This window comes from Pantoea sp. BJ2 (assembly GCF_040255075.1).
GTDB classification, from domain to species: Bacteria; Pseudomonadota; Gammaproteobacteria; order Enterobacterales; family Enterobacteriaceae; genus Pantoea; species Pantoea leporis.
This window is the reverse complement of sequence record NZ_CP158294.1, coordinates 230,686-346,028: the sequence shown is the minus strand read 5'-3', so window position 1 is coordinate 346,028 and position 115,343 is coordinate 230,686. Positions and strand designations below refer to the sequence as shown.

General features: G+C 44.8%; 79 protein-coding genes, 1 tRNA gene, 1 other RNA gene and 14 pseudogenes (1 of these 95 running past the window's edge). 57 read left to right on the top strand and 38 right to left on the bottom strand.

Annotated elements, in window-relative coordinates:
- Positions 1-26 carry the 5' portion of a type III secretion system needle complex protein gene (locus AAF463_RS24780; protein ID WP_350262564.1) on the bottom strand. 238 nt of this gene lie to the left of the window's left edge, so 26 of the gene's 264 nt are visible here — the first part of the coding sequence; the start codon lies at positions 24-26; its stop codon lies beyond the left edge, outside the window.
- A 3-nt stretch (positions 27-29) separates the two neighbouring features.
- Positions 30-1,220, bottom strand: a complete 1,191-nt coding sequence (locus AAF463_RS24775; RefSeq protein WP_350262563.1) for a PrgH/EprH family type III secretion apparatus protein — start codon at positions 1,218-1,220, stop codon at positions 30-32.
- A 323-nt stretch (positions 1,221-1,543) separates the two neighbouring features.
- On the opposite strand from AAF463_RS24775, the gene AAF463_RS24770 reads away from it, so the two are divergent.
- Positions 1,544-1,924: a response regulator gene (locus AAF463_RS24770; protein WP_350262562.1), complete on the top strand. Its 381-nt coding sequence runs from the start codon at positions 1,544-1,546 to the stop codon at positions 1,922-1,924.
- 2 nt (positions 1,925-1,926) lie between these two features.
- Here AAF463_RS24770 and AAF463_RS24765 read toward each other — a convergent pair.
- A tRNA-Arg gene (locus AAF463_RS24765) sits at positions 1,927-2,003 on the bottom strand.
- Positions 2,004-2,009: 6 nt separating this feature from the next.
- On the bottom strand, positions 2,010-2,624 hold the full coding sequence (locus AAF463_RS24760; protein ID WP_350262561.1) for a LuxR C-terminal-related transcriptional regulator: 615 nt from the start codon (positions 2,622-2,624) through the stop codon (positions 2,010-2,012).
- 1,048 nt (positions 2,625-3,672) lie between these two features.
- On the opposite strand from AAF463_RS24760, the gene AAF463_RS24755 reads away from it, so the two are divergent.
- Together AAF463_RS24755 and AAF463_RS24750 are read left to right on the top strand one after the other, a co-directional pair.
- On the top strand, positions 3,673-4,452 hold the full coding sequence (locus AAF463_RS24755; protein ID WP_350262560.1) for a winged helix-turn-helix domain-containing protein: 780 nt from the start codon (positions 3,673-3,675) through the stop codon (positions 4,450-4,452).
- Positions 4,452-4,925, top strand: a complete 474-nt coding sequence (locus AAF463_RS24750) for a hypothetical protein (protein WP_350262559.1) — start codon at positions 4,452-4,454, stop codon at positions 4,923-4,925. Before AAF463_RS24755 ends, AAF463_RS24750 begins: the two co-directional genes overlap by 1 nt.
- 672 nt (positions 4,926-5,597) lie before the next feature.
- On the opposite strand, the gene AAF463_RS24745 is transcribed toward AAF463_RS24750, so the two are convergent.
- The 7 genes from AAF463_RS24745 to AAF463_RS24715 all read right to left on the bottom strand — a co-directional run bounded on the left by AAF463_RS24745 (position 5,598) and on the right by AAF463_RS24715 (position 12,318).
- On the bottom strand, positions 5,598-5,900 hold the full coding sequence (locus AAF463_RS24745; protein WP_350262558.1) for a hypothetical protein: 303 nt from the start codon (positions 5,898-5,900) through the stop codon (positions 5,598-5,600).
- A 42-nt stretch (positions 5,901-5,942) separates the two neighbouring features.
- Positions 5,943-6,440 carry a hypothetical protein gene (locus AAF463_RS24740; RefSeq protein ID WP_350262557.1) on the bottom strand — a complete coding sequence of 166 codons (498 nt, stop codon included), beginning with the start codon at positions 6,438-6,440 and terminating at the stop codon, positions 5,943-5,945.
- A 255-nt stretch (positions 6,441-6,695) separates the two neighbouring features.
- Entirely contained in the window at positions 6,696-6,905 is a 210-nt protein-coding gene (locus AAF463_RS24735) for a hypothetical protein (protein WP_350262775.1), read from the bottom strand.
- A 67-nt stretch (positions 6,906-6,972) separates the two neighbouring features.
- A complete protein-coding gene (locus tag AAF463_RS24730; RefSeq protein WP_350262556.1) occupies positions 6,973-7,218 on the bottom strand; it encodes a hypothetical protein in 246 nt (81 codons plus the stop codon).
- A 64-nt stretch (positions 7,219-7,282) separates the two neighbouring features.
- Entirely contained in the window at positions 7,283-7,594 is a 312-nt protein-coding gene (locus AAF463_RS24725; RefSeq protein ID WP_350262555.1) for a hypothetical protein, read from the bottom strand.
- A gap of 943 nt (positions 7,595-8,537) precedes the next feature.
- Entirely contained in the window at positions 8,538-9,518 is a 981-nt protein-coding gene (locus AAF463_RS24720) for a replication initiation protein (RefSeq protein WP_350262554.1), read from the bottom strand.
- Positions 9,519-11,197: 1,679 nt separating this feature from the next.
- Positions 11,198-12,318, bottom strand: a protein-coding gene (locus tag AAF463_RS24715) for an IS3 family transposase (protein WP_350262027.1) whose coding sequence is annotated in 2 segments (ribosomal slippage) — positions 11,198-12,060 and positions 12,060-12,318 — 1,122 coding nt in all. Because the reading frame shifts where the segments join, the coding sequence is not laid out codon by codon here.
- 888 nt (positions 12,319-13,206) lie between these two features.
- Here AAF463_RS24715 and AAF463_RS24710 point away from each other — a divergent pair.
- From AAF463_RS24710 to AAF463_RS24645, 14 genes are all read left to right on the top strand, one after another.
- Entirely contained in the window at positions 13,207-13,728 is a 522-nt protein-coding gene (locus AAF463_RS24710) for a cytochrome b/b6 domain-containing protein (RefSeq protein ID WP_350262553.1), read from the top strand.
- A gap of 73 nt (positions 13,729-13,801) precedes the next feature.
- Complete coding sequence (locus tag AAF463_RS24705) at positions 13,802-14,263, top strand: hypothetical protein (RefSeq protein ID WP_350262552.1); 462 nt, start codon at positions 13,802-13,804, stop codon at positions 14,261-14,263.
- 35 nt (positions 14,264-14,298) lie between these two features.
- Complete coding sequence (locus tag AAF463_RS24700) at positions 14,299-14,784, top strand: type II secretion system protein N (protein ID WP_350262551.1); 486 nt, start codon at positions 14,299-14,301, stop codon at positions 14,782-14,784.
- Positions 14,785-14,789: 5 nt separating this feature from the next.
- Positions 14,790-16,697 carry a type II secretion system secretin GspD gene (gene gspD / locus AAF463_RS24695; RefSeq protein ID WP_350262550.1) on the top strand — a complete coding sequence of 636 codons (1,908 nt, stop codon included), beginning with the start codon at positions 14,790-14,792 and terminating at the stop codon, positions 16,695-16,697.
- Positions 16,694-18,157 (top strand): type II secretion system ATPase GspE, encoded by a 1,464-nt coding sequence (gene gspE / locus AAF463_RS24690; protein ID WP_350262549.1) that lies wholly within the window; start codon positions 16,694-16,696, stop codon positions 18,155-18,157. Before gspD ends, gspE begins: the two co-directional genes overlap by 4 nt.
- Positions 18,157-19,344 (top strand): type II secretion system inner membrane protein GspF, encoded by a 1,188-nt coding sequence (gene gspF, locus AAF463_RS24685; RefSeq protein ID WP_350262547.1) that lies wholly within the window; start codon positions 18,157-18,159, stop codon positions 19,342-19,344. The genes gspE and gspF overlap by 1 nt, the downstream gene beginning before the upstream one ends.
- A 7-nt stretch (positions 19,345-19,351) precedes the next feature.
- On the top strand, positions 19,352-19,801 hold the full coding sequence (gspG, locus tag AAF463_RS24680; RefSeq protein WP_350262545.1) for a type II secretion system major pseudopilin GspG: 450 nt from the start codon (positions 19,352-19,354) through the stop codon (positions 19,799-19,801).
- Positions 19,798-20,277, top strand: coding sequence for a prepilin-type N-terminal cleavage/methylation domain-containing protein (locus tag AAF463_RS24675; RefSeq protein WP_350262543.1), 480 nt, complete (start codon positions 19,798-19,800; stop codon positions 20,275-20,277). Before gspG ends, AAF463_RS24675 begins: the two co-directional genes overlap by 4 nt.
- A 14-nt stretch (positions 20,278-20,291) precedes the next feature.
- Positions 20,292-20,621, top strand: coding sequence for a type II secretion system minor pseudopilin GspI (gene gspI / locus AAF463_RS24670; RefSeq protein WP_350262542.1), 330 nt, complete (start codon positions 20,292-20,294; stop codon positions 20,619-20,621).
- On the top strand, positions 20,618-21,166 hold the full coding sequence (gene gspJ / locus AAF463_RS24665) for a type II secretion system minor pseudopilin GspJ (RefSeq protein ID WP_350262541.1): 549 nt from the start codon (positions 20,618-20,620) through the stop codon (positions 21,164-21,166). The genes gspI and gspJ overlap by 4 nt, the downstream gene beginning before the upstream one ends.
- The gene (gene gspK, locus AAF463_RS24660; RefSeq protein ID WP_350262539.1) at positions 21,163-22,047 is read left to right on the top strand and encodes a type II secretion system minor pseudopilin GspK; all 885 of its coding nucleotides are present in this window, start codon (positions 21,163-21,165) and stop codon (positions 22,045-22,047) included. The genes gspJ and gspK overlap by 4 nt, the downstream gene beginning before the upstream one ends.
- Complete coding sequence (gspL, locus tag AAF463_RS24655) at positions 22,044-23,087, top strand: type II secretion system protein GspL (RefSeq protein ID WP_350262537.1); 1,044 nt, start codon at positions 22,044-22,046, stop codon at positions 23,085-23,087. Before gspK ends, gspL begins: the two co-directional genes overlap by 4 nt.
- A complete protein-coding gene (locus AAF463_RS24650) occupies positions 23,084-23,548 on the top strand; it encodes a hypothetical protein (protein ID WP_350262536.1) in 465 nt (154 codons plus the stop codon). Before gspL ends, AAF463_RS24650 begins: the two co-directional genes overlap by 4 nt.
- A complete protein-coding gene (locus AAF463_RS24645; protein WP_350262535.1) occupies positions 23,538-24,308 on the top strand; it encodes an A24 family peptidase in 771 nt (256 codons plus the stop codon). The genes AAF463_RS24650 and AAF463_RS24645 overlap by 11 nt, the downstream gene beginning before the upstream one ends.
- Here AAF463_RS24645 and gspS read toward each other — a convergent pair.
- Entirely contained in the window at positions 24,301-24,669 is a 369-nt protein-coding gene (gspS, locus tag AAF463_RS24640; RefSeq protein ID WP_350262533.1) for a type II secretion system pilot lipoprotein GspS, read from the bottom strand. The two genes, AAF463_RS24645 and gspS, sit on opposite strands and share 8 nt — an antisense overlap.
- A 277-nt stretch (positions 24,670-24,946) precedes the next feature.
- Between gspS and gbpA the strand changes: the two genes are divergently transcribed.
- From gbpA to AAF463_RS24615, 5 genes and pseudogenes are all read left to right on the top strand, one after another.
- A complete protein-coding gene (gene gbpA / locus AAF463_RS24635) occupies positions 24,947-26,374 on the top strand; it encodes an N-acetylglucosamine-binding protein GbpA (protein ID WP_350262531.1) in 1,428 nt (475 codons plus the stop codon).
- Between the two features lie 461 nt (positions 26,375-26,835).
- Positions 26,836-27,956 (top strand): annotated as a pseudogene (locus AAF463_RS24630) (IS3 family transposase); the annotation flags it as partial.
- Between the two features lie 67 nt (positions 27,957-28,023).
- On the top strand, positions 28,024-28,236 hold the full coding sequence (locus AAF463_RS24625; protein WP_350262529.1) for a hypothetical protein: 213 nt from the start codon (positions 28,024-28,026) through the stop codon (positions 28,234-28,236).
- Positions 28,237-29,633: 1,397 nt separating this feature from the next.
- On the top strand, positions 29,634-30,509 hold the full coding sequence (locus AAF463_RS24620; RefSeq protein WP_350262528.1) for a ParA family protein: 876 nt from the start codon (positions 29,634-29,636) through the stop codon (positions 30,507-30,509).
- Positions 30,496-31,557 (top strand): ParB/RepB/Spo0J family partition protein, encoded by a 1,062-nt coding sequence (locus tag AAF463_RS24615; protein ID WP_350262526.1) that lies wholly within the window; start codon positions 30,496-30,498, stop codon positions 31,555-31,557. Before AAF463_RS24620 ends, AAF463_RS24615 begins: the two co-directional genes overlap by 14 nt.
- Before the next feature lie 800 nt (positions 31,558-32,357).
- Here AAF463_RS24615 and AAF463_RS24610 read toward each other — a convergent pair.
- Positions 32,358-33,574 (bottom strand): annotated as a pseudogene (locus tag AAF463_RS24610) (IS3 family transposase).
- A 1,850-nt stretch (positions 33,575-35,424) separates the two neighbouring features.
- Between AAF463_RS24610 and AAF463_RS24605 the strand changes: the two are divergent.
- The 15 genes and pseudogenes from AAF463_RS24605 to AAF463_RS24535 all read left to right on the top strand — a co-directional run bounded on the left by AAF463_RS24605 (position 35,425) and on the right by AAF463_RS24535 (position 60,941).
- The gene (locus AAF463_RS24605) at positions 35,425-35,937 is read left to right on the top strand and encodes a fimbrial protein (protein ID WP_350262525.1); all 513 of its coding nucleotides are present in this window, start codon (positions 35,425-35,427) and stop codon (positions 35,935-35,937) included.
- Positions 35,938-36,178: 241 nt separating this feature from the next.
- A complete protein-coding gene (locus AAF463_RS24600; RefSeq protein WP_350262524.1) occupies positions 36,179-38,539 on the top strand; it encodes a fimbria/pilus outer membrane usher protein in 2,361 nt (786 codons plus the stop codon).
- Between the two features lie 7 nt (positions 38,540-38,546).
- Entirely contained in the window at positions 38,547-39,287 is a 741-nt protein-coding gene (locus tag AAF463_RS24595) for a fimbria/pilus periplasmic chaperone (RefSeq protein ID WP_350262523.1), read from the top strand.
- A 73-nt stretch (positions 39,288-39,360) separates the two neighbouring features.
- Entirely contained in the window at positions 39,361-39,810 is a 450-nt protein-coding gene (locus AAF463_RS24590) for a fimbrial protein (RefSeq protein WP_350262521.1), read from the top strand.
- Positions 39,811-39,812: 2 nt separating this feature from the next.
- Entirely contained in the window at positions 39,813-40,532 is a 720-nt protein-coding gene (locus AAF463_RS24585; RefSeq protein ID WP_350262520.1) for a fimbria/pilus periplasmic chaperone, read from the top strand.
- Complete coding sequence (locus tag AAF463_RS24580) at positions 40,522-41,049, top strand: fimbrial protein (protein WP_350262518.1); 528 nt, start codon at positions 40,522-40,524, stop codon at positions 41,047-41,049. The genes AAF463_RS24585 and AAF463_RS24580 overlap by 11 nt, the downstream gene beginning before the upstream one ends.
- A 146-nt stretch (positions 41,050-41,195) precedes the next feature.
- Positions 41,196-41,969 (top strand): hypothetical protein, encoded by a 774-nt coding sequence (locus tag AAF463_RS24575; RefSeq protein WP_350262516.1) that lies wholly within the window; start codon positions 41,196-41,198, stop codon positions 41,967-41,969.
- A 478-nt stretch (positions 41,970-42,447) separates the two neighbouring features.
- The gene (locus tag AAF463_RS24570) at positions 42,448-43,293 is read left to right on the top strand and encodes a hypothetical protein (protein WP_350262515.1); all 846 of its coding nucleotides are present in this window, start codon (positions 42,448-42,450) and stop codon (positions 43,291-43,293) included.
- A 967-nt stretch (positions 43,294-44,260) separates the two neighbouring features.
- A complete protein-coding gene (locus AAF463_RS24565; protein ID WP_350262514.1) occupies positions 44,261-50,557 on the top strand; it encodes a membrane-targeted effector domain-containing toxin in 6,297 nt (2,098 codons plus the stop codon).
- A gap of 377 nt (positions 50,558-50,934) precedes the next feature.
- Positions 50,935-52,142 (top strand): annotated as a pseudogene (locus tag AAF463_RS24560) (IS3 family transposase).
- Between the two features lie 493 nt (positions 52,143-52,635).
- Positions 52,636-54,594 carry a hypothetical protein gene (locus tag AAF463_RS24555; protein WP_350262513.1) on the top strand — a complete coding sequence of 653 codons (1,959 nt, stop codon included), beginning with the start codon at positions 52,636-52,638 and terminating at the stop codon, positions 54,592-54,594.
- A gap of 1,271 nt (positions 54,595-55,865) precedes the next feature.
- Positions 55,866-56,351, top strand: coding sequence for a hypothetical protein (locus AAF463_RS24550; RefSeq protein WP_350262774.1), 486 nt, complete (start codon positions 55,866-55,868; stop codon positions 56,349-56,351).
- 615 nt (positions 56,352-56,966) lie between these two features.
- Positions 56,967-58,022 (top strand): hypothetical protein, encoded by a 1,056-nt coding sequence (locus AAF463_RS24545; RefSeq protein ID WP_350262511.1) that lies wholly within the window; start codon positions 56,967-56,969, stop codon positions 58,020-58,022.
- 866 nt (positions 58,023-58,888) lie between these two features.
- A complete protein-coding gene (locus AAF463_RS24540) occupies positions 58,889-59,260 on the top strand; it encodes a hypothetical protein (RefSeq protein WP_350262510.1) in 372 nt (123 codons plus the stop codon).
- A 61-nt stretch (positions 59,261-59,321) separates the two neighbouring features.
- Positions 59,322-60,941: an ISL3 family transposase gene (locus AAF463_RS24535; protein ID WP_350262508.1), complete on the top strand. Its 1,620-nt coding sequence runs from the start codon at positions 59,322-59,324 to the stop codon at positions 60,939-60,941.
- Positions 60,942-61,702: 761 nt separating this feature from the next.
- Here the strand turns inward: AAF463_RS24535 and AAF463_RS24530 are convergent.
- The 7 genes and pseudogenes from AAF463_RS24530 to AAF463_RS24500 form a co-directional block, all read right to left on the bottom strand.
- Positions 61,703-61,936 carry a hypothetical protein gene (locus AAF463_RS24530; RefSeq protein WP_350262507.1) on the bottom strand — a complete coding sequence of 78 codons (234 nt, stop codon included), beginning with the start codon at positions 61,934-61,936 and terminating at the stop codon, positions 61,703-61,705.
- A gap of 312 nt (positions 61,937-62,248) precedes the next feature.
- Positions 62,249-63,355, bottom strand: a pseudogene (locus AAF463_RS24525) (IS66 family transposase); the annotation flags it as partial.
- Positions 63,356-64,067: 712 nt separating this feature from the next.
- A complete protein-coding gene (locus AAF463_RS24520) occupies positions 64,068-64,337 on the bottom strand; it encodes a hypothetical protein (protein WP_350262505.1) in 270 nt (89 codons plus the stop codon).
- A gap of 69 nt (positions 64,338-64,406) precedes the next feature.
- On the bottom strand, positions 64,407-64,628 hold the full coding sequence (locus tag AAF463_RS24515) for a hypothetical protein (RefSeq protein ID WP_350262504.1): 222 nt from the start codon (positions 64,626-64,628) through the stop codon (positions 64,407-64,409).
- Between the two features lie 100 nt (positions 64,629-64,728).
- The gene (locus AAF463_RS24510) at positions 64,729-65,058 is read right to left on the bottom strand and encodes a hypothetical protein (RefSeq protein WP_350262503.1); all 330 of its coding nucleotides are present in this window, start codon (positions 65,056-65,058) and stop codon (positions 64,729-64,731) included.
- Between the two features lie 92 nt (positions 65,059-65,150).
- Positions 65,151-65,828: pseudogene (locus AAF463_RS24505) on the bottom strand (DUF6361 family protein).
- A gap of 321 nt (positions 65,829-66,149) precedes the next feature.
- Entirely contained in the window at positions 66,150-67,022 is an 873-nt protein-coding gene (locus AAF463_RS24500; RefSeq protein WP_350262502.1) for a hypothetical protein, read from the bottom strand.
- Between the two features lie 1,000 nt (positions 67,023-68,022).
- Here AAF463_RS24500 and AAF463_RS24495 point away from each other — a divergent pair.
- Together AAF463_RS24495 and AAF463_RS24490 are read left to right on the top strand one after the other, a co-directional pair.
- Positions 68,023-69,078, top strand: coding sequence for a NotI family restriction endonuclease (locus AAF463_RS24495; protein WP_350262501.1), 1,056 nt, complete (start codon positions 68,023-68,025; stop codon positions 69,076-69,078).
- 97 nt (positions 69,079-69,175) lie between these two features.
- Positions 69,176-70,204 (top strand): DNA adenine methylase, encoded by a 1,029-nt coding sequence (locus AAF463_RS24490; protein WP_350262500.1) that lies wholly within the window; start codon positions 69,176-69,178, stop codon positions 70,202-70,204.
- A 573-nt stretch (positions 70,205-70,777) separates the two neighbouring features.
- On the opposite strand, the pseudogene AAF463_RS24485 reads toward AAF463_RS24490, so the two are convergent.
- From AAF463_RS24485 to AAF463_RS24460, 6 genes and pseudogenes are all read right to left on the bottom strand, one after another.
- A pseudogene (locus AAF463_RS24485) lies at positions 70,778-72,156 on the bottom strand (IS66 family transposase).
- Positions 72,157-72,195: 39 nt separating this feature from the next.
- Positions 72,196-72,488: pseudogene (gene tnpB, locus AAF463_RS24480) on the bottom strand (IS66 family insertion sequence element accessory protein TnpB).
- A gap of 165 nt (positions 72,489-72,653) precedes the next feature.
- Positions 72,654-72,923 (bottom strand): transposase, encoded by a 270-nt coding sequence (locus AAF463_RS24475; RefSeq protein WP_350262499.1) that lies wholly within the window; start codon positions 72,921-72,923, stop codon positions 72,654-72,656.
- Between the two features lie 201 nt (positions 72,924-73,124).
- Complete coding sequence (locus AAF463_RS24470) at positions 73,125-73,865, bottom strand: hypothetical protein (RefSeq protein WP_350262498.1); 741 nt, start codon at positions 73,863-73,865, stop codon at positions 73,125-73,127.
- Positions 73,849-75,057 carry an AAA family ATPase gene (locus AAF463_RS24465; protein ID WP_350262497.1) on the bottom strand — a complete coding sequence of 403 codons (1,209 nt, stop codon included), beginning with the start codon at positions 75,055-75,057 and terminating at the stop codon, positions 73,849-73,851. Before AAF463_RS24465 ends, AAF463_RS24470 begins: the two co-directional genes overlap by 17 nt.
- A gap of 193 nt (positions 75,058-75,250) precedes the next feature.
- Positions 75,251-76,398 (bottom strand): annotated as a pseudogene (locus tag AAF463_RS24460) (IS3 family transposase).
- Between the two features lie 821 nt (positions 76,399-77,219).
- Here AAF463_RS24460 and AAF463_RS24455 point away from each other — a divergent pair.
- Positions 77,220-78,083, top strand: a complete 864-nt coding sequence (locus AAF463_RS24455) for a LysR family transcriptional regulator (protein WP_350262496.1) — start codon at positions 77,220-77,222, stop codon at positions 78,081-78,083.
- Between the two features lie 34 nt (positions 78,084-78,117).
- Here AAF463_RS24455 and AAF463_RS24450 read toward each other — a convergent pair whose 3' ends face one another.
- Positions 78,118-78,561: a hypothetical protein gene (locus AAF463_RS24450; RefSeq protein WP_350262495.1), complete on the bottom strand. Its 444-nt coding sequence runs from the start codon at positions 78,559-78,561 to the stop codon at positions 78,118-78,120.
- 1,159 nt (positions 78,562-79,720) lie between these two features.
- Between AAF463_RS24450 and ssrA the strand changes: the two genes are divergently transcribed.
- The 7 genes and pseudogenes from ssrA to AAF463_RS24415 all read left to right on the top strand — a co-directional run bounded on the left by ssrA (position 79,721) and on the right by AAF463_RS24415 (position 87,144).
- Positions 79,721-80,123, top strand: a transfer-messenger RNA (tmRNA) gene (gene ssrA, locus AAF463_RS24445).
- A gap of 201 nt (positions 80,124-80,324) precedes the next feature.
- The gene (locus AAF463_RS24440) at positions 80,325-80,477 is read left to right on the top strand and encodes a transposase (protein ID WP_350262494.1); all 153 of its coding nucleotides are present in this window, start codon (positions 80,325-80,327) and stop codon (positions 80,475-80,477) included.
- A 239-nt stretch (positions 80,478-80,716) separates the two neighbouring features.
- Positions 80,717-81,106, top strand: coding sequence for an IS66 family insertion sequence element accessory protein TnpB (gene tnpB / locus AAF463_RS24435; protein ID WP_350262493.1), 390 nt, complete (start codon positions 80,717-80,719; stop codon positions 81,104-81,106).
- Positions 81,103-81,285: pseudogene (locus AAF463_RS24430) on the top strand (IS66 family transposase); the annotation flags it as partial. The gene tnpB (AAF463_RS24435) and the pseudogene AAF463_RS24430, both read left to right, overlap by 4 nt.
- Positions 81,283-81,494, top strand: a pseudogene (locus AAF463_RS24425) (IS3 family transposase); the annotation flags it as partial. The pseudogenes AAF463_RS24430 and AAF463_RS24425, both read left to right, overlap by 3 nt.
- Before the next feature lie 114 nt (positions 81,495-81,608).
- Complete coding sequence (locus tag AAF463_RS24420; RefSeq protein WP_350262492.1) at positions 81,609-81,764, top strand: hypothetical protein; 156 nt, start codon at positions 81,609-81,611, stop codon at positions 81,762-81,764.
- 367 nt (positions 81,765-82,131) lie between these two features.
- Positions 82,132-87,144: a DUF6543 domain-containing protein gene (locus tag AAF463_RS24415; RefSeq protein WP_350262491.1), complete on the top strand. Its 5,013-nt coding sequence runs from the start codon at positions 82,132-82,134 to the stop codon at positions 87,142-87,144.
- Positions 87,145-87,760: 616 nt separating this feature from the next.
- Here AAF463_RS24415 and dnaB read toward each other — a convergent pair.
- A complete protein-coding gene (gene dnaB, locus AAF463_RS24410) occupies positions 87,761-89,146 on the bottom strand; it encodes a replicative DNA helicase (protein WP_350262490.1) in 1,386 nt (461 codons plus the stop codon).
- A 173-nt stretch (positions 89,147-89,319) separates the two neighbouring features.
- On the opposite strand from dnaB, the gene AAF463_RS24405 reads away from it, so the two are divergent.
- Complete coding sequence (locus AAF463_RS24405; RefSeq protein WP_350262489.1) at positions 89,320-89,781, top strand: hypothetical protein; 462 nt, start codon at positions 89,320-89,322, stop codon at positions 89,779-89,781.
- A 602-nt stretch (positions 89,782-90,383) separates the two neighbouring features.
- On the top strand, positions 90,384-91,310 hold the full coding sequence (locus AAF463_RS24400) for an Rpn family recombination-promoting nuclease/putative transposase (RefSeq protein WP_350262786.1): 927 nt from the start codon (positions 90,384-90,386) through the stop codon (positions 91,308-91,310).
- A gap of 388 nt (positions 91,311-91,698) precedes the next feature.
- Here the strand turns inward: AAF463_RS24400 and AAF463_RS24395 are convergent, their stop codons facing one another.
- The 3 genes and pseudogenes from AAF463_RS24395 to AAF463_RS24385 all read right to left on the bottom strand — a co-directional run.
- A complete protein-coding gene (locus AAF463_RS24395) occupies positions 91,699-93,966 on the bottom strand; it encodes a hypothetical protein (RefSeq protein ID WP_350262488.1) in 2,268 nt (755 codons plus the stop codon).
- 15 nt (positions 93,967-93,981) lie between these two features.
- Entirely contained in the window at positions 93,982-96,732 is a 2,751-nt protein-coding gene (locus AAF463_RS24390) for a hypothetical protein (RefSeq protein WP_350262487.1), read from the bottom strand.
- Positions 96,733-97,413: 681 nt separating this feature from the next.
- A pseudogene (locus AAF463_RS24385) lies at positions 97,414-98,611 on the bottom strand (IS3 family transposase); the annotation flags it as partial.
- Between the two features lie 2,031 nt (positions 98,612-100,642).
- On the opposite strand from AAF463_RS24385, the pseudogene AAF463_RS24380 reads away from it, so the two are divergent.
- Both AAF463_RS24380 and AAF463_RS24375 read left to right on the top strand, forming a co-directional pair.
- A pseudogene (locus AAF463_RS24380) lies at positions 100,643-101,754 on the top strand (IS3 family transposase).
- A gap of 10 nt (positions 101,755-101,764) precedes the next feature.
- Positions 101,765-101,977: pseudogene (locus AAF463_RS24375) on the top strand (integrase core domain-containing protein); the annotation flags it as partial.
- A gap of 1,661 nt (positions 101,978-103,638) precedes the next feature.
- Here AAF463_RS24375 and AAF463_RS24370 read toward each other — a convergent pair.
- Positions 103,639-104,061 (bottom strand): hypothetical protein, encoded by a 423-nt coding sequence (locus tag AAF463_RS24370; RefSeq protein WP_350262486.1) that lies wholly within the window; start codon positions 104,059-104,061, stop codon positions 103,639-103,641.
- A 1,232-nt stretch (positions 104,062-105,293) separates the two neighbouring features.
- On the opposite strand from AAF463_RS24370, the gene AAF463_RS24365 reads away from it, so the two are divergent.
- From AAF463_RS24365 to AAF463_RS24345, 5 genes are all read left to right on the top strand, one after another.
- Positions 105,294-106,763, top strand: a complete 1,470-nt coding sequence (locus tag AAF463_RS24365) for a hypothetical protein (RefSeq protein WP_350262485.1) — start codon at positions 105,294-105,296, stop codon at positions 106,761-106,763.
- A 67-nt stretch (positions 106,764-106,830) separates the two neighbouring features.
- Entirely contained in the window at positions 106,831-107,118 is a 288-nt protein-coding gene (locus AAF463_RS24360; RefSeq protein ID WP_350262484.1) for a hypothetical protein, read from the top strand.
- 477 nt (positions 107,119-107,595) lie between these two features.
- A complete protein-coding gene (locus AAF463_RS24355) occupies positions 107,596-107,769 on the top strand; it encodes a hypothetical protein (RefSeq protein ID WP_350262483.1) in 174 nt (57 codons plus the stop codon).
- A 77-nt stretch (positions 107,770-107,846) separates the two neighbouring features.
- On the top strand, positions 107,847-108,047 hold the full coding sequence (locus tag AAF463_RS24350; protein WP_350262482.1) for a transposase: 201 nt from the start codon (positions 107,847-107,849) through the stop codon (positions 108,045-108,047).
- 837 nt (positions 108,048-108,884) lie between these two features.
- Positions 108,885-109,169 (top strand): helix-turn-helix transcriptional regulator, encoded by a 285-nt coding sequence (locus AAF463_RS24345; protein ID WP_350262481.1) that lies wholly within the window; start codon positions 108,885-108,887, stop codon positions 109,167-109,169.
- A 380-nt stretch (positions 109,170-109,549) separates the two neighbouring features.
- Here AAF463_RS24345 and AAF463_RS24340 read toward each other — a convergent pair whose 3' ends face one another.
- Together AAF463_RS24340 and AAF463_RS24335 are read right to left on the bottom strand one after the other, a co-directional pair.
- Positions 109,550-110,140 carry a hypothetical protein gene (locus tag AAF463_RS24340; RefSeq protein WP_350262480.1) on the bottom strand — a complete coding sequence of 197 codons (591 nt, stop codon included), beginning with the start codon at positions 110,138-110,140 and terminating at the stop codon, positions 109,550-109,552.
- Positions 110,137-110,760 (bottom strand): hypothetical protein, encoded by a 624-nt coding sequence (locus AAF463_RS24335; RefSeq protein ID WP_350262479.1) that lies wholly within the window; start codon positions 110,758-110,760, stop codon positions 110,137-110,139. The genes AAF463_RS24340 and AAF463_RS24335 overlap by 4 nt, the downstream gene beginning before the upstream one ends.
- Before the next feature lie 1,283 nt (positions 110,761-112,043).
- On the opposite strand from AAF463_RS24335, the gene AAF463_RS24330 reads away from it, so the two are divergent.
- On the top strand, positions 112,044-112,247 hold the full coding sequence (locus AAF463_RS24330; protein ID WP_350262478.1) for a hypothetical protein: 204 nt from the start codon (positions 112,044-112,046) through the stop codon (positions 112,245-112,247).
- Positions 112,248-113,144: 897 nt separating this feature from the next.
- Here AAF463_RS24330 and istB read toward each other — a convergent pair.
- The 4 genes and pseudogenes from istB to AAF463_RS24310 form a co-directional block, all read right to left on the bottom strand.
- Positions 113,145-113,873: pseudogene (gene istB / locus AAF463_RS24325) on the bottom strand (IS21-like element helper ATPase IstB).
- 13 nt (positions 113,874-113,886) lie between these two features.
- Positions 113,887-114,075, bottom strand: coding sequence for a hypothetical protein (locus tag AAF463_RS24320; protein ID WP_350262477.1), 189 nt, complete (start codon positions 114,073-114,075; stop codon positions 113,887-113,889).
- A gap of 134 nt (positions 114,076-114,209) precedes the next feature.
- Positions 114,210-114,566 (bottom strand): hypothetical protein, encoded by a 357-nt coding sequence (locus AAF463_RS24315; protein ID WP_350262476.1) that lies wholly within the window; start codon positions 114,564-114,566, stop codon positions 114,210-114,212.
- Between the two features lie 85 nt (positions 114,567-114,651).
- A complete protein-coding gene (locus AAF463_RS24310; protein ID WP_350262475.1) occupies positions 114,652-115,011 on the bottom strand; it encodes a DDE-type integrase/transposase/recombinase in 360 nt (119 codons plus the stop codon).
- Between the last annotated feature and the right edge of the window lie 332 nt (positions 115,012-115,343).

Genomic DNA, 115,343 nt, shown 5'->3' with positions numbered 1-115,343 from the left:
GCTAATTTATCGAATGATTCGCTCATGGGTTACCTGTTAATTGGAGATGGAAAATACCAGTGGCCTGATGTTATCTTTACGTAGCCGTCTGAGCCGTATTGAAAAGATTTCCCTTTCAGCCAGTCATTCTCAAGTTCGACGTAGTAAAAAACATACATGCCCTGCCACTGCTCATTGAACTGAAGAACTTCACCTTTTAGTTCATTCAACTCATTGTCCTGTAACGTACCTTTAATGCGGAACATGACTGAATCATTATTGACCGATTTAACATACGTGATTGATTTTTTCTTCAGACCGTCCTCAGCAAGATCAGAAACAACAATGTCGCTGATTTTCTTGAAATTGACCTTCTTAGCATAAGGCATCACATTTAATAGCTCCGTCCTCACATTTTCGATTAAGGCATCACCTACAGAACTATTCCGTTCGAGACTTAAGATAATTTCTGGTGAATCAATGTTATCCAGATTGACACGATGAAATTTAAGCAGAGGCCATTCAGATTTTAATTTTTCGGCGATGCGTTTTGTCTCAGCGTTTTTGAGCAGGATACTCACTTTATAATCTGGTTTGCTTCTTTGCAGTGCCCGGTCAGCCCAGACGTAGTCAGAAAAATTCTGTGCCACAACATACAAACGGTTGTTCGTTCCGCGAACTATGTCATATTGCGCCTGTTTACCGCTGATGATGTTACCCAGACTCGATTGTTCCCGCGCTTCGATGCCTTGCAGCCACCACAGCAAGCCTGCAACACAAAGCAGCAAAAACACTCCGGCAATGCAGAGCAGATTTTTTTTCTCCCGTAATGGATGAGCATTTCTCTTTTCTGCAGGCACCGTTGTGGGCACACTGAAAGACTGCACTTCATCAGACCAGATGTCTTCTGAGCTCGCCTTAGCAGCAAAAAAGACCTGACTGTGGCTGGCTATGGTCTGCAGCGGGATTTCGCGTTCACCCGTATCAGTTATCAGCATCAAGGTGCCACATTCGTTTTTTCTTAAATGAAATCTCGCATGCAGCTTCTCATCTGGTACCAGGATACTGGTATCAGAAAGGAGTAATGACTCGTCCTGCTCAAGTTCTTTCGCAGGAGCAACGACAAAGTGTAAGCCTTCAGCCCCTACTTCGTACTGACAGTCTCTTAACTGGGTATTGAGCAGACGGATTACCAAGGCCCCACAGGTGCCCTCTATCTCTGCATTTTCGGTAATGCTCATTCTAAGATCATATGTTGAAGTTCAGATGGAGCGGGATGTTACGCAAATTTCGCGCGTCGATCATGACGAGAAAATAATCACGACCGATTTTCTGATTAAGAACAAAATTTTCGATACAAAACCTGTTTATAACAATTATATAAGTAACGATCGCTGCCACTTATTTTAGCGAAAATCATTAATGAGATGAGTAAGGTGAAGTCGTAATAAGTTTAAGTAAGCCATTATAAACAAAGAACAAAATATAAAATATCCATTGTCTATCTCTTCAAAGTAAGACAAAATATTTATCCATATTTAACCTGTTATAATATGAGAATGATATGAAAGGTATTTATTGCGACGCGCCAAACGGAAAAGTATATCTGGACGCAAAAAACTCAGTGCTCATTATAGCTGGGAAGAAAAAAATCTGCCTTAGCGCGACGCAGACGCGCTTTTTTACGGCTCTAGCAAATGGATTCACATCAAAAAAAGAAATTATTAAGTTTGTTTGGGTAAACTCGCCAGGCATCAATGCGGAAAACAATTACCACCAGTTAGTGTTTCAGGTCAGGAGAGAACTCAAAAGAACAGGTCTACCACCTGAACTACTACAGACTATCCCAAGGCATGGGTTGAAGATAAATCCTGATGCATTGGGGCGGTCACGCCCAGGCTTCTCTCATTTTGTGAAAAAGCTATTCAAAAAAAGCATACAGTAAAATGGCACACCGTACAGGACTCGAACCTGTAACCAATTGCTTAGAAGGCAACTACTCTATCCGATTGAGCTAACGGTGCAAATTTTTATACTCGCGAGGACTCGTTTATTAAAAGTGTAAGCCGGTAAAAATCAAAGTGATTTCTCAGACGTAATTTTTTAAATATATGACGCTTATGTGTACTAACTGTTTTCTTTGTAAGGTTACACATTTTACCTGCATATATCTGGCTCATCCCAGCCCCAAGTTTCAGTGCAACATTTATTTGTGCAGGGCTAAGTCCAAATTCAGGCAGATTGCACAATGCGCCTGAAGACGTTGAGGCAGTACATTCCCTTAGATTAACAAGATTCAGCATTAATGCTTCAGGAGTACAATCCGATTTGAGCACCACGAGATTTCTTAAGACATCAGACATCGCTTTGAAAACTTCTTCCATTTCATCAACGAGAATAATCTGCCCTGATGTCTTTTTTACTCGATTAGCTTTAATGAGGCTACGGTACATCAGCCGCACATCGGTGTATCTGTGAAAATAATGAATGAAAATGACAGAGTTCCTTGCTGTTTTTTCTTTACTGCCCCACTCCAGCCAGTCTTTATGAGACATAACCTGACTTCCCTTTTCAAGAATGCCGATTATTTTAGTTAAACCATAAGATAGCAGCGCATCATCAGAATTAATGATGTATTTTCTCATACTCACAACCTCTGAATTTAATAATACGCGTCAAATTATATGCAATAAATCCTACAGATAAATAGCCCAATGAAAAAAATAATGAATTGATAAAATCACGCTAAAATAAACCAAATTAAACAACCTGCAGTTTCTTGATGGGCGACTTATCAAAAATTAATAATGATAGAAATCCGCTAAAATTAACTGATTAAGCCTACAACCCCCTCTGAGCACAGGAGATCCCTTTAGCAGAAATTTTCTGAATGTGAAAATGAACACATCAAAAATGCACAGCATGCTTTTTTTAACAAGTTGACAAGCAATTTATAGCTTGCTTTACGCCGTGCAGTATTCCGAAATTAATGTATTCTCATTTAAAAATTAACATCAAAACTAAGGCGCATGGTTTAACCTCATCAGCCAAAAGGCCCCTGCAGCCATCGATGTTGTGCATCAGGGCTGGTAACGCATTGGGGTGCCAACGCTTAATCATTTTGAACAAATGCAAGGTGAGGTATTCGCCCTTTTGGATTCAGTTAGTTAGTGTATCTGCAGGCCTATATGCAGGATGTTATATTTGACACAAGGCGCCAGTAAATTAAGTATTAGGATTACAACAAATGTAATATTTTGTTTTATCTCTGATTTTCTTTCTGTAAACTCCCCCCCTCTTTCCCTTAAGAAAGGTAGTGGTATATGAAGGTATGTAAAAGCCACAACTGCATCAGGCTTCTTTCTATACGGCTAATGATGATTTAAAGGAGTATTGCGTGTATTAAGCCAAAAATGACTTTTAAGAAATATCAGAAACGATTGAAAACAAACATCACAAGCTATCAGGGGCTTAGTCCCCAAAGCGCAACGTTGACGCGTGAAAAAAAATGCCCATGTGAACATTATTAACGTTATACACAACGTTAATAACGCCCCCCCCCACGGGGTTTACACCTGATACCCACATGCTGGAGGGCGCGCAATATCAACTTTAACAACTTAACCAGATTTTTCGCTTCACTGAATGTAGTGCGCATCAAATCATTAAGAAACCATAAAGGAGCTTATAACAATGTCATCTGATGTGAAGCCTGACAGCATACTGACATTTGACCTGGAAGAAGGCGTTCTCTCTTCGGGTGAGAATGAGGTTAGACTCAACAGACAAGGCATTAGATGTTTTGAGTTACTGACAAAGCACCCCGATGTAGTCATTTCTAAAGATGAGTTTATCGAACAATGCTGGAAGAAGTATGGTTATCTGGTAACAGATAACTCTGTACGCCAGACATTTTTTCAGTTACGAAGGGCATTAGATGAAATTGGTGCTCCTCCTGATACGCTGATAACCATTCCTAAGAAAGGCTATAAACTCTCTCCTGATGTTTCATTTGTCATTTTGAATGCAGATGCCAGATCTGGCACGGAGGATCAGGCCCAAAACAAAATTCAGGAACAGCAGGATCAATCCGTTGACCCACTCCCTGTCGCTGTTCCCGCCATCCGCTCTCGAACTAACTTTTGGTGGGTAGTACTTGGCGTCATTATGAGCTTCAGCAGTGGTTTATTCCTCCGCTATGAGTTTATGATTACACCCGTCACTTATGCAAAGTACGCATCTCGCGGAGAGATTTCCTATTATTTCCAGAATGAATACAGAGGCAGCAAAGCAGAGGCGGTTAACAGAGTCGAAAAGTGGCTTGCGAATGCTGTTCTTAGCCAGAAACCCGTCAGAGAAGTATACGTTAATATCAGCCAGGACCATAATTTATCACTTTTTTTATGCACTTCGCAAATCGATGCTCCTGATGCCCGCTGCATCACGATGAATGTTTTGGGGAAAAACAAATAATGAAAAGAATCATTTCATTACTCATTGCCTTCACTTTTTTTGGAGGGTGGTACACATTTCCTTATATCCTGAATCTGATGGCTTACAGTTGTGTAGAACAAAGCATTGTTGTTTATGATGAACCTGATCAGACAGTTATTACTGATGCACGATGGCTCACATCTGATGGAAGAAAGCACATCAGTTATTCATCCACTATTTACCGTTTCATTGATGGAAAATTGACAGACAGAGTTAACTCAGAAAGAACATTCGAATTTGGATTCACTTATATGCCTTCATTCACAGAGGTAAATACTCTCGATGCGTTTCGTATATCCGGTCCTGAAACCAGTGCAGTATGGCCAGGCGCTTATATTGATCCAGCAGCAGAAAAAAATTTCAGCGCAGGGGTGTATCTCTTCAGCACGGGACAGTCTATTTTGACGGGTCTCAAAGACCGCCCAAGAGGAATCTGTTACAGATCACTTTGATCTGCTCAGGTGAATAGGCTTATTAGCGCAATAATGGGTAATTTTAGCGTTTGACTATATACATATATCCTGACGCCAGACACTCATAAAAGGGCTGTATTCAACGGTAAATCAGATGGTTAGATACATTGATGGTGAATTAAAAGTTACTTTTGCACTATCAATTTTCATAATCTCCCTGTGATTTGAAAATATTTTATTGCCTAATTTCCATTACAGGGAAAAAGAACACAGAGAATGACACAGTTCAGGGGCTTACTGCAAAGCAGTAAGCCCCTGACGTGACTGGAAATTTATGATATATCCGAAAATCTGGTAGTATACACAGAAACGGCCATACAGGCTTCTCTTTGCTCATATCCACTCTTCTTACTTTGCTGCAATCATTGGTGGTCATATTCGCGTAAAAGAACACAGGCTGAACGGGGAAATCTTAGCTTTCAACCTGATTATTTGCTTCATCCTAGGTACGGAGCCCCATAATGTGAATGTAGGTCGCTGATCCTTTTTTGTCAGCCATGAGAGACCAATTAAGAGGTTATCGTTGCCATCAGTCGCATTTGCATCACCGTTGTTACCCGGTCGGTTTTGGTAATGGATGTATCCAAGGCGGGATTTGTAATTCTCCCAGTCTGCAGAATTAACCAGCCGCTGGTGCAGATACATCAGCGTTCAGATAACCCAGTCTTGATCGGCGGAGGATTTCAGGTCAGACCAGTAGTGAACCCATTGTACATAAAATGCCATTCGCTCCCCGTTCATTCCATAGGTATCCGGGTTAGCCCATAAATTTTTATATACGGACTCAACCGGGTCGGGTTCAGACTGGCCTGCAACGATAATAATGAATGCTTTTTTATAACTTACGCGATTATCTTCCTGATTGTATTCGTATTTTCTGAAAAGCGTCCGGTCTTTTTGAAGTGGGAAGAGTCGATTTGAAACTTCGCTTGAGCGAGTGCCATACACTTTCAAACGAGTGACCTGCAGATTATGTCCCAGTTCGTGACTTTCTCCTCAGCCTCTTGGTCTAAGCCCCCATGTCTGATCGTAAAAATTACCACCGCATGCCGAGCCGCATTGCGCATAAGTATCAATGTTGATGTGCTGCGTATCAGGTGCTTTATGCAGCATTTGATTTTCACAATCCCAATCAAACGTCTTACAGGCTTCAGCAATTGAATTTGCCATTGACTCACCATGCATAACGAAACCGGCGAGTCTGTAAGCATCCCCTACAAACAGGTCGCTGATTTCTGTTGCATAGCGTTTAACATCTCTATCATAGCGATTATCAATGGCATCGCGAGTTTTATCTGCCTGCGCGTGGATCTCAACCGTTCCGATTCGCATATCCAGCCAGTCAAATTTGTTCGCTTCGTGTGCAGTTTTGAAGTCCGTAATTTGTTTATCGGTATCAGTCTTTTCAAAGATATTAAGGAAGGGTTGGCTTGCCACACCTTTTACCTTCAGTTCAACCTTATCCCCAGGTGTCGCATCACTATATACAAGCATCAGTGATCCTCCATAAGGTGATACGAGCTGTATAGGATCATTTTTCAGGCTGATTACAGGACTTTGGAGAAAACGAGGACGCTCCTACTGGTCTGGATTCCACAGTCTGGTTGTATCGGTACGCTGGGTATTATATTTAATTCGCAGTTTTTGAATCCCCTTCCCCCTGGCGCTGATTTGAATGGCCTTACCTGGCGCAGCCATTCTTCCGATGGATGTGTATCAGGCAGACGCCGGAAGCGTGATGGTTAAAGTTTATTCAGCCTCAGATACAGGCATGGTGAACTGTCTTGAACCAGCATAAGTATCCAAATCCTTTTGTGGCAGTCGATTTGTTCGCACATAATCTAAGATGGCATCGGCTACCATAGCTTCCTGGATTCTGGCTGGGTCTTTAATCTTGTCCATAGGGTATTGTATAGTCTGGCGTGCTGCATCTGCCCATAGATGCCAGAGACGTAATATTGTTGCTGCTCATTGAAGATGTTGATGCTCACGGCATTTTAACTGTCGATAATGAGTTTTATATCATTCACTCCATTAATAAAATCTTTAAGCCCAGGCACGCTGCTGCAGATGTCTTTATCTGCTCGCAGCCATTCGCATGTAGGAAAAAGATGGGTGATCCTTTTTGCATGCGTAACTTTATTTCTGCGGTCAAATCTGGCGTCATGCTGAGTCTGCTCCTAACAACCAGAAGCTGAACCCGGCTGGCACAACTGTCATCTTCGATAGCGTCACAATTTGCTTCTACCGGACTAAAATTGAGTCCTTTCAAATGTTCGATAATCGTTGTGTTATCAACATCTACCAGACTGACTTTTAAAAGCCTCGTAACGTGGTCAACGGATTTCCAGTGATAAGAATTGTATTACCTGTTTAAAAAGAGGCTTGTGTGCAATATTTGTAGTGGCCAGCTGATGAAATATGGTATCTCCGTAAGCAACTGCCCGGCCATTACCCCCAAAACTTATACCAGCCACTGGACGTGATTCATCGCCAACAAGAAATGCGGAGAACGTTTCGGGATTCGCTGGATAAATCCACTGACTGGATTTACTTGGTGTAAAAGACAGGTCGACATTTTCGAACATTTTAATGAACAAGGCTGTCCGCGGTTCAACTAAAAGATTGACCTGTTTTTGTAAATTCAAGGCTGCTTTTTATTACCGGTAGTTCTGTATCACCGGCGGGGCTACAGGCCTGAGCAAAGAGAACGCCGCTCAGCGCGAAGCTGATTAGACGAAATTTCACTAAAATACCCTGGAAATTTTCATATATTTACTGAAGATGTAACTTCCCCCCAGATAGCACATATAACCGTATTTTAGCTGGATGCATTTATAGCGCAACTGGTGCGTAATTTATCGTACAGAAGTTATATCTTCAAAAGAAAATGAAGGAATGTGTATATTTTAGTGATTGAATTAAAAAAACCAACATCAAGGTCATTAAAAATGAGGATCTCTCAATTTGTTAATTCTTCTTTGGGAGGCCTGATTGTTAATCGCACAGTATTAAATATAAATTACCCAATGCTTAATAGTGCTGTTATTTTTTAATTACTCAGTGAGCGAGGAGGTTATCATGTTAATTTCTCATTCTTACATGCTGCTACAATACATACCTTCAATGTTTTGGCCATTAGTGAATTTCATGCATAATTTTTCATACCCTTTCACTCATGCAGCAAGAGGGAGAATCTTCTCTTTTCTTACCCCTCATTATCCAAAAGTCTGTGGTAGCATATCCCTAAACAGGCACGCGATTTAAGAGGTGAAACCCCATAATAAGCTTAAAAAAGAAATGAGCCTTTATAACATGAATCGCGGAAGTGGCTTTTTTCGTAGGGATTCATTGAAAAAATTGCTCAGAAAGCCGCCATTAATGCACTTTCCATTCCATCGTCAGCTCTGATCATACCGTATATCTTAACTCTGCATTTCCTGCTGTCCTGCCAAAATGGACACCAATCTCAGAAGATCGTGATTTTTTGGATAAGGATCTTTTACAAGCGATCATGACACCGGGAATGTACGTGTATTAACAGGATAACCTCATGCAGCCAACATAAAAACTCTCCACTTGTGGGCATGATCACGCACGGTTCAGTCTGCTTTCAATCTCAGCATTAACGCGCTTCAACGCATTTTTATCACCGGTAATCTGATACCAGCCGGCAAGCTTACGGATATCGGTCATGGGAACTTTTTCATCCTCGTCATAACGAGCAAGTTCCTCTATATAACTTTCCATGATGTGAATACATTTTCGAGCCCATTCTCCCTCGAGCGCAGAGCCGGTAACTGCAGCTGGGCGACGAGGAAGCCTTGGTCGTAACGGACGACTATGCTGCGGAGAAGCTTCATCAACGTAGGCAAATTTTATAGCTACTACCGTTCTCCCCTTTTTAATGGGTTCCCACACAAGGGATATATCAGTATTGGCATTGATTCTGTCGACAGTAGGCTCAAGCAGCTTTTGCCTGAAATCACGATAATCTTCATATTTCCCCATCAAACCCGCTTTTTCACGCATCCAGGCCAGCTCAAGAGTAACTTCGACCGCTTTTGAACATTTTCGTCCATAAAGATTTTTTGCCTTGATGAGCCAGCTATACAATCTTACTGAGAATGGTGAATCCAATTTAGCTATGTTTGTGAAGTTAAGTTTCGTAAAAGATTCTTTTAATTCATACAGATAAGGCGCAACATCCTGACCAAAACGCAGCACGACGGCGCTATGTTCATCCTGACTGACATATTCAAGCCTGGAAAACCATGAAAGCTGAACTGTTCGCAATTTACCTGTTTTACGGTCAGGCTGGTAAATCGTGACTGGTTTTTTCATCAGGCTCTCAGCAGCCTCACGCAGCTGCCGATGGCTGCTGGTAGGATTAAGGCCGTAAATACGCTGATAGTCTTGCGGGAAAAGGCGATATAATGTTTCTGGCTGCGATTTTCTGCTGTCAATCTGAGCAAGAGCCAGATTGAGCAACCTCATTTCGTCCAGCGTTACACTGTATGCACCTTCGAGAAGATCATTCCCTTGAACAACCGTTAATTTGTTCAGTTCCATAGCCTTAGATCCATTTGTGGATTTCACGCTGAGTATTCCACATAAAAATTATGATCGTAAAGAAAAAAAACAGCAAATTTAATCATTATAAATCAATGCATTACAAAGGATCCTTTTTATGGGCGACATGAAATTTATCCACATATGGCAAACGATCGCCCTGGATCGTTACAAGATCTCCTCAACGTGGCGCTAAAATTTGTCCAGAAATCAACCGAACTGATTTAGAGACGATGAATCCAGGAACAGAAAAATTATCCACGTTAGTCAGATCAATTCAAAACGTCCCTCATGCCAACACGTCTAACCTCACAGAAAATTTCTCCACATATAGTCTGATCTACATAAAATTTTTCCACATAACCTCAATAGAGCCCTAATTCCCCGCCCCTCAGTAATTACAGAAAACTTCTCCACATAAGCTTTTTGTAGGATCAGAAAAATTCTCCACGTAAAAAACGGCTCCCTCAGGACTGACGACTTGATAGTTCGTAAATTAGTTACTACCGCACCCAACTGTTGAAATTTCCTGACGTGCAAACACGATGTCTGACATCAGGAAAATACTCCACATGTAAGCGAACAACTGATAGATTTGATCTTAATAGCTTGATATAAAACAACTTTATTTTCATTCGGCTTAATGCTGAAATCTGTTTCCCTGTTATGTTCAACTTATACACAGGAAAAAACTCCACCCGTAACATAAAATAGTTCCACCTCAGGCAGAAAATCCCTCCACACAGCGCAGAAAATCCTTCCACTATTACTCATGTAACACCCTGATTAATAAGGAATAAAATAATCTTAAAGTTAAAGATTAAACTAAAAAGAATACAAGCCTCAAATTTAGGGAAGTCGTAATACCAGTTGCTGCATAATCTATGAGAGCTGTATGGCTAAAATAATTATTCTTATTTATCAGTATGATAGATTTTTTAACGTGGAAAGATTTTCGGGTGGTTCTAATAAAATCACATATCGCGCTATTTCGTTAAGCTCTCATGAGCGTACTTACGAGCAATATCAGAAGAATGAATACCTTAAGTTCAACGTTTGTGAAGACCGTTAACGAAACGCTCTAAAGAAAAGGAGGTCAGAAAATCTTTCCACGTATACAAACCCACACCTCTCTATTTAATTGATTTAAAAGGGAATAACAAATTAACACCTGATGATATTGAACAAAATCATCTAATCAAATCATGCGGGTGACATTGTCACTGAGTGTTAATTGAGGCCGGCATAGTCGCTCAGCTAAACCAAATATTCTTAGCAAGGCTTGATAAGTAATGGAGCGAGGACTCAGGACATTATGCTCACTCAATTTCAATCGGCATCGGGCTCATAATAACCAGAGTGAAAATTGATACCCTTTGGAATGGATTTCAATGGATCAATATATTCTATAGTTAATTGATTGATATATATGAATATTTTACCTTCTTTTCATTTTCCAGATCGAAGCCATATAAATTAAGCACCCCTCTATTATTGAAATGCAGAATGGCAAAAATGAGATGTTTAATAATGTTACAAACCCAAAGTTACAAAGTAATAAGTTCAATTAAAACAATAACATAATAAAGTTAGTGGATGCGCACTAACCTTATTAAACTTAGTTCTCTTCGATTTCTGGTTTAGGGGCAGTGACCTGCCCCCAGTATTAGATACAACCTTCAGTTAGTAATGTCGGTTGGTTTTTCTTCATGTTTCCCGTTTCGCCAGCATGCTGCAAATTCAGACGGCGTCTGGTAATTCAGCGATGAATGAGGTCTGGACTCGTTATAGTCCTGCCGCCAGTCACTAATGATTTTCCGGGCATGAAGAATATCGCTGAACCAGTGCTCATTCAGACATTCATCCCGAAAGCGTCCGTTAAAACTCTCAATAAACCCGTTCTGTGTTGGCTTACCCGGCTGGATGAGTCGCAGTTCCACGCCATGCTCAAAAGCCCACTGATCGAGCGCACGGCAGGTAAATTCCGGGCCCTGATCGGTTCTTATCGTTGCCGGATAGCCACGAAACAGCGCGATGCCGTCCAAAATACGCGCGACCTGAACGCCTGAAATACCGAAAGCAGCGGTGATCGTCAGACACTCCTTCGTGAAATCATCCACGCAGGTCAGGCATTTAATCCGGCGGCCGCTGGCAAGTGCATCCATGACAAAATCCATCGACCATGTCAGGTTCGGCGAATCCGGGCGGAGAAGCGGAAGCCGCTCAGTCGCCAGACCCTTACGGCGTCGCCTGCGTTTTACACCCAGACCATTAAGGTGATAGATGCGGTAAACCCGCTTGTGGTTGACGTGAAGGCCCTCCCGACGCAATAACTGCCAGATACGCCGGTAACCAAACCGGCGACGTTCAAGTGCCAGCTCTGTGATACGCAGAGATAGCTGCGCGTCAGCAGCCGGACGCTGAGCCGAATAACGACAGGTTGAAAGGGACAGACCAGCCAGCCTGCAGGCACGGCGTTGTGACAGACCCGTTGTCTCACACATGACTTCTACGGCCTCCCGCTTCTGGTCTGTCGTCAGAACTTTCGGCCCAGAGCCACCTGAAGCGCCTCCTTATCCAGCATAGCTTCAGCGAGCAGCTTCTTGAGGCGGGCATTCTCCTCTTCGAGTGACTTGAGCCGCTTCACTTCGGGGACTTCCATGCCGCCAAACTTCTTGCGCCAGGTGTAGAAGGTGGCATCTGAAATAGCATGCTTGCGGCAGAGTTCCCGGGCCGAAACCCCGGCTTCAGCCTCGCGGAGAATGCTGATGATCTGTTCGTCGGAAAATCGCTTCTTCATGGGGATGTCCTCATGTGACTTATGAAGACATTACTAACATCGCGGTGTATTAATCAACGGGGAGCAGGTCAGCAGAACACCTTAAGTTATGTGTTCAGTAGTGGGATCAAATCGATTCATGCAAAAATCACGGTTCTTAACACTCATACGATCTTTTTTCGATCTTTATGAGGAGAGCAGGTCATTTCGACAACTTAAAAATACACTAATTCGGTTAGCATGTGAGTGAAGAGATGAGGCGGAAAGTGAAGAAGCTTAGCTTAGCCGGTAAGCCATAACCTTTTTAGCGGTACATACCAGAGTTTCAACAGGTCTGAATGTCACTAAATTTTTTTTTAACACTGCACTGCCTCTCCTTTCATACTGGCACGATGGACTAAACATTCCTGAGACAGCTATTTTCCGTAATATTAATACTCCACCCCTATTATGTTTGCATTAAACATCAGAACTGCTTGTTTAATCAGTAAGCATCAAATGATAGAGATCGATCTTTTATGAGAATGCAAAAATTCTCAGCTTAGTTCTTACTTCAAAGTTTCAGCTAACCCCCCTCTCTTGAGATCGCACAGGTAATCATCAGAATCTACCTATTAAGGGTTAGAATAAGAATGTCCAGGCATTCCGTTTCGGAAGTCCCAACCTGTCATTTCGTATAAAAAGAATCTGCTTCTTCCTGCATAAGCATTCACTGGAATCATTGTTATTACATGAAGCAAATCGGCAAATCATGATTTCATATATTATTTACCCTTAGTGTTTTTGTTTTTTGAGTTAAATTTTGATTAAAAATACTTACGCAAATGCATAATTTCACTTTTTATCTGTATGATTTTCAATGTATCTATGCAGAACTAAATCTCTTAACTACGAACGTAAAGTGCAAATATGAAAAACAAAATGAATTCTAAATATTCTCCAATACAGGTTGTTTTTCACTGGATCTCAGCAATTATTATCCTTTGGGCAATTGTGTCCGGCTTTTCAGTCGCCTTTTTTGATATATTTTTTCCCTACAAGGATTTGATAAGTTACATCAATGTCTCTTTAACCACGATTTTCATACCTATTCTGCTGCTCAGGATAATTTTTTGCTTTTTGAGAGGGAAGCCAGAGAACACCCATTTGAAAAAGCTCGAGCAATTTATTGCATCCTGCGCCCATGTCTTGATTTACATAAACATGGTCATTGTTATGATTACCGGTGTCTTAATGATGGAAAGTCCTATTACCGTTTTTGGATGGTTTGAATTTAGTCAACCTGTAAAAGATAGTGAATTAACCTCTGTTTTTCGACATATTCATACAATTTCATGCATGACACTAACGGCTCTAATTTTCCTTCATATTATTGCAGTTGTGAAACATCAAATAAAAGGCCATGCTATTTTACGGAAAATGAGCCTGTAAATATTAGAATGTTTATTATATGCGAATTGAAATATATTTCGCCAACGAATAATAACGTAGAAAGGAAACGATCATGCATACTGATGAGAAAATAAAAAATTTGTTAGGCGCTTCTGGTTTTGATATCTCTTATTTAATAAAGCTTGATTGCGAGAACAATAAAATCATCATTCCTGCCAGAGCGATAGTGATAAAAGTTAACGAATACCAAAAAAGATTGATGATATGTATCATGAATAATATAAATTGTAAGCGTGAGATTATTCGAATTGTCTGGCCAGATAAACATATGTATGTTAACGATAATAATTATCATCAACTGGTTTTTCAGTTAAGACGCCTTTTCCAAAAAAATGGTTTATCACGTGATTTGATATCAACCATCCCCTTCTATGGTTTAACGATCAATGAAAATCGCCTGAAATCATTATCCAGATTTAATGATGATTTGATCACATCAACTCTCTCAGAAACTAAAATCAATGAAAAGAAAACTAGTTTTTTGAGCAATATTTACGCTAAACAAAAACAATAATATTCTCACTTAAGACAATGAAATTGTTGAGCTTAATGTTTTTTCCGTATGAGAAATCTGTTTATTGGCTCATGATGGGAGCTGCATATCTCCTTGCTGTCAGTACAATTTATACCGGATATGCTAGCTTCGGGTCATATACATTACCCGTATCAGCGCTTCCAGCTATACCTGCTGCTTACGTTCAACACGAAACACCATTAAGTATTTCGTTGTTTAGCGAGCCGGATGCATGGACTCCTTATACTGTAGGTGAAATGTCTCCAGATGATGAAGCGATTTTTTATTCTCCAGAAAGTAAACTGCCTTTAAAAGTTGTAGGTATTGTCAGGCAGCGTGATAGTAAAAAGGATCTGGCTATAATTGACTCAGCCTCATCTCAGTTTACAGTGAGTGTGAGTGACATAGTCCAGGAGCACTCATCTCGCATTATCAGGATATTTAACGACAGAGTGATTATTTCCCACCAGGGGCTTTATCAGTCACTTATTATGACTCAGGAAGGCGCTTTTCTGCCCTAAATATTATGAAATCATCATTCGCCATCCTTTTATTTCTGCTCCATATTATAATCTCATCCGTTTGTGCTGCTGAGTTTGAAGCCAGTTTCAAAAATGCAGAAATTGGAGAGTTCATTAATACTGTCAGTAAGAATCTGAATAAAACAATTATTCTCGACCCTTCAGTAAAAGGTCATATAAGCATACGTAGTCATGAAATGCTTGATGATCAGCAGTACTATCAGTTCTTCCTTAGCGTACTGGATGTGTATGGCTTCGCCGTTTTGGATATGAATAATGGCGTTCTCAAAGTAGTGCCATCAAAAAATGCACGAAGTGGTGTGATACCTTTATCTAAAGACGGCGAGGTCCATGCGGGTGATGAACTTATCACGCGTGTACTGCCCTTAAAATATGTTACTGCCAAGGAGCTTGCTCCCCTGCTCCGCCAGTTAAACGATGCCGCTGCAGGAAGCGTTGTTCATTACGATCCCAGCAATATGCTTATTATGACCGGACGTTCAGCTGTGATTGATGAACTCATCGCTATCGTTAAAAGTGTGGATATTTCAGATGACCATAGCCTTGATAAGTTGCAACTTGAAAATGCTTCTGCCACACAGATAGCGGCTTTACTGAATTCATTACAAAGCGGGGGACGCAGTGGTAACAACCCGTCTGCAAAAGCGGTTTCGGACAGCCGTACAAATGCGCTCTTAATCAGCGGAGAGAGATCCGCGCGAAAAGCTATGATATCCACAGCTCTGGAGCTGGATAAAAAAGAGATACGCAGGGGTAATGCGCGCGTCATATACCTTAAACATGCGAAAGCTGAAAATCTGCTGGATGTCCTTACCGGTATCAATTCAGGAACTGAATCACAGGCCGGAAAGGATGCGGCAGTCCCTGCTATCAGCGTAATGAAAGATGTTGTAGTCAAAGCAGACAAACACACCAACTCTCTTGTCATTAATGCCCCTCCTGAAGTTCTGGTTGAGCTGGAACAGGTTATCCAGCAATTAGATATCGAACGTGCTCAGGTGCTGGTCGAAGCCATCATTGTTGAAGTTCAGGATGCAGATGGTCTGGCGCTTGGCGTGCAGTGGTCTCATTCCCGGAATGGGGGAATTCATTTCCCGGATAGTGGTGCTTCGCTTCCGGGATGGCTTCCTGGAGGAATAGGTGAAAATATAGCCAGCACCAGCGGGCTGACGGCTGGCTTCTATCATGGAAACTGGCAAGGGCTTTTCACCGCACTTCAATCCAATACTGAAAGTAATATTCTGGCCACGCCCAGTATCGTCACACTGGATAATATGGAAGCAGAATTCACGGTAGGTCAGGATGTTCCGGTACTAACCGGCTCTCAAACCACTACTGGCGATAATGTTTATCAGACGGTGTCACGCCGTAGTATTGGTATCAAGCTTAAGGTTAAGCCGCAAATCAGTCAGGGTAGTGCTGTTGTGATGGAAATTGAGCAGGAAGTATCCAGCCTGTCTGAAGCCGCAAATAAAGATAATCTTGGACCGACATTCAATACACGCACTGTCAGAAATGCAGTTCAGGTCGTCAGCGGCAACACTGTGGTTGTGGGCGGGCTCCTGGACAACAATGGTTCCCGTAATACTGACAGTGTTCCATTTCTTGGCAAACTTCCTCTGGTTGGCGCTTTGTTTCGCTATCAGTCAGATAAAACCAGTAAACGCAATTTAATGCTGTTTATCCGACCGACCATTATTCGCTCACAAAATGACTATGCGGATAGTACCGCTTTGCAGCGCAATAAGTTTGGGGATGCACTTGTGCCGTCTGCGGCAGCGAAATCCATTGAGCGCGACTATAACCAGATACTGGGTGCTAATCCGTCTTATCCTGTGCTGGAAGAGACGCGTAGGCTTATTACTGATTTTTATCAGGCAAATGCGAAATGACGCTTCCTCTTCTTCCGTGGAGTTGGGTCAATCATCATGGCATTTTTCTGCAGAGCGACCCCGCATGCCTGTTCGTCAGGGCAGGAGCAAGTCTTGTCGCACTGGCAGAAGCACGCCGACGTTCTCTGCATGCACGTATTGAAGTTGTCTCTGAGGAATGCTTCATTCAACTCGTCAAGGAGAATTACCATAGCAATACCGTTTCTCCGCAGATGTTTACAGAACTTGAGCAGGCAATTGACCTTAATCAGATGGTGGAAACACTCCCTGCGGGAGAAGATCTGCTTGATAATGATGATAATGCGCCGGTCGTCCGGCTTATCAATGCGGTATTAACCGAAGCTGTCCGCGAAGGTGCATCAGATGTGCATATTGAACCCTTCGAAAAAACGCTTAATGTGCGTTTTCGTACCGACGGCATGCTCCGATTAGTACTCACTCCCCCGGCGCAGCTGAGCAGATATCTGATATCCCGTATCAAGGTCATGGCAAAACTTGATATTGCGGAAAAGCGGTTACCCCAGGATGGCAGGATTAGCTTGCGCATTGCAGGAAAAAGTATCGACGTCAGAGTTTCCACGCTCCCGGCCAGTCATGGCGAACGCATCGTTCTGCGCATCCTCGATAACAGCGGTTTGGGGCTGACGCTGGATGATACGGGAATGGGCCAGAACATATGTGAGCATTTTCGTCAGCTACTGACCCTCCCTCACGGCATTATCCTGGTAACCGGGCCTACCGGATCTGGAAAAAGTACAACTTTGTATGCCGCACTTCGTGAAATCTGGCGCCCTGAGAAGAACATTCTGACGATCGAGGATCCGGTTGAATATGAACTCGAAGGTATAGGCCAGACGCAGGTTAATCATCGCATCGATATGACGTTCGCCAGAGGACTGCGCGCTATTCTTCGTCAGGATCCGGATGTTGTCATGATTGGTGAGGTTCGTGATGCTGAAACAGCGCAAATTGCTGTTCAGGCTTCACTAACAGGGCATCTGGTTCTTTCAACTTTACACACGAACAGTGCATTAGGCGCCATTGAACGTCTGCGGGATATGGGGATTGAACCCTTTTTGCTTGCCAATGCACTCAGCGGCATTATTGCCCAGCGTCTTGTCAGGAAACTGTGCCCTCACTGTAAGCAACCACGTGTTCACGACACGGTTTCTTCTTTACCGGGGCTACTCGATGCATTTCCCATTACGAACACCCTCTTCCAACCTAAGGGCTGTGCACAATGTAATCACAGTGGTTACCGGGGCCGTACGGGTATTCATGAGCTTATTATCATTAACGACGATTTGCGCAGTGCCATTAGTCAGGGAGCCAGTGAACAGGAATTACATCGGCTTGTGAGTTCGGCACGGGGTGCGCTTATGCAGGATGGTCTTTATAAAGCGGGGGCGGGTATTACTTCACTTGAAGAGGTCTTACGCGTATCCCGGGAGGGCCTCTGATGAAATATCATTATGTAGCATTTAACCGTGATGGCAGGCGAATAAAGGGATTGGTTGACGCTGAAACTCCCGAAACAGCCAGACAAATGTTGCGTGAAAAGCAGCTGCAGCCGCTGTCACTGAAAGTGACCGGTAAGAGAAGCATATCCCGACGCATCGCACCCCGCGACCTGGTTCTTCTGATACGCCAGCTTTCTACTCTTATTGGTGCAAGCCTCCCTCTTGCAGAATCTCTTGATGCGCTGGCTCAACAAAATGAGAAACCTGCCGTGCGCAGTATGATTGAGCGTTTATATCAGCGGGTGCTGAAGGGTGATTCACTTGCCGAAGCTGTTGCCGAGTTTCCTGGTACTTTCTCGCCCTTGTATCGCGCAATGATCAGTGCAGGTGAAGCGTCCGGACGTCTTGACCGCGTGCTTGAGCAACTTGCCGATTACTGTGAACAATCTCATCAGTTAAAAAGCAAGATGATTCAGTCCATGCTTTATCCCATTCTGCTACTGAGTGTTGCGCTTATCGTTGCAGGGATCCTGTTAACTGCTGTTGTACCGGAAGTTATCGTTCAGTTTAATCACATGCAGCAAAGTTTACCGGCTACAACCCGCCTGCTCATGACTATCAGTGACGGAACAAAGCAATACGGCTTGCTACTGTTACTTTTTATCCTGCTGTGCATTGTATGTTTCCAGCTTTTATTACAGCGTCCTGCTATACGATTTAAATGGCATCAGCATCTTGTCAGGCTCCCACTTGTGGGTACCGTTGTGCTTAACCTTAACCTCGCAAGGTATGCCCGGACGTTGAGTATTCTCATCCATGGATCCGTTCCGCTCCTGGAAAGTATGGCAATCAGCGCTGCTGTTCTGAATAACGAGTATGTACGCTCGCGATTGCAGCGCGCAGCCGATCGTGTTCGTGAAGGCTCGACGCTCACACAGGCCTTGCAGGAAACTGCGCTGCTCTCACCGATGATGTGCCACATGATCGCCAGCGGAGAGAGCAGCGGTCAACTTGATGGCATGTTAAAACGATCCGCTGATATTCAGGAACAGATGTTCATCAGCAAGATGACCACCTGGGTTATGTTGCTTGAGCCTCTGCTCATCATTGTGATGGCGGCATTTGTGCTTTTTATTATTCTCGCCATTCTTCAACCCATTTTGCAGCTCAATTCATTAACAGGATAATCACGCTATGGATATCACCACATCCTCTAAACAGCAACGTGGCTTTACGTTACTTGAAATCATGGTTGTCATCGTCATTCTGGGAGTGCTTGCAAGTCTTGTTATACCAAGTCTTATGGGTAACAAAGACCGCGCAGATAAACAAAAAGCAGTCAGCGACATTATCACGCTGGAAAATGCACTGGACATGTACAGGCTTGACAACGGTCGTTACCCCACGACCGAACAAGGACTCAAATCGCTTGTCAGCAAGCCGGCTGTTGCTCCCCTGCCCCGAAACTACCGGAACGATGGCTACATACGCCGCCTCCCTCAGGATCCCTGGGGAAATGAATATCATTTGAAGAGCCCCGGTGAACATGCCGCGTTTGACCTGTCATCCGATGGCCCTGACGGTATGGCTGACAGCAGTGACGATATCAGTAACTGGCAGATTGAGGGTAGTGAAGCATCGTGAATCTCAACCATCACGGTTTTTCCTTGATCGAGGTCATGCTGGTGCTAGTGCTGCTGAGTCTCATCGCCCAGCTTATCGTCTCAACGCTCCCGGAATCACGGAACAGGCTGCCTCTGGATGAGATTGAGCGCAGTGCCCGCATGGCGTGGGAACAGTCGCAAATCGAAGGGCGCATCTGGCGTATGCAGCTGAATGAAGACAGCTGGAAACTCTCTAACCTGAGCGGTGGAGAATCGGGCGAGAGCGGACCTTTTCCGGGAACGGTTTGGGTCCCTGTGAGGGGGGGGCAGGCTCAGGGGCGCGTTCGTGATGGAAAACTTCAGATTAGCCGACGTACGGCGGACGCCTGGCCAGCTTCACTATTATTTATGCCTGACGGAGAGATGACCCAGGCAGACATCATATACCGTCCGGAAACAGGTGAAGCTGTTCATCTGAAACTCAATGCTACTCAGTTTTCCGGGCTACGTCATTGATGAAGGAGCGGGGAATGACATTGATTGAAGTCATGGTTGCTATGGCGCTTCTGGCGATAGCGGGTCTGGCTCTTCTGAACACGACCAGTGAGCAGGTCCGGAATGTGCATTACCTTGAAAAAAAACAGTTTGCCGCGTGGGTTGCTGAAAATCAGATGATCCTGATGACACTCACCACATCCGAACCTCCAGCAAGTACACAGTTAGCTGGCGAGCACTGGGTGTGGCAAGTGGCGCAACGGCCATCTACAGAGTCTGGCGTGCAAATGCGGGAGATAGCCGTTTGGCACGAGAAAGCAGAAGGCGCCCCTTTGATCAGATTACATTCCTGGATAGCGCAATGAGCAGACAGCATGGTTTCACACTTATCGAAATGCTTATCGCGCTGGCTATATTTTCAGTTATTAGTCTGACCGGTTTTCAATTACTGCAGACCACATTGCGGGCTCAACAGGTCACGCAAAATCAGACGCTGCAGTTAAGTGAACTGACCCGGCTTTTCACGTTGCTGGAACAGGACTTGTTGCACGCTTTGATCATGCCAGCCGCAGTGACGCGTCAGCAACCCGCGTTTAGGGCGGGTGAAAACCAGGTTGTATTGCAGCTAACCCGGCGAAACTGGCTCAATCCCCTGTCTGAACGCCGCGCCTCACTGCAGCAGGTTACTTGGCGAACAGAAGGCAAATCGCTGGTCCGCTCACATCTGCCGGAGGGCACGCACATTGTGCATTTTGAAGGCATTGAACACGTCCAGATGCGCTTCTTTTCAGCGGGCAAATGGCAAAATAAATGGACGTCTCATTACAGCCTGCCACAGGCCATCGATATCACAATCATCACATCCCGGTGGGGAGCCATCAACCGTGTACTCCGATTGAGTCATGAATGATGAAAACACAAAAAGGTATGGCCATTATCACCGTAATGCTGATTATTGCGCTGATGACGATTCTGGCGGTAGCGGGACAGAGAGAATGGGTCAACGCCATGCGTCGGGTGGATACGCTTCAGTTTCAGCAACAAGCCAGATGGACGCTTCTTGATGCTGAAAAAATTCTGCTAAAAAGGGTAACCATAATGAATTCAAATGAACCTGTGCAGAAAATACAACTTGAAGATCTTCAGTTGTCTTATCGCTGGCGCGACAGGCAGTCCTGTTTCAACGTCAATGCGCTGGGAGCCGTTGCCCCGCCTCATGAAGGTACTACTCACCCACCCCCTGTTGCTCACCGTATTTTCCTCAGGCTACTTGAGCGTTTCGATGTTAAGTCTGAAGAGCGTATTGAGCTGCTTAATATGATTCGGCGGTACATCAATCCCAATGAAGATTATAAATGGGCGCACTTGTCAGATAAAACGGAACTTCGGGCTCTCACTGAACAACACTGGTCAAAGCTATCAACCATTTTATGTGCGCTTCCTGACAATGCATTACGCATCAACATTAACGCTATTAGCGATCAGGAGATCCCGTTAATGGTTGCGGTGTTAGGTAACGTACTCGATGACGTTGAGGTAAGCCGGCTGTTTAAACAGCGTCCAGAAAACGGATGGACGAATACTGATGACTTTATAACCCTTTTACCCGAGACAGCAAAATCAGCCGTCAGTGATTTACAGAGTGTGGCCGTGACTACCAGCCAGCACTGGGAATTTATGGCCTGGATTGCAGATGAAAAGCGTTTTGCGGCGATCCGTAGCCAGTTTGTTCATGATAATGGGCTTTTTAGCCTCCAGCACCGTCAATATGGAGTGAGTGACGCGCCGTGAGATTATTTGGCAAAACTAACAGATCCGTCGTTATTTTCTACCAGAGCAGGCAGGATTTTGTATGGCTCAGAAAAATGCCGGGACATCCTGTACAGCAGGGTTGTGTCGCAGACGGTCTGCCTGATCTGACGCATCATGAAATTGTAATGCTTATCCCTGTTCACCGCGTCACGCTTGCGAAGGTTTCACTCCTGAACGCGCGTGATGAAGCACTGAAATGGCAGCTTGAGCCGCTTGCGACTCAGGGGATCGACGAGCTTCACATTACACGGCTGGAAACCACAGGGGGCGAACACCTGATGGCCGTGACGGATGCTGAGTGGTTTAAGCAAACGCTGGATGAAATGCGTGAAATGGGTATCAATCCGCATCGCGTGCTACCGGATGTCATGGTTGTCAATCCCGGGGAGCGCTGGCTTACACACGATGGGTGGTTACTCAGGCTACAGGATGGAACAGGCTTACATCTCAGCACGAATGACCTGACGTCTTTTCCTGAACTGATGTCGTTGCATGAGCGAATTGCAGACCCCCTGAACTTTATTGCTGAAGGGGTAAACGCGTGCGCTGGCAATATGCTTCAGGGGCCGTTCAGCGTCCGAAGATCATTGCGAAGACCAGTGACGGCACTGGTTTTTGCTGGACTGTTTTATACAACAATGCTTATCGGCATACCTCTTATTCAGGGCATGGAAGCTGAAAGGTCCATTGACGAACTTAATAAGCAAGCCCTTGTCCGGTATCAGCATTATTTCCCGAATGAAACCCCTTCTGCTCCTCTTCGTGCGTTCAGCCGCAGGATCGCAAATTCAAAAGAAGTGCAGAATTCGAATACTCTGCTGGGAGTACTTCATGAAAATGTACGCATGCTTAATTCACTGAATAAAAACCCTTTACGGGAACTGGAATGGGATCTGGAAGAGCATAAGCTTGAGCTTAACTTTCGCGATGTACTGCCTAAAAATCTCATTTCACCATCCACGGGTGAAACTGATATCTCTGTCAAAAATATGCAATTGATTATGAGTAAAAAACCATGAAAGTGCTTTCTCAATGGCTTTACTCACGCGAGGCACGTGAACGATGCCTGCTGATTATTGCCTTCTCGGTCTGTGTTTTAGGTCTGGTCATTATCAGTTTTCGTGCGGCGACCAGTTACCGGGATAACAGTTTTCAGCGTTTGAAATTGGAGCAGAAAGCACTCAACACTTTGCCTGAGTATGAGCGGGTTTTACAGCAGCAAATAACGTTTAAGAAATTCCCGGTCGTCAACGTTGCTGACTTACACAAGCAGGCGCTTGATATGGGGCTGGCACTGCAGCTTACTCAGCACCAGGATACTATCAGACTGGATCAGAGTGTAGTTGTATCGTTTCCACTGTTACTCAGCTGGTTACAGCAGATTGAGCACCGCTGGGGTGTTCAGGCAAGTCGATTAAAGCTTGTCCGGGAGAAACAAAATATCAAATTAATTCAGATGGAACTGATCCATGCTCTATGAATCCCTGATATGGCTGATGTATGCATTACTGTTACTCTCTGTGGGCAGCTTCATTAATGTCGTCATATATCGTTTGCCGCTGCGAATTCAGGATCCTGATGTAAACATATCGCTGGCATTACCCCGATCACACTGCCCGGACTGTAAAAGCAAGCTGCGTATCAGGGATAATATCCCGGTATTTAGCTGGATGCTGCTGCGAGGCCGATGCTTTAACTGCAGAAATTTAATAAGCTTCCGCTATCCGCTTATTGAATTGATAACCCTCTTAACAGGTATTTTGCTGGCGCTGCTCATCCCTTTTTCACCTGCGTTATTTTGTACGCTGATTTTATTCTGGATGCTTCTGGCGCTTACCGCTATCGATCTGGAACATAAATTGCTGCCCGATGCCTTAACTCTTGCACTGTTATGGGCAGGGCTACTTTTCCAGTCATCTGGCATTCTTCCTTCAACCTTAAAGGATGCCGTGTGGGGAGCTGCGGGGGGGTTTTTCGTGTTCTGGCTAGTTGCTGAAGCTTACCTCTGTTTTCGTGGCTGTGAAGCATTAGGCATGGGTGATGCAAAGTTACTTGCCGCTTTAGGTGCCTGGTTAGGCTGGCAACAGCTACCGGCGGTTTTATTGTACGCCGCCAGCGCCGGTATCTTACAGGTGATTTTCATGCATCTGGCATTTCAACGGTCGCTGCAGCAGCCAGTCGCTTTTGGTCCAGCTTTAGCTGGAGCCGGCGCATTCCTGTTTGTGTGTTCAATTATTTGATATTTTGTAGAAACGGCATCAATGCGCTACTAAGGGTGGCACATTTCTGAGAAACGGGTGTACGATCTTCACTAAGTTTTTGGTAGCGTTCGTCTATCAGACTACTCATCATCTGCGATGAAATAAGCTCAACCTTCCATCCTTTCTCTTTGGCGCTCACCAGTGCGTTTTGTACCAGCACGCTTTGTTCCGGTATTTCTTTTTGATTGCAGTTATTTCGAACCCAGTTACTCCCGCTAATAAGGGCGGCAAGCTGCTGTTCCTGAATAGATTGTGGGGGCTGAGGGTGTTTTGATGTTTCACATCCCGCAAGAATACATAGTGTCGCGATAATACAGCCAAAACGTAGAGTAAAAGTCATTTTTCTCATTCCTTTTCGTTAACACGTTTTAGTGTAAACGAATAAGCAGCCATTTCGGTTGGTGTTAAGGATAAATAAGCTATTGATATTAATTCAAAATAGTTAATCTGATGTTATTTACATTCAGGTGACAACTTAAGGATTTAAAAATAGTAACTCTAATATCTATTGAGTCCCGTTTCTCCCTCTTTTTTTTTAAGCTGTCTTTCCCTGAATTTTCAGGGCAGGTTGACAGACGTTCTGTAACCTTAATCACTTCGAGTTGGGTGGGGAAATAATGAAACTGAGTAAAATAGCATTAGCACTCTACGCCACTGTTTTCAGCAGTGGCGTATTTGCACATGGTTATATTAGCGAGCCGGCCTCACGCGATCAGATGTGCAGAGATAGTAAAAATCCAAATCTGAACTGTGGTCAGGCTCAATATGAACCACAAAGCACAGGTGAAGGCCCTGACGGATTCCCTTCATCCGGTCCAAAAGATGGTGAGCTTGTCAGCGCGAGTGGAGAAACTAACTGGATTGGCGCTGCGCTGAATGCCCAGAGTAGTGACCGCTGGGTAAAGCATAAGGTTTCTCCTGGTCCTATTGATATCACCTGGACTTTTACTGCTGCGCATCCAATTGCTGATTATAAGTACTACATCACGAAGCCCGACTGGAACCCAAATAAAGCCCTGACCCGTGAATCTTTTGAGCTAACACCCTTCTGTGTGATCCCGGGTGGGCCGGCATCCTCGACGGGAACTGCAACGCACACCTGTAATTTGCCTGAGAGAAGTGGTTACCAGGTAATCTATGGTGCCTGGGATGTTTCTGACACCCCTGCTACGTTCTATAAAGTTATTGATGTTGAATACGAAGAGGTTGCCTCTGTCTGGAAACGCAATATAGGTTCTGTTTTGCCGTCCCGCGTACTGGAACCGGGTGATTACGTACTGGCTCGTTTCTTTGATGCAAATGGTGAGCGTCAGGACCTGGCGGTTAAGCTCGATATTGATTCAGTAGAATCCGGTGAGCCGAACACATGGTCTATGGCAATCGCTAAGAAAATTAACAGCAGTTTTGAAGATATTCGTGCCGGCATTAAAAATAGCGAAGGCAACGTGGTACCTGTAGCAGGTACGAATACCGTGTACGCAAAAGCGGATAGTAAAATCGTTAGAGTCGAGATTCAGGTCAGTGCGGCCGCGGACAAGCGTCCGGGTATTGATATAAGTGATTTTGCTGATAGTTACAAAGTCACTGATAACCTCACACCGGTTGAGTTCAGTGTCCAGATTCGTGGGGATATGATTATCAATGCTAAGGCTTATAATGATAAACAGGAAAACATTGGGTTTGGCAGTATTAAAGCTCAGGACTCCACTCAAAGCATGAAGGTTAACCTCTGGAAAGCGGAACCAGGTAAAATTAGCGTAGTGGTAACAGGTACTACTGAAGACGATAAAAGCTATCAGAAAACCTTTGAAACTACTTTAATCAGCTCAGAAGATGGTCGTCATTACGATTACATTTATCCTCAGAATATTGATGATTACACAGCGGGTACTAAGGTACTTGTCAGTGAAACAAATGAAATCTTTGAATGTAAGCCGTTCCCTAGTTCTGGCTGGTGTAAAATCCAGAGCCATCATTATGTACCGGGTAAAGGTTCAAACTGGGAAGATGCCTGGGTTAAACTCAAAAATTCACACAAGCACTGATCGCCTTAGCGGATAACTAATTTAAAGGTAACCTCTGTTGCAGTGGTTACTTTTTTTTTTTGGAACTATATATCAGTGCATAAAGTCGACCCAGTGAACCTGGTTTAAGCCCGTGTAAGGGAACGTACACAGAGATCAAAATTTCGCATGCGAAATTTTGCGCAATGATTTTGTAACACTACCCTCCCCCTATTCACGTCCGACACAGATATTCCCAATGCAGAAAATGAATATCAACTCATCTTTTTTTGATATTGCATGTGCGGATTGAAATCTTAAAAGTGTTAATGCCGGAAAGAATACTTAAAAGGACATATCAACGTTTTCTGAACACACCTTATTGGTGAGATATGAGCGGTTTATTTCATACTTTACTCAGAGGGCTCAGCCAAAAGTAGTCGTTCCTGAGTGACCCTAGCCCGCAAACAAATCTGCCCTATATTTAAGCACAGGAGGAGTCCGTGGGCATGCCACGATTTAACCCTGATGTGTTTAAAGAAGAAACTGACCGCCTGATTACCGAACGGGGCTATTCCCTAATCGACGTTTCTGTTAGCGCCCTGTCGTCTCGCAATATAACCACTTTAAAGGGGCCGCTCCATATAATCTAAAGTCAACGGATATTAGGTGCGGGGTCTGACGGATGCCTGGACGGAGATCCCCTGATTCAAAGTGCACTCGTGCGAGTTGAGGAGGAGCGGAATATCGTGAGAAAGGGGGGGCGGTATTTTCAAATGGAGCCGACTAAAGTACCGCTTCATTAACGATCACCGTCAGGTCTGGTCGAGCATATTAATGTGTCGGGTTATGAAGGTTGTCCGTTCTGGTTTTTGCGTCTGGCTCCATTGACCGGTATCAGCTGGAGAGCAGGATACTCAGCGGTTGCTGACGCTTATCCGAGACTCTTGCACCTTGAGTGGCGGCGTTTGGATGCCGGCGGGTCCACAGTGACCTGCGAGGAGTCGGAGAGATGTGCATTAAAAACAGGGAGCGAAAGTTATGCTGCAGAACTGAATATCGGGGGTGTATAGCCATAAAATCTCGAAACTAAAATCGGAACGACCGTAAGAAATCGCTCCTGATCAGAAATAGTGGGAGTTCTCAGTAATTAAATTGAAACTGGTCAGGGTAACGGATATTACTTACACATAGACCTTGCATAGTTGGCTGTATCTAGTTGTGATGATAGGCCTGTTTACCCGCAATGTTGCGGCTGGTCAGTGAAATTAATCCTGTCGCGCGAACCGGTGCTGGATATTATCCAGATGGCAGTCTTGAGAGGACGAACTGAAAATGCCGTTATCGTTAATAGCTACCAGGGCAGTCAGTATGTAAGCGAGGACTGGCTACGGTTCCTGGTTCTGCCGGGCTAATTACCTTTCATCCAGCTTAAGCCGGCGCGGCAATTGCCGGGATAATGCCGTGGAAAATTCCTTCTTAAGCTCGTAAAAAAAGAGCGTATCAGAGAGCCATAACCCGGGATATGGCCCAAGCTTATATCTTTAATAACATCAATGTGTTCTTTAACCGGACACAACACCATAGCCGCCTGGGAGCCGTCAGTCCTGAGGCCTTTGAAAAGCCACTTCGCGAGGACAGCAAATGTCTACCGGAACGGGGCCATCAAATACAGGGGGGAGGATATCAATATGATTAAAGTGATTCGCGTAGAGTTAACTCTGCATATACATCTGTTATTACTCTTGCCGCCTGTTCATAACCATAATTTATTGATTCATTCTGGTAATGAACGGGAAATTACGATAGTACACAGTACTCAGCTTGAACAAGGCCGAAGATTCATCAAGCGCTTATTAATCGGCAGCCAGCTACTTTCAAATAATGAAATAGTTGAAACATAAGTCCATAGTATAGTTAAGTCAGATATTGCAACTGAAATAGAACATTTAAGTGCTCAGAAATTTGATCAGAGCCTCCTGCGTGCTGCCATCTTAGAAAATTATAATCCCGTATTTCGCATGCGAAATTAATGCTGTCAGGATTTAAAAAAGAAGAACGAGGCGTTTTCTTAACTGAAGTGCTTAAATAGCTCAAGTTCTAACCCACAGCTTAATGCAATGCAAAATAAAAATGAGGCATTTATCCTGTGAAAAGGATAGGAAGCTGCTTGAGATATGAGCATAACCCGCGATAACCTAATATTCGTTGTTATAACCTATTGTTACACACGTAGAAGTAGCTTTTTATAATGTTTTGAAATAATTATCACGAATGCAATGTAAAGCCACGTATTTACTGTCATGAAGTATGCGCATTCAAATATGTAAAATGATTCCGGTTAATGCCCCAAAGATTTCGCATGCGAAATCAAACTCTCATAATGATTGCACTTGATTCGAATATAAGAATGTTAAATATCAGCAGTGTATATATTGAAGTTCAAGCTTTGGTTTTTACTTATACATGCACGGCATGTTAGTTACTTAACGGTTCACTAGTTGTTCACACTCAAAGCTTTCTTCGATGTTGCCCGTCCATACATGGTAACGCTGAATAAAAAAGCAACAAATCTGGTTTTAGTGATTAATGGAAATTTTGAATAGTAGAATATGGACATATGTTGAAAGACTTTGAGTAACTCACAATAATGGCCAACGATAATAAGACAATAAAGCAGCATGAATAAAGGTGAAATCTTCGGAATATCCGTATACGTCAGAATGGTCGCTGCACTGATGTACGATTGGGGACAATATTAACATGCCGAATGTCACTGATGTGCTGGAAAACAAAAGATACGTACCTTAAGTAAGTCGATTTCGCATGCGAAATGTCAGTAATTCACTGTGCTGTATATACAAATCAATATAAATTGTGAAACCATTAACTATAAATTAGAAAAAATTTAAAAACTTCCACCATGCCATCCTGACGCCTAGCCAGCTATACAAAGCTACAACTTGATGACGTACTTCCTCAAATTCATAATGATAATAACTACATAAAGTAACGTATTAAACTAATACTGATAGAACCACAAAGCGGTGTTGAAGTGTAGAAGAGAAAAGATTTTGCATGCGGAATCAGGCGTGATAAGAAGATGGAAAATGTAAAGCGTACATTTATAATGGCTAATGCTAACTAGTAGAAATGTAATTTCGCATGCGAAATTTTGGACGTTCAGCACCTTCAGCATTGATTACTTAACTCCCTCCAGGCATACTGCTCAAATTCAAGAAAATTACGTTTGAAATTGTTCTCAACGTAAGTTTCGCATGCGAAATATTAAGGCTCAGATATGCAAAATGGGAAAGCTGGAAAGGTTATCATCATAGGTAACCAAAAGGGCGGAGTCGTCAAAACGCAATCAACAAATGAGATTTCATATAATCTCCAGTTACTGGGTTATCAAACGCTGATGATTGATTTTGATAGCACTTCAGGTCTGACTGAGAGGATCTTTCCGGGAGAAATCCCATCTTCTATTGATGTTGACCCTATGGGGAATAAGTTCTCTCCGGGGCCTGCGCACGCATATCAGTTGTTTTTTCCGGATACTGAGGTTAGGCCTGAAGCCTTGCCAGATGGAAGACATATTTTTGGTTCTACCAATGAACTGGGTGAAGTCAACTATCGTCCGCAGGACTGCGTATTCGATTTTAAAGAGCGTATCAATTCTCTCAGAGGGCAGTACGATTTTATTCTCATTGATTCCGCTCCGGATTATAACAATTTGCTGATTGCATCCCATATCGTAGGCGACTACCTATTAATACCTACTTTACTTGAGAAAGGCTCGCGTATTGGCGTAGGCAAACAGCTTAACTATATGCAGCGTATTCGCAAAAACTATAATCCTGATCTGCAATTTCTCGGCACCTATATTACTCAGGCCAGCGTACAAAGCTACACACAACCTTTGCTCGAAGGCTATTTGACAGCCGTAGAAACGGAGAATCTGAAGCGACTTTACGAAATTCTTGAAGAAAAGAATTACGGCGAAGATAAGGTTTTAGGGCTCATTTCGTGGGTAAAAAACCTTGCTAAAGAAGCCATCGAACTCAGCATGACTATTAGAGAATATTCCCCAACAAGTAAACCAGCCATTCAATATCAGGCACTTACCAATCTGCTACTTGAACTGATTGGAGGTAAACATCATGGCAGCAAGTAAGTTTCAAAAAAAACTTCAGGAGCAAAAATCTGCTCCTCCTTCCATGCCACAGGTAGCTAGCAGCGTTGCCACGCGTAGTGCATCTGCTCCGGCAGGAAGTGTTGATTCAATCGGTATTCGCAGTGAAATCAGTCGCCCTGAAATGGAACCATCAGGTCAGATTGTCAGAGTAAGAGCAAGCGAAATTTATGAAGTTGAACAGGTGCGGCCAGAGGAAGATTTTGAGGATGAAGTGCTTGATGGCATGGTCGATTCTTTTTCTGAATTCGGCAACCTGACACCCCCACGTTGTTTTCCAAAGGACAGAAAGGGCTACCGTGTATGGTTTGGCGCAACCCGGGTCAGATCCATGAAGCGCCGCGGCGATGAATTTATTGATATATATGTTGGATCACCACCACGTGATGAACGACAGCGTATTATGGGACAGCTCATTGAGAATCTTCAGCAGTCGGGTTTAAAACCGCTAGCAACCGCGATGGCGTTTGAACGCTTAAAAAATGATTTTGGAATGAGCGGTGAAGATATCGCAAAAGCGCTGGGTAAACCGACAGCGTTCATCAGTAAGCATATGCGTATAGGTTCTTCACCTGAGAAGATAAGAACGCTGGTCAAAAAGAAAAAATTGTCTGATGTAGAGCTTATATATAATTTAATTCAGCTGAACGAAGTTGATGAAGCGTGTGCTGATGAATATATTGACCGGGCAAATGAAGGCAAAAATGTCACTCGTGCCCAGATAAAAAAGGAACTGCGGCGGATTAAAAATGGTGACAAGGTACCGACTACAGAAGCAGAAAATGAGTCCAATGAAATTTCGCATGCGAAATTCTTAAATAGTCCGAAACCACTTGAATCTGAATCTTCTGCAAAAAGTGGAACCTATGCTCAAAAATCACATCTGGATGTAATCGTAAAGGCTGATGGCATGGAAGGGCGCTTAATGGGAGAGAGAACGCCTGATGAGTTTGGCATGGTATGGGTACTGACTCCAATAGGTGAACTCTACATAGAAGCTGCTGAAGTCAGTTTACTGGGTTTGCGTTAAGTGTGGAGCTATAAAAGTTGATTCTGCAGATTATGGCAGGGCAGGGTGATAGCTAGTGGTAACATGGCTATCTCCATTGACTGTATTTGCTGGAGCTTTAATAGCGAGGAGTGAACGGCATAGTGCCGTTCACGTAGCTCATTACGTAAATGTACCCATTATGTTTAAATCGTCGTCTTAAAGAAAGACCTGATTCTACCTAGTTTAAGCATAAAAGAAGATCTTTCGATACGGTAAATTATTTATGAGTAATCAAAACGAACTTAAACCGTGTTAAATTGCTGTGAGAATTTACGCAGGTTAGGCACCCCTCCAGAACATTTTGTTTACATTGCGTTAAATAACTTCGTAAATCATTTAGCTCGACTGTTCCCCTGGATAATGGCCATTTAAAGACACCATACATCTTCCCATAATAATATTCATACAGAGGGCCTCAATTGTTCCTTGATCAGGATGATTCACACGTTCATAAGACGTTGAACACGGAAAAGTCTTAGAGGGGGATGCCCTTCTATCACCTAAGTTTATTCCTCCACACTAACCACTTATCGAATCTTATGAGTTCATATTGTCAACAAAAACCCTGTATTTCTGCACTGACGTTCAAAAAGTATCGCCGGGATCTTCATCCCCCTCTAATATGCCTGATTGAGCGAACATCGTTTAGATATGTCTTAAACATAAACTGGGCCCATTAAGCTCAAGACATGAAAAACTGCTTAAAATCAAAGACACGTTTAGCCTTATATTGAAGACCAGTCGCAAGATTGGAGTTGCCCCCGCTAAAACGCACACGGTTAATTCATAACTAGCAGCGAACTTCTGTATTCCCTCAGTGACTCCATTTTCAGCCCTTTATGGGGATGCCAGTTATTATAGTCTTCCATCCATTCCGTCAGTTTTTCTAATACAGTCACCGCATCCGGCAGGTCATTCACATACGCGTAGTCACGCTTGAACGTTTTAACGAACGATTCAGCCATCCCATTGCTCTCCGGACTGCGCACTGGCGTCGTACACACGATGAACCCGAGTGAGGAGGCGAACGTTCTTGTTGAGTCCGCTATGTAGCAACTGCCGTATCGGTCAGCCATTCAACGGTATGTGGCAGGTAAAGCGTATTGCCAAAGCGCTTTTCTACACTCTCTGTTAGCAGATCCTGCACCGTAACGCTGTTTATTCCACCTGCTGTCGCCGACCAGCTGATGGCCTCGCGATCACAGCAGTAAGGCTAAACACCTTCCGCACGACCTCCCGATTCCTGCAGCGGATTTCGAATCCATCTGAACACCAGCACGTATCTGGCTTAAGTGTCACGACGTTGCCGGTATGACAGCGCTCTGGCTTTTTATGGCCAGATTTTGCCAGCAACAGGTTATTCGCCCGCATGATCCGGTAAATACGTTTGGGGTTAACCCGCCAGTTTTGTTCCTTCAGCGCACGATTGAGGTGTGCAGTCACGCGACGATAGCCGTTTGTCGCCCGCTCGCTGCATATCTAGCGGATAAGCGTTAACAGTCGACCGTCATCATCTTTGCTATAGCGGGCTGACCGGTGCTCTTCAGTAACCGTTCATAAAGATTCGAACGCGATACACAAAGCACTTCTGCTATTCGGATGAAGGGGTATCGTCCGGTGGTAGCAATGGCATGGGCGATATCAACTTTTTTGCCTGGGCAATCTCAAGCGCGTCCCGAAGGATTTCGGCTTCCATCGTTTTGCGCCCCAGCATTTGTTCAAGCTGTTTGACTTTTTTCTCCAGCGTTTTGACTTCGGAGACGCTGACCACCTCGTCGCCTGCGGCGACCGCAGACTTCCCACCCTCGTTCATGAACCGTTTCCACTTAAAAAGAAGACTGGGTGTGATGCCATATTGCCGGGCAACGAGTGAGACGGTGTAGCCTGGCTGCATGGAGAGCGCAACAAAACGGGCTTTCTCATCGGGAGTATAACAACGGCGCTTTTGCTCGCCAGTGATCACTTCGATTCTTTGCACCGGACACTCCTTAAACATAGCTCTAAGACTATGTCTTACTGGTGAAGTGTCCGGTTTAAACGGGGCTAATACAAAGATTTTACAGGAGACATATTATTAAGCCCCGAGCGCAACCCCTTTCGGCGACCACAAAATAAATCCTAATATTCAATGCTTTATAGGATGTGACGTGACGAATTCTGATGTTGACCGTATGAAGGCGTTCAGCATATATCATATAGACAGACGGCGCCTGCATCAAAGCTTACCGCAGCGGCTCTGCAAACCGTAAACAGCAACGTTTCGGGGCATAGCTGGATGTGCAGCCATGGAGCTTTAAAAAAGAGGAGGAGTACGCACTTATGCGCAAATCATTGATTCCGCACGTGCCTCTTTGTACGGTGAAAACGATCAAACGATGTCAGCTCAACTCTGCTTATGAGGTCGTTTTAAAAATAATCCGGAAAGGGGTAAGAGACGTGCATGTTAATGGGGCCGTTATGCTGGCTCTGTTAAAGGGGAGCAGGATATAGCGGCAAAATGGCTCATGAATGATTTTCTGCAAGGGCGCTCGCACGCATGCCAGTACTGAAGATGCAGTCGACGGAAGCGATCAGCCGAGAAATTCACGGTATCGCAAAGAGATATATGAAGCGGACATCAGGACAGACATAAGCGTCAAACCTGATCCGGAAAGTACATGTCAGTAGTTAAGTCCAGTCATTGCAGTAAGTATCTCACGCATGTACGCGATGTTTCTGATCATACAGGACGTATTTGAGCAGTAAATATCAAAAAATAAATGGTAAAACGCATTCACACAGACAGGGTGAAATCCGTAACATATGCCAATTACTCAGCCATCAACGGTGCAGCACTGAAAGGAAAGTGGAAGTGAAAGCAAATAACGGTAGTATCCGGATCGGCTTACCGGTGGCAATGAATATGCTTTAGGATGTTCACTACAGGCTATGACTCATTGTTACTGTTTGCAACATTGTGAGGGCCATTACCAAATGGGAGCATTGATGCTGGATGGTATATAAACGTTGTTAAACAGCTGGCTTATGAATGCAATTGTTACATTTTTGTCTATACATTTGTATCGATTTTAATAGCAAAAACTAACAGTCCGGGTCAAAAGTTAAGATACGTAGCCGTGATTAATTTTGATGATGAACATTTGAACTAACAAAAAATATTATCGGTTGCGCCCTTCGCTGAATCAAAAGTCCTGATATGTATTATATCAAGTGAAGTTACTTATTGAATCGTCTGCAAAGTTAGGGAGATCATGACATTTATAATAAAAAAATCATATCGAGCAGTTATGCAACACAATTTTGAGGGCGTGAATTCAAAATTTACATATAAAGAACAGTTAATTAAACTTTTGGAAGGTGATGTCACAGTAGAAAAAATCCAAAAATAACTTATAATTCAAGCAGTAATCTGAATTATTAAATGAACGGACCGGATGTCATTTGCTAAAATATAAACACTTTAAGATACGTAGGCAATCTCGTATGGCCCAAATAATGGTTGGGGCATGGGCATAATGGAAATAGCATATTATAGTGGAAAAAGACAATAACTAACACATCATATTTGAGTTAGGGTAGGAGTGAAAATTTACGTTTCCCCTAGTGATAATCAGAGGCCAGTTTATTGTTGATAAACTAAATGATTAATAAATTAACTTTATTAATTTAAGAATGGTTTTAATTTAAAAACATTCAAAGTGTTATGTTTTTCACTGTTATATAAAAATCACTTCAGGTTAGATGTTGGCATAATGCATTATAGAAATCTTCAGTGTGTATTTACATTTCACGTAAATGATCCTGAGTCTTTATTAATTAAAAATGGCCTCGAAGTGAGTATATTCAATGAAGAAGATAGTAGCTTTATCCATTGCATTATGTGGTTCTGGTATGAATGTTAATGCCGCAGATACAGGAAAGGGACGCATAGATTTTAAAGGAGCAATTACGGAAGCCGCCTGTTCGATAGATCCAGATTCAACGCGTCAGGAAATTGATCTTGGACAAATTACGATGGCAGAGTTGAATAATGGTGGGATGTCAACGCCTCGCAATTTTGAAATAAACCTTGAAAACTGTGTTACTGATATAGAATCGAGTGTTTCTGTAACATTTGGTGGTATGCCCGCTGATGGTACAAATAAATTGCTTGGTATTACAGGAACAGCATCCGGAGCTGGCATTGCTATTACTGATGCAAGCGGAAAGTTGGTTACTTTAGGTGTTCCTACACCCGCACAACCACTAATCAATGGTAATAATACGCTGTATTTTTCAACACACCTTCAGGGCATGGATGGTGAATTACGAACTGGAGAATTTTCCGCAGTATCGGACTTTATTCTGACATATATGTGACATTTTTAACGAGCTCGTTAGACGTTTCATATGCTGTGGTAACTAAATGATAAGAGTAATGGCGATGATAGTGATATGTCGCCATTGTAATTTTTAAGTATCAAAGGGTTTTTTTGTGAAACTGTCCTGCAGAAGTAAGAGGGCATTAGCACTATCATGTCTCATAACTGTTAGTCACTCAGCTTTCGCTGTTGAGTTTTATACGGATTTAATTGATGCGAAAGATAAGGAAAATCTGGATATGTCCGCCTTCTCTGAAGAGGGATATATCATGCCAGGTATGTATGTAATGAATATTAGTCTAAATGGACGAATCGTCACGCAGGCAGACTTACGCTTTTACAATAGAAAAATCAACAAAAAAGTAGCAGGTGATAGAGGGAATTCAGCATGCATTACAAAAGAACTAATACCATTTCTTGGGTTGAAGGATCGTATTGAAGACAAACTTGTCTATGAAGACAATAATAAATGTGCAAAATTAGACGATTTGCCGGGTTTCACTGCAAAGGGCGAATTATCAGATTCTACATTATATCTTATGTTGCCTAAGAAATACTTAAAAAGTGAAGGGAATAAAGCGTCAAACTGGGAAAATGGAATTCCGGGAGTACTCGTAGATTATAATCTGGCACTATCCTCAACCCAATACTATCAGCGTGATAATATTCAGGCGGCAAGAGGGTATGGAACCTTTGGCGGGAATGCAGGGCCATGGCGATTAAGAGCGGACTTTCATTCAGCATACGAGAATGATTATTCTGAAAAATTATCCTTCGATTGGGATCGGATTTATATGTATCGTGCAATCTCACAAATCAACGGGGAATTAGAGATTGGCGAAGATTATCTTAATTCAGATATTTTTTCAGCCTTCAGGTTTGCAGGGGTTTCACTTCAAAGTGATGAACGAATGATCCCTGCGTCGTTACGCGGTTATGCCCCAGAGGTTCGGGGGATCGCTAGAACAAATGCCCTGGTTACTGTCCGTCAGAGTGGACGGGTGGTATACGAAACGATAGTTGCTGCTGGTCCCTTCACAATTAATGAGTTAAGTAGTGCAGTAAGTGGTGTACTACAGGTTGAGGTAAAAGAACAAGATGGTGAAATTACTTTTTTTGAAGTCGATACGGCCACAGTCCCCTACCTGACACGACCGGGCCAGTTTCGCTTTAAAACAGTAACCGGACGGCCACTTTCAAGAAGCCGTGAAACTTATGGACCTGCCTTTGGTCTGGGGGAGTTTTCCTGGGGTTTTAGTAATAATCTTTCAGTCTATGGTGGTGGCGCGTTTGCACAAGGCTATCAGTCATTGGCTTCAGGTATAGGGCATGACCTTAAATCATTTGGTGCAGTTGCAGCAGATGTTACATTTTCTAATGCCACTATTGATAATTCAGATCAAAAGGGAAAGGCATTAAGGGTAAATTTTTCCAAAAGATTCAGCGAATCAGACTCTGAATTCTCATTTGCAGGGTATCGATTCATGGACAGAAATTATTATGCGCTGGAAGATTTCTATGAAGAAAAACGTAATAAAAAAACCAAATACTTTCGTGGCAAGCAATCATTTACGGTCTCAGGTAGTAAGCACTTCAGAGAAAAACGGGCATCAATTTACATAAACTGGGGGCGGCAAACATACTGGGGGAAAGCTGCTAGCCGAAATCGCTATAGCATATCCTTTAGCAAATATCTCGATTGCATGAATATCAAAAATATTGGTTTGAATGTCAGTGTTATAAGCAGTCAATACAATAACCGACAAGACAGTTACGCATATCTTGGAATAAGTTTGCCAGTTGGTGATGGAACTGGCAGCTACAGTGGAACAATCGACTCTGGCAACATGAACAATAATGTCACTTACAGTGAGTTCGAAGACGACAACAGGGGATATCGGCTTTCTGGCGCCTTTGAAAATGGGCATGATAGCCAAAATCTCGCGCAACTCAGCGGTTATTATTACGACAATGCCGGACGTGAAGACATTACCATGAATGGGACATGGGCTGAAAAGCGTTATACCTCCCTCGGAGGCACGATAAATGGTGGAATGACGTTTACTAAAGAGGGACTTGCGCGCCACAGAAGTGGTGGACAAGGCGAAACCCGATTACTTGTTTCCACGGAAGGGGTCGAGAATGTTCCGGTAGGCAGGAATACGATAACTAACAGTCAGGGTATTGCTGTATTGACGGGAGTACCAAGCTATCACCCCTACGAAGCGGGTATAGATGTATCCCGATTGCCGGAAGATATTGAAGCATCTAGCTCTCACGTATCTAACGTATCATTATCTCATGGCTCAATTGGGCTAAGGCGCTTTGAGGTTAACCAGGGACGAAAACTCTCTGCCATTATAACACTTGATGATGGAACACATCCTCCCTTTGGCGCCTCTGTCCGAAATCGCCAGGGTCGGGAGTTGGGCATCATTTCTGATAATGGGGCGGTATGGCTTAGTGGTCTGAACACCAGAGACCAACCCGCGGTTCACTGGAATGAAGAAAGGCAATGTTTACTCTCGGAGGTTGATATCGCATCTCAGGATACGACGACCATCAGATGTTTGAGCATGGATAAAAACTATGAGGGATGAGAGAAATATGATTTTTGATTCAAAATTTATGAAAAGGGTAATGTTTACGTTATTAATTTCTCTGCTTGAGGTGAGTAATGTCCTGGCTGCTGTATCAGTAGATCGTACCAGAGCAATAGTAGAAGGTGTTAAAGGCCAGGCATTAATTAACATTCATAATTCAAGTAGTGATAAGCCATACCTGGTACAGGTATGGCTGGAGACTTTAGATGGAAAAAAAGACAGAATCCCATTGAGAGCCATACCTGCCATGCAGCGTGTTGATGCCGATAAAAAAGCTGTTATCAGGATAGTTCCAGATTCAAACATCAATACTTTATCTAAAGATATAGAAAGTGCTTTTTATATTGCAATAAGAGAAATACCTCCGGTTTCAAAGGAATCTAATAAATTACATCTTGCACTGCAGACAAAAATAAAAGTTTTTTATCGGCCTGACTCATTGTTAAAAGATGCGCGGAAACACTGGGATATCGATCTGAAGCTCGTCAAAACTCAAACCGGGTACGATATAGTCAATCCTACTCCATTTAACACCACAATCATAAACCTGTTCGAACACAAGGCGAAAGAGAAACGCTCCGGTTTTACACCGGTCATGATAAACCCGCATAGTCGCGTTAAGGTAAACTCACCACATTACTTAATGCCAGCGATGCAGACAATTACCGATCATGGAGGTAAGCCGGTACTTCTATTTGAATGTAACCAGGATACGTGCACACCTAAAGAAAATGATGAAAGTTAACATGTTACATTCTTGTCGTTCAGACAGAGCTTTGATAGCTTTATTTGCACTTCACTTTTTAAGCCAACCGTGCATGGCTGATACTGATTTAATATTCGAGGGAGTTCTGGTTAACCAACCTTGCCGTCTTTCTGAACTTTCACGGGAACAAACTCTGGACTTCGGTGAGGTGAATAAAAGGGACTTCAGGGATGGGGGGAAAAGTAAATCTGTTCATTTTGATATAACTCTTGAAGACTGTGTTGTATCTGGTAACTCCGTGGTTGCTTTGACGTTTGAGGGCGAAACAGATCCCGTGCAGGAAGACATGTTTGCACTACATGGTGATTCAGAGGGTGTTGCAGTCGCAATAAGACATGTTAACGGTGAAATCGTCAAGCCAGGGGTAGAAACTTATCCTGCTGCCCTGAATGAGGGGACTAACAAAATTAGCTGGCTGGCTTATTTATCAGGTCCGAATTTAAACATTATCAAAGAAGGGAGCTTTAATGGTTATGTTGTTTTTACTATGCGATATGATTAAATATGAATGCTAATCGGTTATTAATCGCGTTGTCTGTGGTTTTATATAGTTCTCAGGTGCTATCTGCCATAAGTCCCGACAGAACGCGTGCGATAGTCAGCAAAGATGATCGATCGGTTGTTTTGACTCTGACGAATGGAAATGAAAATCATCCCTATTTGTCGCAATCCTGGTTGGAGGATAAAAATGGGAATAAGGTCATAAATGGTCCTCTTATTGTTCTGCCCCCTTTACAACGCATCGAAGCCGGTAGTAAAAGCACAATAAGAATTATTTCAACCGATGCGGCATTAAAATTACCGACAGATCGCGAGACCGTATTTTACTTAAACATTAGAGAGATCCCACCTATTGTTTCAGACAACAGTTCTCTCACTTTATCATTACAGACAAGGTTAAAAGTCATGTACAGACCTGAAGCTGTCAGCAGAGAATCAATGGAAAACGCCTATAAAAAAATCTCAGTAATGACAACTGGAAATGCAACCAATCTGAAAAATAACACTCCATTTTTTTTAACGGTAGTTGATATCAGAAATGGTAATGGAATTAAAAGCTATGATAGATTTGAACCTTTCATGTCCGATCCGTACAGTAATATGGATTTAGGTGAGTTAAAATTGCCGGATAAAGGGCGTATTGACGTTTTTTATATCAATGATTATGGCGGTAGACAAAAAATTACTCTCAACTGCCAGGAACGAAAGTGTGATGCGAATTGAGAATCGGACAACCTTGCTTTGGTTCCTAAGGGTTATATATGTAATATTTTTTGCACCCGAAACGATGGCGATAACACATGATAATACACTTGAGATTGGCGTTGTTGGTAAGCTTATAACCCCACCGACATGTGTAATAAATCAGGGAAAAACCATTCGCGTTAACTTTGGTCAAAATGTAGTCGTTCAAAAAATTTCCGACGGTCAATACTCACAAGTGGTTCCGCTTGAAGTGGAATGTGATGCTGAGAATTCTGATAATTGGATGATGGAAATTTCAGTTGCAGGACGTCCCGCTAATTTTGATGTGAGTGGAGCAACGCTTGAATCTGACACACATACGGATTTAGGCATCAGGCTAACTCTTGATGATAAACCTCTCAGGATTAACAGCTGGAAAGCTATAGATCCCGCCAATTTACCGGAACTTCGGGCTGAGGTTTCAATGCGTCCGGGCGCTACGCTTGAGGAAGGCCCTTTCCAGGTTACAGGTACAATTAAGGTAGAATATAATTGAACATTAAGAAGATTAAAAATTTCACTAGGGATTGCGCAGTAGTGCGTTCTCTCATGATGACCCTTATATTGTTTACAGCATATTCGGCCAGGGGAATAGCATCCGGGAACGTAAACGGACTATGGCCAGTGGTGACATCCGTCCAGATGAAATACGTTAATGCTGATACATTTGATATTACATGGTATTGGGAAAATGCAGCGTTGACGTTGTCGGAATCGGAAGCAGATCAAACGATCAACATCGGTAGTCGTGCTTTTATTGCCTCTTTTTTTCTTAAAGGAAACGGTCCCAGCAATGGTTTTATAATGGACCTTTCAAATTACGCACCCTATGTTGCTGCTAATTATACTAATCGAACATGGCGAGAATTAGTCGGTCAAACCGGAAAAATCGGTGGGGGTAAAGCCAGTTTTGTTTCTTCAGTGTCAAAAAAAATGATGGGGGATGGATTATGCCTGGGGTTCGGCCTTTTTCCTCAGTATCATGGGGAGGCTGACAATCACACTGCAAATTCGCTATCTTCTACTCTACCTTCCGGGGTACGTGCTCTGAACCGATGCTTACCTGTCCCTGCTGCGGCAGAATGGTGTTTATTCAGAGATAATTTCCGGGAATTTGATTTTGATGTCATCAGGACGAATCAAGCAGAGGGGCGTTACCAGACCCAGGATTTAAGAATAGATTGCACAGATGAAATAATGTTTATACTGAAACTCAACAATGGTAAAGATAGCATACCACTTAACAATGGAATGAACGCTTTGCTTACCTTAACGTCATCCCAAAAACCTCTGACTACACCCGTACGAGGATTAAAAGGGCTGAACTTGGTTCCACTCAATGTAACGCTTCAGGGTAAGCCTGCGAACGATGGTCCTTTCAGCGGCAAAGGTGTATTACTTATAGAATATCCGTAATGTATATTATTTTCATAAAAGGACTTAGTTTTACCTTCAATTAATTTGTTATTTTGTTAAGGCTGGGGCGATTCTTGACGTACTAAGACGTCTTTCGTATGACTGTCGTTACTGGCATGCAGCATAAGCGAGATAAAATAGAGCGGAATCTATGTCTAATGTTAGAGGCTTAACAGATTGACAAAAAATCACAGGAGATGAAGCATCCCTTTTTCGAATTAAAATGCTTGTTATAATGTTCCCGCTTGAATACATGATTAAATGATGCGATATTTCGTGACTTTTCACACTGTAATAGGCTACTGTCAATTGACGTTACCAATATGAGACCTGCCGTGCCACATGCTCAGTTTATTTAGTTCTCCTTGTTATATCCAATTTATGTAATGTCAATGTATCGCCATAACGTTGATGGTGAACTAACGTAGCATTATTTCATTACGCATAGCCCGAATAAGTAGTTGCAAGAGGAGATTTCATGTCAAGGAATTATGGGTCATTTGTGGATTTTCTTTTTGGTAAAGATAAACCGGTCATCGAAGGAAAAGGCTATGTACGAGATAGATATGCTGATTTTTTTTTAAAGCTTAAGAAAAATCTTTTTGATTTTGTCTATAACGAAAATCTGTCTCCATCACAGTGTTCTCCTTCATTAACGTTCGCCCGACTCTATAAAAAATACAATGGAGGTTTTTACCGTGAACGCACTGCGGATGAAACCCTGAGAGATTCACAGGTAATAAACGACGTAAGCATTGGTAGTGTTGAGTCAATGATTTTATCTGAATATGTTCAGGCTGATAATAATACGCATATTATGATTAATTCATGGTTGAGGCGGGGTAATTGTTCTGAGCCCGGAGCGCGGTTGCATGCAGAATTGTGTCATGCCATGAAATTTATGGACGATTACAATGGGTATGCTTATCGTGCCATTACTGTTCCTGCGGGGGTATACGGTAAAAAGATCAAAACTGGCAATCTCATTCTCGATAAAGGTATCATGTCAGCTTTCGCATTACCTCAAAATGCCATTCATTGGATGGAGTTCTGGCTGGAAAGAAATTTATTCTGTTCAACCCCAAGTGAGTTTGTTTTCTTTATTTTTGATGAAAGCATTCATAAGAAAAAAGCTTCAGACGAATTGATACCTGATAATATTCTCATCAATCCGGGTGAATTATTTTGCATTTCAGAAATGATTTTTATTGAAGGTGATGATACGGTGCAAAGTGCTACACTGGTCGTTCTGAAAAAAGCTTTGGCTCATGATGAGGTGGTCGTTAAAGATATTTATAGCGGAAATATCCTCCATCTTAATTAACGGCTTATGCCACGTCGCGACTTAACTTTAAATTTTGAATAATCAAACGATCATATGTGACATTATGATGATGGGTATTTTAGTATGCCGTAACTTGATTGTTAAATAATGAAATTATCATGTCCGATTTTATCGTTTTTTCCAGTATACCTACACCTGAACGTGCCTTTTTCAGACCATGCTTTGCATCTTTGATTAAGATAATGCTGATCCTACAGTTTAATAACATCTTTTTGATTCAGGTCTGAACTGTCTTTATGACAGGGTTAGAGTGGTGTCTGAAATCCACATTATAATCATTGAAAATCCTTTATTATGGTTTGTTAAATATCTCTGTTTAGTTTTAACGAGCTGTTATGGAATGGAATCTTCCGTTTCCGATGAACCAGATAATATTTGGCTTCTCCTTATTAGTCCACTACAGGTCATGCCAGTTTGTGTTTATGAATTTATCCTCTTTACTATCATTGCAAAAAACACACTCCGTCTGTTTGACGCAGGAGTCGGGACTTCAATTCATGTTAGCCCTGCTGCGAGTATTTCAAATGAGCTGAACTTAAGAGATCAGAAGTGAGTTTCGCCAGATAATTACGTTTGCTGCCATCGATAACGTTGAGCAAACGGAATAGCCGAATTCCGTATGAAATTAGTCACAGACAGTATGGCTGGTTACACACTATTTTTATCACATTGGTGATGCCAATGGTCAGAAATTCTGTTGGTAAAACCCATAGGTCCCATTTCTGGACGTTGAACAATGACAAATTTGACCCGATTAAAATCCCTTCCACTGCCTTCATCATCATCATCGCAAATTAACCCAGATAATAACCGAACCCGTAATGCATTCACTCCTGTCAGTGTGCGTAATCTACGGTCGAAAGTATTAGAAAACTCTCTGTGTCCCGACACTGCATCGTGGCGCAGTCAGCAACAGCCCGAAATTGATTCTTCTATGCGGATACTTATGAATCATTACTCATGGTATACCGCTTTTAACAGCCTTTTTTCTTACAGCTGGGCGATGGAAAAAGACGCTGAATATCATCAGGCAAAGACCTTAGTTGAAACAGCTTTACTGATAAATGCGATCAGCAGATGTACTGGCTGGCATGATGAAAATGATTGCAGGGCGCTGGCAAAAAACGTACTGATGGCATTCAACTTCGAAGACATTGATTTCGCAGCATTAACCGGGAGCATTGTTGACGTCATTACATCACATCCCGGCAAAACCATTCATGAACTTATAGATGGGCCATTAACGAGGCGGTTAAGGCACAATGCGCGGGCAGATCATAAAAATAAACAACGTGCTTTTAGCTATCAATCTTCACCTCACCCTATAGCCCTTATTACGGAACTTCTGCTGCATTTCTCCGGCCCTTTCATGATGTATGGAAAAGCCAGTGTTGAAGTCAGCTACAAAGTAAAGGCGATGCTCGCTGATATTGATGACGACATTCGTTATCTTGCCTCCTCAAATCCTGAGAACCTGAGACTGAAAGAGCGAGAAATCAACAAACAGATAAAACTGATGCGATGCTGGCAGGCGACGCTATCCGCGCCTGGCTGTACAGAAACTCTTAAGCGTTTCCATGACGCAAAAGAACAACTTCATGATTTCAGATCGCTCAGGAGAACCGCGTTAAAAAAACACCAGAATATTCGACGTTGGGATCCCTCCCCGAATCAGGCTTCGGACAGTGCTGCGAGTCGTCATGCCAGCTCACTCCTTGCGACAGCAACAGGCGTGGGTAGTCTTATGATGCAACCTGTTTTTTCAGGAGGCCTGCCGGCTACGGGCGGTCTACGCCCTTCGGGAATATGGGCAGATTTATATCGTGCTGGCGTGTGGGGGGCAGAGAAAGCGCTAACAATGTTCACATCGCATCCTTATTCAGCGGTTACTGCCGGATACTGGCTGCTGAATAAGGCAAAGCATTCTCTGGATAGACTGACGCAACCTGCAGGTTTCCATTCTCTGATTTCAGAACAGAGCGCTCCTTCTTATACTGCGGGCTTGCAGGCAAATCAGGGCAGTGCCGACCTGGTTGAAACGGCCCATCAGATGCATGACCTAACGGGTGATATTCTCATTCATACTGAGAACAATCTTAGACTCCCCCATGCTGAGCAGATAATCCTTCCTGAGAAGCTAAGTCTGCGTTACGCGCGGCATGTCCGCTCCCTGCAGGACAATGTTACTGCGGATTCATCATACTCAATGGCAGCAACGATTTCGGCTCCTGTTTTGGCGGGGAGCGCCTCAGAGGACAGCGATGAAGTCACTGTTGAGCTGATGAACAGTGAAGATGAAATGGCAACCCGGCTTGCTGGCTGGCTTAAGAGCAGTGTTGATGAATTCCAGGGTAATTTAAACATGGATGAGCTTACCCGGTTCTACCAGCTGATAAAAAGTCAGAAAGAGCCGCAGTTTTACAAAGACTATAGAGACAATATAAATCAACTGCAGCTGCGACTGGCAAGGATACTAAACCTTGAAGACGACCGGGGCATGCTGATTAGCGATTTCACCACTGTGTTTATTCATACTCAAAACCCTCCCCAGGATTTTCGGGCCAATGGCGGGGGAGACAAAGGCCGGCGAGGGATCACTATCGACAGTCAGGGACGCCCCAGAGTGATCCAGCCCTCCGTATCATCGGGATCTTTGTGGGATTTTATTTGCACCGGTGTGTCTGACTCGGTAACTGGCGATGGGCCTGATGCAAAAATTTTTCGTGATAAAACATGGCTGACGATGCCTGGGCGAAACGATCAATTTTCCGGAGAGGAAAATATTCTTCGTCTGCTGAAGCAGATACGTAAATTTGATATGGGTAAGCAATTACGACGCTGGGGGGCGGAATATACAGGAGATGGTGCTAAGGCAAACCGCACAGGCATCTGGGCTTCTTTACCGCAATACAATAAAAAGAACTTTGAAATAGCTCTTTTTGATGCCATGCGTAAAGGACAAATCACCCGATTAGTTTTTGAATCACTTAAACGAATAAGGAGGGAGAATACATCAGGATTAACCTCGACAATACGATGGCATCAGTTTTATCTGTTTGAAAGACCTGCTGCACCCCGCAACAGCTTTGAGGACGCTGTTGAGGACGTGCTTGCTATGCCCATGAGATACATTGACTGTAATGGGGGCATGGCGCGCCCTGATCAAATTGCGGGCTGGTTACTGCACGTCAATGGTAGTTCAGGCTCTGACTACTGCAGCTATATCCCAGGGAGAATCGGAAGGGAATTTATGATGCACGCCTCTCAAAAAGAGGCTGAACGAGAATTGACAGAAGAAATAAATAACGAACTGGAAAAGAAGGCTATTACAGGTCACTGGATATTTAATGCCATCTCACTGGAAACGTTACACGAATTCAGAATGGTGTTTAAAGACTCCGCTATTGACGAAGAAAACTTAAACCCGTTAGCAAAAATCTTATACTATTTTATTAATTCACAAAAGGAGCTTTCCTTTGCGGTTAAAACGACTAATAGCTGTAATAACAGTGAGTATCCATTCATCGATAACGTAGTCTTTCTCAACGTTGAACGCTTTAAATCTCCGATGAATCACATCCAGACCAGCCGGGAAGCAAGCCTGCAGATTTATTATCGTCGCGTCCTGGCCTCTGTTAGCGAAACCGTTGAGTTCATTACAATGCCATTACCCGGAAAAGTATCGTTTCCGCTGCGGGACTGGTTATTTCGAATATTAATCGTAACGAATGTCATTACCCTGCCGTCAGATTTAGCCATTGATCCACCTGCAGCACTGAGCACATTAACCGATATACTGGATTTGACCATAGAGAGGAAAAGTCAGGGGTATTTATCAAAACAAATTAAATCCCGCCTGAAGGGATGGCGAGTGTCTGCCGACAACCGGGGGCAACCCGCAGTGTGGGATCCCGCCGCATCAGCAGTGTATACGTTTAGCTATATGCCCAGTTCGGCACTGCTCAGTGAAGACGGTATCTGGCGAACGGCGGATGGGGAACAATATGTTTACATCGATACATCGAGTGGCGTAAGGGTTTCACAAGTCAAATGTCAGGATGAGCATCTTGTCATTATACATTCGGAACTGAATGGAGTGGAACCGGTATTAAAACGCGTCAGTATTGACCGCTGGGCGCTCGATCTGGATGGGCACTATTCTCAGGATATTATGAAGCTCATCAGGGCCTCAGTCGTTAATACTGCAGTCTCATCCCTGTCAGACAGACAGCTTGAATTAATGATGAGATCCAGTGACACCACCCTCGAGGCGCTCATGGCGTACTGGCGTTGTGACACGCTCGCGCCTCATGCCTTGCTGGTGGCGCTTCGGGAACTCCGTTCAAGGAAAGTAGCTCTTGAAATCGGTGAGTACGTCAGTTCTGGTCAGCTCGAACGGCTCCCTGAGCAGGCTGAACCGCTTGTATTAGCTCGTCTGGCGAGCATGTTTAACGTAAGGGTATTAGTCAAAGATAATGATTCAGGCAAAGAGGTCATTTACATCCCCAATGGAGGGGAAGCATATACAATGTTTAATATCGTACGGCATGGTCTCTGGAGCTATAGCTGGTCAGAGGGATCAGATGAAATAACCGACTCTTCTCCATTCAAAATTTTTGCCGGGCGGGAGCATCGCTTACTACTCAAGCGGCCTAAAGTGCAAAAAGCATCTGCAGAATCCATCGAGCAGCGGGCACATAAACATATTGGCAGGTGGTTCAGTGCAATTGATCATCAGGAGCTAGTTTATGATGCGCTGATCAATGCTCGTCGTTTGCCACAGGAAATGAATCCACATGTGCGTGAGTTAATGCCTCAGAAGGTTATGGCAAGCGAGCCGGATCGTAAAAGTCAGCTGGTGCGCTGTATTTTCAATAATCTGGATATCAAGGAAATTTCACGTTATTCAGATGTCATTACTGCATCAACCCGTTCGGAAAAGGGGTTGAAAATCGCAGGTGAAGCCTGGCAGCATCTGACAAAGCTTTCTGACGAAAGGCGGCTGACTTCTGCAAGAGTCATCCTGAGTGAGGAGGCGTCTTTTGGCCTGACTACGGATGCGGAAAATCTTTTTTACTCGACGTTGGTTGCACTCGACAGTTTCCCTGTCGATACGGCTGTGATGGTTTCTGACGCAGGCAAGTCTGGTTCTGGGGAGTTCTGGGGGCCCCCTGATGCCGGAAGAATCATTCAGATCATCAGGACACGGAGTGCTGCTGGTTTCAACCGTTACCATGCAACACGCCCAATGGCAGATTCGGAAGTTAACTTCAAGACCATAAACGAGCTGGAGCGGACATTTGCACAATCGTTTCCAGACGCTGAAAGCGTGATTGGTGATTTACATGTGCACCTGATGGATCGTAAAAAATTGCTCGCTCCCCTGTATTTAAATATGGTTTCTCCTGAGGATGCACCAATTCTGCAGTCATTTCACCCGCAGCCATCATTAAGTGAGTCGCTGACCGGACCGGACAGCGACAACCTGTATCATTCAGCTTCCGGCCAGAGCTATATCAAAACGCCTAATCATTACTGGCCAGTAAAATATCTGGACAAAACTTTTAATACCCGGGTAGGGCAGTTATATCTGATTGACCTGCACTCTGGTGGTTCCGCTGTGGCACAGGCTATCAATGTTTCGGGTAAATGGATGGTCATTGATACAGCGCATTATTTTACCTCTGAAGGACATGCGAGAAGGGTAATTCAGCGCTATGCCGTCAGCGATCCTGAGCTGTTAGCGGAGTTAATAAATAATAGCTGGTCAGAACATAATCCCGCGCAGCTTCACTGGATTAACGGTCAATCTTATGTTCGACATATATTGACCTACCCAAAGAAGCAGAGCAGTGAAGTAGTGTTCAACCGCGTATTAAAGCAACACGAGGGTGAACTGGAGATCCTGAAAAGTGATAAAACTGCCGGAGTGAATACCGGGCACTTTATGTTCAAGGTGGATAATCACTGGAAACTTGTTGCCGGTCTCAAGGGGGGAATGCCCGTTGAACTGAATGGTAAACCGGATGAATATTTCATGAGCAACGCAGATGCAAAATTGCTTTACTCTTTTGATGGTTCGGCACTTATACCCGGAGCGCCAGCATTAACCATTCCGGAAGCTGAGGAGACCAGAGGGCGCCTTTATCGTATTCAATACACGCTTTTTCAGCGTGCAATGAAGCTGGTAATGATGCTTGAACGAAAACCGGCTACCTGGTCATATCTGACAAGCGTCAGCGGACAGCTCACTGTAGACGATATGATTAAACAGACTTATCAGCATGCACGAGGCATGATTGTCGGCGAAAACCACACCTCAGTTAGTGCTAAACAATTCTTTTACCAATATATGGCAGCTTTTAAAGCTGCGGGTGTTTCAACCATTTATCTTGAGGGGATTACGACAGAATTGTGGGCAGACGATCTGCATTTATATAACGCCATGCCACCCGGCACCCCTTTACCAGAGGCATTACGTACCGGGTTAGGGATTGCTGACCGTAATTACAATCATCAATCCCAATCCTTTAATCGGGTAAAACTGATTGAGACTGCACATGCATACGGTATCCGCATCGTAGGTATTGATGCACTCGCCAGTGATATTGGTATGGCCGTACAAAGTGATTATATCGAACGACTGATTCTGTTTAATTATCTTGCTGCCAATATCATTCAGCACGACCAGAAAGAATATCCCGGTAACTGGGTCGCGTTCACAGGTCTCGCCCATACCAGCGAGGTGAACGGCACACCGGGTTTATCAGAAATATTACGGGTACCTTCCGTACGTGTCAGCGATCAGGTTCAGGGAGACACTCGTGTGACATTGGGAGAAAGTTTCTTTATTTACTTCGATGAGGAGGAGTCAATGATCGTCAGACATGATGCTCACATAAGAATGACGACTGGAATCAGCCTTGAGCGTCACCCTCCTTTTTTAGCGCAGGATGAATTTTTTATCTCGCCGCTGGGCGTTATTTCATATCGCAGATCATTACAACCCGATGTGATTCAGACGACGCCAATAATCTGGCATCCCGGGAGTGGGCACTTTTCCCTTCAGGATTGTCCTGACGCCTGGGGCCATGTTAAAGGAAAACGTTTCCGCACAACCCGGGACTTCATTAAAGCAATGGAGATGGACAGCATGACCTTTACCAATGGCCCTGGGGTGCTGCATATAGGGTCATCAGCATCGTCAGATCAGCATAAAGTAAAACTTGAATCATTTTTATAAGATGCATGGTGTATGCGCTAAACCAGTGACAGGTGCATACACCCGGGATTGCTGTTAAGAGCCAGATAACAAGCTTGGGAAAAACGCGACGCGGATGGTGAGTCTGGAAAGAACACTCTCTTAATGTTAAAGCCAGGGCGGCGCGCATGGTAGCCAATTGTCAGTGTTCATCAGTAGCTGCCGCATGAATAATATACCGGAGCATTATCGCAACAACGTGCAGTAGGTGATCTCCTGCTGCACGTCCATCCGAGTTGATAAACTGATACTGTGTCGCGTCATCATGCGCAGGTAGTCATCTCTTGTATTAGCCCCCGTTCAAACCGGACACTTCACCAGTAAGACATAGTCATAGAGCTATATTTAAGGAGTGTCCTGTGCAAAGAATCGAAGCGATCACTGGCGAGCAAAAGCGCCGTCGTTATACTCCCGAAAAGAAAGCCCGTTTTATTGCGCTCTCCATGCAGCCCGGCTACACCGTTTCACTCGTTGCCCGGCAATATGGCATCACACCCAGTCTTCTTTTTAAGTGGAAACGGCTCATGAACGATGGTGGGAAGTCTGCGATCGCCGCAGGCGACGAGGTGGTCAGCGTCTCCGAAGTCAAAACGCTGGAGAAAAAAGTCAAACAGCTTGAACAAATGCTGGGGCGCAAAACGATGGAAGCCGAAATCCTTCGGGACGCGCTTGAGATTGCCCAGGCAAAAAAGTTGATATCGCGCATGCCATTGCTACCACCGGACGATACCCCCTCATCCGAATAGCAGAAGTGCTTTGTGTATCGCGTCCGAATCTTTATGAACGGTTACTGAAGCAGCGCCAGCATCGGTCAGCCCGCTATAACAAAGATGATGACGGTCGACTGTTACCGCTTATCCGCCAGATATGCAGCGAGCGGGCGACAAACGGCTATCGTCGCGTGACTGCACACCTCAATCGTGCGCTGAAGGAACAAAACTGGCGGGTTAACCCTAAACGTATTTACCGGATCATGCGGGCGAATAACCTGTTGCTGGCAAAATCTGGCCATAAAAAGCCAGAGCGCTGTCATACCGGCAACGTCGTGACACTTAAGCCAGATACGCGTTGGTGTTCAGATGGCTTCGAAATCCGCTGCTGGAATCGGGAGGTCGTGCGGGTGGTGTTCAGCCCTGACTGCTGTGATCGCGAGGCCATCAGCTGGTCGGCGACAACAGGTGGAATAAACAGCGTTATGGTGCAGGATCTGCTGACAGAGAGTGTAGAAAAGCGCTTTGGCAATACGCTTTACCTGCCACATGCCGTTGAATGGCTGACCGATAACGGCAGTTGCTACATAGCGGACTCAACAAGAACGTTCGCCGCCTCACTCGGGTTCATCGTGTGTACGACGCCAGTACGCAGTCCGGAGAGCAATGGGATGGCAGAATCGTTCGTGAAAACGTTCAAGCGTGACTACGTGTAAGTGAATGACCTGCCGGATGCGGTGACTGTATTAGAAAAACTGACGGAATGGATGGAAGACTATAATAACTGGCATCCCCATAAAGGGCTGAAATTGCAGTCACCGGGGGAATACAGAAGTTCGCTGCTAGTTATGAATTAACCGTGTCCGTTTTAGCGGGGGCAACTCCATCTCTGTCTCACGCTGTCTATACAATGCTCACTGTAAGCTTACGATTTACTGATAAAGTGTATCGTTGATGCGTGGCATTACCTCGGAGTATTCAGTTGTTATGTCTTGAATGAAAGCGATTCTCCGTCAGAGTAGAGTTTAGGACAGCTACGAATTCCGGACCGTAAAGGATGCACACTAAACCTAAAAAGGCATATTTGGCTGGGGCTTATGGGCACACATTGCAGTTGCAGGATGATACAGTTGCGGATAAGTCAGCATTATCAGTCCAGGAACGACTCAATACACGGAAGTGGTGTACCTCATTGGTCTGACTTAAAGAGTATCAGGCTCCTGATTACATTGTGATGATTTGATACGGAGAGGTCATTTTATAAATAATCTAATTATAAATCTTAGTCGTTAATTGATAGCAATTCATTGAAAAAAATGTGATTAAGACTTGTCTAACTTGGAATTAATCATGACCATTTCTACATCACAAAGCAGAGTAACAGTCGGAACTTATTGTAATAAACGTCACGACAATATCCCGAAAATATTTCTTGATAAGCTGGGTGTCAGCGTAAATCGCTCTACTATTCCGTCAGAAATAGTTCATTTCAGAAATCGTGTTTGCAATGTCACCAACTGTCAAAAGGAGCTGGAAAGACCAACACACCAGAATGTCGCTCAGCGTCAAAGCGTATTAGTTCCACTGTTTTTGTTGTTAAGCCAGGTAAGACTTGCTGGCAATCCCGGTGCAGAAGGGTGTAAAAATCCAGCATTTATATCTTCTAAAGACTTAACCGATTCTGCTCCCCTGGTTCCTGTTAATCACGATAACACTCCTAATTCTATTAGTGTGATAAGGGAACAGGCTGCTAATGTAGTGCATGAAATTGAGCAATTAATAATTCGTTATGATCCACTTACGTTTCCGAGTGCTTACGCTTTACCTGTAAACCTTGAAAGAGAAAGGTTGAAACAAATAGAGCGCATTCCAAGGCATGTCGTTTATGAAAAAAGAACGAGCCCCGCTGCTCCGGAACCTGTTGATATTTTAGTTGAAAAAATAGACTTTTCATGTATTGAAGAAATGAACAACTTAACTGTCGCAGATATATTCAGGCAGATAGGCAAAACTCTTAGCAGTCCAATCAAGGAACTGGTAAAAGACATTGAGGTTTTACATTATAGTCGTTATGGGCGTTGTCCAACGGCAGGAGAAAATGAGAGAATAATATCGATAGCGTCAGGTGTGGATAAAACAATATCGTTTGTCACGGGGTTTATTCCGGGTTGCCAGCCGCTGATAATAACGCAAAGATTGGGCGGTAAACTATTCGAGATGTTTGGTGATGCCATTGATAATAAGGAGCTTAATAAGGATGATGTACTTGACGTAGATGAACAGCTGCTTACTTTAGGCAGGTCGATAGCAGACTATGCTCCGCGAGGTCACGATGGAAATGTCATCGAAAACAAATTAGAAATACCCCGAGGGATGAATTTCAAAAATAATAAGATTGTAGTCAATATCAATGGAATTGACCGGGATGTACTGTACGAAAACAACAAGGTCAAAGCGAATTATAAGGGCAGATATGAAGAGATATCCTATTCCTATAATAGTGGTGAGTGGTACAGGGTCAGAAAAGGTAAGTCAATCATTGGATATATATCTGGCGATAAAACCCCTGGCGGCTTTATGTTGTCGCGTAAAAAAAATGGATGGGACATTTATAAGCGTGTAGACAGTGAGACTGGACAGCTTTATAGTAAAAGCTATGTGTTATCTAAAAGAGGAAAACTTATACCCTTTCGGGTGATAAAGAGCGAAATAAGAAGGTATCAAGATGAGAGGGAGTTATACCTTAAGAATGCCTGTGAAATTAATATTCACAGGGCAAAACGATCGCCTTGTACTATTAGCGGAACTGTAAACTCTCTGGGGTTAGTTGAACAGAAGGGTTTTGCGGGTAAACTCTACCGCGCAGATAAGAGAAGTCCTGACGAACTGAGTAGTACAGACGTATTTGGACCATCGGGTGACTTTACTGCTATTGAAAAGATGCGAGCTGAAGGTGAGGCATTGATTGTGTCAGAAAGTCTTGAGGGAGTTTTAAGATATATATCTTCTCAGGGGGAAACATATCATCTCTACGAGATTTCAGCGGATGATGTCAGAGGCTGTTCGCTTCGGGGGAACATCAATGGAAACAGTGAAGGTGTAAAGAAATATCTGAGTGTTGCACCCGAAAAAGGGGGGGATATTGATTGGGGGTATGAAACTAATGGTGCAATATTTTTATTTGAAGCCCATGTTTACCCTGAAGATATCACAATAGAAAAAGTAAAATATTTAGGTACTAATCACGACGCTGAGTTTAAAAATAAAATACAAAGTCTCGAGCACGGTAGTTGGAAGAACTATATGTAAAGTTCCAATCAGAACATTGATTTTCATTCCACTTTTGGCCTTCAGGTGATTAAAACTACGGAAGGTCTTACAGGTTTGATACAGGCATCGGTCTGAACCTTCGGGCGACGATGCATCGGCGTGAAGCCCAGGGCATAAAGCTTTGCCTGCAACGTGAGGCATTTCATTGGACCTCCATTATCGCTATGCAACATCAGATGCCTGACTTGACATTTTTCCGGTTAGGCTGACCCGCCGCCACAGCTTTTAGGTTAGCTGAAAAATCAAGATTAATGTTAATTTGATGAACGTTTGCATCAACAGCGAACGGAGGAAAGTCAAACGGCGCATCCCGGCCGGGAAGATTTGTAGGAGCACCAATTTATTTGTAGGCGCTGAACCCTACTCTGCGCTGATCTTTGAGATCGGGATAAAGGTTGAACGTAGGCAGAAAAAAACACCCCTTGTAACATGACTATATTCAACCTTAAAGCCATATAGCAGCTGACTTATTACCAGTATCCAGAAGATAATTTATAGCTATAAGGCTAACGCGCGTATCCATTGGACGAGTAAGCTGGTCTTTAGGGCCGAGGTCGTTTTTGGTCGCAATGCTGAACATCCTGATGGCTTTAACGAACGCAAGCTCAACTGGGTTCTTATCGACGGTCATGATGATATCTTTTTCGGATAACATGAGTTCGAAGGATAGGACGATGCCGGCGACATGAATAGCCTGGCTCTTGATTTCTTAAGCGGTTCTGGCGGCACTTTCGACATCGCTGTCAGCATAGCGGGAGAGTTCGACGCGACTGTCTCGCAGGTCCGCCGCTAACGTATTGATTGCCGCAGTTAGAGCGTTAATGTCCGTTTTAATGACTCTGGCGCCCATCTCATGAGCCCGCTCTGCAATTGCAGCCTGGCACGAAACTGATTTTGATTACGGCTGAATACAGGCAAGAATCAGTGCTACTGCTGACTGTAATTGCTGGTTTTTAATTTCATGACAGACCTCATTATCGTCATCTCTCGACGAGGCTTATAATTCAACGACTGAACGTGATTATATTGTATGCATCCGATGTGGACCGTTATAAAGATTATAATTTCTACCAGTCGGAGAGGTTAAGGATTAAATCATAGTTAATAACATGGTGCATTCTCGCAGGTAATGTGATCACCCTTGCAATAATGTTCCCACTAAGGTTTTAGTCAACCTGTTGCCTTGAATGATCGTTTAGGCTAACAGCGACTTCAATCATATGGGAAACGACATGAATTATTTGGGCATAATGTTAATGGCGATGATGGGAACAGTATCAGTACAGGCTGAGGAACCGGACCTTACCGTAATCAATAAAGACGGTGCGTTGCAGGTGCAGGTGGGAGAACCTACCTTTAAACACACATTGCATTATCGTAAACTTTATGAAGAGAAGCCCTTTCCTGATGCAGTAATTTATTACTATCAAAATGGAATTTACAAAATTATTTCTCAGGGTGAAGACCATTTTGGGCTGTACGTTTTACAGGGTAAGTTCAGCGATCAGTCGTATACTATACGTTATATCTCGATGCCATCCCGGGATTGGGGAAAGAAAACTGCTTATCATCAGTTGACGTTTGTAGACGGTGGTGATCGCAGTATTTTTATTCAAAATGCTATTACTGATACGGGAGAGCAAATTAGTCAGCAAAATGGTGTTTATCAGCTGGAAAATAATACCGAAACCAATGCAGCTAACCCAGAGTGGAGCGCGGACAAAGCCATAAAGTAGCACCCTTTTGATCCTGAAAGGGCGTTGCTCTCTCAGAGCGCCCTGACTTATGCATTTTAGCATCATTACATCACCATCAGACCCCATAGTAAACATCATGAATCGTTTCAATTGATGCTCTCGAATACCTTTCGCTTACTGCAATAGCCTCAACTTGATTCTCAGTATGATTTCAAAAGATTGACCGTTAACGGTTGGGATATGAATGTTTTCTCCTTAGGAATTGGTGAACCTGATTAAGACATTACAACTGACGGCCAAGCGTAGAGAGGGCGCAAAACAGCTTTTTCAATATCTGTGAATAAAGAGGCCTGTAATGTAACAAGTCCGGAAGGTGCGAACGGTTAAAATGAAGGAAGAGTGTTTTTTTTAATCGGTAGGTATTAAAAAACAATGGCATCAGATTAATTTAATGTGTCTGCTCGTTGTATAATGTGATTTGTGTTAACCTCGTCCGGATTCGACATGTTTTACTGATAATGAGAAGGACAGGAACGAAATGCTCTGGCAGGAGTGTGTGATTCTGTCTTCTGCGTCAAATATGATGTTCATTTTTTGTTAAAACTGAAAGTCAAATAATCATTGACCTGCTTTGATATTAAATTGAGGGTTGAAATGAAAATCAATATCGCATCACTTAATGTCTGCACTTTTCATCCTGTCCCTTTTGATGTTCCTTTCCCTGAGCCTGTTGAACCGCCTGACAGAAAGGATGAGCAATCATTCAATGAATATATTTGGCAAAAGTTTGAAGAAAAGAAAATTATTTTAACGGATGGCTTGTCTGCTGCACTTGATAAAAATAAACGCACAGATGCTGAGTGTCTTTTTTTTACGCTGCCAGAATTTTTCTGGAACATAAGTCCTTACGCAGTTTGGCACGAGGAAGAGCTGGCGGTGCTGGCTGATTTTCATAATTATGAAATAAAATCTTATCTGCAGAGCTTTATCAAAAAATTTCCTGAGAGCGAATTTGGTAAGATTATACTCCTTCCCGGCACAGCTGGCTCTCTGCACAAAGTCATGTCTGATAACGTGAACGCCAGCACTTATACAGCCTATAATTGTATTTTTTGTGTTAATAACTTTTCCAATCCAGAAGAGCAGGTCAGTGTCTCTGTGTGGCCCAAAACAAACCTGGCTGGTTATGACTACGGCTATTCAATGGAGGCCGGTGACCCTGTCAGGTTTAAAGTGGGAAAACCCGGGAAAACATTTATAGTGGATGTGAAAGCAAAAAGTGCCAGCAAAGCTTCTCATGAAAATCCGCATGATTCTGTGTTTTATAATGATATTTTAAGCAATGTCCCCTTTATGATAAGTCTGTGTGCGGATTATCATGAAGCTGTAGATTTCAGGATGAATGAATGGCTAAACCCGGCACCAAAGATTCACTTTTTGTTAGCCTGCGCAATGACATTGAATCAACATAAACGTTATCCATTATCAGTCCAGTATTCTTATCGCAATGATGGCTTTGCTGTTGGCAATATCTGGCAACCCATTAAAGGTATGAGTGAGCTTAAGCGCGTTGAAGATGGGGTGATTGTTGATGCAGTAAGTAAACCGGTAAACATCACTGACTGCATTAGTGATGATGACTATTTCATGCTTAAGAAAAAGGCAGCGGATGAAAACTTGCTTTCTTTTTATACTATTGAAGTTAACTGACAGCATTGTCTTTTCATTCAAGATTTCATACGTTCCGAATGCTATACAGTAAGGACGTAAAGACAAAAAAGCTAAAGGCAGGGGATTGTGTTACGCAAGGTTGATCTGTTTAATCCCTACTATGCTCTGGTCTGCCCATGCGTGTATTTTACGAGCCCGTTTTTGCAGCTGAGATGGGATTTCTGACAAAAATTGAACGGGCACACCCGGCGTGCTGCAACTCAAATGACTTTATATATGTTGATTAAGATGCCGGATAGTAAGATCGGGTATCAAAATGCAATGTCTACTTTGGTAAAGATCATCTGTGCCTGCTGAAGTGATAAAAAAAACGCCAGCCTAAGTGGCTGGCTAAAAAAATAACAACCATCAGGTATAAAATTCCGCGTTAAACGGACTCCTGTGTTAACGACATCTGCCTGAGAAACTTTAGATCGCAATCACCCGAATGAAAATTTTGATGCCATTTTTTCTTGTTGTGATAGCCTTGTTATCATTATGGTTATAGCTTTCCCTGGCTGGATTTTTACCGTTTTCGCTATTAAAAACCTGGTAGATAGGTAATGAAATTTAATTCGGCGATCGGATATCCATGAAATCACTTCTCCAAAAGATTGAGATGCCGGGAGGAAGCCTACATTGTTAAAACCCCGTTGACCTCAGTCGCGCCCGTGATCATGTCCGTTAATCGCCGCAGAATCATTAGCCCTGTGCATATGGTCAATATAATTCATTTAATGGTTAACCACGAGAGATTGCTTCGTCAGGGATATATCAACTCAAGAACTAAGTGAAACGTGCCGATAAAATCCGTTTGACGTAAACCATGATGCCGTTTTAGCACATTCACATATTTAAGAGTTTGTATGGCGATGGAATCCCCTGAAATTCAGCTCAGAGAGCTGAATATTGCTTTAAGCGGATTGCGCGACGCGGCAACTAAACTCGGCACTGATGAATTCGACGAGAAACTGCTTGATGTCATGCGACGTCTTTTGCTGGCCGAAGTGCTTGCTGACACCTGGATTATCGCGATGGGCGGTTCGCAGGGTGCTGGCAAAACGACCTTAATGGCCAGCATGTACGATTGTCGTGGCGAAAACATGGGGTGGTTGCAGAGTAATGAGGGCCGCGGCGAGAAGATGCCGATACTCAATCGTAAGGATAAGTGTCAACAGCAGTCGAACTTTGACCCACCTTTGTTTAACAACAGCAGTTGTAATTTGGGTCTTCCGTAACTTAGGTGGACAAAAATTGATGAAACTTTTTAGTTAACAAGGATCTAAGCTGTTTTAAGTTATGGATAACAAAATGGCCTCACTTAAGACACTTTTACAGCTACCGCGCGGGTGGCAAACCTGCCGACAGATTACTGGTACTGATGGAATAACCCTCCATCTCCGCGGCACGCGTAAAACGGCATCATGTCCTGAGTGCCTCGCGCGCAGTAATTCTGTTCATAGTTGCCGGCGGCGGCGAATACAGCATCTTCCATGCTCAGGCCAGGCCCTCTGGTTAGTCTTCGCCATCCGGCACTGGTACTGCCGTAACCCATCCTGTTCACGTAAAATTTTTGCTGAATCGCTTGCTCCCTTTGCAGATCCGCAGCAGCAGTCTTCTGCATTGCTGAAAAATCTGCAGCATCAGCTGGGGCTTATCGCAGGTGGTGAAGCAGGGAGACGAGCTGCAGTAGCTTCAGGAATACAGATCAGCGCGGATACTTTACTACGCAGAGTGATTCATGCTCCGGAACAAACAGAGAACCGGACCAGGCATGTTGGTATTGACGAGTGGGCATGGCATCGGGGCCACAGGTACGGCACACTGATCGTAAATCTTGATACCCATCGCCCCCTGGTGCTGCTGCCAGGCCGGGAGCAACGCACTCTGGCGGCATGGTTCAAAAAATACCCGGAGATACAGGTCGTCTCACGCGATCGTGGGGGGATCTATGCGTTAGCTGCTCGCGATGGTGCACCGCAGGCAATACAGGTGGCCGATCGCTGGCATCTGCTGAAGAATATTGGTGATGCGCTGGAGCGCATGATGTACAGACACATGCCATTGATACGACTGGTGGCCACCGGGTTATCGCCCAAAAAACAGAACGCTGAAGCGTCTTTGGTGCCAGCTTCAACGTTACGTCGCCCTGAACGTATTAAACGAGAGCGGCGTGACAAACGGTATCAGCGCTGGGCTGAGGTAGACTCTCTTCATAAAAAGGGTTGTGGGATAAGAGAAATATCGCGTATCACCGGGTTGTCCCGGGTGACGGTTCGCCGGTGGATACAGTCAAAAGCGTTCCCTGAAATATCAACTAAGCCACCCAGACCCGGGCTACTTGATCCATGGCAGGAGTGGCTGGAAGAACAACGGATAAACGGTAACCATAATGCCGGGCAGCTATGGCGGGAGATGGTAAATGTTGGCTTCACCGGGAGCGAAACGACGGTCAGGGATGCTGTAGCTAAGTGGCGTAAGCAGGTTAACAGTCCCGTTATCGCCCCAGTTCGACTCCCCTCAGCATCCAGGGTAAGCCGCTGGTTAATGCCCTGGCGAATGATCAGAGGAGAAGAAAACTATGCATCCCGCTTCATCGAATCGATGTGCCAGAAAGAACCGCAACTGAAAATGGCGCAACAACTGTCACTCGACTTCTATCGAATGTTGAAAACGAAGAATAAATCGCAGTTAAATCAATGGTTCTCTGACGTCAGTCAAAGTGGGCTCATTGACCTTCAGCGTGTTGCGTCCGGTATGGAAGCGGATGCAACAGCAATACACGAAGCGATAAGCAGCAGATGGAGTAATGGCGTTGTGGAAGGCCATGTAAACCGCCTAAAAATGCTGAAACGGCAGATGTACGGTCGAGCTGGCTTCGAGTTACTGCGACGACGAGTCATGAGCCCTCTGGCTTAAACAACTCCACCTAAGTTGCGGAAGACCCACTATTCCATTGCTGCTAACAATAAGGACATTACGGTGCCGCAGGGATATGTGAAAAGGCTGGTTGCGGATGAAATTACGCGTGATTTCAGACCTGAAGAAATTGAACTTACCATGAGTGAATTTCAGAAAGTCATCTGTGATCCCGACGCAAATGATCTGTTGCCTGTGCTTAGAGCGCCACCGCGGTTTTTTCAGGCGGGTTAATCAGTACAGGCTTAGCTCAGGCATTCGAACACATGGTAACCGATCTTCAGTCTCGCTTGCCAGGCAGGTGGCAGGGGGGTTGGGAACTTCCCGGATGGTCGGATAAGCGCGTAGATGAGCCACTTTCCGGGTAAATATCTTTTTGTTATTACGGTTCAGTCGATATGGCTTACATAAGTTACCATAACAAATATTTCCAGGTTTAAGAATGAGCGAGTTTAATACAAAGAGGCATTTGAATCAGTCTGATATCACTTAGTTTTTATTAACGAGGAACACCTGAAATAATTTATTCTTATATTTTATGTGCTTTGTAACTTATTCAAGAGGTTTTTTTGGAGTGACTGTCCGGGGCGGGGGTGGATATGAAGTATGGTGTTTTTTTTGATCCGATAACGAAATCGCTGACAGATTGCAAAAAAGCAACTGTCAGCGTTCAATGAAAATTGAAGGCTCTAAGATGGAGTTAATATAGTAAGCCCTGCAAATCTAAACGTATAGTCAAGAGTGCAAGTAATCAAATCAGTTTATTCTTTGAGGGGCGTAAATTTTTCATTTGGCGCTTCACTTACAGACTTAAGTAAGTCGTTCAAACTATGCGTACTCTTGGTGTAACTGAAACCAGGAATGGGTTCCGGCATGGCCTCTCGCCTTATTGTGTTCAATGTCCGGGTGAAGCTGTGCCTGATAGCTTGTGCAAAGTTATTTAAACAACTAGAAATTGCGGTTTTAACGCCGGTCATACAGCCGATATTTGACATAATTTTATTCCTTTTGATTTTAGAAAGTTAAACCATATTACGGAATAGTTAAATCCTGTGCATTTATCATTCGCTCATGCGTGATATTATATTGAAAGTAAATCATCATAATTGGTTTTTTGTCATTTATAACAACGCGTTGTTTGGGCCAAAATACAATGTTGTCGCATCGTATGCGTCAGGGTTAAGAGCCAACGGTCATTGCCATTCCGGGGCCAGCGGAAGGCACCCTGATGAAGCCGGTGTGTGGCCAGACTCCGGTAAGCGTCCGGTGAGCTCACATTGCGAAGCAGAGTGAGTCAGTAGCGTGGGTTAAGGTGTTGTTTCGGAGCTGAACACCCGGATGCTGATGGGACAAGAACGGTACGGCAGCTTCTTCAGCACGTCGCGCAGCCATGACTGCAGCTCCAGGCCGTTCAAAGCGCCGTGTATAACAGCGTCAGCAGGTCCGCCAGCCACTCACCACCCAGTGAACAGCCAGTTTTCCTGCACACCGCCACCGGACGTATCATCTGCTCACACCGGTTGTTGTCCGGCGGCACCAGACCCTCATCCAGATAAGCCGGCATCACGCACACCGCTTGAGCGCGTACGTGATGCCCTTGTGCAGCGCGCCGCCCGGGCTGGACGCTGAATGCGTGGCCAGCTGCCAGTTATATAAAGTCGACATGTGCGGCTTCGCGTAGCGCTGTCGCCACCGGGGCTTCTGCGCCGGCGAACGGGCTTTCATTTTTCGCTCAGGCTGGTACAGGCTGCGTATCTGCTCCAGCGCGGTTTTTGCCTCCGGGCTGCCGTTCATCTTATACCGCTCCATGAATTTCCGCCGCACGTGCGACCAGCAGCCCGCCTCCCGGATGGCGGAGGCCAGGGATGTGCCCTCCGCGTCAGTGTCCCCGCGGAACAGCGCGCCGTAGCCCGCGTACCCGTCCACAGCCAGCGTGCCCGACCAGCCGGTCAGCATTGAGCGGGCATATTCCCCGCTGCGCCCCGGTCAGCAGTCGTACACCACCACGTCGCGGTCCTACCCCGCCGCGCTGACGTACGTCCACAGGTACCCGCCGACCGCCTGGCCCTTTTTCATGTCCGGCACCTGCTGCGGGGTTTCGTCCGCGTGGAAGACCCGCTGGCTCAGCTGGTCTTCCCTGAGCGCCGCCGCCAGCGGCGTCAGGCACGCGCCCGCCTCGCCGAACCAGCCGGACAGCGTGCTCACCGGCAGGCTCACCCCCTCGCGGGCGAAGATTTTCTGCTGGGGGTGCAGCGGCAGGTGATCCAGCACCTTCGCGATGATGACCTGCGCCACCAGAGAGGCGCAGGCTGCACCTTTTTCGACAAGCGACGGCGGTACCGCCACGCTCTGCACCATGAAGCGCGCCGGCCGTACGCCAGCTTCTCGATGACCTCGTCGCGCAAGTGGCGCAGGGCGCCGCTCCAGTCCGGGCAGGACACCGGTTAATACGTGCACCCAGGCGTTCCCAGAATTTCCTTCAGCTCAACGTATCCGTAATGATGTTCTTGCCACTTGTTCCCGGGCGTATACGGCAACGCGTTTTGCTTCTTAGCGTTCCGCATCGGTTTCAGGTTGCTGGTTTGCATCAAAATCCACTCGATAATTGCCCAGCCTTTAACACTAAGCAACTTATCGAGTGTGCCGACCCGGCTTTTCCTGCCTTTAAATGAGACCAGTATCTCAGAATTAATCCCCCGCAGGATGGCGGCATTGGTTGCATTCGCCGAGCCGAGCACCAGTTCGCAGTCCCAGCCCGTTTCGAAAATGTAGGCTTTAGCATGCAGACCGGTCGCGCTATAGACCTGTTTCGGGAGAGACGATGCGGATCATTGCTATCAGCCGCGTCATTGAGATGCAGATTACGGCTGAAAAGTTCACGTGTTTCGGGCTTCAGTGCCTGCAGGGTTTCCGGGCATGAAATGGGTCATCCTTACGTCTGCAGTTTTTGACAATAAAGTGTAGTGCTTTATCCGAGCAATAGGGGGATATAATGGCAACGCGTGAGGCGGCAGGAGGCTGCCAGCCGAAACCTTACACGCTAGGCAGGTAGAACGTGTGATCGCTAAACCCATTCGGGCAATCGCATTTAATACGCTGAAGTTCATCAGCAAAACAGATTACCTGTTACTGACGGCGTGAAAGGATTTCTCTCGTCACTAGTATCAGTGGCAGGCTAAACAGATATTTCAGCGCATTGCTGGTTTTCTGTTTACGCTCTGTCATCCGTCTTTCAAGATGAAGTGACAGATCCCATGAGGCATCCATCGTCAGATTACGCGTCAGTATTGCCAGCCTGCACATAACATTACCAGGGACGTCGGGATGAACGAAACGGATAGCCCAGATATTAGGAAGAAATACGCCCCCATCAGGCACGTCAACTTCAACAATCATCTTTTCCAGCAGACTCAGCAGCGCACCCCGATTGCCTGAGGTGGGCACCTGTATCCGGCCTCTTTGCATTTAGACAGAGATAACGTCTGAGTAGCGGCCTATCGCTTTAAAATGGCTGAAAGGATCAGCCTTTTGCGGATCGCTGGACGCCATCAGCGACAGATGAACCGACGCCTGCAACAGAAAACCAGGATCGAGTGATAAAGCCGTAGCGATGGCCTTATCAAATATCATCGAAGGTGGCGTCTTCAGTACAGAGGTATACAAGCTCCGGACGTATTGGTTTAACATGCCTCTCTCCCTATAAGGCCATTCGCCAGGCCATTTAAAATGTTATGGCTGTGTTCCAGCGGTAAGTGAATTTTCCCGTACCAGCATAGCCCCCCACTGCTCAATTGCGCGACGGTTTCTGAAACGTGATTGAGTGCCTTTCAGGCCCATCTTTTTTTCTTATCAGTGCAAGGGATTGTTCATCACTGAACAACGTCTTCTGTGAGCGCTGAATCTGTGCCACCAGGTATTTTATAAAAGCACGGGTTTTCAGGGGAATAACCTGACCCTTTTGCTCAGCAAGTTGCCAGAGTCGGGTGATATTCCATCCCCGGATATCGACAATAGGTAGTATTGACAGCCAGTCGTCAATGTTAGATACATGAACATCGATGAGGGGTGGCATTAAGTTTGCGCGCCAGCTGCAGATTATAGGAGAGGGCTGCGCCATAGATAATGTCCGGGAATTGCCTAGCGTGTAGTAGTTCCTGAGATGTGGCAGGGAACGTCGCGTATTCGGGATGCATCCATGGCGCCTCTGCATCAACGTGACAGGTGCGCCATCAGACTACCAGGACAGGATTTCATTATCCGGTCACGAAGAAAACTGGCTTCCTCGCGAGTTAAATCGAAACTGGCATCATGTGGGAAATTATCCGGCAGGAACGGCAGTCCAGAGTGCCAGATGAGCGCGATTTTAAGGCGATCGGTATCAAGGTCATCCTCTCTTTCACGCTCAGCACTTTCCCATGCCACATTTACATCGAGCCTGATGTAGATTTCATCAACATGCTGGTAATACTCATCCTGCGAAAGCGAAACCTGACGAATGCCCCATTGCTTCAGGCCAGACCAGTAAACTGACGCGGGCAGTCGTTTGACATGTTCACCCGCTCGTTTACCAAACGTGCCGTCGACATCATGGGAACTGAGTAAGTGCAAGAGCAGCGTGCGTTCCTGCTGCTCAGTAAGGCGAGCGAAGTGAGTGGCTGGAATATATTTCGCTTCCAGCTCCTGAGAAACCCAGGGTACAAACAGCATGTAACGTTAACGTGTCTGAATGGTGCTGGTGCCGGGAAAGAGCTGGCCGGCAAAACTGTCTCTGATTGCTCCCAGGCTAAGCTCATCGCGGCTTTCTTTTTCCTTAAACTGAGCCAGCAGTCTTAACGCGGCATCCTGCGCATTTTTGACGTGATCGAGCCAGACAAGAGTGGATGCCATAAAATGTCCTTTATAACAGTGGCGGGTAATTCTGACGATTAATCTGTGGTCCCCGTCAGATGCGGGACATGACTCAGCACGGGCAGATACTCACCGGGCATTATGCTTTTCACGCAGGTACTGGAAAAATACCGGATGATTATCCTCATTCTCTGGTGACCTGAAGCAGTATACGTGTCCATTTGATCAAATAGTCCGGGTCGTAAGGGCGATAAAATACGCAGCAAGTGTATTAACTCTCATGTGACCGATGCTGCCCCGCGTTATTCTGCAAAAATACTACGCAGAAACCTGCGATTTTCATGGGACTCATTATATGACCTACTGATGGGCTTCCTCTTCGTGCTGCCCTGAGCTTTCCCTGTTAACGAGTGATAATGTCATATGAGATAGTTTCGTTCCTGTTATTTTATAACACTGAGTTTCATTTTTAATGATATATAAATCTCCATTATCTGACTTTGCGCATGTCGTTGATGCATGCGCATCAAGGAAAAGAAATATTTCCTGAAAGTTTTCTACGTAACGCATCGTATTAAAGCCAATAAAAAACAAGGCAACAAATACAGCCAGTGAGGATGCGCCCGTTAATACTTTTTGAGCGTCAAACGCTCTCTTTTTCGTGGTGGAAAACGTCAGGAAATTAAGGAGGTTGTAAGGCATGAATATAGTTAATGCTATCAGGATAAGTCGTTCGACGTTATTGTCTAAATGCAGTGCCTGAATCACTGGATTTGCGATTAATACCGAAATAAGCGCTGAAACCACTAATTTTACTAAAGACATTTCGCGGGTGAAGATGTACACATAAGCTAAAATACCTGCGATCAATGCACCCGCAGGTACAGTGAGGAAAAACGCGTATACGTAGGCAGAATAGTTGATGTTTTCAATTGAAATCCCATAGGTAATATTAAGTTTTAACTTTACAAACCATAAGCACGCTGAATAGATAAGAACAGTAAAAGCCCATTTTATAATCCCATTATTAAACACAGCATTTAGTGTCTCTTTGTTCTCAAAGTATAATAAAAAGAGAATGCCCGTCGAGGATATGAAAAGAGGTAGTGCTATATTTACGTTGTTTTCCCAAAGTGGGGCGTTCAGGCTCAAATAATAAAACAAGCCTAAATAAATAATTGACAGATAGTGTGATTTATTATGTTGAATATCGAGTTTTTTAATGTTTTCCATCAGGTTCATAGGGGGCCTTGAATTTATGTTCGCACAGAACAGCTAATGATAGCGAGTGATTATTGTCGGTTGAAAATAAATGCCTTGTTAATCTGGGGGTTACTAAGATTTCAACAGGCTGAGTTATTGATACCATAAGATGTTTTTGGGAGCGGGTAAAGTCTGTTATGCCATTAATTAAACGTCTTCTTACCTCCTGCCTCCCCTCTACGGTATCTATTAGTGATTTTGGTTATACTTAATAACTGGAACCAGTACCGTTAAATCTGCATTATCCCTACCAGACATGGTTGATAAAATTAAATCCCTTTTTTTTGAATTAAATTTGTTGTCAGCATTTACTGAAATTATCTGAAAACTAAAATCGGGTGCAGCTTAAAACTGATACAAATGTATAAACCGAGGGACGAACCTTTTCCGGACTGGTCTCTGCCGTGCCTGCACGTTCCTCGTTATGCCTTCCTGCGGTCTTACGCATTCAGTGCCAAAGTAAATGCTTTTACCCATTCTGGCTTTCAGGCAATAACCAACATTGCCGTTACCGGCACTTACCTTTCCGAGAGATTCATATTGGCTGAAGTCTGATTTTAACATTCCAAATAGAATGTTAATAAGGCTTAGGTTGCCCGGCCCCTGGCCCCGGCAAAGTCTCTTCGTCTGACCCTTCGTGTTAAATGATGGAGAGGGCGGCACCGTGTTGCTAACAGATCACCGGACGCATTTTGAACCTTGCAACAGGAACCGGATGGCAACGGAAGGTGGTAACCTCTGCCGTATCCTGGAACACGGGTACGTTAGCGGTCATCTCCGTGTGCGGTGGCCATGTTAAGGTCGGTCCTTCGCGCAAAGTGCCGCCATTCATACAGGTCTGGATAATGCACTTTAATCAGGTAAGGAGGATGTGAGTATCATTAACGATATTAGATAAGTAAAATGGACCTCCCGGTTTTTAAGTAAAACAAGATGTTAATGTAATAATTCGCCTGATTCGTTAGTTAACGTGATCTGTTTCGTTAAACTCACCAATGCATTCTTATTAAATATGGATAGAAAATTCAAAGAGTTAACGCCGCGATTCGGTATTGGGGAGTGGTTTGGAGATAATTTAATTCAGCTTTCCGGTCATGAGCGTCAGCATCACGCTTCTGAAGTACTTAAGCCCAAGAAAGACAGAAAAGCGCAGCCATGCCCTTTTCAGGCCCGTAAACAGGGTGCCGTCTGTTCAAAGGATGGGGGAGTCTGTTCTCTTCGCCTCTATTCTTATGACGTGCATCCGGATAACGGACGGGCCACAGGTGTGCCTGTATCAGGAAAGCAGGGCGAATTACGTGCCACCTGCCCTTATCGGTTTCATGAAGATCTGGAAATTTTCAGGTGGGTGGGGGAAACCATCCTGGGAGACCCTGAGCCAATGCTTGTCGGAGAAGTTGGCTTTTTGGAGGCGAGCGCATCGACGGATAGCGAGGGCGGCGATGATGTTGGCCGTATAGACATGGTACTGGTGAGTTCAAAAACATCCGCAGGCGCGCCGATGGACTGGGCAGCTCTGGAAATCCAGGCCGTGTACTTCAGTGGTAATGCAATGCGAGGGGAGTTTGAAGCATTTGCCGATAATGCTGTCGACTGGGTTATTTTTCCCACAGGCCGTCGTCGTCCGGATTACCGAAGCAGCGGCCCTAAAAGATTAATGCCGCAACTGCAGATTAAAGTTCCTACATTGCGACGATGGGGAAAAAAGATGGCCGTGGTCGTTGACAGGGCCTTTTTTGATTCGATTGGTGAAATGGACAATGTCGCTGACATATCGAATGCGGACATAGCATGGTTTATCGTGCGTTTTGAAGAGGTTGAAGGTGAGAAGCGTACGCGCATTGTCCGTGATGAGGTAAGGTTTACGACGCTTGAGCGTTCAGTTGAAGGGTTAACAGGAGGTAAGCCGGTAGCGTTATCCATTTTTGAAAACAGAATAAGCGGTAAGGCAATGCTAACAACCCCTCTGGCTGAGCCTCGCAATACACTTTCTTTAAAAGGAAGTGAGGAAGATGCCTCAAACTAGCAAATATCAGCAAAAGAGATGTCCGTGAGAACTCACGGGTTTGACATATTATTTAATGCTTGTTAGTCTCCGTGAATATTCACGGAGACTAGTAATAATGACCATTGACGCGACAGCATCAAAGCGACAAAAACGTCGTACAGACCGACTTAAAGAACAGAATATTCATAAAACTACTGTACTCGTTCATGAAGAGTGTAAGCCTGCATTTGAAGATCTCAGAAACCACCTGATTGACCCTCATAAAGCTGAAGCGCTGGCCGCACTTATTTTGCAGTTGCACGACAAGAAAAAACCAACCAATGTCGCACAAGTGAGGCAACTCAGTCCTTTCCGCTATCCGGGTGGGAAAACATGGCTTGTGCCCGAAGTGCGCAAATGGCTGATGGCGTCAGCCATCCGTCCATCAGTTCTGATTGAACCGTTTGCTGGTGGAGCGATGATAGGCCTGTCTGCGGCAGCTGAAGGCCTGGTCGATAGTGTTTTATTAGGGGAATTAGATGATGATGTCGCAGCGGTCTGGCAAACCATATTCCATGAAAAAGAAGAAGATGTTGCCTGGCTGCGTCAGACGATAATTGACTTTGAAGTGAATCTGGAAAATGTACGCGCCATTCTTGATGGTAATCCACATACCGTCACCGGGCGTGCGTTTCGTACTATCGTTAAAAATCGCATGCAACGGGGAGGGATTATGGCTGCTGGGGCAGGGTTAATTAAATCCGGAGAAGCGGGGCGTGGTTTGAAGTCGCGCTGGTATCCGGAGACCTTAGCTAAGCGTATCGACGCTTTGCAAGGTCTGCGTGAAAGTATTACCTTCGAACAAACGGACGCTTTCGAAGTTGTTCGCCGTTATGCGGATGAGAGCAAGGCCTTTTTCTTCATTGATCCACCTTACACTGCGGGTGGCAAAAAAGCGGGGTCCAGGCTCTACTCCCATAATGAAGTCGACCATGAAGGATTATTTTCATTGATGTCAGAAGTCAACGGCACCGTTATGATGACGTATGATGATGCCCCGGAAGTGCGTGAGCTGGCAAAAAAACATCATTTCAGAATTGAAGAAGTACCCATGAAAAACACTCACCATGCTGTAATTCGCGAGTTATTGTTGTTAAAGCCTTAAGTCATCTTAGTTAGGCGAATCTAACTCTTTTCAAAGTGCACAGGTAAAACGTCTGGATTAGAGGTGCATTATGAGGAGGTATGTACAATCTGTTTTACGCAGCAGCAATAAGAGCGCATCGCTAAAATTTGTAAGCGTCCAGTTAACTCACATTACTGCGCAATGTGAGTTAACTGGACGCTTACTTCGTTTCAACCTTTAAGGATGAGATAACGTTCACTTCACTTCCAACAAAAAATATGACAGCCTGCTATGTTTGAGTAAGTGACTACTCAGAACCGCCATCATCGGATTGGATCCTATATACATACAACGTTGCTACTCTCATACTGATGCGATAACTTCCTGCTTATAAATTTTCGAGGTGAGCGGTACTCAAGCGCATCATGATACGTGTCAGGGAGAAGGTGTGTACACCGGGCAGCCATCATCCCCTCCTGGTGCTTATTTTTTTCCTGATACTCTCCCTTTAAAGTGTTTGCTGACTGACGTTTTGCATCATGTTGATGTCAGATTTGTTATAAATGGACGTAAGCGTACAGCGCGAACCGTATTGACAGGATGACCCGGAGATTACTCCCCGGGCAGGGTGACGCGCCATGGCAGCAGTTCGCCTACGCGGTTGACCGGCCAGTCTGCTATCACCGACAGCACGTGACGAAGATAATGTTCAGGATCGACACCGTTAAGGCGGCAGCTCCCGATTAACCCGTACATCTGCGCTCCACGTTCGCCTCCGTGGTCCGAGCCGAAGAACAGGTAATTCTTTCTGCCCAGACTGACCGTCCTCAGCGCGTTTTCCGTGATGTTATTATCCGGCTCAGCACAGCCGTCGCTCGCGTAATATTTCAGTGCTTCCCACTGATTGAGCGCGTGCGTGAACGCCTTCGCAAGTTCCGAGTGCCGTGACAGTGTTTTCTGTTTTTCCCGCAGCCAGCCTTCCAGCCCATTCAGCAGCGGCAGCGTTTTTTCCTGGCGTACCACCAGACGACCTGCGGCGCTTTTACCCTGGATGTCCGCCTCGATACCGTACAGCTCGGCGATGCGCCGCAGCGCTTCGGTCGTCGTGTCAGACGGTGTTCTGATGTGCACGTCGTGGATTTTACGGCGCGCGTGCGCCCAGCACGCCGCTTCCTTTATATGTGCCCTTGGCGGTACAGGTCGTTGAACCCCGCGTACGCTTCCGCCTGCAGCACGCCGCTGAACCCGGCCAGGTGCGTCTGCGGGTGAACGCCTTTGCGGTCCGGCGAGTAGGCGAACCACACCGCCGGGGCCATCACTGACCCCGCGTTGCGGTCGTCGCGCACGTACGTCCACAGCCTGCCGGTTTTGGTTTTTCCATTGTCCGCCAGCAGCGAACGACTGAGTGTCATGCCCTGACGTTCGTATATCTCTGACTGCCGGTTCAGCGGCGTGTGTTCCGCGTACTTTGACGTCAGCACCCGTGCCAGCAGGCCCGGCCCGGCGATGCCGCGCTCGATGGGCGACGGCGCAGCCGCCTGCACGATGCGGTCGCACTTTTTACAGGCATGCTTCTCACGCACGGTGCAGATAATACGGAACGCGCTGCGCAGCAACTCCGGCTGCTCTGCCGCGTCTTCACCCAGGTATGCCAGCGCGCCGCCGCAGTCCGGGCAGCAGACTTCCGCCGGCTTCAGACGGTTTTCATCGCGCGGCAGGGACTCAGGGAACGGTTTGCGCGTGCGGGTCTAACGCAGCGGACGCGGCACCGGCGGGTCGTCCACCCGACCGGTGCGCGCGTCGCTGTCTTTCTGCATGGCGGTGAGCTGGACTTCTGTCTGCGCGATGCGCTTTGCTACCTTTTCAGAGCGGCTGCCGCAGTTCATGCGCCTGAGCTTATCCAGCTGCGCCTCTGGGGCAAGTATCTGCGCCTGCTGTTCGGCCAGGCGCTGTTTAAGGAGGGCGATGTCGTCGGGAAGATATTCGTTCATGGCGGGCATGCTACCAGGTTGCCCGCAGGGTGACCAGGATTACAGCAGCGTCAGCGGTGACAGCAGGCGCTTTGGCTGGCGCCAGTCGATGCCCTCAAGCAGCATGGCCAGCTGAGCGGGCGTGAGTAACACTTTACCATCGCGGGCCGACTGCCAGGCGAAGCGGTCGCGCTCCATTCTTTTGGTGAGCAGGCACAGGCCGTCGCCGGTGGACCAGAGCAGTTTGACCTGGCCGCCCGAACGCCCGCGGAAGATAAAGACGTGACCGGACATCGGGGCGTCTTTCAGCGCGGTCTGGACCTTAGCGCCCAGGCCGTTGAAGCCGTGCGCATGTCGGTGATGCCGGCGACCAGCCAGATTTTTGTGCCGGATGGCAGGTTTATTTCGGATGTCCTCGGCGCATCGAGGCATGCAGCAGTGCGCTGGGTTGCTGCGGGGAAGGGTGATGCTGCTATATTTCGTCACCCGAAAGCCCGATAATACTGTCCGCAATGGCGTCAGACTGCGGTGCAGATGCTGGTGAAGGATGCACTATCTGATCCGGGACCAGCGCTGCAGCGCAGGTGATTTTGCTTTGCGCCCGCACGGCTTAGCGACACGGCCCTTATTTTCCAGAGACGCATCCATTCAAAGAGGATATTGTCGTTGACGTCATGCTGTCGCGGGAGGGCGGCAACGCTGCCGTTTACTTTAAGCTTTATGCGAACGAGCGGGAACTTAAATTCGGGCGTATAGCGCTGGCGGGTCAAGAATTTTGTGTCGGTCATCAGTTGCCTGACTTACGGGAAAACTGGACACCTCATTTATAGGGAGATGAGAAATTGGCCATACGCATTTGCTGAACGCTTACAGGGAAAATACGGTAAAGCAGGACTGAAGACACAAGTTCTCTTCATCTCCGTTTTGCCTGCTTCGTCTGATATGCAGAGGGTGTCTGGATGTTGCAGAGATGCCCGTCAGTGGGCTGGTTACAAACTCCGCAGAGCACGCTGCATATCAAGACTAAATGATCGGTAACTTTCCATTTCACCCGCGACGGCAGCCCCATCAAATCCATTTTCATTGATCCAAAGGACCTGCTCGAGTCGGCTTGATGCGTTTCCCATCGCTTCATCAAGCTGCTGTTTGGCTGAGTTAGGCGCATCGTCATTGCCCGGCAAAGTGTCCTCTAGCCTCGCACAATGTTGATAGTTGTTCCGAATGGCACACAGCAGCCAGGCTTCAGATTTCGGACGCGGAACCATTGCAATGCCACGTTCACAAAGTCCTGAACGTTCAAAGCCGTCCCGGATAGACTGTATTTTTGTTTGCCAGAGTTGTTGGCCGCTTTGATTATTACCATCACAATCACGAAAAAGTACGGCAATTACCGGGCTATCATGTTCGGTTGCAAGTCGTAATGCTTCTTCACCCAGCATCCATGCGTTGTCGAAAAAGTAGCCTCTGTCTCGAGTTGTTTGTTTTTTTCCCCGGAAAGCGACGTTTCGTCCGCTCTTTTCATCCATGAGGTCAGTTAACCTCGGCTTACTGATAAAAATATAGCTCTCATCAGAGGTTTCAAGAGGCGAATAATAATTGTGCGCTTCTAACTCTTTATCAACCAGCAAGGTCATAGGGCCATACTGGAAATCAGGCACTCGGCATAGGCCCTGACCATTAACGCAGGTGCCAAGATCTGTGGGTCCCTCTCCACTAAGCAAGATGATCATGAGACGATTCCGGCGTTTGGTTCTTGTCTTTGAGTTTATCCAGTTGCAGAAGCTCGTTTCTGAGCTTGTAGAGATCAGTATCAATCAGCGCTTCACCCGGTCCCATATACTTCAATTTGTCCCGGGTATATGCAATACCAAAAAAAGGTCTTATACGAGTCTGAGCGGACTCTGACTTGTATACCAGTTGAACACTTTCTTCTGCCACTTCATCTTCAAGATAATTCAGGATCATTGGACTATGTGTGGTAACAATCACCTGCATGGGACTAGCTACAAGAGTATCTACCAGTTTTTCAATGATTTCTGGATTTACTCCATTCTCGACTTCGTCGAGTAAAAGCAGGCTGGTACCGGACGCCGTGTTCTGCGCAAGTATCGCCAGAATACGCAGCAGGCCGTCATTTAACTGGCTTGCATCGATCTCGTTCACAGCCTTTACCTGTCCTTCTGACAGATGGGACTCAGAAATGACAAGCCTTTTCCAGCCACCTTTGCTAGTGGCAATGCGAAACTCGTCGATTTCGGGATAAAAGCGCCGAAGTTCATCCAATAGTAGCGCCTTGGCAGGCGGTTTCAGCGTGCTCAGAAATCCCGATAGTTTTTCCCCTCCGGGTCCGACATCAGTATCCGGCAGACGAGAGCGTTTTCTCAGGGAATGTGGTGAAAGCAGCTCTAAAGACTTTATATTTCGCACGGCATCACGAAACGCTATGATTTCTGGTGAGAGAAAATTGTCCTTAAGCTGTGAAAGAACGGAACCGGAATAATCGAAGGTAACGGGTAAGTGTTCATCACCCACCCGATACTTTCCATCATTGACCTCGAAGATCACTTCCTGCTTATCGAGGTGAATGATGCGCTCACGAGTGATGCGCAAACTGGTTCGGTTGAATGTCGCCGTCCACTGAAGGCGTTCACCCTTTCCAAGGGTGAACCCGACTTTGAGTAAAATCCCCTGTTTGGCAGCTTGTTTATCGCCGGTTTTGGAATATAAATCCTTTGACACCCAACCGCGTCCGTTTAACCAACCTTGCAGATCGCCATGCATTTGCCTTGAGATGAAATCAATTACCTGTAGCAGCGTGCTCTTACCTGCACCGTTCATACCGACGAGGCAGTTGAAAGAAGATAGGTTCAGATTTACATCTACTAGCGACTTGAAATTACGAACATGAATTTTATTGAACATCGAGGCCTTCTCCCTCTGATAAGCCACCGTTAACAGGCTTATCAAAAGCTTATCTTATTTAAGATTTTAACATATACGAAGGGATAAACCAAAAATGCCCTGTAATAAGGTTATCAGTAATTGGTTTTTTTACCGAGCTAATGTTATGCAGGTTGAAACGACTCACCGAGGTTAGTGAATCGCCACGGATAATCTAGACACTTCTGAGTCGTTGATAATATAAGTTTTCATATTCAGTCGGTGGCATCTGCTCGCTAGAACCATGCCGACGCTTACTGTTATAAAACATTTCGATGTAATCAAAAATATCGCTTCTGGCTTCGTCTCTCGTTCCGTAGATCTTTTTCTTAATCCGTTCGCGTTTCAGTTGCTGGAAAAAGCTTTCCGCAAGCGCGTTGTCGTGGCAGTTACCCCGACGACTCATGCTGCCTTCAAGACCGTGTGATTTCAGAAACGACGGCCACTCATGGCTCGTGTACTGACTGCCCTGATCAGAGTGAACCAGTACCTGTTTTTGAGGATTACGCCTCCATACCGCCATAAGTAATGCTTTCAGGACAATCTCTTATGTCATGCGGGGTTGCATTGACCAGCCGATAACTTTTCGGGAGAACAGGTCAACCACCACGGCCAGATACAGCCAGCCTTCGTGGGTTCGGATGTAGGTTATGTCCGTCACCCAACGCTCATCCGGTGAGTCAGGATTGAACTGCCGCTGGAGCCTGTTGGGTGCCACGATGCTGGTTTCGCCTTTACGTGCCCGTGGGCTACGGTACCCAACCTGAGCTTTTATTCCGGCACGCTTCATCAGCCGCCAGACCCGGTTCACTCCGCACGGCTGCCCGGTATCACGCAGATCGAGATGGATCTTGCGATAAACCTAGACGCAGCCAGACTCAAGACAGAACTGTTTGATCTGCCCGGTCAGCATGTGGTCTGCCTGGTGACGCTGTGAATGTGGCTGCTGAAGCCAGAAATAAAATCCACTCGGATGAACATCCAGAATCCGAGAGAGCAAACGAACAGGCCAGCAACGGCTGTTGTCGCGGATAAAGGCGTACCTCAGTCGGACAGCTTTGCGAAGTAAGCCGCGGCTTTTTTTAATATGTCCCTTTCGTCGGTAACCCGTTTTAACTCTTTCTGAAGACGGCGGATCTCGGCCTGAGCATCTGACTGTTCATTATTAGTGGAAGAATCCGGACCGTACTTCTTTATCCATGCGTAAAGGCTGTGGGTGGTGATATCGAGACGTGTTGCAACGCTGGAAACAGAATGACCACGATCAACAACCTGTTTGACTACTTCAATTTTAAACTCTTCAGGATAACGCTTACCGCTCATGGGCACCTCTCATTAAGTCATCTTAAATGACTCTGAGGTGTCTGTTAAACCCGTGGCGATTCAGGGTGAGTAATTGGGTTTATCCTGACTATTCAAAGTCATCATCAGTCATTCAATGTTAACAACACCAATTTATAGTAATCTTTACCAGTGCCAAAAATAACTATAAATAAGTTCTCAATGTACAACTCCAAATCCACAGATTTGCGTCGATTAAAATGCTAACCTAAGTTCACTTTCTAGAATTAAATATCGCCTTTAGGCTAATTCTTGAGATATAAGATTACTGATTTAGCTATAACGTTGTAGTGCAATCAGTTTCAAATATAAACTTTTTCAATGTGATTTTCCTTTAATAAGAGCAATTTTAGCGCTAGCGTGATGATTACAGTCATATTTAACCCTCACTATCTTTCGGCATCCATAAATATATCTTACATATAATTCTAAAACTTCCTTCATTAGCAAAAATTTCTTTTTTTTTTCTCAAAAGAGCCCTAAAGCATCTTTTTTTGGCATTGAAATTTGCGTTAATGCGCAAGTGAAGCCGTAACCATTAGACAGCCTACACAATTAGAATCTGACAAAAGGAAGTTTTTCATAGTAAACCCTGAAAACATAAATTTATCTTTATGTTATTTATCCTTTTAAAAACAATGGAATATCACCATTTTGAATACTTTTTAAATCAAAGTCATGTAGTTGTCAGATCTCTTCACCATGGTTCGATACATAGGCAGCATTTCAGTTGCAAAATTTATTAACAAACGCAAAGATTCTTACAACTTCTGACAGTAAATATACTAAAAGGTTATTGCCGTATGACCCTTATTTCTAAAAGAATGAGAGCATTCATCTTGGTTGCTCGTCATAATTCGATCAGCGAAGCAGCTAAATCCCTGTCATTAACAGTGTCTCCGGTCAGCAGACTTGTCACCGAGCTTGAAGCTTATTGCAATAAAGTGCTTTTCGAGCGAAAAGGTAACAAAATTATTATTACCCCTGAAGGAGACAAGTTACTTAAAGACATTGAATTTTATTACGATCGACTTGCCGAAATTGAGGCCAATCTTAAGGTGAGTGCGAGGAAAAAAATCAATACGTTGGTCTACGATTGGGGGAAGGACTTCTTCATTTACAAACTCAGTGAGTATTTCATAAAGCATACGGAGTTGCAGGGCTTTGACTTTATGAAAATCGGGGAGCAGATGATCCTTCCCCCTGACAACCACATGCTTTACCTTACATCAGAAATAGTACCGTCGAATTTTCATGATATTTATCATTTCAAAATGCATGATTCATTACTGATTTATCATCACAAAAGCTTTGAAATTGATAATCCTGATAAGCTGTTGATATTACATAAAGAACAACAATATCATACTACCATAAAGAGTAATCTTGAAAATATCATGAAAAAGTATTATTACTCTAATGTCAAAACTGTAAGCAGCGAAGCCTCAGCTTATGAAATGATCCGACAAGGTTACGGATCTGGAATTGTCACAAGCAGTACACTTAATCTATCTCAGTGGAAAAATGAAAATCTTGTGGTTAACGAAACCGGTTACAATATCCCACTCTATTTAATGATACCAAAAGGTGAACAACATAAGAGCAGTGTAGAATTGATATCAAAAATTCTGAATATTAACACTGTTAGTGTAAATATCACCGAGTGAAATTATTTTAGAAAAAGATTGACGCACAGCAAACTTACTTAAATAATGATGGATAGTTAATTATCCACGAACTGTACATTTCCGACGATTTAGAGTCGGGTGAAAATATTATTCTTGAATTTTTATCTACAGTTAATACTCTCAGGCCAACTGGCTCGTAAATCTTAAAGGATTTTTTTTCTACATCCAAGAGTTCTGCAAATAACATTGTCCCGTTAATACGAATTTCAGTACTTAGCGGTTGGTTGCCTGGAACATCGATCTCATATGGACATAGGTATCCCCGCCCTGCGCTTTTTTTTAATTTGAAATCAAAGAAAAGCGTATCATCATCAATAAATGAAGCTTTTTTATCGCAACCTAAAATCCATACATAGGGCGTTGATGTAACCTTGATTATCTTTTCTTCTTTAGAGTAAGCAAGATAGCTGTTCATTCCATCTCTGTATTGACTTAACATTACTGGCTTCTCAAACATCACACACCCTTTAATAAATTTTTATTTTTTAAATGTCGAATGTATTCTTTGCATGAAAATAGTTTCAACATATGTCGCTCGACCAAGTATCAATCGTCACTGCTGAGCACAATTACCGTATGTACTTCCTAATCTTAAAATTCCTTCACCAACACGCCATGTAATTACCCCGCGAAATTAATATACCTATACTTTAATAGATTTCAAATTCACTGATGAGCCATGTTGCTGATTCAAATATGACAAAATCTTATGATAATCGACATAAAAAAACGCCCCGCATGCTTATCGCAATATAAAATAACGATTTATTGTATGCAAGCCAAATTAGTTACTTACTGTCAAAACTTACGCTAAAGAACAATTCCTAAAAATTGGTAGGAGCTTTTCAAAAATTATAAAAAGAGTTATGATTTGAAAAAAAATTGATCCTTGACCCTTCTATTGATAACCCGGTTCGCTCGGGGTTTTTTTTAACATGCATGATTTACAAAATCTGAATTCAAACCTCTTTCGTCTCAATCTGCAATACACTTTAACAAACCTAATGCTTTACTTGATATATTTTTCTCAATGCCCTTAATTCAGAGTAGACTATTAGCTAACGACTTAAGCTTGCAACATCCACTTATTATTCATGCCATTTGACACACTATACCTTTCACTCCACACCTTTAATGAAACTAACCATTCCACAGTTGATGTTTCTTATTCATTTTCAAATCTTAGCCTATGTATATCTGCTAGGTATATAATTCACACTTGGGTAATTCTAGCAAAACCCATTTGTCAATAAGAAAATACACCTGTTGGTGGAAAATAAACCCCAACTCTGGTTCCGGGGGTTAATGTAATAGGCAAAATTAGCGAGGATATTGATGACCTATGGTCGTTACATTATAACTAATGTATGAAAACAAAAATCTGATGTAACTATAAAATCTGGTGGCCGTTTTTTTATAGTTGTCCTAGCGCATCGCGGTTAGCATGCAACTGAGTTAGTTCTCGTCAGGTACAGTTAATGCCACGTTCTGTTTCAGAATGCTTGAGTACGTAGCTGTATGAGGGAGTGTGTCGTCCTTAGAGTCCAAACCGACCGGACTATGATGGGTCTGATTAAGCAAACATCCGTGCCTACTACGTCAGTGTAGGAAACTCAGGGGCTGATTCTGGATTCGACGGTATTATCAAGCCTCAGGAGCATGCCGAGGTGCGGTTGGCCTCGTTAAAAAACCGCAAAAAATAGTTGCAATCAACTATACAACTGCACCTGCAAACGACGCTAAATATAATCCATTAGCGTTCGCTGCTTAATCAGCTTAATAAACTGAAGGTGTCCTCTCACCCTAGCCTCCGCTCTTAGGACGGGGATCCTGAGAGGTCAAACCCAAAAGAGATCGTGTGGATGCCTTGCCTGGGGTTGAAGCATTAAATTTAATCAGGCTAGTTTGTCAGTGGCGTGTCTGCCCGCAGCTGACCGGCGAACGTAAAGACTGACTAAGCATGTAGTGCCGACGGTGTAATAATTTCGGACGCGGGTTCGACTCCCGCCAGCTCCACCAAAATTCTCCATCGGTGATTACCAGAGTCATCCGATGAAGTCCTAAGAGCCCGCACGGTGCAAGCCCTACGGGCTTTTTTGTGCCCTTAATTTGTCCCGCGAAGTCTTAAGAGAACTGTAAGCGTGCAGCCAGCACCGTCAGGTTAATTTCGTCTCTCCCTGTAATGTAAACGTCCACTTATTCCGGTTAGGTGGACGCCTGATGACTGACTCTACATCTCTGACACGCCAGTGCTATACGCCCGAATTTAAGCTCCGGCTGGTTCACATGGCTCTTAAAACCCTTGAGGAAAATGGTAGTGTTGCCGCCCTGGCACGACAGCATAATGTTAACCACAACCTCCTCTATAAATAGATGCGCCTCTGGAAAAATGAGAGCGGCGTCGCTAAGCCCGGGGGGCGTAAAACAAAAAATCCTGCATTGCCCGCGCTGGTACCGGTTAAGATAGTGCATCCTTTGCCCGCTCAAGTGCCGCTGCCTGACGCCACCGCAGACTGCATTATCCGGCTCCCGGGCGGAGAAATATCGCTCCATAACCCCACTTCGGAGCTGCTCAGCGCGATGCTGGCGGCTATCATGCGCGGAGGACGTCCGTGATAAACCTGCCATCCGGCACAAAAATCTGGCTGGTAGCGGGCTTCACCGACATGCGCAACGGCTTTAACGGCCTGGGCGCAAATATCCAGACTGCCCTCAGAGATGACCCGATGTCCGGTCACGTCTTTATCTTCCTTGGGCGCAGCGGGAGCCAGGTCAAACTGATCTGGTCCACCGGTGACGGTCTGTGCCTGCTGACCAAAAGGCTGGAACGTGGTCGCTTCGACTGGCCGTCGGCCCGCTACGGCAAAGTGTTCCTCACACCCGCTCAACTGGCCATGCTGCTGGAGGGCATCGACTGGCGCCAGCCAAAGCGCCTCTGTCACCCCTCACGCTGCTGTAATCCTGGTCACCCTGCGGGCAACCTGGTAGCATGCCCGCCATGAACGAATCTCTTACCGACGACATTGCCCTTCTTAAACAGCGCCTCCTGCAGGCGAGGCTGGATGAGCGCGAGCGCGAAGTTGACTACCTGCAGGCGTAACTGGATAAGCTGCGCTACATGTACTTCAGCAGCCGCACTGAAAAGGTGGCGAAGCGCATCGCGCAGATAGAAGCCCGGCTCACCGATAACGGCAGTTGCTACATAGCGGACTCAACAATCACGTTCGCCGCCTCACGCGGGTTCATCGTGTGTACGACGCCAGTGCGCAGTCCGGCGGGCCGAATCGTTTGTGAAAACGTTCAAGCGTGACATACGTGTATGTAAATGATCTGCCGGATGCGGTGACCTTAATAGAAAAATTTATGGTATGGATGGAAAACTATAATAACTAGCATCCCCATAAAGAGCTGAAAAAGCAGTCACTGAGGGAATACAGAAGTTCGCTGCTAATTATAAATTAACCGTGTCCGTTTTAGCGGGGATAAATCCATCAGGAACAACGTATGAAGAAGGTGCTGTTTAAAGAATGTGATGCTTTACAACATTATCACGAATATGCTGAAGCGGTGGGCAGACGTTTACACACTATTCGCGAGATATTCCGAGGAAGCCACGGGAAGCATCAGAGGTATATCCGTGGCGTGATTCAACGTTATTGAGTCCTGTACAGGGATGTCATTGCTATACTGATGGTCGCTCTGGTGGCGAGTTGTGCGGGCTCGCCCGAGCCGGTGCCCTTTCCATAAAATACGCGTCAAGCTAAAGAAAACCTACATTTATCAGATATATAACTTCATATTTTACATCATCATTATATTTAAAATTATTGCTTGTCATTTTTTTAGATCAATATTTCACTGAGGCTTATACCATACGGCTCCCTAAAATCTACGCAAGAGATGACAACATCGAGGGTGTGGTTTTTAGCTAATAAAAACGTATAACTAATACGCTGGTTCTGCTTAATAGGGTAGGAAAATTTCAAAGCTTGCCTGCAGACATTAGCTATAAATATGGAGTCAGTAAATGCCTGTAGTAACGCCATCCTCCAAGATCTCAGTATCGAATACGGCAATCGCTACCGTAAACCCTCGTACATCCCATTTTCGTACACTCAAAAGTATCGGTAATTCTCCCGGTTCTACCGAATCTTTATTTTCAGCTGTGACGGATCATGACATACCCAGCCACAGTACTTTCTCAGTGACATCCAACGTCAGGCAGAATGTTAAGTATGCCTTACAGGAGATAAGCGAATTTTACACATTTCGGACGGCGGCAAAGAATATATTCTCTCCCCGGTGCGCTGAACAAAACGACGCTAAACTCCATAAAAATACTGGGATTGTAATTGCAGAATCTATCAGAAACCTGACGGGTTGGGCAGAGCGTCCGTGTTACGAGTTGGCAGCGATTATTCAGGATGCATTCAAAGATATTCCTCCAGACTTTGGACTGTTAAAGAAGACGATTAAACAAACGCAACTCAACAATCTTCATTTAACCCCGGATAAACTTGTCTCTGGGCCGCTCAAAAAAAATATCTTTGATAATGCACGTGCTGCAGCTCATCTTGCTCAACACGGGAAATTCCACTTTACAGTAAAAATCACGCCGGCAGTGGCGCTGTTCGAATGGCTACTTACGACTTTTAGCCCGATATTGTGCCGGGGTGAGATGGAGATGAAAGAAGTAAGGGCACTGAAACATGAGATAAAAGCTCTTAATGATGAGGCAACGGCGCTAAGATCACGCAGTGAAGGTATGACGCGTATGCAGCAACGGGCAGATAAACTTGAGGCAAAATGTCTGGAGTTCTGGCAAGCGTTGCTTCGTAATCCGGAGGATCGCATCCTTCAGGAGCAATTCCACACGGCGTTGCAGGCATCTGAAGAATTCGGCCAGCGCAGAAAAAGTACGCGGAATGAGCTTCAGCGTGAAAGAGCCCCTTATCCCGTGACAAACTCTGGTCAATCTTCTGTGGCTTTACTCCCGCCAGTCGTGGCCAGCACAACCACTGGAATTGTCGCAACAGGGGTAAGGCGTAGAGGCTTATTTGCAGCACTGGCCGGGGGAACGTTGATTGCTGGAGGTGGTGCCTTCGCGATGCTGAAGAAAATTTACACCGTTCCGGATACGGCACGCATGCCTGCCACAGATTCACTAAATGGCAAATCTGAATCCGTGTTTGAGAATAGAGTGTCTGCCTCAGAGATCACAGAGCTGCAAAATGAACTGGAGCAGGAGATGGCTGCGGTCGAACCCGATGCAGAGGGGCGCCTGAGTATTCTTTCACTGGGCGATCAATTACGCGAACTGCATGAAAGACACGGTGACAGTAAAAATTTTATAAACGAAGCGCGCGCAATGCTGCTGGATCATGGGCTACTGCATGCACTGGATCAGCTGCTCCTTCCTGCTCAGAATGAATCGTCTTCTTTATCTGTCCGCCGCCGACGAGATGTTTCAAGTGGGGCGCAATCTGCTGAAATGAAAATACCGCCTCATGTGGATATACACGAGACGGCACAACTGGCTGTGCTGAATCGCCTCATCACTACATCAGGAGAGGCAACAAAGAACAATGAACAACTCTACTTTTCCAAATGGCGGGACAGGCTGCCATCAGGTGAAAATTTCGCATGGTTGCGTTATGCACCCGAAGACCGCCAACACGCCTACAAAAAACTCCTGGACTATGTAGCCACGAGCAAAGACGCGATGGCGTCTGCTTCGCATAAAGTGCTGGTGGAGCATCCTGGATTTGCGCATATAGTCCAGCAGTTGCGCCAGTTGCACCTTCCTATTCAGCCAGAGTATATCCGCCTAAACGCCACTCTCACTGAGCGCGTGGGAAGTTTGTCAATTCCTGGCTCGTTCAGCCTTACACTTGATGAAGCATGGCAGACGGGCATGCTCGATAAAATGTTAAAAGCACCTGATCTCGAAGTTGATATTCAATCCCAACGCCGCCGTATGAAAGGGAAAAGGCGAGATGCGTTTCGTCACGCATTTAATGGGATAACCGCTCCGCCTGATATAACGGCGGTAGTGAACAATGACCACGTTCAGCTGGCCTTCCGTCAGCTTATTGAAGCACGCTTTGAGCTAAGCACCCTAGAGGCTGAGCTCAAAGGCGAATTGAGAAGCAACGATCAGATTCGGGGTCTGCAAATCGTCAGTAAATTTCGTGCAGGTGCCAACGATGTCAAAGCAGGTCAGTTGACATTCAGCGCGCGTGACAACTCTGGTCAGCCCATGCAAATCCCCCTGTCAGGTTGGCTGGTACTGCGGGACGATGAAGGGAGCTGCGTGCTTTATGACGCAGATGCCAGTGAACGCCGTCACTATTTCAGCAGCGAAAAGGAAATGCTGCAGTTCGTGAGTGAAAAAAGACTGCAGGATGACACGATTGAGGCGGGCCGACTTGAAACGGCTGCACGTGCAGAAAACGCGGAGGATGCATGGCGACTGGGGGATTTTTTTCATGCGCTTAAAAAGGATTCACGTGTCTGGTCCGAACGCAATGCGGCACTCCATTTCACTCCGGGGAAAAGCGTTACCTACGGGGGGGCGATGGGTGCATTTGCCGGGCGTCTGTTAGCGAGAAATACTGCCACTCTTAAATATGATGTGGCCACTCAGGAGTTGGCCAACCGCGTTGTACGACTTCAGGGCCACTTGATTCGCGTAATGGATAATTCCCCGACGCTCTCCCTGCTCGGTTTTACGCAACAGTGGATCAAAAGCAGGAATGAATACGGACGTTTTCTTCAGGATAAAGGTGTATTTGAACACGCCGCGGATTTTGATCCGGATGATGTTTTAATCAAGCCACATCACGGTGGCAACATCGGGACAATAACCGAGTTTTCAGCCTTCCGGCGCCGCCAGGAGCCAGGCGGTGATACCTTTGCGCTGGGTATGGAAGTCTTGCCAAAGGCAGTGGCAGATGATGATTATGTCGGCGCACTGACGATCAGGGAGAAATATGCCTTTGCTGATGTGCTTAAGCGAGCGATCGCCCATCCAATTGTGACAGGAGCGACGAACTCTGCAGATAGGCGCTATATCGCAACGCTTGAGCCCGATGAGCAGCAGCGTCTCAACCTGGCGATGCAATTGTTCCTTAAGCTGAATCACCCTGATGTGAAGAGTGGGCTGGATGAGGCGCTGAGAACAGGTTTTCCTGGCACAGATTATCAGGCACATCTCAGCAGACAATTGGATTTCAGTAAACCGCAAAACTCAGCGCTTCGTGACGCATGGAATGCCGCGGAATGTTCCAAAATGCAGCTTGCGTTAAACATGGCGAAACAAAATACGGCTTCGTCATGGGGAACGATTTTACCTGCTAGGGATGCTATGCGCTTAGGCCGGCTGATTGAAGCCTACCCGGAGAGTACCTTTTCAGGAAACGACTTTATGGCACCGCTAACGGTTGGTGACGTCCCCGTGCCTGGCATGGTGATGTTTACAGTGCGGGATCGTCAGTCAAAGTGGGAGCTTAATCAATTTATTCAGTCTCAATATGTTTATATTCCTGAGGCGATCCACGGTAGCCATATTTTTACGCTTAAGGATTTTAATGCGCTGATGATGCATTCGGAGAAAGCCCAGGATGCGGTGAAATCAAGGGTCACGCTCGCGGATCAGAACAGAATAGATAATGCGTTCAGACATGCTGCATCCGGTGGAGCAGGTGCAGGCTATACCATTTCGTCAAATTATGACCTGTACAGTGAAATGGTGAAACAACAGATTGCTGATGCGGATGAGATGACCATCAGCCATTGGGAGGTAATCCGTGATGCAGCGATGACAGGCCTCGGTATTATGGTCCTGCCGGCGTGCATGGCGACAGGTCCTGCAGCAGCAGTATCGTGTGCAGGGCTGACGGCTGTTACTCTTGCGGATGACGTTCATAATGCAATGGAATTGTGGAAGCGTGGGGATCGGGGCCTGGCGATACTGACGGGACTGATGGGCTCACTGGACGTTACTGATATTACCAGAGGCTTAAAAGTGCTTGGGCGCGGAGCGGGTCTCATACAGGCTGCGACGCGCATAGTGAAGCGTACGCCAGATGTCTTGAAAGGCGTCTCAGGTGGCGTGCAGGGGATGCTTAAAAGAGGGGACCATCTGACGTTTGCAAACACGTTAAAAGCCAGCACAAGGCATACATCGGCTTTTGAAGCGGGGTGGCTGAAGCGGGACTGGTCTTTAACAGTGGACCTTGAAACGGCGAAGAAGGGCAAACCGCGTGGTCAGCCTGATGGCGAATTCTGGGAGCTGGATGGAAAATGGTACATCAGAGAGCGAGGCTATACGGGGGAATCGCCTTTGATTTATAGAGTAACCATTGGAAATGGAGGCGGGGTGCGTGTAGTTGATCCTGCTGATCCATCTATTCCAGGTGAACGGATAAGATGGAACACTCAAAAATGGGTGAAGGATTCATCAGGACTAAAAGGGGGTATGAAAGTCAGTGATGATGTTCTTATGGATAAACTCCAACGTAACAAAAAAAATTACGAAAAAGAAGCTGATAAGGAAAGAGCTTGCGACGAGAAGACGCAACGCGTACTTAGATTTATGCGGACAGATAAAGAACTCTGGAAGGCCATTGAAGATAAACTTGAAGTAAGAGTAATGAAGGTTATTGATGATGAGCCGACAAAAACTATCAAAATGAAGGGAAAAGATGGAGAGGCGTGGTCAGGGAGTTACCATGTGTATCTTACCGTCAATCTTAATAACGAACGGTTTATTATTGATCCCTATGTAGGCGGCCCAGGCTCATGCGCAAAAATGAGCGAACTGGAGTTCATTGAAAAACACTGGGCGGGTAAAAATGGGAAAGATTATGAGCTCAAAACCCTGGCGCCTGCAGAAGAGTTGGGTTATGAGGGCACCCCAGGCGATGAGAACGATATGGTGACGTTTACGCTGGATGATTTTATCAAAAGTTCGAGCTTATATGATCCTGATTATTATCCTTCCCATAGTTTCTATATTGAGAGGCAGCATGAGCGATAAAAAGACATTCATCTGCAATCTGGCGGAAGATTGTGTTTGCAGTCTTTTGATGTGCAAAAGTAAACATGGCTTAAACGCTTTCTTTCTCAATAATTTACATGTAAATATGGTCTAAGCTGCTAATATGAGGTATGAACGCAACTGAAAAGAAGATAGTTTGGTTTTTTGGTCAAAAAGTAGAGCATTGGCTTACAGGTAAACGGTTATAAATTCTTGTGAAGTTACAACGCCCCTTTAGTAAACCTTACTGAAGGGGCTGGTTATTCCAAAGTGTTTATCAGCGTAGGTATTAAGTTTGATTCATAAAGAAAAACTTTTCGGTTGAATATAAATTATTTCTACGGGGGGCGATAAATATCAGTTATTATTGGGTTGTGGATATTAATGGCCAATAGCATTTCATTATACTAATCACTTACGCAAAGAGAACTTACATGCAAGGATTAAAATGAGGCTGGGCACATTCATCGTAGTCTATGCTTTAAAGAATGACTTACCGGGCATAAAAACTCCGTAAAGCGAAGAGGATGGCCCGTCATGTCACGCCAAAACGCATTGACTTAAAAAATGTTTTACCGGGCCTTTATAACATCAATAAACCGCTACCCGAGGACGATTAAAGATCGTCAAAACGAGAGAAATGTCCCTGAAAACGCAGTCTCAAACTCCCAATAGGGCCATTCCTTTGTTTACCGATAATGATTTCGGCAACACCGCGGTCAGCACTCATTTCGTCATAGACCTCATCGCGATAAATAAACATTATCACATCCGCATCTTGCTCAATGGAGCCAGATTCCCTGAGATCTGAATTTATCGGACGCTTGTCAGCACGTTGTTCAAGGGCACGATTTAACTGGGAAAGGGCGACCACAGGAACATTCAGCTCTTTAGCCAGTGACTTTAATGATCGCGTAATCTCGGCAATTTCAAGTGTACGATTACCTTCGTAGGCGGAACCAGGAACACGCATCAGCTGGAGGTAATCGAGCATAATCATGCTTAATCCTCCGTGTTCCCGTGCGGCGCGCCGTGCACGGGTTCGTAACTGTTCGGGTGTCAGGCCTGATGAGTCGTCAATCAGAATATTGTCTTTCTGCAGAAGCAATGCCATGGTACTGGAGATTTTTGCCCAATCTTCATCTTCCAGTTTACCACTCATGATCTTTGACAAGTCCACCCTTGATTGCGATGCCAGTAGTCTCATCATGACATGTTCTTTTGGCATCTCGAGGCTAAATATCAACACGGGTTTGTCATGAACCATTGCGGCATTTTCGCAGATATTCATGGCGAAGGTGGTCTTACCCATAGAGGGGCGGGCAGCAATAATCACCAAATCGGCGCTCTGAAATCCGGATGTCATTTCATTAAGGGCATTGAAGCCCGTATTAACACCGGTAACGCCATCATGAGGATTACTGTAAAGTAACTCTATCCTGCTTACAGTTGACTCTAACGCCTGTGCAATACTAACGACAGCATTCTTTGCCGTGGCGGAGCGTCTTTCTGACAGCTCGAAAATAAGCTTTTCCGCCGTGTCCAGAAGTTCATCACTGTTTCGACCGGCAGTGTTGTAGCCAGCATCTACAATCTGATTGCCTGCGGAGATCATTTCCCGAACAATCGCGCGCTCGCGAATAATTTCCGCATACGCCCGATAATTTGCGATGCCGGGAATGCTTTTTGAAAGCTCTGCAACATAAGCAAAGCTGCCCGCGGTCTCAAGCTTATCTTTGATTTCAAGACTTTCGGTGAGCGTTATGAGATCAATAGGTTTACCCTGGGCTAACAAGGTCCGCATCTCACGAAAAATGAGACGATGTACTTTGTGATAAAAGTCGTTTTCACTTATGATTTCAGTTACGTCATCCCATAAGTCATTGTCCAGCATAAGAATGCCCAATATTGACTGTTCAGCCTCAAGGCTGAAAGGCACTAATTTTAACTGTGCCAGATTATTGGGAACGCTTTCCGAGGGTGAGGATTCACGCTTAGACATATGAAGATCCGATATAAGTAAAATGACAATGAATTATCCCTGATAAATGAATTTGTTGCTAGTCGATATCTTGTGGTATTAAGTCCTTTCAGAACAGAGCAGGGTTAAGATTGATGGCCGAGTGATGTTTGATTTTAATGTAATTTTATTTGATTACAGAAGGGGTGACGTGCATGGCTGAGAAAGAGCCGGGGCCAGCATCGCTTTACGAACTTGTTGTCAAGAATTCTGCGATGGGCGAACGCTTGCAGGCGCTGAGCCTCCACGCGATGTTGTTAAACAGGATTGAAAAAGAGATTCAGTGCTATCTGCCGGGGCTGGCACGTAAGCGGGTGAAAGTCGCAAATTTTAATCAGGGCAAACTGGTACTTGAAACAGGCTCTCAAAAAGAGATGCTGTTGCTAAGCACCCGGAAAGTAGCATTGATGAAAAAGTTAAAGCCTCTTCTTCAGGGCTTGTGTGACATCGCCTTCATTGTCAGAGAGGATACAGGTGTAAAAAAAACGTCTGCCGGCGCACGTAGCCTCTCCCCTGAAAGTGCTGCCATGCTGGAGTGGGTCGCATCACTCGCTCCGGAAGGCCTTAGCGAAGCACTTCAAAGGCTTGCCCGATATAAACATAACGTACCTGAATGAAATGCCCCGGTTTTGGAACGCGCATCACAACTCATGGTTAAACGGGGGCGTGCGTAGTTTCATCGTAGCCATATTACAATCGCCTAAATGTCAGATGATGGTGCCTGTGAATGTAAAGGCGTTACAAACAAATGATTGTCTTGCTTACGGAAAGTTAACGCTGATTAGCAACGTAATGAATGCGTTTTTATCACTACATGAATAATGAAATGGTGCTTGCACTATGTAATCATTGTATGGATATGCAATGAGTTAACTCTCTGGTTATCTGAATATTCAAGGACGTCATCGCTTTTACTACTACTTCATCATGCTGACATTCAACCATGTTGTCTCTCATTGACTGAGGGGTACTTTCTCAGATGGCCGTTAATTTGACCTGCGAATAAGTATAGCGGGATAGTCACTTATTCAGGAAAGGGATTTGCCTGTGTATTCAATCAGGTATTGGTGAATCGGGCTTGGCAAAGGGGCTGCAGAGAAAACTCTTTGCAAGAGATGAAATTAACTTTGCATTTTTTGACAACTGGTTGCAGGATCACATCGTCTCCCGGCATGATGCAATAATATGGAAAGTTTTGAAAAAAATTCTGTCAGTATTGATGGTGATGAATATGACCTGCGTAACTCCCCGTGATGCCATGTATCGACATTTTATGATGCAGCCAGAAATAGCCCGTGAACTCTTTGAATGCCATTTTCCTGAAGAAGTGAAAGATCTTTGTGACTTCACTACGCTCCAACTGGAACCCCAAACATTTACAGAAGATAAAGCCCGGCAGCATTTTAGAGATGTATTTTACAGCTTGAGTATGGTCTCGGGTGATGTTTGCTATGTACATGTCGTTATTACGCATCAGCCAGCGCCGGACAAGCATATTGCTTTCAGAATGCTTAAATACGCGGTCGCTGCTATGCAGCAACATCTGGATGCTGGTTATGAACACTTACCGCTGGTCATCCCACTATTAATTACTACTGGTACATGCCGTTCCCGTCTTTCTCCCCGCCGGTGGCTTGACGACTTCAGTGACCCTTCACTGGCTGAAAAACTCTATAGTAAGCCATTCCCCCTGATTGATCTTTCAATGACTAAGGATGATGAAATAGGAGTACATAATGGGCTTGCTGCCCTGAATTTGCTGCATCATCGTAGTCATCGAACGGATTCAATGTACCTAATTGAGAGGCTTGACACTGTTCTGCAGGAAAAGAGGATGTCTCCATCCCTCATTACGGTACTGATGAATTATCTGATACAAACGGGCGAGACACCTGATGCAGAGGCTTTCGTCCGAGAGCTGGCGCACAGAGTACCGCACCATCAGGAGACACTACTGAATATTGCAAAACAATTTGAATTGAGCGGTTATGAAAAGGCGGTTGAAAAAGGGATTGCAGAAGGAGAGAGACTGGCGATGCTAAAAATTGCTCGCCGTATGCTTGAAAACGGACTGGACCGCAGTAGCGTTAAGAGTATGACTGGGCTGAGTGAGGAAGACCTGCTGCAAAATCTGACATGGCGTTGATGACGCGCTCACATCTACGAATCACAAGGCTAGAAGATACCTGTTGAAGGCTTTCATCAGGTATATCTGCACCTGTTGACTCTGAGATTATCTATAAAACCAGGTGCAACAGGACCGATAAGTTTAAAGTAGCCGTACAAACCGTCGAAACGTGAGTTCATGTAGTCAACGCAATATCTCACTCATGCTTACTTTTAGATAATGGAGACGCTTTCTCAAATTTTTTAGTGAATTTTCATAGGGCTCTTGAACGCTGAAATATGTTTTGCTGAAGTCTTCCTAAAGTGGATTGCTGGGTATGAATGAAAAGGCATTATAAAAAGCCCTCATGGAATTAGTGCATATTATGCTTCGTTATGACACGGAGCATGACGAAAAGGGTAATAACTCAAATATGCACGTTATCCCAGTGCCACTTATCCCCTAGTGGTCTTGAAATATATATGCCTTGGAAGTCTTCCGGCGCCGATACAGATGGATTTCCGTCACTAAAAACAATTGTTGTGGTATTGTAAGCGTAATTATTAATATGAATAACTCCCCACGGTAGTGCTGATGCTGGTGGCAGAGTGATTTGTTTTGCCCAGAAGTATGAATTCATAATAATCTTGATCATTACGATCTCATTACCAAGACTATCTTGACCTTCAAAGAAGTTTAATATAGATTCAGCGGTTATGTTATTATAATTTTCGGCTCTGAGCCATGGGATTGATTCAATGTCTATGGAATAGCTGAGTGTAATTAATTCATCAAGTTTTTCCATCTGCTTAAGTAGAGGTCTGGCAATTTTAACCAGCAACGACAGCCTCTTATTATAACTTGGTCTCAATATTAAAGTAGATATCTCTTTCTCAATGGAATCAAGGTCGGGCCGAACAATATTTTCTACCAGCTCTGTATGCTCTGGGCTTTTAAACAATGCTTCAAGCCGGTGTTCATAATGTTCAAACATCGACTTATGTTGATGATACAAACTATCTTCAAAAGAGAGTAAGTGATACCGTTTCGTATTATCGCCCACATTGCGACGCACATAAATATGCAGGTTATCTTCCATGTGAGAATCAGGGCCAGTCATCCAAAGACCTTCACTTTCTGTTGATGTCTCACTTGGTTTACCGTTATCAAGAATAGAAACACGTTCAGAATAATTCTTCCTGTTAATTACCAATTCATACATGTAATGCCTGAAATTTCGCGCTTCGTTACTGCTAAAAGCAACGATAATTTCATCCGAGTCACCCAGGCTGACGGAAGAAAGCGTCTCCTGCAGCAATAGTCGCTGGGCGGCGTCCAGCAAGTTCATCATTGCGGGCCTGAGATCCTCACGTTGCGGCGCGATGACTTCTTCCTCAAGGGTATCGATGAGCTCCTGTGTTACGTTATCTGCGAGATGAGTATAATTTTCATCAGTGAACAGGGCATTAAGCCGGGCTTCACTGATCGACATCGCGTTGCTGGTTATCTGCTTACCGGAGTGATAGACGATATACGTCCTGAGCGCATTTTCTACAGATAAGTGTATCTCAATTCGGAAGTTATCTGCCATACGGAAATCTGACTGGATTGTCCAGACGCCATTCGCGTCTGCCACTGATTTTACGGGGTCGCCATAGTGTACTTCGGCGATAGATGTCGACTGGTGTTTCTCTTCCTGTATAAGATGATAATGATATTGTTTGAAATCCCGGCTCAGCTTAGGATTGAAGATAACCTGAATAGTCTGTTTCGTGTCGACGATGACCTCGATAATTGTTGATTCCAACAGTAATCGGTGTGCGGTATGGTACAGCGATAGATATCGTTTTTTTGTATCAGAATCCAGTGTTACAGTTGATATTTCCTGCTCCAGAGCGATTAAGTCCTCGCCCATTACGTCATCGTCAAGCAATGTTTGCATATCGTCGATGAATAATGCGTTAAGTCTGTCCTTCAACCCCGGACGTATCCAGTCTTTGATAACAGTCACATCCCTCCCGTTTGTATCCATTATTTTCATATCAATGACCAATGGTGAGCTGGCAGGTACCCATAAATAATTAAGGCAGTCACTATAACGGGGAGAGAACAGACGATCCGAGTTATTCTCATCAGGTGCATTTTTTTCACCGGCCCGGATATACCTGCTATGGCTGTTTATATAGTTACATAAATAGAATGGCCAGTGAAACTGCCTTCTCGCCGGCTCAGGAAGACAGAGGCTAAAACTTTCGTAGAGAAACCCCTTCCCCGTGACCTGAATGTGCAGGATTTCACCATTGACAAGGTCTCCGGTCGAAAGCAGAGCCTGATTATTACGCAGCCCATTTCGCCAGTTATCGGCATATGGGCTTGTCGTGAATGCACTGATGTGTTCGCCGCTTAAATCCCATACAGGAATCCCGGCGGGAGTTAAGTCCGTTAACAGCTCGCCATCATTTCCTTCCGTTCCCGCAGCAATGAACCGGCTGTTCTCGTTAATTACGTCTGCAAAGAGAGTCGGCCATTGCGTCATTCCCCGTTGGTCCTGAGGCAGACTTCGAGAAATTTGCTCCCTGATGGCCCCGGTATCTGGGTCACAGATAACCGCCGTCACGGTTTCACTCTCATGTGCATCCCGGTCTGATACAATTTTTACATCCGTCAACGCAATCCAGCTGTAATCTTTTTTCATTTTGTGGCCTCAGGATTAAACGACGTAAATCCGTGCTGCAGGAGTCTCACGAAGAGTGAAGAGAACATACGCTCTATACTCCAGATGAGCCTTAAATAAAAAAGTATCCGTTGGGCCTACCGTGTAGGTTTTAACGGATGGAGTTGCATTAATCGGGTATCTGAATGCATCCCTGTGCTTACCGTTCATGTTCACGTGGAAATAATAATCTCTGAATTGCCGGTGATCTGCCTTTTTGAAGGTAACAGACACTTGATCACCGCTAATACTTACACTCACGGCTTCATCTAGCATCAGGATCTGCGCATCATCAATCTGCGCTCTGATATGACTCTTCCTCTCCGGGCTAAGTTTCATCCCGATGAGCTCTGTTCTCAGTGCGTCAAGATTTGCCTGTGTAACGCTCGTGGCGAGTGCTTTTCCGTTGTAAAGCGCTTTAATACCATTTTCCAGAATCTGCTGTTCGACTGCGGTAGTATTAAAAACGTTTTTTCCGGATGAGTGGACGATAAAGGTTTGTTTTATACCAAGAACAGAGTGGCGGATCTCAATATGGAAAGTATCTGAAGGGCCGGCTGATGTGGCAGAAGACCAGATAAATTCATTCAGCGTCGAACTGGCTGCTTTACCTTTTTTAAGCTCTGACTGATAACGGCCATTAATTATCAGATAATAATCATAATTTCTGAAATCCCTGCCGGGCTTATTGTTGAACTTCACTAACACTTTGTTAAAGTCATCAACCATAACATCTGAAAGAGTGTCGTTAAGCAACAGTGGTAATGCTGCATCAAGCATGGCTGTAAGTTTTGTTCGCTGCGTGCCAGCGAGCTTCATCGCAGAAAGTTCTTGCCAAAGTGCGTCCAAACCATCCTGAGTTACGCCTGGTACCAGAGCCTTTCCTTTTTTCAGCGCATTGAGTTTATTTTCAAGTGACAGCTGATCAGTGGCAGAGGTATAAAAAACGCCTGCGCTGGAGGTATGAATGACGCGTCTCAGGGGGCCTCTGCGTACCTCAATACGCATGGTGTCAGCGGGGCCGCCTGTAGTGGGTATTATCCATGAAGTCCCTTTCACCGAGCACGGGCTAACGGCGATACCCTGATTGAGTTCTGTCAGGCGCTTTTCGTTCAGAAACACATCGTAATCGTAATTTCTGAAGTCTCTGCCTGATGTGGTGCTGAAGACAACAATTACATTATTCAGCGCATCTATCGTGACACTGGAAAGTGATTCTTTGAGAAGTGTTAACTGTGCTGCATCGACTTCATGCATCAAAGTATCGTAGGGAGGAGCTGTGGAGTTTTTACTTTCCAGCAAAGCGAGAATGCTATCTATCTCAACTTGTATTTCGCCCGTACGCAGAACTTTTTTTGTTTCATCAGCGTACAGAGCATGTATACGAAGCTTTAGATCTTCCTGCTCTTTTTTAAGCAGATGCTTTGCCAGCTGCAGCCTTTCTGTCAGGACTGATAAAAATTCGGCATCAAACTTTCTGCCACTAATTTCCTGCTCCAGCATGTCGATATCCTTTAATACCACGCCATTTCGCAGGACTGTAAAGCCGACATCGGAAAATAAAGCATTCATTTTATCTTCAGTTTCACTTTTCGTATCGTATGACTCATAGAACACGTTATGCGCAGATTTGTACAATGTATAAGTTTCGCCAGTGTTGCCAGCTTTACGTACTTCCAGGCTAAAGGCATCAGTAAGTTTAGGCGTAAGTGGCACCGTCCATGACAGGGCATCAAGGCGTGAGGGGTAGGTAGGCTCACCTGACTGAAGTTCAGACTGATCTTCATCGTTAAGGCGCAGGAAGTAGTGGTAATCCCTGAAATGGCGTGTCTGCGTCTGACTAAAGGTGACTGTTACATGATTTTTTGTGTTCACTTTACAGTTGAGGACCGTCTCATTTAGCAACAGTTGTTGCGCATCCGAAATCTGGTGCTGAATTTCAGCGTAATCCGCGCACCATGACAATTCATTCTGAACCTCATCGCCTATTTCATCGATATCCGCCTGCGTTATGCTCGCTAATAACGCTTTACGAGTCTCATCAGTAAACAGCATACGAATACGTTGTTTCAGGTTTTTCACGCGGGTATCCAGCATTTTATGTGCATGGTTAAGCAGGCCTAAAAGCTCTTCCCGTTCCTGTACGCTCAGGTCGAGGGTCAGTAATTCTTTTTGCAATGAAACAATATCCTGAGGCTCTATCTGGGAGAGCAGAGCGGATAAGGTGGCATCCTTAAATAACGCCTTAATGCGGCTATGCAATGACAGGCTTTCAGTTGAAGGAAAAGGAAATACATATTTTTCCATCCGGTAGCGCACGATGAGGTAAAGCGCTGACAGGTCGCAGGTAACATAGTCAATGATCCATGTCCGGGTGAATCTCTCATAGTGTGAAAAATTATGAGCTACCCCTTTCGACAACCTGCCGATACAAATTTTTTCAGAGTTACACAAATCGAACTCAGCGCTAAAAAGATAAGGATCAATCATTTCACTGAAGCAAACAGTGACCGTTTGACCGCCGAGTTTCATTTCGCCTTCATAAAGGTCATCTGAGGAAACAATCGTGTATGAATTAAGGAGGGCATTAATTATGTATGGCTCAATCAGCTCCTTTTTATTACTTTCATTGGATACTGCTCTTATCTCGCGGGGGGACAACCTGAGCTGAGCCTGCATAAGGCCATCTGTGAAACCAAAGACAGAATAGCCCGTTTTCAAGCGGTTCTGGGGTAATGGGTCAGTCATAAGTGCTCCATTTCAGTAATTGAAGCGGAAGGATCGAGATGTCTGTTTCTTAAAAGTAGCCTACAAACAGAGCAAGTTACATGGGCTACCAGCCAAAAAGAGTGGGATTCCGGCGGATATTGATCGCGAAAGCGTTGGATATCGCGCCTCACATATGAAAGGGGCAGTTAAAAGCAAACGAATTTCAGATAAGCGCCAGATGTTGTGGCACTGGCTGTATTTGCGCTGCGCCAGAATGTAGGTGAAGTCGCCAGGACCGAATCTGCATAAACAAAGAATAAGCGGATTTGCATGATTGTTAATATTGATAACCACCATCTGAAATTTGAATAATCTTAAAATTATTTTATCCTTATCTGGCATCGTATTTTAGATTATGAAAGTGTGCAAACTGTATCAGTAATCAACTTTGCATCTGTTACTGTATTGTTTTAAAACAAATCAATACCTTGTACGTAGATGCAGTCAAGGCGGATAGAGTGAGAGTTACCATATGCACTTACTTCGCGAAGCGCGATTCAACAACAGATACAGAAGGTTATTCAGAGATTATTCACCCATCAATAACCGTATGCATGACAAACCTAAACCTTATGATGTTGCTGCCAACTCAACAATAAATGTAAGTTTGAAACTTGATCTTGACCCGCTATATTCAGACAGCTTTTGTCTCTAAGTTAGCGTTATCCGTCGGCTCCGGTATTCCCTCGGCGAGAGGTATCCCAGTGCACTGTGCGGATGGTTTTCATTGTAATGCTCGAACGCTGCTGCAAGGTTTATTAACGCCGTTCTCACATTCGGTTTTGGCATGAAGGCGATGTAGTCACTTTTCATCGTTTTTAACGAACCGTTCAGCCATGCCATTGCTCTGCGGACTGCTCACTGCGGTTGTACACGGCTCCAGATTCAGTTCTCTCGCGAACCAGCGGGTTTCATGCGCTACATAAGCAGATCCGTTGTCCGTCAGCCACTGGATTGATTTTTCCGGTAACTGATTACCGAACCGCTTTTCCACTGCACCCAGCATCACATCCTGTACCGTGCTGCTGTCGTAACCCCCTGTACTGGCAGCCCACTCCAGGGCTTCTCTGTCGCAGCAGTCCAGTGCGAACGTTACCCGCAGCTTTTCACCGTCATCACAGCCGAACTCGAAGCCATCTGAACACCACCGCAGATCGCTTTCTGACACTGCAACTTTACCGTTATGCTCACGCTGCGGACGTTGCGCTTTATCGTGCAACAGCAACAGGCCGTTCTCGCTCATCACACGATAAACCCGTTTGGCATTCACGGGGGGAAGCCCTTCATTGCGCGACTGTTTCCGCAGTATCGCCCACACCCGTCGATAACCATAGCCCGGCATATCGCTGATTATCGCAAGGATGCGCGGCAGCAACTCTGCATCTGCTTCCTCATTCCGCCTGTTACAGCGCCTGTTCTGCCATTCGACGGGACGATTGACCCGAAGGGATAACTGCGCACGCGACACGCCTAAAGCCCGGCTGACCTGTGCTATTCCTTGTCCTTGGGCAACAAGGGCGCATGCGCTATCCATTTTCGCGATTGACCGTACTCCACTGCTTCTTTCAGGATCTCATTCTCCATCGTCTTCTTACCCAGAAGACGCTGAAGTTCCCTGATTTGTTTCAGCGCGGCGGAGAGTTCTGAAGCCGGAACGACCTCTTCTCCGGCAGCCACTGCGGCGAGGCTGCCTTCCTGGTACTGCTTTTTCCACTTAAACAGCAGACTGGGCTGAATGCCATGCAGACGGGAAATGGGATACCGACATTCCCGGCTCCATCGACTGCTGAATAATGGCGATCTTTTCCTGTGGCGTTTTACGCCGACGGGCTTCTTGGCCCAACAGTATTTCGGTCATTTCAAAATTAGGGTTAGTGTTAGACATATATTCAAGCCTATCTCTTAAGTTAAGAGACTTCTACTGTCTGGCTTTACGTGGGGCCCACTCATGTAAGTTTGAAACCTTTTCCGTCAGGGAGAACCCACCTGCCCGGTATTTTTTGTTCTAAATCTGTCAATACGGTGTATTCGTATGCATCTGATCGTGCCCGTACCGCTCTGCCGCTTATCGTTGAATTTTACCCGAGGAATGCGGATTGTTGCATGAACTGGTACGACCTTCAGAACTTTGAAACGACGATTATTTCTTTGCAACGTATAGTATCTGCCGTCAGTACTGAACCTGGTTCCTCCAGCGGGACCGGCTGACAATATCAGGAAAAACGCCATTTATAGAAGGTGAGCAACCCTACAACGCGGGAGCTATGTGTCTTATGGTGCACAACGGTCGCCATCTAAAAAGCATGGATAATCGAATTAGTTAGTAATGCCAGTCGATTATTTTGGGTAATGTTGGTAATGGGGTATGTACTTTAAGTAAAGGTTAATTCTAAGGTTAAGCGTAAACTACAAAGAAGATTTATTTACTATAGAAAAAACAATTAATTACATAATGTGGCAATGGCGATAAATAAGAATTAAGCCATTACTGGCTTGAGGGTGAGTTTAGTCTTACTTAAGGTATAACCTGTTTTTTTGATTGTCCAAATCAGTAAGTTGCTGCTGATTTAGGCAATTGACGGGAAAGAAGATTGCTGGTCTTCTGGGGAAGGAAATATTACCGGCAGAGGGCATCATGAATAAAGAGTCTCCTTTTACATCGGGTACCCAGCGAAAAACACATTATCTGGATAAAAAGAGTGGATGTAAACTATCATTAGATGATCTGATAATACTCTTGAGGAAGATAAACGTTAATGAGGAAGATATAGATTTATTGTTAGTCAACGCCGGTATCGAAAGCTCAAATAATTAAATATATATAGCTGTCGAAAGTTTTATTAAAACAGGAAAGAAGAGATATATAGTTGGGCTTAAGGGGGGTTAATAATAAATATTATTGCAACTCATCTGATAAAAGTTCTTTAACGATAAGAGTGAACTACCGTCCAAAATGAAATGCTTATCAATATATTTATTATTATAAAACCATCAAGTCGAAGTCTGGTGCTAATCATCAGATGGTTCCAGTAAAATCTGATAGTATGACAGAAGATGATTAACGATCATTCTTAGTGGATAAAATCAGGAAGGATGGTGCGTTAAATTTATTGGCGCGTTCTGGATTATAACAATAACAATTGTCTTTAAAGGGGCGATTTTGTATTGTAAATTATGGCCATTCAAAAGATTTGTACTGTTGTTTTACTTTTTTTGCAAAAAAAAACGGCCATTTCAGGCCGGAAATTTTCCAAGAGAAATAGAAAATATCTAGAGAGGGTACTCTGGACACGAACACGAACACACAGTACACACGAAAGCACTCAGTTGTAAATTCATAGCTAACCTTAATCAACAAGGTTTTAAGTACTATTTAAAGAGGATATTTTAAAATATAATTACTTACATCAATTCTAAAACACAATCGTGATGTTTTCCCGTAGTTGGCACATTAACCAGATTAACAGAATTTTCTAAAAAATTATTTAATAAAAACAATCTATAGAGCAGCTATGGTTTATAAGCCATTAATCTGCACCACTTACTTTTACTATCAGCACTTAATTGAAAGCAAACATATCAGCGAAATACAGAAGTTGTTGTAAAGAGTATTGCATAAATCATTTGTATTGTGTTTGCATAAAATGATAACGAAGTTTTTATAAACTGCAAACATGTGACTTTTGATCTGTGTATTTTTAAATTTTAGCCAATTAGTTTCTACTCTATAATTAGTCAAGTGATATATTTTTTTCTAGGTGGGTTTTCTGGATACGAATCACGGTGGAGTCGGTTTTTAATAGCATATCGTGTAAGCATCCCTGCAAAGCGGACCATTCACATTTAGAGATCTTCCGACATACTGACTATGTCCCCGAAGGAGATTACCATGCGCAAAGCCCGATTCACCGAACACCAGATCATTGCCGTCCTGAAGTCCGTCGAAGCTGGACGTGCAGTCAAAGATGTTTGTCGCGAAGCGGGAATATACGAGGCCGCGTATAACAACTGCTAAGCGAAGTTTGGTGGTATGGAAGCCTCTGATATCAAGAAGATGAAAGATCAGGAGGACGAAAATCGCCACCTGAAGCAGATGTTTGCCGACCTGAGTCTGGAATGCCGGGCGCTGAAAGACGTTACCAAAAAAAAGCTTTAAAACCAGCGATAAAGCGTGAGCTCGTCAGCTATCTGACCGCGCAGTTTACGATGAGCATACGCCAGGCATGCAGGACGTTATCGCTGAGCAGGACAGTTTTTCGCTATAAACCGGACACGCGACGTGGTGAACCGGTGATCCAGGCACTGACTGAACTGGCAGAACGCTATCCCGGCTACGGCTTTAAGAAGCTGTTTCATGTGCTTCGTAGGCAGGGCCACGTCTGGAACCACAAGCGCGTACACCGGATTTACCGCCTGCTGAAACTGAATTTTCGGCGTAAAGGTAAACAACGTCTGCCGGTGCGAAATCCGGCTCCGCTGGCCACGCCGGAAGCACTCAACCAGAGCTGGTCGATTGACTTTATGCACGACGCACTGACATGTGGCCGACGTTTTCGGACTTTCAACGTCGTGGATGATTTTAACCGCGAGGCTCTGGCGATAGAAATTGACCTGAATATCCCGACACAGCGGGTCGTTCGGGTGCTGAACAGGATAGTGGCAAACCGTGGATATCCGTTGAAAATGCGGATGGATAACGGGCCAGAACTGATATCACTGGCGCTGGCATAATGGACTGAAGAGCACGGAGAGACGCTGGAATTTATTAAGCCGGGTAAGCCAACGCAGAGCGCCTTTATAGAGTGGTTTAACCGAACGTACCGGACAGAAATCCTGGATTTTTACCTGTTCAGAACGCTGAATGAAGCCCGGGAAATTACGGAGCGCTGGCTGAATGAATACAACAACGAGCGGCCTCATGAACCCCTGAATAACCTGACGTCGGAAGAATACCGGCTGATGGCTGAGAAACCGGGAATCTCAAAAAGTGTATGGAACTAAAACAGGTATGCTTACACTGGAATTTATCGAACCAAAGAAACAAATTCAGAATACATTTATTGAACGCTTTAACCGTATGTACAGCACAGCAATACTCGATTTCAATCTGTTTCGGATGCTAAACGAAGTACGGGAAAGCTCAATGCAGTGGTTTTCAGGATATAATTGTGAACCTTCACACAAGTCACCAAACAATCTGACACCTGAGGTGTACCAATTATAACACCATCTAGCCATACTCATTGAAGGACGTGAGATAAGAGTTGTAAACATGAAGATGGCGTGAGTGTGATTACGAATATTTAAAGTGTAATACGCGCCATAATGAGTAAATTGTTACTGATGTTTGCAATTGACGGAGTGAGTATTTATTGGTCTTCTTAATGAATATAGACTTTCGTTAGAGAACATGATGAATAAAGAGTTTCTTTTCGCATCGTGTACATAACGGAAAAGCCATTATCTGGATAAGAATAGTGGTCATCAGCTATCCGTTGATGAGCTGATACAACTATTGAAATAAATAAGATCCGGGATAATGGGATTCATCAATTTTTAGTTAATGCTGGCATTGAAACTTCGAATAAATATGCACGATGGATCTTTTGGATTGAAATAATAAAAGGATACTTAAAAATCGCGAGAGAGTTGAAAGCTGATAACTATTGCCTCTACACTTTATAACATGAATTTCTCAAAAGTATGAATGAGTATCCATCCTCCAGTAAATAATTTTCAAACTAACTTTCACAGCACCATGACAAAAATCGTTGTAGAACATTCATTATCTCATGTTGAAAGTGAAAAGGGTTAACCCCCGGCTTTAGCTGTCTACCACTGATTGGTAGCAATAATTAGTAACGGGGAGTCATAAACTGGCTTATGAGAGTCTTGAATGTTATCAGCGAATATTGTACTAACCAACTCCAGCGTATTCAACCCTTACTGATGAGTATTGAAATGGCGCTAAAGTCTGTTTATAAAGCAAAAAAAACGGCCAGTTTAGGCCGTAAAGTCATCAACAGGAATTGATAAATTAAGAGGGTACACTGGACACAATTACACACAACAACCATAAACAAGGTACTCAGATACAAAAGTACAAACATCATAGAATCATGTAAGATGTCTTAATTGAATATTATTAAATAACAAGCAATGTTTCGTAACATTGTTTATCGAAACGATACCTGCTAATACTAATCCTATGCAGGCGCAATTTTAAGATGTCAGCAATATTTTCATACGTACTCATTACTTACGTCCATATCGCTTTAGTTACTCGTGTGCGCCGCATTACAATTTAGCAGAAACTGATGATAGCATGACACAAACAATCTTGGTGGTGTTTGCATTAATTAGCTGTAAAGCTTTCATATTATGCAACTATTTGATGGGTTAAAAGTAATGAGATTTACTTTTGGAATATTTAATGATCTCAACGTCTCAATAAGGGTAAAGTTTCAAAATTTAATTGCTTTTGAAAGTTCTTTTTGGTAAATGTCCATGGCCGCACTGTTATGAATTTTTAGCCCCATAAACCTAAGTAATGTCTGATTAACGATACTTTTCATGAGCAGGTTTTTAAGACTGATTAATTGCGATGAAGAGTGAGAGTCAGTCTGTTCTGTACGTTTTATGATGAATGTACTGGTTCCAAATGGATGACTAAAAATTAGTTTTCCTCTGCATGAGTATTGACTACAACCTTTTAGGTTTCATGGAAAACTTTTTATAAGTTATTTCAACCAACCCATCAGGAGTATCAGGGTTGATTAAATTGAGATTTAATATGACTGAGCAAAAATAAAGAGAATATAAATTTAAAGTGACGCGGTGTTGTTAAGTTAATCGGAGTCAACCGGTCAATGCTTATTCCCGGATTTAGGTGGTGGGGGTTTTAAATACCAAGTGTTTTAACTCAAAATCTTTCCTATCAATAAATAATTTCTTAGATTTTTCTTCGAGCTGAACTAGTTCTTGTTTAAAAGCTCCAGGTGGGGAATTGATTATTTTAACGCTCAGTACGGCTAAATCTTCACTCAGTTTTAAATTATGTTTGTGAAAGTTGATGACGTTTTTTTTATTTGCTTTCAATGTGTCATATTTGCGCGCACTAATAATAAAATTTGCCAATGTATGCTCAAGTGAAGTCAAAAGTATTTTTGTTTTGATATCATTTATCTTGTCGGCCTCATTTCTTGCGGCAGTGAAATCAAAAAAAAGTGCTGTTTTTTTGATTTGCACTTTGTCATGTTCAGATAAAATTGTGGATTTTAATCTGTGAGAAACAGCATTTAATTCCATAATAAGTGGGGCTCCGGGTAGAAAAATAATTCGAGTGGTTAGAGTTGCATGGGTATCGTCAGCGCAGAATGCTGAAAACAGTTTTCTGAAATTCAACGATTTTATCAAATTTTAATAAATCGATACCTTCGCCAATGAAAATATTTTGGCAATCTTTACTGATTGCCAGTGATTATAGAAAAACTCTGCAATTAGATTCATTTTTTTGTCATGTTCAAACCGCCTAGGATATCTAAATTTAAAGTAACTGCTATTGATCCAGGTCAATTTTTATATTTATTACGTTTAACTTTATCGTAAGTGGTTTTTGAGCTTTGCAGTATTACTTACGAATGTTAGAGGCCTGAATCTTATTTGGATATGCCAGGCGGTTTCAGATAAAAACTCAAATGTTTCCTAGTAAATGATACCTGCATCAGCTTTATACGTGATAATTAATCAACCAGCTACGCTGGATTAATTATAGTTTCGCTTAAAAGTTCATCAGTGCTAAGTAATAAATTGTGCGGGTACATAAATTTTTGTCAGTGCATTCTTAAGTGAGGGGGGTTATCAAAAACCCCCTATCAATTTATTCGGTTTTACAATGGATTTTCTGAATGAATGTTAATTATAATTAATCTCCATTGCCTGATGACTGGGGCGATAAACTTAAGTGTTTTTTTAAATACACTCAGTTGTGAGTTTTTTATGTGCCGATAAGATTTACCGCAAAATCTACCGCCTCTTACGTTTTTTTTGCAAGAGATTGTATTAGTAAAGAGCGCTATTTCATAATTAAAAAATCCGGTTTTAACTTGCTTGTTTTTACAGGTCATGATGCTGAATTATGATCTTTGAGAAATTGCGGTTTCTGTTATAAATAATGGTGTAAAACTGTATAATTCATGACTTGGATAAAATTTTTCAGAAGGCGTGAGACGTGGGTAGCGTACTGCATTTGTTTTTACGGATTATTTATTTAGATTAAACCTTACGCAAATCTATACAATATAATTGTCAACCTTCATGATTTGCATGCGTATTTATTTGCTACTTATGATGATTTTAGTCGTGCGAAGTACCAGTGTATATGTAATGACATCTGGCGATAAGTTCGTATGATTAGTCCCGATGTAGAGGGCTATAATCTTATTGAATTTATTGGCTTTCATAAGCAGTTTATCCTTCGCGAATGATTGCTTACGCCTTTTATCAATAACATGTTGTTTTAACATTATAAGGTTCATTTTATGAAATCCACATATGTAATGCTAACATTAATGATGACTTTCCCTGCTTTAAGTGCAAATGTTCAACTTCATAATGAGCAATCAATTTTTAAAAACCTTTCGGTTGGTGATGGATACTGTCTCGCTTCTTCAGACAATAAAACCGATCTCAATTTCAGTGTATGCAAAGATTCGGTTGAACAGAAATGGACCTTAGTGCCATCAACTATAGGCATGTTTATGATTCGCAATGAATCAGCGCCTGGAAAATGTTTAAGGACTTTAGGGAGTGGAGGTGCTGTCCAGCTTGGAACATGCAGTGGCGATGGTTACACCTCTATGAGGTTATGGAGTGTCACGCGTGCGGGCCAGGTGATTTTTTTAAAAAACAAGTACAAAAATGACGCAGGTCATAATGAATTTTTTGTCGCTGAAGCGCAGACTAAAACAGTCAAAATGTCTGCTTCAGCTGATACAGAATCTAAAAGCTGGGATTATTCCGGTGAGATACCTTCGCCAAAAAATCCTGTGACAGGCAATAAAAAAGTATTATTGATGGCGACACATTTCAACGATGTCGCCCCTGCAAACCCTGAATTAGTCAGAAAAGCCGTATTCGGTGACGGGGATGATAATGTATCCTTGCAGCATTATTTAAAATCCGCTTCACGCGGGAAGCTAAGCATTAATGGCACATTTTTGCAGGACATAAACCTTGGTGATCGTCCTGCAGCATGTACCTCCTCACAACTCCTTGAAAGTGCGCGAAAAGCAGCCCGTGAAAAAGGAATTGAGCCTAACGATTATAATTATCTTTTTGTAGATATTTCATTTTTATCCACATGTAAATGGGATGGACTAGCCGCTACACCGGGTAACTGGGTTATTGGGAATGGTTCAGGTCACAAATATTGGATGTGGTCACATGAGTTTGGTCATAACATCGGTTTGAAGCACATTACAACACTTCGTAAATGCCCTGTTAACGGAGATACCGTTGAACTCGGCAGCAAATGCACGATTGGGTCAGGTGTAGATGCGGGAGATACGATGGGCGGAGGTGGAGGCAGAATGTATCCGGTAAATTATCAGTTATTCGCGGGATGGTTGCAGGATAAGGACGTGCCAGAAATTAAAAATGCAGGTACATACTATCTGTTACCCCTCTGGCAGGATGGTGGAGCTCAGGGTTACAGAATTACCCGCTCAGATGGGTCTGTTTTAGTTCTGGAGTTCAGGCAGCCGCGTGACGGTTTCGAAAACTGGCCGGAAAATAATCCCTTTGTTAAGGGGGTGACAGTACGTATTGCAACTTACAATGGTGCTGTTCTCACAAATACACTCGTTGATGCTACTCCAGAGACGGATGATATGAAAGATGCCCCGCTGATGCCGGGCAAAACCTTGTATGATACGCTTTCAGGGAAACTGATCACTCTGATTTCTACTGACAGCAGTGGCGCGACTATACAGGTTGAAGATAAGGATTAAGTTTAACCGTTGAATGAGCCGGTGATATTCCGGCTTATTCTTTCAGTTCAACGTTACTGTATTCAAAATGAATGCAAGCGTAATGGTTTATGCCGGGGTGTTGAAACAAGCCATTGCTATGGCTGGTGCTGATGATTTTTTTAATAGCTTTTGCTCCAGCTGCCGTAATCAGTGTATTGAGCAGGTAGCGCAGTTTTTAGCCGAAAGCCGTCTCAATCCTGGGAAGAAAAACCAGGCTAATTTTACTAATGTTCCGATAGATACACCATTACCGGGTAATGATTCAGGCTCAGGAGGGCGTTGCCAGGACTTAATACGAGTCGTATTTGCTGCCCGAATAGAGTGGCAGCAGTGAACAAGGATTATGGCAGAAAGGCTGATGCGAGTGACATAATTCAGGGTTATGCGCAGAACTGTATATCCGTCCTGCTATTCACTTCCTATCTCTACCTCCAGTTGAGGCTGATTGACGAGTCTGAGATCCCTTTCGAAAGAGGGCTCGTGTACTTTGAAGTTATCTGTAATGCAGTCAGAACCTGCCATAGAAAGTCGTCCGGGCGCAGGCCATCATCGCGAAGGTGCTGGACCACCTGCCGCTGCACCGTCAGTATAAATGTCGTCTTCAAAAGAGGAAACCCGCCGGTGAGTCCGGTCTCGAACTGGATCGGCGAGGCGGACGCATGCCTAGCGGCGTTCAGCGGATACCTGCGGACGTTCGTGAGCGCGGTAGGTTCTGCGCGCGACGTGGTGGCTTACTACTGCCGCCCAAGGCAACCCTTTGCATTTTGCTATCCTCGAGGCCGACTGCCGGTCGCACATGCGGCGGAAGTTCATGGCGCTGTACAAGATGAACTGCAGCCTGGAGGCAAAGGAGGCGCTGGAGCAGATGCGTTATCTTTTATCAGCTTGGGCGAAAAATAACAGCCCGGTCGCCGGCGCAGAAGCGGCGGTGATGGCAGCGCTACGCGAAGCGCACCTGACGGGTTTCTATGGCTGGTTGCTGTGAAGCAACCAGCCATAGAAACCCGGGGCGCGCGTTACATAAAGGCCTTCATGTAGGCGCTGAAGCATTGGCCGCTGCTGTTGACTAATAAGGGGGACGGTCTATTGCCGCTGGCCAACAACTGCTGTGAGCAGCTGATACGTCCGGTGGAGGTCGGCCAGCGTGACTGGCTTTTCGCGGGTTCGCTGAGCGGCGGGGAAAGGATGGTGGACCTGCTGACGCTGCTGCACACGGCGCGCCGAACGCTCATGAGCCTCAGGCGTGGCTGGGAGAGGTGCTGAAGAAGCTGACCTTGTGGCTGCAGTCAAAACTGCGTGGGTTGCTGCCTTAACGTACGTGACCCCGCCAGAATCAATAGCTTAAACCACGAGCACAGCTCTCGTTTATGCTCAACGCGAGTTCATCCAACGCTTATGCTTGTCTATTGGCATTCTGCACCCTGCCTCTTATAACCTGCGCTTAAACGGTAGTCACAGGCGATTTTGAGTTACTGATTACAGTGAACACAAAATCTGAGTGCAGGTTTTGCTCGGATTCTGTAGGCTTTAGCTCCGAAGCGACCTCATAACGTGACGCAAATGGCGGTACGGTGACTGATTCTAGCCTTCACTGTAGTTGGTATGCTCGCATGCTCCGGCGCTGAGATGGTTAAAACTATGCATATGTGAAAACCTCTTTTATCGGATACAACTTGTTCATGATGACTGTAATCAGTCAGGTCATCCTGCACGGTTAACCCCCTTTGGGGCCAGAACATTCAGTCATTACGCGTTTAATTGTTTGCCCTTTATCAGAATGTCTCAGGTAAGGCGATGCTTTCATAATGTGAATATTATTCGCGAATAATGTCTCTGAGCATATTAAATTCTTTATTCAAAGGCAGTAACGCATTGATGTTACGTTGCTAAATGCTCTGCGATATTATAAAGTTTAGGAGCTATCAAAATGATGGCAGGGATTTGCAGCCCTTAATGAAACCAGACAGGATGTTAATTCATCATGTCCAGCCGTGCTCGTCTTCAATTTCAATGGCGGGTCGGATGGGGGAGGTTTCTACCTCGCCAGTTGGTTTCACTGGTCTGCAAACCCTGTTCGATTCGCCACCCAAGGAGCATTCTATGCACGACGAGCAGCGTACTGAACAGGTGTTTGTGGCCGGTACTGATAATGTAATTAATGTACCGGTTGAGTCGACACCTCCCCATTGTAACTGGCACAGGGCCGATATTCTCTGTGCCATTCGGAAAGCCGGCAGCAGTCTCTCTGCGCTGTCCAGAGAGGCCGGCTTATCCTCCTCGAGTTTATCCAATGTTTTCTATCGTCCCTGGCCACGAGCAGAGCGGATCATTGCGGAGTTCCTTGATAAAGACCCTGCTGAAATCTGGCCGGAACGATATCGTTAGTAATATCTGCCGGAGAGGTTATCCTCTCCGGACTTTATGGTCTCTGCGGGTAACGGGATTATATTACGGTGAGGTACGTCCAGCCTGATTGAATGCTGTTGCTGGCTCCATATGCCCTGATTCCTTGCACAATGTAATGAAAGGGTGCATGAGCAGACATTTGGGCCTGATTTTCGAAGATCAACGATGCCACGAGTGTGCAGGTCGCAACAGATGGAATGGTGGCGCTCAAAGCGTAACAGTACAACTCTCATGCGCCGGATGCTTCAGCCAGCTGTCCCTTACCTGCGCCATAATTAATCAACATGACTATAAACATCTTACAATCTTTAATCTGTGGCGTATTTTAGGAAGCACGTGTTTACAGAAGCCTGTCGGATTTAGCGTTTTGCCTGAGCAAGATTCCTTTCAGCCCAATATGTGGTACTTATACCCTTATACTCGATGACCGTTTGACTGCCAATAAGACGATTATTTTTTTGTTCATCAGTGGGTCGGCGCGTTTTCTCGTAGTTTTCTATAACCCTGTTGGTGGTCAATATTCCCGTTTTATACTGTTCACTGTTTTCAGCAGTGACTAATGTGAAACTGTTCTTGAAATCTTTTCTGTCCTCAGGGCGCATATCGATGGCATCCTGATTTTCGATGTTAACTGATGTCAGATTGATTGGTCGGTTTATAAGTCGTTCAACAGTTTTTATTGCCAGAGATAATTTATGGTTGTTAGCGGGATCCTTTTTAGCTTCCGAAAGCAGGGAAGTATCTGCGTGGCGTATTAAGCCCAGGCTTTGAAACTGGTGAGTATGGGATTTGAACACACCAGGGTATAAAACATTAAGATTACTTCCTCCAAATCCCAGCGAAACGTTTTTTGCCTCAGGATAATCTTTGAGTAACTGGGTGGCGACCTTGAGCAGAAGGTGCTGCAAATGTTTAGCACTATAAAGACTCCCTTTATGCATGTTCATCATAGCAATCTCATAGCAATCGTTCCAAAGCAAAAGTTCTTTTCGGTTGTTTTGCAGATGTTAAAGTGACCAATATAATTATCCTTCTCGTCAATAATCTTCACTGAAAGAAGATCGGCTGATAAATATTCAGCTATGGGGTAATTCCCACCAGCCAGCCCCGGGAAATCGCAGTGCCCTGTTTTGCGGCTGAGCTGGAAGGGAAGGCCAGCCTTGTACTCGTCTGCTGTCAGAGGAATGGCTTTAAGCCCGCTACAGACAATTTTTTTACATGTGAAACTGAATGCTTTTTCTGGATACTTTCCTTGTATCAGGCCCAGTATTGATCTCGACAGGCCATTATCCTTCAGAGTCGATTCATGACTTACCAGATCTTTGAAAACACTCAACCCCTTAAAATGAGTTTTATCAAAAACTAAAGGTTCGCTGAAATTTTCCGACAGTTTACCGCTTGTTAATATTTTGTATTCTTCAGGCGAAATGGTAATTGAACAATTCTGTATTGCCGTTAGTTGATGTGTTATGTTTGCTCTAAAGGTATCAAGACTGGTAGAAACCACGCCTGCTTTAATTAAACCTGCCGTATCATAGGGATGGGATGAGTGCATTGTCTTTAATAACATCTTTTCTCCGGTGCTGTTTTTTAACGTGTTTCAGAAAACTGAAAGGATTTGTTTTTTTCATAAATACATAGGTTTTAAAGTGTCTGAATGGATTCAGAGTTCAATCGGGTGATAATACGGCATACGGTATATATAAATGCATACTGGTTAACTATTGAATTAAAGTATGCAGGATTATTTTTCCAGCACCTCGTTTGTTGTGGTTATGTTATAAATATGTTTTTATGTTTTTATTTTGTGCATAATTATTCAACTGGCAATCGCATTTATTTTCTTCTATTTTACCTTTCTGTGTTTAATAAACTTTAACTTTATGGCTTTAAAATATTTAGTTGCTTGTCATTATGGTTTTGCGTGCAATCCATCTCGAGATTAAATACGGTAGTCAACAGCAATTACGGTAAATGAGTGGGTAATGTGACTACAGGCGTGTTGTTAAATTCGATTGGGTCGTGGTTGAATATTTACATCAAAAAAGACAATTAAGTAAGTAGATGGTAATAGTATGTGATAATAGCTGTACATTATTTAAATGGTTGATAATTTATCGGTTCTATGGCAATTAAACATTATCACGTTCGGGGTCCAGGAGACCTTTAGTTTTAAGTAGTCCGAACGGTTTGCTGAGGGTTATGCATTCATTCAGTTTCAGGTCCCACATGATGTCCGTTATGCAGATAAAGGTGATTAACGTTCATGCCACTTTGAGATGTGCATCCGCTGAATCGGGTTGGCCATCATTAAAAGGGCGATGAATGAAGAGTCAGGAAAACGCCTGCATCTCCACATTTCACTTCCGGCATCAGGCAGGTTACAGACCACAACAATGACCCGTTCATCAGCAGTCTCGAGGCTTTCCGCTCTCCGGACTAACCGATAACGTGTCGTTTGGGCTGGTAAAGCTCAGGACGCTGTCTCACTGCTCATTATCAAACTTAATGTTAAGGATTTGCCCTGAACCATAACTACATGTATCAGCTAAACTTTCGTGTCTTGGGTTTCAGCCTTCCCATGTGAGTAATGGCAGGGCCAAAGAACTTTCCCCCATGTCCTAAAGATGAACGAACTTTACCCGTTCTCTCTCCCTAGTGCTTAACTGTGCAAGTGATGTATCTATCTTGTTCCAGAGCAGGCTGAGGTGTAAGCATTTCGATGTCTTTGAGCAATAGGAGAGAGACGCTTCACCATGAAAAAAACTCAAACCTCTCCATTGAAAAGTGGATCTAATAACCACACATGAAGAAAGGGCACTGTGCCCTTTAACCTCTGGAAAAGGATGACAAATGGCAATTTATGTCGCGCCACATAACAAAGTTGGCCGTGATGGTGGTTCATTTCAGGAATGCACCATGAATACAACAAACCATTCGGTAGTACAGAAGTTTGGGCGATACTGCACCATTCGTGATAATGAATTCGCTCCACCTACCAGCGTTGCTGGTCGATACTGGCTACAGATTTATCGTACCCCGGATAACACTGAGTAAGTGCAGAATACGCAGCATCAGTCATGATGCTGCTATTTAATTTTTTTTTGAAAGAAGGAATGATGTAAAAATGTCCGGAAATCTTGGTCTGCCTCATACATGTCCATGCTGTAACGCCACCACAGCGCATACGGCATCGCAACTTTCGGCTCTGTTTGGTTTAAGAACTGTACCTTCAGGTGCTACCAATCAGAGCTGGTGCCGAAAATGCCGTTCTTCCACATCAAAGAAATAATGACAAGCCGCCTTTTTCGGGCGGCTTTTTTCTGGTCTACCCGCCACGCCACCAGACCGTAGCGGACCGGGCATCCCTTATCCAGACTGCATGAACTTCCCTCAGCGTTTTTATGTCACCTCATGCGCCAGACGACCATTCCGGTACCGGGATTAACGATAGGGAAGGTAGGTAAGATGAATTTACTGAACCGTATTTCGCTCGCAATTAGCTACTGGCATATGCTAAGCCTGCGATCTGGTGTCAGGTAACGTTGTGGTAAAGGGCACACACGCTGCCAGAATCAGTGCCCCCTTCCGGCGTTGGATTAACAGTCCAACTGCCGCTCAGGTTATGTACGCGAACAGAGGCGTTTACGGCATAAGAGACAGGGCTGCCCCATTGTCCAGTCAGGCGAAGAGGCACTGGTTGGGAAGGCAACAGTCAAAGCACGGTGAAGTAGTTCTTAGCTTCAGCCCTGCCATAGGGAGCCTGCATCGCAAAAATGCGTTTCAATTTAGCGTGTTATACCCTGCCTCATTGTGAGCACGGGTTCTGATGCCGGGATCATGGCTCCCGTTCAAAGTGCATATTTCGCTGGTTGCGATCACTGTATTGTTGATTCCGATTACCCGCTTTCTGCACTTTTTTCACTTTCTTATTTTTTACTCTGCGTGATTGGTTTACGTCACTTTTCTTAGTGGTTCCTCTCTCAGTACTATACGGTGGCTGTTATGCACCAGACGGTCCATCAGCGCATCCGCTACTGTCGGATTGCTCACCATTTTGTACCACTCCGGTACCGGCAGCTGGCTTATCACCAGCGTACTGACTCTTACGTACCTGTCTTCCATGACTTCCAGATGATCTGATGACTGCCGCGTCGTCAGCCTTTCAAGACCCCAGTCATCAAGGAACAGTACCGTCTTTTTCGACAGCTGCAGTAGCTGCTTACGGTAGCTGCCGTAGGCATGCCCCGTATTTAGCCCGTCCAGTAATCGCGACAGACGCCTGTAGCCAATCGCAACATGCTGCTGGCACGCCTGTTAACCCAGCGCGCAGGCGACATATGTCTTGCCGCACCCTGTCGGACCCGTTATCAGGATGTTCTGCTGTCGGTGATACCAGCCACTCGTCATCAGCTCGCCCATCTGCTGTCGTTTCAGACCCCGCTCTGGTCGCCAGTCCAGCCCCGATGCCGTTGCCGACAGCCTCAGTTTTGCCTGCCGTCTCAGCCGCGAGACCTTTGTCGCCTCACGCTGGAGCAGTTCGTGCTCCAGCAGCAGACTCAGCCTCCCTTCGAACCCCAGCTCACCGTAAGTGCCCGGCTGTGTCCACTGCAGCTCAAGCGCGCTAAGCATATGGCCCAGCCGCAGCGACCGTATCTGTTCCTGCAACCTATTATCCTGCATACGTTTTTCTCCGTCAGTGATAGTAACCCGCGCCGCGCACGTTCTCGTGCTCAGCGATGTCATCTTCTGCTTCAGGCGGCAGTGCTGACTCGCCTTCGCGGCGGTTGGCCAGCAGGTTCACGATGACTTGCCGGTGGGGCCTTTCCAGCAGCAGCGCCTGCTGACAGGCCGTTTCCAGCCGCGCGTCTCCATATTTCCTCACCAGCGACAGCAGCCCCAGGCACTGCGATAAGCCTGTTCCGGATGTTTCCGCTCATTCAGATTCCATGCGACCACCGTGCGTGTCACGCTGCCGATGCTCTCACCTCAGCTGAGCAGACGCTCCGGGCTCCAGCGCTAATGGCGGTGTAATTCGGGCATGTGCTCGTTGAGCGTTGTGAAGCCGCCTTCTTTCAGCGCTTTTGAATGCTGTGCAACCATCTGCCCACGATGGTACAGCCTGACCAGACGCGTGCCCGCCTCGATATCGATATGGGATCCGACGAGAGCGTGCGGGACGGAGTATGCGTGACGCTGGTACAGCACGTGGTAATCTGGCCCCACCTTTGCCCGCCGGATATCAGTGTATTCATAACGGCATCGCGGCAGCGCGGTCAGGGCGGGACGGTCAAGCGCGTCGAAGCGTGTCTGACGGCTGCTGCCGGGATAATGCCGGTACGCGCGATGGTTGAGTTCCTTCAGCAGGCCGCCCAACGCCACGTTGAGGGCGCGAAGGTGTGGAACACCTGATGGCGCAGACGCATCAGCACACAGTGCTCGACGACCAGCACCGCGTTCTCTACCTTTGCTTTGTCCTTAGGATGATAGGACGGGCGGGCAGTACAGCTGTATTGTAGTGTCGCGCAAATTTCTGATAGTTTTCATTAAGTACCGGATCGTAGCGGTCCGCTTTTTTAACCGCTGCGCGAAGATTGTCAGGCACAAGCAGCTGCGGCACGCCGCCTAAGAACTCAAAGGCCCGCACGTGCGCCATCAGCCAGCTTTCCTGATCCTGCGCCGGGCTGGCTTCGATGTAGGTGTAGTTTGATGCACCAAGCGTGGCAACGTAGATCTGCGCGTGGCGGATAACGCCAGTATCGGGATTAACCACGGGCACAATGGGAGCACAGTAGTCCAGGAACAGCTTTTCAACGGCCATATGCAGCTTCCGCATGCTGCGCTTTTGTTTCTTCACTTAGTCCCGGTAGAGCACGCAGAACTGGATTTAGCAGTAGGCCTTTTCTGGCTCATCATGCTGATATTAATGCCATACCCTTGCGGCGCAGTTCCTGATGGCAGAGTCCGAAGTTATGTGTTGTTAACTGCATCTTTTCCAGTAAAGCATCCTCTCCAGCCAAGTGTCCGACTATAAATGCTTCGGAGTGCGTGCTAATCTCAGTATATCCTCTTCGATGTATACCGTAATTCTACTTGTTCTTACCGAGCCATAAGGCGCGAGCAGACCGGCAGACGCAAAAAAACAGCGGGTGC

Excerpts from the sequence above, each read along its gene's own strand:
- AAF463_RS24400 (WP_350262786.1), top strand. The coding sequence starts at position 90,384 with ATGGTGATGAATATGACCTGCGTAACTCCCCGTGATGCCATGTATCGA.
- AAF463_RS24755 (WP_350262560.1), top strand. The coding sequence starts at position 3,673 with ATGTCATCTGATGTGAAGCCTGACAGCATACTGACATTTGACCTGGAA.
- AAF463_RS24700 (WP_350262551.1), top strand. The coding sequence starts at position 14,299 with ATGTTTTTTCCGTATGAGAAATCTGTTTATTGGCTCATGATGGGAGCT.
- AAF463_RS24535 (WP_350262508.1), top strand. The coding sequence starts at position 59,322 with ATGGATAACAAAATGGCCTCACTTAAGACACTTTTACAGCTACCGCGC.
- gspE (WP_350262549.1), top strand. The coding sequence starts at position 16,694 with ATGACGCTTCCTCTTCTTCCGTGGAGTTGGGTCAATCATCATGGCATT.
- AAF463_RS24370 (WP_350262486.1), bottom strand. The coding sequence starts at position 104,061 with ATGGAATTAAATGCTGTTTCTCACAGATTAAAATCCACAATTTTATCT.
- AAF463_RS24540 (WP_350262510.1), top strand. The coding sequence starts at position 58,889 with ATGGCGATGGAATCCCCTGAAATTCAGCTCAGAGAGCTGAATATTGCT.
- AAF463_RS24345 (WP_350262481.1), top strand. The coding sequence starts at position 108,885 with ATGCACGACGAGCAGCGTACTGAACAGGTGTTTGTGGCCGGTACTGAT.
- AAF463_RS24565 (WP_350262514.1), top strand. The coding sequence starts at position 44,261 with ATGAATCATTACTCATGGTATACCGCTTTTAACAGCCTTTTTTCTTAC.
- dnaB (WP_350262490.1), bottom strand. The coding sequence starts at position 89,146 with ATGTCTAAGCGTGAATCCTCACCCTCGGAAAGCGTTCCCAATAATCTG.
- AAF463_RS24710 (WP_350262553.1), top strand. The coding sequence starts at position 13,207 with ATGAAAAACAAAATGAATTCTAAATATTCTCCAATACAGGTTGTTTTT.
- AAF463_RS24500 (WP_350262502.1), bottom strand. The coding sequence starts at position 67,022 with ATGGAAAACATTAAAAAACTCGATATTCAACATAATAAATCACACTAT.
- AAF463_RS24720 (WP_350262554.1), bottom strand. The coding sequence starts at position 9,518 with ATGGAACTGAACAAATTAACGGTTGTTCAAGGGAATGATCTTCTCGAA.
- AAF463_RS24645 (WP_350262535.1), top strand. The coding sequence starts at position 23,538 with ATGCTCTATGAATCCCTGATATGGCTGATGTATGCATTACTGTTACTC.
- AAF463_RS24420 (WP_350262492.1), top strand. The coding sequence starts at position 81,609 with ATGAAGAAGGTGCTGTTTAAAGAATGTGATGCTTTACAACATTATCAC.
- AAF463_RS24360 (WP_350262484.1), top strand. The coding sequence starts at position 106,831 with ATGAATGCAAGCGTAATGGTTTATGCCGGGGTGTTGAAACAAGCCATT.
- AAF463_RS24600 (WP_350262524.1), top strand. The coding sequence starts at position 36,179 with ATGTCCGCCTTCTCTGAAGAGGGATATATCATGCCAGGTATGTATGTA.
- AAF463_RS24365 (WP_350262485.1), top strand. The coding sequence starts at position 105,294 with ATGAAATCCACATATGTAATGCTAACATTAATGATGACTTTCCCTGCT.
- AAF463_RS24490 (WP_350262500.1), top strand. The coding sequence starts at position 69,176 with ATGACCATTGACGCGACAGCATCAAAGCGACAAAAACGTCGTACAGAC.
- AAF463_RS24595 (WP_350262523.1), top strand. The coding sequence starts at position 38,547 with ATGATTTTTGATTCAAAATTTATGAAAAGGGTAATGTTTACGTTATTA.
- AAF463_RS24450 (WP_350262495.1), bottom strand. The coding sequence starts at position 78,561 with ATGTTTGAGAAGCCAGTAATGTTAAGTCAATACAGAGATGGAATGAAC.
- AAF463_RS24335 (WP_350262479.1), bottom strand. The coding sequence starts at position 110,760 with ATGTTATTAAAGACAATGCACTCATCCCATCCCTATGATACGGCAGGT.
- AAF463_RS24550 (WP_350262774.1), top strand. The coding sequence starts at position 55,866 with ATGTTAATGGCGATGATGGGAACAGTATCAGTACAGGCTGAGGAACCG.
- gspK (WP_350262539.1), top strand. The coding sequence starts at position 21,163 with ATGATGAAAACACAAAAAGGTATGGCCATTATCACCGTAATGCTGATT.
- AAF463_RS24620 (WP_350262528.1), top strand. The coding sequence starts at position 29,634 with ATGCAAAATGGGAAAGCTGGAAAGGTTATCATCATAGGTAACCAAAAG.
- AAF463_RS24415 (WP_350262491.1), top strand. The coding sequence starts at position 82,132 with ATGCCTGTAGTAACGCCATCCTCCAAGATCTCAGTATCGAATACGGCA.
- AAF463_RS24545 (WP_350262511.1), top strand. The coding sequence starts at position 56,967 with ATGAAAATCAATATCGCATCACTTAATGTCTGCACTTTTCATCCTGTC.
- AAF463_RS24705 (WP_350262552.1), top strand. The coding sequence starts at position 13,802 with ATGCATACTGATGAGAAAATAAAAAATTTGTTAGGCGCTTCTGGTTTT.
- AAF463_RS24555 (WP_350262513.1), top strand. The coding sequence starts at position 52,636 with ATGACCATTTCTACATCACAAAGCAGAGTAACAGTCGGAACTTATTGT.
- AAF463_RS24510 (WP_350262503.1), bottom strand. The coding sequence starts at position 65,058 with ATGGCGCAGCCCTCTCCTATAATCTGCAGCTGGCGCGCAAACTTAATG.
- AAF463_RS24395 (WP_350262488.1), bottom strand. The coding sequence starts at position 93,966 with ATGAAAAAAGATTACAGCTGGATTGCGTTGACGGATGTAAAAATTGTA.
- gspI (WP_350262542.1), top strand. The coding sequence starts at position 20,292 with ATGACATTGATTGAAGTCATGGTTGCTATGGCGCTTCTGGCGATAGCG.
- AAF463_RS24405 (WP_350262489.1), top strand. The coding sequence starts at position 89,320 with ATGGCTGAGAAAGAGCCGGGGCCAGCATCGCTTTACGAACTTGTTGTC.
- AAF463_RS24515 (WP_350262504.1), bottom strand. The coding sequence starts at position 64,628 with ATGTTAAACCAATACGTCCGGAGCTTGTATACCTCTGTACTGAAGACG.
- AAF463_RS24590 (WP_350262521.1), top strand. The coding sequence starts at position 39,361 with ATGGCTGATACTGATTTAATATTCGAGGGAGTTCTGGTTAACCAACCT.
- AAF463_RS24605 (WP_350262525.1), top strand. The coding sequence starts at position 35,425 with ATGAAGAAGATAGTAGCTTTATCCATTGCATTATGTGGTTCTGGTATG.
- AAF463_RS24775 (WP_350262563.1), bottom strand. The coding sequence starts at position 1,220 with ATGAGCATTACCGAAAATGCAGAGATAGAGGGCACCTGTGGGGCCTTG.
- AAF463_RS24310 (WP_350262475.1), bottom strand. The coding sequence starts at position 115,011 with ATGGCCGTTGAAAAGCTGTTCCTGGACTACTGTGCTCCCATTGTGCCC.
- AAF463_RS24740 (WP_350262557.1), bottom strand. The coding sequence starts at position 6,440 with ATGCTTGTATATAGTGATGCGACACCTGGGGATAAGGTTGAACTGAAG.
- AAF463_RS24470 (WP_350262498.1), bottom strand. The coding sequence starts at position 73,865 with ATGATCATCTTGCTTAGTGGAGAGGGACCCACAGATCTTGGCACCTGC.
- AAF463_RS24465 (WP_350262497.1), bottom strand. The coding sequence starts at position 75,057 with ATGTTCAATAAAATTCATGTTCGTAATTTCAAGTCGCTAGTAGATGTA.
- AAF463_RS24340 (WP_350262480.1), bottom strand. The coding sequence starts at position 110,140 with ATGATGAACATGCATAAAGGGAGTCTTTATAGTGCTAAACATTTGCAG.
- AAF463_RS24575 (WP_350262516.1), top strand. The coding sequence starts at position 41,196 with ATGAAATACGTTAATGCTGATACATTTGATATTACATGGTATTGGGAA.
- AAF463_RS24580 (WP_350262518.1), top strand. The coding sequence starts at position 40,522 with ATGCGAATTGAGAATCGGACAACCTTGCTTTGGTTCCTAAGGGTTATA.
- AAF463_RS24455 (WP_350262496.1), top strand. The coding sequence starts at position 77,220 with ATGACCCTTATTTCTAAAAGAATGAGAGCATTCATCTTGGTTGCTCGT.
- AAF463_RS24440 (WP_350262494.1), top strand. The coding sequence starts at position 80,325 with ATGACTGACTCTACATCTCTGACACGCCAGTGCTATACGCCCGAATTT.
- AAF463_RS24355 (WP_350262483.1), top strand. The coding sequence starts at position 107,596 with ATGGCGCTGTACAAGATGAACTGCAGCCTGGAGGCAAAGGAGGCGCTG.
- gspG (WP_350262545.1), top strand. The coding sequence starts at position 19,352 with ATGGATATCACCACATCCTCTAAACAGCAACGTGGCTTTACGTTACTT.
- gspD (WP_350262550.1), top strand. The coding sequence starts at position 14,790 with ATGAAATCATCATTCGCCATCCTTTTATTTCTGCTCCATATTATAATC.
- AAF463_RS24475 (WP_350262499.1), bottom strand. The coding sequence starts at position 72,923 with ATGACCGACACAAAATTCTTGACCCGCCAGCGCTATACGCCCGAATTT.
- AAF463_RS24585 (WP_350262520.1), top strand. The coding sequence starts at position 39,813 with ATGAATGCTAATCGGTTATTAATCGCGTTGTCTGTGGTTTTATATAGT.
- AAF463_RS24530 (WP_350262507.1), bottom strand. The coding sequence starts at position 61,936 with ATGTCAAATATCGGCTGTATGACCGGCGTTAAAACCGCAATTTCTAGT.
- AAF463_RS24625 (WP_350262529.1), top strand. The coding sequence starts at position 28,024 with ATGATTAAAGTGATTCGCGTAGAGTTAACTCTGCATATACATCTGTTA.
- gspF (WP_350262547.1), top strand. The coding sequence starts at position 18,157 with ATGAAATATCATTATGTAGCATTTAACCGTGATGGCAGGCGAATAAAG.
- AAF463_RS24770 (WP_350262562.1), top strand. The coding sequence starts at position 1,544 with ATGAAAGGTATTTATTGCGACGCGCCAAACGGAAAAGTATATCTGGAC.
- AAF463_RS24615 (WP_350262526.1), top strand. The coding sequence starts at position 30,496 with ATGGCAGCAAGTAAGTTTCAAAAAAAACTTCAGGAGCAAAAATCTGCT.
- gspJ (WP_350262541.1), top strand. The coding sequence starts at position 20,618 with ATGAGCAGACAGCATGGTTTCACACTTATCGAAATGCTTATCGCGCTG.
- AAF463_RS24760 (WP_350262561.1), bottom strand. The coding sequence starts at position 2,624 with ATGAGAAAATACATCATTAATTCTGATGATGCGCTGCTATCTTATGGT.
- gspS (WP_350262533.1), bottom strand. The coding sequence starts at position 24,669 with ATGACTTTTACTCTACGTTTTGGCTGTATTATCGCGACACTATGTATT.
- AAF463_RS24520 (WP_350262505.1), bottom strand. The coding sequence starts at position 64,337 with ATGATTGTTGAAGTTGACGTGCCTGATGGGGGCGTATTTCTTCCTAAT.
- AAF463_RS24390 (WP_350262487.1), bottom strand. The coding sequence starts at position 96,732 with ATGACTGACCCATTACCCCAGAACCGCTTGAAAACGGGCTATTCTGTC.
- AAF463_RS24750 (WP_350262559.1), top strand. The coding sequence starts at position 4,452 with ATGAAAAGAATCATTTCATTACTCATTGCCTTCACTTTTTTTGGAGGG.
- AAF463_RS24650 (WP_350262536.1), top strand. The coding sequence starts at position 23,084 with ATGAAAGTGCTTTCTCAATGGCTTTACTCACGCGAGGCACGTGAACGA.
- AAF463_RS24330 (WP_350262478.1), top strand. The coding sequence starts at position 112,044 with ATGGCAATTTATGTCGCGCCACATAACAAAGTTGGCCGTGATGGTGGT.
- AAF463_RS24570 (WP_350262515.1), top strand. The coding sequence starts at position 42,448 with ATGTCAAGGAATTATGGGTCATTTGTGGATTTTCTTTTTGGTAAAGAT.
- gbpA (WP_350262531.1), top strand. The coding sequence starts at position 24,947 with ATGAAACTGAGTAAAATAGCATTAGCACTCTACGCCACTGTTTTCAGC.